Raw genomic sequence first — 98715 nt, 5'->3', positions numbered from 1 at the left:
GGACCCTAAAGGGGCGTATAAACTTCTTAATGGTCCGGTTCTTCCTTTTTCTCGGAGTACGCGATCAGATTGACCTTCTCCCCAAGGGACTGCTCGATCTTCTCCTCCAGCCTACGGATCTCCTGAACCAATGGCTCTTTGCCCTGTAAGTCGGTGAATTCATAATCTTGGTGCATGCTGCACACTCCTCCCTATTTTTAAAGTAACTTGCGCGGAAAGGAAGCGTTCTATGCAGCAGGCGGACAATAGGGGTTACTTGACCTCCACGTCGCTATTCTTGAAGATCGGCAGCATCCGCCGCTCCCCGCCACGAAACACCGCCAGCTCCTTGTAACCCAGCTTGATCGCATCGGCCAAAGCCGTATCGAGCAGGGTACCGATATCGTCCGGAAAGTGAGCGTCCGAGGATAACGTCAGCGGAACCCCGTAATCGGCCAATACCGACAAGAACAAGGGACTCGGGCAACTCTCGGCTATGGGATAACGGTACGCGAGACCGGTATTGATCTCGGTAATGACGCCGCTACGCACCATTTCCTTGGCGATACTCCGGTAGTACGGCAGCAGCTTCTTCTCATTGGCCGGCCGGAAGCCAAACACCTTCAGGTTATCCGGATGGGCGATAATCTGGAACAACCCCGAGACGCAGGCTTGACGCAGCAATTCGTAATAATCCGCGTAGGTTTGTACGGGATCCCGGCCGTCGAATCCGGTCTTCGCCTCCGGATTGTCGAACCCCCAGCCATCCAGGAAATGCACCGAGCCGATCACATAATCCCAATCGTAGCCGGCCAGGATATCGCGGAGCTCCGCTTCGCACCCGGGGAAGAAATCCGCTTCGATGCCGAGAGCCAAATCCGGCCGCGTCTTCTTGGCCTCCGTGACGAAGCCGACGAAATCGTCAATCGAAGCTACGCAAACCTGGTCCAGCCAGGTCCGCTGCAGCTTGCCAACCCGGCTGTCGTCCAGCAGCATGTGCTTCTCGTAGTACGGACGGCACTCCCGGAACCGATACAAATGATCGACGACACCAAACTTCTGGATGCCCCGTTCACGTCCCCGGGTCAGGTAACGGTCCAACCATTCCTCGCTATATGCTCCCTGCTCCATACGCCGGGACAACAGCTTTTTCATTTCTTCGGCATACTCGATCGTATGATGCCCGAGCGCCGGATCCGGTCCCGGCTCGGTCGCAGCCAATCCTTGCAAAGTACGCGATAGCCAGCGCAAAGAATACGGGCCTTCTTCCAGATGAAAATGCATGTCAACCTTCACCCGCAAACTCCCTCCTTGTCTATTCCCATTTCACCATGGCCTCGGATGGCCCGATCCCTAGATAATGGCACATCAGCGGAGCCAGATAGAGCTGGGACAAGCCCTGATTCCCTTGGAGCTTTGGCGACGGAATCGGTAACTCGCCAAATACATACAGCGGAACGTTCCGCTCCTCCGGCTCGGTGCCTCCGTGCTGGCCCATCGCATTCATGCCGTGATCGGACGTGACGATGACTTCGTACCCTTGCGATCTCCAAAGCGGGACCAGCGTAGCCAGCATCCCATCCACCGCGCGAACAGCGCCTTCGTACTGCTTGCTTTCCCCGCCGTGCTTATGCCCCATATCGTCGATATTCATCGAGTGGATATAGAGGAAGTTCGGGTCATAAGTCGTACGCAAATGCTCCGCATCGAGGAACAGATGGCTATCTGGATAGTGGTCTTCGAAATAAAAAATTCCGTGCTGAATTGCCTGGTTCTCGTCATGCTGATGCCGGTCGGTCACCGGGTTAAACGGCGCCCGGTTGTACAGTTCGCCGACCCAATGGTACGCGGCGGCGGCCGTTCTTAATCCAGCGGCTACGGCAAGATGGAACACGCTTTGCTCCCGGCTCAGCCGCGCGATGTGATTGGCCGTAATACCGTTTCTGGCAACCGGCGTACCGGTCAGCAACACTTCATAGAGCGGGCGAGACAGGCTCGGAAGCTGCGACTGTACTTGATAACAGGCCATCTCTCCCTGCTCCACGAGATGCTCCATATACCCGAGATACTTGCGGGCGGCATCATATCTTAACCCGTCAAGTACAACGACGACGAGCTTCTTGGCTTCTGCTTCTGCTGATGACATTCGTTTCTCCCCCTTTAATTGGTGGCTTCAATCCATTGGATGCGATGGCTGCGAAGCGCCTGCAGCCATTCCTTCGGCGCGGCGGCGTCGCTGACGATCGCGTGAACCTTGCCGAGCGGCGCGATCTCCACGAACGCTTCCTTGCCCAGCTTGGAGGCGTCGGCCAGCACGATCGTGCGGGAGGCCGCCTCGATCATCCGGCGCGACATGCCCGTTTCGTCGACGTCATAGTCGCTGATTCCCCGTTCCAAGGACATCCCTCCGATGGAGATAAACGCCTTGTCGACCCGGAATTGCGACAGGATGCTTTCGCCGATCGTCCCCGACATGGACTGCTGCTCCGGATTCAATTCCCCGCCCACCACGAAAATCTTCCCGGAAAACCTTCCTCCGTTTAGCGACTCCATTAAGTGATAGGCCACGGCCAGCGAGTTCGTCAGGATCGTGAGCCGCTCCCGGCCCGCAATCGCCTTGGCCATCTCCAGCGTCGTCGTGCCGATATCGATGGCGATCGTATCGCCGGATTCGATCAGTTCGGCGGCAGCGCGTCCGATCCGCTCCTTTTCCTCGGCTTTGACCTTCTGGCGTTGCAAATACGGCGGTTCGTAGCTGGTCAGCTTGGTCAGGACCGCGCCGCCGTACACTCTTTTGGCCAAGCCTTCTTTCTCCAGCAGGATCAGGTCGCGGCGGACGGTCTCCTCCGATACGGTAAACCGATGCGATAGATCGGGAACCTTCACCTGTCCTTCCTGCTTCAACTGCTCCATGATGACCCGTTTGCGTTCCTCGGATGAAATCGACAACTTGCTTTATGCCCCTTCCTTCTCCAGTTGCAGCAACTGCGCAAGATCGAAAGCCAGAGCGACCTTGCGGTTCTCCTCCAATCGCCGGGAACGCCCGTCGTTCAGCGCATCCACCGTCAGGCGGATCCCGGCAGCATCGATGGCGTAACGGATGACGTTGCCAAGGATTGATGCCGAATGAACGGTCCCCTCTACGATGGGTTTGCCCGCATGGCCCAGGTCAGTCTCTTGATCCTGGCCGACAAGCGTGAGCGCCTCCGGCCGGATGGCATAACTCTCCCCATCGCCGGGGACCGCACCGAACAGCCGCAGCGCCTCGGCCCGCGTCAACACGTTGTAGCTGCCCATGAACCGGGCGACGAACTCCGTGGATGGCTTGGCATACAACTCCTCCGGCGTCCCTTGCTGTACGATATTCCCCTGATTCATCAAACAGACCCGATCGGATAAGGTTAACGCTTCTTCCTGATCATGCGTAACGAAGATCGTGGTCATGTTGAATTGCTTCTGGATTTCACGGATTTCCATGCGCAGATTTTTGCGGATCTTTGCATCCAGCGCGCTCAGCGGCTCATCCAGCAGCAGTACCTTCGGGCGGACGGCGAGAGAACGGGCGAGCGCCACCCGCTGCTGCTGTCCCCCCGACAGCTGTGCGGGATAAGCGTCCCGTTTGTCGGCCAAATCGATGAGCTCCAGCAGTTCGTCGGATCTCTGACGGCGGGCTTCCTTGGCCGCCCCGCGCATGCGCATGCCGTATTCGATATTTTCGCGGACCGTCAAATTTGGGAACAAGGCGTACGATTGGAACACCATGCCGATCTCCCGGCTGCGGGGAGGCAGATTGACGATATCCTTATCGTCGAGCCAGATCTGCCCCTCGTCGATCTCCGTCAGGCCGGCGATGCAGCGCAGCAGCGTGCTTTTTCCGCAACCCGAAGGCCCTAACAGCGTGACAAGCTCCCCCTCGCGAATGTCCAAATTCACCTGATTCAGCACCGTCGTCGTTCCGAATTGCTTGCGGATCCCTTCCAGCTTCAGATATGGCTTCATTCTGAAATCCCCCTGTTTACTTTTTTGCCGAGTTTCATCAAGATCATGGACAACGCCAGGATAAACAAGAAATAGGAAATCGCGATCGCGCTGGCCAAATGCCCGCTTTCGTTCATCCGCCGGGACAGATACACCTGGATAGTCTGAATGTGTCCCCCCACCAGCATGTTCGTCATGACGAATTCGCCAAAGAGGACGGAAAAAGACAGCAGCGTCGACGTCACCACTCCCGGCCAAATGTTCGGCAAAATCACGGTCACGAACGCCCGCATGCGGCCGGCGCCGAGCATCTCCGCGGCATTCAGCAGCTCCGGCGCCGATACGGTCAACAGGCTGTTGCGGATGCCCTGATACATGTAAGGCAGGACGATGATGAAATACGCACCGATCAAAATGTAGGCGGTCCCCGAAATGTTCATTGGGCCGGAGGAATACGCGCGGATCAGCCCGACCGCGGCAACGACGCCCGGCACGGCATAAGGGAGAACGACGATCCCTTTCATGAAGCTCTCCAGCCGGGGCAAATAGACCGTAATGATGAACACGGCCGGCAGCATGACGGCCAGGCTAAGCACGATGCTGATCGCGCAAAGGTACAGCGATTTCCACAACGCGTCCAGAAAACGCGCATCCTGAAACATCCCGCCGAACCATTCCAGCGTCCAGCTCTCCGGCAAAATCGTGGCTTGCCACTCCTTCGCGAACGCGTAAATCATCGTCGCCAGCAGAGGAAGCAGCAAGTAGACCATCATCAGCAGCATCAGGGAACGCGGGGCCCAGCCCGCCTTCTTGCTTGGCGTCTGCATCACAATTCCTCCTTCAGCGCAGGCGATTTCAGCCTCGACCATTTCCGCCGGCTGCGAACCTTCCGCTCCGCCGAGCCGGGTTGGAACCGGTGCAAACGCTGGGTCATCTTATGGTTCAGGTACACCGCCAGCAGCGTCGACAGGCCTAGAATGACCGCCAGCGCATTCCCCAGCTGCGGCTCGGTCACGACGTCGCCCGAGACCAAGTTCCCGATCCGCACGGCAAGCAAGTTGAAATTGCTGCCGACGAGGGCGTAAGCCGTCGCGTAAGCGCCCATCGAATTGGCGAATAAAATGCCCAGCGTGCCGAACACGGCCGGCATCAGCACCGGGATCCCGATCGTTCTCCAAAACTGCCAATGGCTCGCGCCCAGCAGGGACGCCGCCTCCTTCCACTGCTCCCGAATCCCGTAAAACGAAGGGTACAGCAGCAATAAAGCCAGGGGAACCTGAAAATACACATACACCAGGACCAGCCCCGACCAGCTATATAAGTTGAAACCGGCGAACACGTCCCAACCCCACTGCTTAAAGAGCAAGGTAAAAACCCCGTTGCTGCCCAGCAGGATAATGTACGCGAAGGCGAGCGGCACGCCGGCGAAATTCGAGGTCATATTGGACACCATGATCAGACGGTCTCTCATCCTCGGCGCGAACCGCGTTACGGAATAGGCGCACGCCAATCCGACGACGATCCCGATCACGCTCGAGAAGACCGATATCAACAAACTGTTCTGAATGGCTTTAAGATAATAATCGCTTTGAAAAATTCGGGCGTAATACCCGAACGTCATACCGGCGCCGTCCTCCGGGCGAACGCTTCCCGTTAACATCGACACGATCGGCACCAGCTGGAACAGGGCAACCATGACGACGAAAGGAAGCAGCCCAAGCAAATACCAGCGATTTTTCCGCTTCACGCCACATCCTCCTTATTTAAAAAAGGGGCGCCCTCCGTCCAAGACGTCTGACGCACCGCTTCAAATGGTTGAACTCGGACTCGTGATTCGACCGATTAGTTCATATGAACAAGCACGCGCTCCTGCCACAGCTGCGGCAGCTTCTTCGTCGTTTCTTCCCAAGCCTTGTAGTCGCCGACCGGCTTCACGTTGGCATACGCTTCGGCGGGCAGCAGCTTGGAGGCAACCTCCTCGGGAAGCTGTACGCTTTCGCGGATCGGACGGGCATAACCCTTCGCCAGGTTGATTTGGCCGGCATCGCTCAAGATGTACTCGCGCGCCAGCTTGGCTGCATGCGGATGCGGCGCGTATTTGTTGATGATCGTGGCGTAACCGCTGACCACGCTGCCTTCCTTCGGAATCGCCACGTTAAACTTCTCCGCGCCGCCCAATTGATCGCGGTAGTTCAGGGCATTGAAGTCCCAGAACAGGGTCACTTGCACTTCGCCTTTCTCGATGTTCGCCAGAGAAGCTTCCGCACTGGACAAGCGGCCTTTTTTCGCCAAATCCTCAAAGTATGCGATCCCCGGCTCGATGTTCGTTTCGTCCCCGCCGTAAGCGATGGCGGCGGCCAAGACGGCCATTTGCGCTTGCGCGGCTTTGGTCACGTCGCCGACGATGATTTTATAGTCGCCGTTCTTCAGATCTTCCCAGCTTTGCGGCGGCTGTTTGACCAGGTCCGTGTTCGTGAAGAACGCGATGGAACCTTGGTAGCCTACGATCCAGTGGCCGTCCTTGTCCTTGGCCCAATCCGGAATTTCGTCCCAGTACGAGGTTTTGAACGGTTGGGCTACGCCCTTATCCACCGCGACCGGGCCAAACGCGATGCCCACGTCGCCGATGTCCGCGGTCGGCTTGTCCTTCTCCGCCTCGAATTTGGCGATTTCATCGGCGCTCGACATATCCGTATCCGTGTGATCCAGCGAATACTTCGTTTTCAGATCCGCCCATGTATCTTTCCAGTTCGCCCACGTATCCGGCATGCCGACGCTTACGACGGAACCTTCCTCTTTCGCCTTCGCTTCCAGATCGGCCAGCGAGAGCTCCTCGGCCTGCGCCGCCTGGCTCGTGTCCGTTGCGGCCGCGTTGCCGCCGTTGCCTCCCGCACCACAAGCCGCAAGCATCAATACAAACAAGGATAAAACCAGACCCAGCGTGAACTGCTTCTTTAACCCGAATTTCATGGTTTTCATGCACTCCCTGTGGATTATTGTGGGTTCGCCATGTATTTCTGTTGATTTCGACCCAACTAGAGTATAGGTTTTGACTGTTTGCGCTGGATTAATGGAAATGGTGAAGTTTATTAAAACTGGGATGGCGGAAGTATGGAAGGGTTGGGAGCGCGAAGAGGTCGGATCGGCGCACAGCAGGGGCAGTTGGCGGAATAAGGGACATTTATGGTCTTATTTGGACGTTTGAACCCGTTATGCGTTAAATAGGGGAATTTTGTGGCGTTATTTTGCCGGATCTACGCCCAAACTCTCCTTTTCCAGCCCACTGTTCTGAAATAAGGGTAAAAATGACCGCTATTTCACGTCAAACTCTATCCTTGGAGGAAATAAGGCCCTTTTTTACCCTTATCACATCTGTCCTCACCAAGCGCATCATGCTTAGCGCTTACATTTTTGTTCGATAATTCGCCCTTGTAAAGTGCGCTCCGGAAGGGATAAGATTACTTTGACATTTTTCGGCAGCAAGGAGGCGCAATGAAGGGATCCCTCTTCATCAACTATGAAAGTCATCAAGTTCTTCTTACAGATTGCCCTGCTCACGGGGTTTTATGGTGCGGGGTTGTTGCTTCAGACGGTAAGCAAGGCACCGATTCCCGGGAGCATCTTCGGCCTTGTGCTATTGTTCCTGGCTCTTAAACTGAGGATTGTTCCTGCGAAGTGGATGGAACAAGGGGCCGGGTTTATGCAGAAGTTCATCCCTTTATTCCTGGTACCGGCCACGGTTGGCGTCATGGACTATTTCCAGGTGTTCACTGCGGGCGGACAATGGCTGATTCTGATCGTTGTGCTCAGCACGCTTTTAACCATGATATTGGCAGGGTTGACTACGCAATGGGTAGCCCAACGGACCCCGAAACCGAAAGAGGAGGCGGCCCCATGCGTGAAATCTTTCACGAAGCAGGCATAGTGCTGGGCGTTGTCCTTTTGTACCTCCTGATGAGCGGGCTGTACCGCAAGTTGAAGTGGGCCGTTCTCGTTCCGGTCCTGACCTGTTCCACGCTCGTGATCGGCTTGTTGCTAACGACGGGGAACTCCTACGGAGATTTCATGAGAGGCGGACGTTGGCTGCAGTATGGTCTGGGCCCCGCCGTCGTAGCGCTCGCCTACCCGATGTACAAAGAACTCAACGCATTGCTAAAAGAATGGAGAGCGGTCCTCGCGGGCACGATCGTCGGCATTGCGGCCGGGATGATCAGCGGCATCGGGTTTGCCCTATGGGCAGGGTACCCACGTGAGCTCATCCTGTCGATCTTGCCCAAATCGATTACCACGCCGGTGGCGATGGAAATCTCCAGCAGCTTGGGCGGCAACGCCTCCATTACCTCTGCGCTGGTGATGATCGCGGGGCTTACGGGAGTGATCCTAGGTCCTATCGTCTTCAAATGCTTTGGCATCACCAATGACAACGGACGGGGCATTGGCTTTGGGGCCGCCTCCCACGCCCTCGGAACGGGCAAAGCCGCGGAGTTTGGACCTACCGTCGTTTCGACCAGCACGGTAGCCCTGACCTTTAGCGCCGTGTTCGGCTCCGTGTTGGCGCCGTTGGTCGCCTGGCTTCTGTTGTGAGAGGGGAATAAGGGGACGCGCCTTGTGACTTGTAATCTGCTCCTTCTGCGGTTTCTGCGCATGCAAAATAAGGCCCTTTTGGGGCCTTATTTGCGTTGATTGGGTCCATGTCCCGAAAATAAGGGACTTTTATGCCCTTATCAATCCGGGCGACCTGCCAAAACCGCCCCTTCCGGCCCATTTAGCCAAAATAAGGCCAAAAAAGTCCGCTATTTCAAGCCAAACTCCGAGTTTGCAGCGAATAAGGCCCTTTTTTACCCTTATTTCCGCGCGCGCCCACAATCCATGATGTACTCCCGCACGCCTTATTCAACCACGCTAACCAGCACCGCTTCGGCCACTTGCCGATCATCGCTGGAGAACCAGACTTTAACCGGGGGAGCCATATCCCTCGTTTTCAACAAAGAAACGACTTCGGAATTTGTTGCCTCCTGATAGTCGCTGATCACGGTATGTTTATGGGAACGGATATGGCTGATGAAGAATTTCGTAGCATCCGTGATCGGGATTCGGACCTCCTGCCCCTCCGCTTCTGTTGGCTCCGACGTTTGTCTATGCATCGGATTCACATGCACCGTCAATTCTTGTGCCCCTACGGCAATCAAATTCCCAAACACGTCGGCCTGGACTTCGTCCCATCCCGCCATCACCACTTTGTTCTCGTCGACAAAACCAACCCTTGTATTGGAGAATGGCAAAAGGCTGTCATACCCTAGCATCTTGGCGGAAGCGCCTCCGGCCAAGCCAACCAGCAGGAAGAGGGCGATCAAAGCCGTCAGAAGGCGATTGGTTGTGGCCGTTTTTTTGCGGAACCAACGATAGATCCCGATACCGATAACCCCACCGAAAGTATTCAATAGAACATCATCGATATCGCTGCTGCCCAAGGCCAGGACATATTGGATGATTTCAAGCAGGAGCGAAGCGATCAGCAACCAAAGCGATTGCATGCGAAAAGACTTTCCGTTCCCGATCTGGGCCGCCAAGATCCCCAAGGGCACAAAAATTGCGATATTCCCCCCTACATTAATGAACGCCCTCCCTATCCCAATGTCCCGGCTTGTAAAAAACTCCGCGATCGTATAGAAAGGAATCCAATTGATGCTTCTTATCGACCGCACTCCGGCGTGGTAGAAGATCGCCGAAAACGGAACAGTCTTAAACAAAATCACCTGAAGCGTAAATAAACCAGATGCGAAATATAGCAAGTAAAAAAGAGTCAGCAGCCATCGGCTGGTCCTGGCTTGGCTGGATATGACGCTCCTTCTGCGATCGAACGGGGAATCCATACTGTAGACACACCTTCCTTGGTTCCTTGATTGGGTCACCTCCCACAAGGAGGTTCCGATATATCGGAATTACGTTTGGAGGGATCCATTAGTTAGCGTCTCTACGGCTTCTTAGGCAAAAGAAAACAGCCGCCGGCACTTCAAGCCGACAGCTGCTCTTGCGTTCTAGCTTATTTCACTTCGTTCAAGCGCTCTTCCAGGCGATCCCACGTTTCGGTAATACCTTGCAGCATGCCCATATCCATAACGGTTTTGAGGGAATCCGAGGAGACGTATTCCCCGCGGCTGACCAGCTTCGTTTGTCCGCCGCCCAAATCAATGAACTCCATCTTAACTACGGTGGCTGGCAACGAATCGTTTACGTTCCCCTCGGCATCCGAGAAGTAATCGGTATAAACGAAACCGTCCGGTTCGTCAATTTCTTTGTATACGGCTTTGCCCCAGGATTCCGTTCCGTAAAAATCCCCCATCTGCGGGTCCATGCATTTCATGCAGTAATGCCAAACGCCGCCAGGCCGGAAATCGACGGTGCACACCGTAACCTCAAATCCCCTTGGCCCCCACCATTGTTTCAAATGCTCCGCCTCCTTAAACATGGAGAACACCAGCTCTTTCGGCGCGTTGAACACCCGTTCCAGTACCAGTATCGTTTCATTTTCCACGCGGTGAACCATCGTTTGATTCGACATCGACAAATCCTCCTCATTGGGATTAGAGATTTAGGTTTTATGAGAACAATATACACCATTCTGAATATTCCTGTAAAGGAATATTTGAAATCTATGTACAAAAAAAGAAAGCAGTGAGACAATGATTAACGGCTCGCATACAGAGCTCAGAAAGATAGAGAGCGTTTGGGGGAAGAGAAGAAACCGATGGAATTTGACATCTTGGCGGCATCGCTGATTTTTGTGATTACTTTAACTTTTGTTATATGGCAGCCGAAGGGGCTGAATATCGGGTGGTCCGCCTGCGGCGGCGCAGTGCTGGCCCTGCTGGCCGGCGTTGTCGGGTTCGGCGACGTGGGGGAAGTCGTGCAGATCACGTGGAACGCCACCTTAACGTTTATCGCGATCATTATCATTTCGCTGATCTTGGACGAGATTGGCTTGTTCGAATGGGCGGCGCTGCATATGGCCCGGGCCGCACGGAGCAGCGGCATTCGCATGTTCGTTTACGTCAGCTTGCTGGGGGCGGTCGTTTCGGCGTTTTTTGCCAATGATGGGGCGGCCTTGATCCTCACGCCGATCGTGCTGGCGATGGTCCGGCATTTGAATTTTGAGGAGAAAATGATCTTTCCGTTCATCATGGCGAGCGGATTTATCGCGGACACCACCTCGCTGCCGCTCGTCGTCAGCAACCTGGTGAACATCGTATCGGCGGATTATTTCGGGATTGGCTTCGCGCAATACGCCGCCCGGATGATTATACCAAATTTGTTCTCGCTCGCGGCGACGATTGCCGTGCTGCTGCTTTATTTTCGCAAAAGCATCCCTCGCGCCTATGACCCATCCAAGCTTAAGGCACCGGCCGAGGCCATTAAAGACCAGCGTTTGTTCCGCCTGTCCTGGGTAGTGATGGGGATCCTGCTGATCGGATACCTGGTCAGCGAGTTTCTCCACCTCCCGGTGTCCTTGCTCGCCGACGCAGTGGCCCTGATCTTCTGGGCCATCGCCCGCCGAAGTCAAGCAGTCGACACGAAGGCCGTCATGAAAGGCGCGCCGTGGAACATCGTCGTTTTCTCGATCGGGATGTACGTCGTCGTATACGGCCTCGGCAATGCCGGGCTGACCGATGTTTTGGCCGACCTCATCCAAGCGGCCGCAGATCAAGGCCTATTCGTGTCCACGATGGCTATGGGCTATATCTCGGCGTTCCTGTCGTCGATCATGAACAACCTGCCGGCCGTCATGACCGGCGTGCTCGGCATCGCCGAAACCGCCACCTCCGGCACGATCCGCGAATCGTTGATCTACGCCAACGTCATCGGCGCCGACCTTGGCCCGAAGATTACGCCGATCGGCTCGCTCGCTACCCTCGTCTGGCTCCACGTCCTCGCCAAGAAGGGCGTCCGCATCTCCTGGGGCACGTACTTCAAAGTCGGCATCGTGCTGACGATCCCGATTTTGTTTGCGACGTTGGTGGGGTTGTGGGTGGTATTGGTGGTGTTTTAGGGAGGGGCTGTGGTAAGAAAGTGAAGTAGCGGAGCTACTATGGTAGCTTATGGGGTTGCGCTGGGGAAATGCTTGGGCTTTTCCCGAAGTTAGGTACGGGCATTGAGGTTTCCTATTGCGATGCCTTGCTATACTCGGCCGGTCGTTGCCTTGGGTTCATGCCCCCCTCCGGCCCGCTCCCAATGAGAACTTCGATCATGAGTCCCGCCCCCAGCTTAAACCCATTCGTAAACGCCTCGGTCATTTCCATTCCTTGAATCTTCTGTTGTAAATCGATTAGAGTCTCCAAATCGTTGAAATCCTCGCCGGATAGCTTCTCCCTCCAAGCCAGCATTGCTTCGGATAGTTCTCTGCTTAATTGGCGGTATTGCGGGTCTTTGGGGACAACCTGCTCCTCGGGGAGAAGGTGGCCGTAATAGAGGGATTCGAGAAGGGATGGCATGGGATTCCTCCTTTTTACCACAAGCATAGCAGAATCAGAGGCAGTATGTGGTACGTATTTACGTAATCACTTCTCCAATTTTTCGGCAGCCACACCCATTTCAATCTCATCGAACCTTTTTCAATCCCTCCCCTTCAAACCTCCATCTAATAACCTCCTGATTTCTTGTAAATGCCAGAAACATACGATCTTCCGGTAGATAAATAACAATTTATATAGATACAATGATCTGCTTAATCTGGAAATCAAATACGAGATTTGGCCGCCATGTTTCCTAATCTGGCCAAACCTATCTGAGTGTAACCGCGAATGGCCCCTTTTAACAGCATCAGCTCGATTTCAATCCACGCACTCACAAGGAGTGCGACTTGTCTTGGCCATTGCTTCACCACCTAAAAACAATTTCAATCCACGCACTCACAAGGAGTGCGACAGCGGGCCTTGTGAAGCCTTGAGCCGCAAGGCCTCACGTACCAAGAAGTGCGAACCTATTGTGTAAGTGCGAAATTTTACCGTTTATTTCAACCAGAATCTCAATAAACCTTATAATGGCGTGGGGTGCGAACCTCCCAGGGATTTCATGTGAACTTGGGGTTCGCACCATTAGCCATTAAAAGATTAAGGGGTCTTCTAAATCCAATGACGGTTTGGCACCCATATGCTCTACTTTGATCTTGTAGTTATTGCCCAGCCGATAAAACCGCAAGTTGTCTTTTTCTTGATCAATGAGTTGGGATAGTTCCAGTTTCAGAGCAGTGAACTGTGCTGTATCGATGATACATTCAAACACGGAGTTTTACACCCGCTGCCCGTAGTTCTGACATGCTTTTGCCACTTTCCGAAGCCGCGCGGCACCTCCCACAACTGATGTTTGAACATCATAAGTAATGAGTACAGGCATCCCGACTCACCTACTTCCATAAAAAATGGCGATTATTCATCTAAATCACCGCACAAAAATCGGGCCAAAAATAAGGCTTGAAAGTAAGGGACCCGCCCCCAAGGGATTTTTTCACCCAGATAGGGGTATGTAATATTCTCTTACTTCTTGGTTTGCCATGCTTTCAGAAACATTTTGCGGGCCTCGTCCGTCATCAGCATAGCCCTTTGGATCACTTTGCTTTGTGTCAAGAAGGTAATGAAAAATATTACGACTAGCATAGAACCCAGTCCTATTCTACCGCAAAATTTGTCATTATTCACCAATACACGAGTGAAAAGCCTCAATAAGAAACTCAATAAGAAACTCAATAAGAAACAATCCCAACAAGCAAGATGCCTGCCGAGATTGCTGGTGGTTACGTTTATCTTCGGTGTACACTTCTCCGGTTATAATAGTATAATTTAACCATACTTGGAACCGTCATGAATGGAGGGATTTATTTGACGCCAGTACTGAAAAAGAAATGGTTCCTTCAAGGATTGGCCCTCCTTCTGCTTTTCTCACTTTTGGCCCTGATTCACTTCTCTCAAAGGGATTCTTACAGCAAAATTTCCGATCTTCATATTCAACAGCTAAGTGAAAAGGAACACATTGAAATCCTCGATGTCGCAATGAAAAACGACCTAGATAAGCCCTTTGCCTATGTATTTTACAAGCGGGGCGTGAAAGTAGGGGCATACTATCTAAGCGTCATTAATGATAAGTTGGTTTACGGCATGGATTTCATGCTTAACGAGGATGAGGACAAACCTGTCCAAGTTTTTGGAATTCGAACGGGATATCCTTATCTTATGATTCAAATCAATGATGATCACCTTCTCAAAGAGGGCGACCAGATTTATGCCACTTTCAATCAAAATAAATGGCATCGTTTAGACATAGATAGCTCTAAAAGGAACTATATCGTTTCCGGTGACTACGACGAGGCATCGGACGGAAGATCATCTGTTCAAATCTACAATGCTAAAAAAGAAATGATATTTGAGTGAGCTCCCCTCCGGGATTGTTGCCGTTATTCTGTCAAAAGTTTATCGCAAATCGGACGACGTTTTTAATACTACCAGATCGAGAAGGTTAGAACGCCCGCCGAGTTCGATTCCTATGTTCAGAACATCAAGAATCTCGCTCTTTACGACACGGGAGTAACAGCACGGTATGGCGACAAACTTGTTGTCTAAAGAGTAATGAATTGACCGTTGAGTAAGTTCCCCTCGATCCAACACCCCCTCACTTCGAAATATCCAAAAACCCCTCCCCAAACACATCCCGCACATCGTGGATCGTAAGGAACGCCGCTTGGTCGATGGAACGGACGATTTTCTTCAGGGTGGACACCTCTTGCTTGCTGATGACGATATAGAGAACCTCCTTCGGGTTCTTCGTATAGTAGCCATGGCCCGACAGGACGGTTACGCCGCGGTCCATTTGGGTGATGACCCTCTCGGCGATGTCGTTTTGCTTCTCGGAGATGATCGTGACGGCTTTCTTGGGATTCAGCCCTTCGATCATGAAGTCCATCACTTTCGTGCCTACGTATAAGATGACGATCGTCAGCATCAGCTTCTCCGCGCCAATGATGAAATAGGAGGAGAACGCCACGATTAGGTCGAAAAACAGCAGCGCATAACTGATATTCCAATCGAGATATTTATTGGCGATCCGGGCCAGGATGACGGTTCCCGCCGTCGTTCCGCCGACCCGCACGATCAGGCCGATGCCAACCCCCACGATCACGCCGGCAAACACCGCATTGATGGTCGGCTCGTGCGAATCGATTCTCCAGTTCTCGGTCAAATGCAGGAACAACGAGTTAAAGGCCACCGCAATCACCGTATAAATCGTCGTCCGACGATCCAGAAATTTGTACCCGACGATGAGCAGCACGCCATTAATCACGATATTGACCACCGATGGCGACCACTGATATAGGTAGTACAAAATAATCGTGACCCCCGTAACGCCCCCTTCGCCGAAGTCGTTCGGAATAATAAACAAATTGACGGCCAGCGCAAATAAAAAGGCCCCCACAATAATAATAGCGATATCCGCGATTCTTTTTTTCATCCCAACTCTAATCCTCTCTCTGCCACATTTCTATCCTAACAACCAGAACATCGTAGCGATTCGGATTTGGAAAGTCAAGATGACTTTAACACTTTATTTCTCTAGTCCGATAGAACATTTCCCCTCCCCGCCTCCCGGCAAAATGCACAGGTTTGTTCCATATTCTCTGGTATTTTGTTACTTATGACGGTTTACCCGGTTTGTTATGCTGAGGATGCAAAGACAATAATGAGTTTGCTTAGGGAGGGTGTCAATTGTGAATAAGAAAAAACGTTGGATCGCCGGGGCTGCGGCGCTTGTACTGTTGACAGGCCTCTTGGCGGGCTGCGGGGGGAACGGCAATGGCAACGGCTCTTCCGCCGCCAAGAATGAAAGCGCTAGCAACGGAGGCGCGGAGACGGCCAAAAGCCCGGTCAAGTTAACCATGTGGGGCGGCGTTCCGCCGGAGTCGGGGCCGCAGGAAGTGATCGACAACTGGAACAAAGAGCATCCCGACGTTCAAATCGAATATGTCCGCTTCGTGAATGACGATGACGGCAATTTGAAGCTGGATACGGCGATGATCACCGGTCAAGACGTCGATTTGTTCGTCAACTACACGATTTCGCAAGCCTCCAAGCGCAAGGATTCGGGATTGGCCCTGGATCTGAGTCAATTCACGGATTACAACATCGACGAGAAAATGGGCGGGGACGCAGCCAGCTGGAAAATCGACGGCAAATACTACGGCGTGCCGACCACGAAAAGCCCTTTCTTCATCGCGATGAACAAGGAAGCCTTGGATGCGGCGGGTTTGCCGGTCCCCAAGGACTGGACCTGGGATGAATTGCGCGAATACGCCAAGAAGTTGAAGGGCAGCAACCAATACGGGTTCATTCAAAATATGGAGCCTTTCGTAGACCCGATCGACTCCGTGTTATCCCAAGAGGGTTACACCAAGGCGGACGGCACATCCAACCTGGACCATCCGCTCGTGACCAAATGGCTGGAAACGCTAAACACGATGATGAAGGAAGACAAAACGACGCCACCGCTCGGCGAGCAGCTCACGTCCAAAATGCCGGTCGAACAGGTATTCCTGAGCGGCGAAGTGCCGATGCTCAATATCGGCGCCTGGCTGCTGCGCAGCTCGAACAACTTCACGGATTTCCCGCGCGATTTCACCATCGCTTTCGCACCGGTACCAAGGCTGGTGGACAGCGCCGATCAATACGTGACCCGCGGCGGGCTGGGCGACTATATTTCCATTAACGCCAAATCCAAACATCAGGCGGAAGCCTGGGAATTCCTGAAATGGTATTCGGACGGCGGCATGGCCCCGATGGCCGCAGGCGGAAGATTGCCCGCCTCCAAGGACGCCAACCAAGACGACGCGTTAAACAGCTTGCTGGGCGACAAACGCGATACGTACGATCTCGACTCGTTGATGTACGTCATGTTCGACAACACGACGCCGACTTACGTGCGCAGCCTCCCGCAGGAAGTCATGGACCTGCGTGCCCAGGAATACGAGAAGTATTTCCTCGGTGCCCAAACGCTTGACCAGACGATCGAAGCTATGGTCGCCCGGCATAACACCTTTTTGAAACAAAACCAATAAACGCGCCAGTTTCAAAATAAAGAGGAGGAACGTTGCCGCATCCTAAGGCGGCCTTCTCCTCTTTTGGCATTTTTCATAAGGACTAAGGAGGCAGGCAACATGTTGTACGGCAATGCCGAATTCCATAACGTCGCGGAACTCGTCCCCGTGGAGGGCCGTCCCGGGCTGCTGCTGCAGCGGGTACCCGAATCGGTACGGACCGGGCTGTTGGAGAAGGGGCAAGAGCAAATCCGCCGGGCATCCGCCATCGAAATCCGGTTTGGCGCAGAGGAGGGCATGGCAGTGCCCGTGACGCTCGCCAGCTATGGCGGCATCAGCCTAGCCCAGGTATATTACGGCGATTACTGGGTGGAGGACGTACGCCTCGGCGAGGCGCCAACGACGATCCACCTTCAAGAACGGGAGCCGATGTTCCAGTTCGCGGCGCCTTGGCGCGGGGAAGTCCCCCGCTCCGCGTATGGCCCGATCTGGCGGATCGTGCTGCAGGGATTCGAGGTTCACTTGATCGACCTTCCGAGCGGCAGGGTCCGCCCACCGCAACCGCATGAGAAGCCCGCCCTCAAATACTTGGCCTACGGCACGTCGATTACGTTCGGCATCTCGGCTTCGACGCCGGACCTTTCCTACGTCAGCCAAACGGCCTGGCGGTTAGGGCTGGATCCGATCAACCTGGGCATGCCGGGGGCCGCGTTCTGCGAACCAGAGATGGCCGACCATATCGCCGCAAGGAACGATTGGGCCATCGCTTCGTTATGCCTTTCGATCAACATGCTGAATCAAGGCATATCTGCCGAGGAGTTCAAAGCAAAGGCCGCCTATATGGTGCAGACCATCGCCAAGGCCCACCCGGACAAACCGCTCGTTTGCATCGGCTTGTTCCCGAGCTTCGCCGATTTGGGCTGGGCCTGGCCGGAGAGAGAGGTCAACGCCGCCAGCCGGGAGTATCGGGACGCGCTGCGCGACATCGTGCGATGCTCCGGGCAACCCCAGGTCCATTACGTTGACGGGCAGGAGCTTCTCGATGACTGGCGGGGCTTGTCCCACGACCTGCTGCATCCCGGCAATTTCGGCATGGTCCGCATCGGCGAGCGGCTGGCGGCTTTCATGGGGCCGTTGCTTCAAAGCCGGCGCTTATGACATCGGAATAGAACAAATCTTTGCATGATTGATACAAAACTATGCAATTTTCGAGAAGGCGTTTGCGGGATTAGGCGTGTGATATAATGGACACAAACACCGGTTACACCATATTGGGGGCGTTCCGCATGTCCAAACTGCTGCGATACCTGATCCCGCAGAAGCTGAAATATCGTCTGTTCATGGCGTTCGTCTGTCTGATCATTCTCCCCTTCAGCGCCCTGAATTTGTACAATTACCAACGCATCGAAACCTTGGTCCAGCAAAAAATCAGCCAACAAAGCCACTCCCAACTGGAGCAAATGTACCGGACGCTGGAGGACCAGATCGGCATCGCCTTCAAAACGTTGATCTTCCTGAAGCAGGAAGACACGGTCAAATCCGTCCTTCGCTATCCCGAACAGCACGATGAGCTGGAGAACAAACGGCAGATGGAGAGTATTTTCAACAATCTCAACAATAGCTTCTTCCTGTATAATCCTTCGGTGTATTTCTTGATCCTGGACCTAAATGAAAACGCATACACCTCGTATCTGCCCAAGGAACCGTTGGCCTACGACAAGCTGCGAAGCCTGCCGGGCTTCAGCAAGGAGCTCATGAACGCAAGTTCCTACCATTGGGTGCCCAATGATCCGAACTACGTCCTGCGGGACGTCTCGACTAGTACGTATTTGCTGTCCCTCTACGCGTATTTGGAAGACAGCCGGAATACTCCCTATGGATTAGCCCGCATCAGCATCGATTACTCGTCTTGGCTGCGAACCATTCACAAGCAATCGGATTTGCAGCAGCAGTATTTTATCATGACGAGCGCGGGAGAGGACATCTCCCAGTCGGTTCCGGATACGGCGCTGCCGAAAAAGGTGAAAGCGGAGATCGCCAACCAACCGGGGAAGCAGTATTTTATCGACAAGGATTCCAACTCCTTCATTAATTACATTTACGTCGAGTCGTTGGACTGGTATATCGTCAACCGCATCCCGCTGTCCGTGTTGTTCGTGGAGATCGAAGGGCTGAAGCGTCAATATTTCGTGACCTTCTTCGCGCTGATGGGCGTCTTCCTGATCATGACCTTCGTCATTTCGACGACGATTACCCGTCCTTTATCCCATCTGCAGGCCAAGATGAAAGCCGCCGTTCAGAAGAACCTGAAAATCCGCCTGCCGGAGCACAAATTCCATGGCGAAGTCCTGGACCTGACGCGCACCTTCAATACGATGCTGGACGACACCAATCTCCTGATCCAGAAGCTGAACGCCGAAGAACGCCAGAAGGAAGCGGTCCATTTCCAGATGCTGTTGGCCCAGACGAACCCCCACTTCCTGTTGAACACGCTGAACACGATCAAATGGATCGCGATCCGTCAGCATAACGACGAGATTACGAACATGACCTTGTCCCTCGGTAAACTGCTGGAAGCCAGTTTGAATACCGAGAAGGACCTTATTTATCTGAAGGACGAGATCGAGCTGGTGCAGGCTTATGTGCACATCCAGCAGGTCCGCTATTCCCATAAATTCGACGTCACGTATCAATACGAAGACCATATTCTATTCGCGCTGGTACCGAAACTCAGCCTACAGCCGCTGGTGGAGAACGCCATCATCCATGGCATCGCCCCTTTGCGCGGTCAAGGGTTCATCCATCTCCGCGTGTACCTGGAGGACTCGGACCGACTGATCGTCGAGGTTAAGGATAACGGGGTGGGGATGGACCCCTCGCGAAAAAACCAGGCCGAGCGCAAACGTCCAGGCATCGGGCTAAGCAACGTCAAGGAAAGACTCCGGCTCCTGTTCCGCGATCAAGGCACCATGGAAGTGCTGTCGTCCGAGCAGGGCGTCACCGTGCGGTTCGCGATCCCGTTCCTGCTGTCCACGCCTTACGGGTCCGAGCATCCGGCTTAATCATCTTTGCAACGGGAGGTTGTTGATCATGTGGAAAGTGTTGCTGGTAGAAGACGAAGTCTTCGTACGGGAATCCGTGCGGGAGATCATCGCCTGGGAAGAGCTTGGGTTTACCGTCTGCGGAGAGGCCGGAACCGGCACGGAAGCGCTCGAATTCATCCGGCGGGAAGAACCCGATCTCGTGATTACCGACATCATCATGCCGGACATGGACGGCGTTGAACTGTTGAAGCAGACCCGGGCCGAGGGACACGACTCCCGGTTCGTCATGCTGACGTGCATGAGCGATTTCGAATACGTGCGGCAGGCGATGGAATACGGGGCTTCAAACTATATCCTGAAGTTGTCCATGAGCGTGAACTCGCTGCGGGATACGCTGCGGAAGATCCGCGGCGAGTTGCTTAGCCGGGAACCGCAAGCCTCCGGAACCCTGCCTGCCGAGGCGGCGGCGGATCGCCCTCCGGGAGCGCCGCCCCTTCTCCATGAGGAGGTCACCTCCCATCCGGAAATCCAGAAGATTCTGCAATACATTCATGCCCATTACGCGGAGGACATTACCGTCAAATCGATGTCTCAGCTCGTGATGATGGGCGAGAACTACGTCAGCACCTTGTTCAAGAAGAAAACCGGACACACGTTGATCCATTATCTGCATCAGGTGCGGGTCAACCATGCGATCCATTATCTCCGCCATTCGGATTTGCCCGTGTACGAGGTAGGCCATCGCGTTGGCTTCCTGAACGACAACTACTTCATCAAAATCTTCAAACGGCTGACGGGCCAAACGCCCAGTCAATACCGGCAAACAGCCAAAACGGGAAGACCTTCCGAAACGGCCGTATCCTCATAAACTTTCCCTTTCGCGGTTAGCGGTGCTCCAGTGGAGTGCCGCTGTTTTTTTCACGTAAGCATGCACTTGCAATAGAACAAAACTATGATCCGGTCCGCTCGCCCCAGCCCTGAAATTGCGTATTTCTGTAGCATCAAGTCGGGGGTTTTGTTCCTTAACCGCCTAAGCCCCGATTGATATGCTGGAGTTGCAAGCAAACGACGTTAAGGAGTGAGACCCGCGTGAGAAGTTCCTGGATGAAACGGCAGCAGTATCTCGGCTATCTGTTTATCGGGCCGAACATGATCGGCGTGATCCTGTTTTTTATCCTGCCTGCCCTCTATTCGTTTTACCTCATGTTTACGGATTACAAATTCATGAGCCCGGACACGAAATTTGTCGGACTCGCTAATATTCAACGGATGCTCGGGGATGAGGTTTTTTATATCGCAATCAAAAACACGTTGCTGTTCCTGGTGTCCGTCCCTGTCTCGATCGCGCTGGCCTTCGTGGTGGCCGTCATCTTGAACCGTTCCGTCTATTTGAAGAACCTGCTTCGCGCGCTGTACTTCATGCCCTACATTACCAGCGGCGTCGCCGTGGCGTTCGTGTGGATGCTGCTGTTCAGCCCGAACAACGGGCCGATTAACGGAATCCTGCGGTCGATCGGCATCGCCCATCCCCCCGGCTGGTTGTCGACGACGGAATCCTCGATGTACGCGATCGACATCATCTGGATCTGGTTTATGCTCGGCTACAACATGATCATCTATTTGGCCGCGCTGCAAGAAGTGTCCGGCGAACTGCTGGAAGCCGCCAAGATCGACGGTGCACGGACCTGGCAGATGATCCGCAGCATTTTGTGGCCTCTCGTTAGCCCCACCACGTTCCTGCTGCTGATTACCGGCCTCATTATGTCGATCAAGCATTTCGGGATCATTCAGGCGATTACCCAAGGCGGCCCGGGCAACAGCACCACCGTTTTGTCGCTGTTCATTTACCAGAACGCCTTCCGCTATTACGAAATGGGCTACGCCTCCACGATTTCCTGGGCGTTGTTCGCTATTATCCTGATCTTCACCATCGTCCAGTGGCTGGGTCAAAAACGCTGGGTCCACTACTAAAAGGAGGAGGAAAACCGACATGTCTAAAGCCATGATCCGCAAAACGATCCTAACCGTTGTCATGTTGTTCTTCAGCATCGTGATGATCGTTCCTTTCCTCTGGATGATCAGCACTTCGTTTAAGACGCCCGCAGAGGTGTTCGAATATCCGATCCGGTGGATTCCGGCCCATTTCAATTGGAGCCATCACGTCAAAATCTGGTCCGGCGACAACAGCTTCGTGCAGTATTACGCCAACTCGCTGAAGGTCGCCGTCATCAGCACGGCGGGGGCCGTCCTGCTCTCGTCCCTCGCCGCTTACGGGTTCTCCCGCATCGAGTTCAAGGGACGGAACGCGATGTTCCTCATTTACCTCTCGATGATGATGGTCCCGCCGCAAGTACTGTTCGTGCCGAAATTCATCATGTTCGACTGGGTCGGGATATTCAACACGCATTGGGCGCTGATTTTGCCCGGCATGTTCACGATCTTCGGCGTATTTATGATGCGGCAGTTCTTCCTCTCCGTGCCGGCGGAAATTTCCGAAGCGGCGTTTATCGACGGGGCGGGCCATTTCCGCATCTTCTCCCGCATCGTTCTGCCGATGGCCAAGCCGTCGCTTGCGACCTTGGCGATCATCGACTTCTCCTGGCATTGGAACGATTACGAGAACGCGCTGGTCTTCCTGATCGACCATAAACTGTTTACCGTTCCGCTTGGCCTGCAAAACTTCATCCTGGAAAACACCGTGGATTACAACGGCATGATGGCCGCTGCCGCCGCCGGCATTATCCCGATGATCGTCGTTTTCCTGATCGGCCAGCGGTACATTATCGAAGGCGTAGCCAGCTCGGCGGTGAAGGGGTGAGGCGAGGTGCCCCCTTTGCTCGCTGGATGGGCGGCGGTGTGGGGAGTCGTTAGTTTACGGAAATGTTGTAGATTCTACAACATTACTGCGCTTATTACGGCAGGTTTGGCCGGAATGTTGCATTTAGTACAACATTTGGGCTCGATATGAGCCGTTGAGCTGAGAAATGTTGCAGTTTTTACAACATACTGCGATAGCTCCAACCTTTTCACGGGGAAAATGCTGCACAAAGTACAACTTTTCGAGTGTCACCCTAAACACCAAAAGCATTCTAAACCCTTCATTAGCGAAAGGAGCATGAAGAAGCATGAGAAACGAAACCATACGCAGCGATATTACGGTCGTCGGCGGAGGATTGGCCGGCGTTTGCGCCGCCGTGGCGGCGGCCAGGCTCGGGCGCAAGGTGGCGCTCGTACAGAACCGCCCGGTGCTCGGCGGCAATTCCAGTAGCGAGGTGCGCGTCTGGGTCTGCGGAGCGACCGCTCACGGCACGAACCGGTACGCTCGCGAGACCGGGATCATGGGCGAAATGTTCGTGGAGAACCAGTACCGCAATCCCGACGGCAATCCCTATCTCTGGGATATGGTCGTGCTGGAAACGGTGCTGACCGAGCCGAACCTCTCGTTATACCTGAACACCGACGTGCACGAGGTCGAGGCGGACGGCGAAGAGGAGGCGCGGCAGATCCGGTCCGTCACCGGCTGGATGATGGGCTCGGAGCGGCGTATCCGCTTCGAGAGCCCGATCTTCCTCGACTGCACCGGGGACGGGCTGGTCGGGTTCCTGGCCGGCGCCAAATACCGGCTCGGCCGGGAGGCCCGGCACGAATTCGGCGAAGCCTGGGCGCCCGAGGTCGCCGACGACATCACGCTCGGCAGCACGCTGCTGTTCTACACGAAGGACGCCGGGCACCCGGTGAAATTCGTCCCGCCGTCCTTCGCCAAAGATATTACGCAGACCCCGATCCCGCTCAAGCGCGTGATCCGCAGCGGCGACTCGGGCTGCCACTACTGGTGGATTGAATGGGGCGGCGAGCTGGACACCGTGCATGACAACGAACGCATCCGCGACGAGTTGTCGGCCGTCATCTACGGAATTTGGGATTACATCAAAAATTCCGGACAGTTCGATGCCGACCACATGACCCTGGAATGGGTCGGCTCGATCCCCGGCAAGCGGGAATATCGCCGCTTTCTCGGCGACTACACGCTGACCCAGAACGACATTCTCGCGCAGGAGCCGTTCGAGGACCGGGTCGCGTTCGGCGGCTGGTCGATCGACCTGCATCCGCCGCAAGGGATGTACGCCACGGAGAGCGGCTCGAAACATCTGCACGCGGACGGGAACTACCATATCCCGTTCCGCTCGCTCTACTCCGCGAACGTGTCCAACCTGCTGTTCGCGGGCCGCAACATCAGCGCGACGCACGTCGCGTTCGGCACGACGCGGGTCATGGCGACCTGCGCCACGATCGGCGAGGCCGCCGGGACCGCCGCGGCGCTGTGCGCGGAGCTGGGCATCGCGCCGCGGGAGCTGTCGCGCCTGCACACCCCGCTGCTGCGGCAAACGTTGCTGCGGCAGGACGCCTCCGTGCTGGGCGTCGCGAATGAAGACGCCGCGGACTTGGCCCGGAGCGCGAAGCTGAGCGCCTCCTCCTTCCTGTCCCGGCTGGCGGCGGAATCGGCCGATGAGGCGTATCCGCTGGAGCGCGACGTCGCCCTGCTGCTTCCGGCCGATCCCGGCCTCGCCGGAACGATCGAATGGCGGCTGGACGCGGCGCAAGATACGGAGCTTACCGTCGAGGTGTGGAGTACCGGCCGGCCGGAAAACTACGTGCCCGCCGCTCTCGAATCCCAAACGACCGTCGCCGTAACCAAGGGAGACGATCAATGGGTTCCCGTCCGGCTCGTCTGGACGCCGGAGGAAGCGCAGAACGCTTTTGTCATCATACGAAGTAATCCGTTGGTCCAATTGTACTTGTCGCATACGCCGCTGACGGGACTGCTTGCCTTCGAACGGGGCACGGCGGCCGGCGTCTCGAAGGATCTGGAGGATCATGACGACAGCCAGCCCGTTGTGGAATGGAGCATGAAGCGTCTGGTGCGCAAAACGTTTTGCTTCCGCGCGGATTTCGCCACGGACGCCTACCGTCCCGAGCATATCCTGGACGGCTACAAGCGCCCGTATGGCGGGCCGCATCTCTGGCTGTCGGAGCCGATGGCCCGGGATGCCCAACCTTGGGTCGAGCTAGAATGGGAAAACGAGCAAGTCGTCCGCGAAATTCAGTTGATTTTTAACGATGATGTCAATGAGGACCTGATCAATCTGCACCATCACCGTACGCCGTTCGAGATCATCCCTGAGTTGGTCAAGAACTACCGGCTCGAGACCCAGGATCCCGCCGGGAACTGGATTACGCTGATCACGGAAACCGGCAATCGTTGGCGCAAACGAGTACATCGCCTGGAAACCGCCATTCCGGTCAAAGCCATCCGGCTTGTCGTTGAAGAGACAAGTGGGTCGCGGCAGGCAGAGGTGATCGAGATTCGGGTGTATGAGTAAGCGCACCTAATTCACAACCAGGTCCAAGCGCTGCAAGAGGCAAACGAATTTACGTTTTGCCGGCTTGCGGCGTTTTTTCCATTTCTTCTAAAAAAACCACGATATTCCCTTTAATTTAGAGAAAGCCGCGCTTCTCAGCGGAGTGATATCATTTGAGGCAGGAAAGGAGGAACCTTCAAGCAAAATGAAAGCGCTTAACTGCCATATTCAAAATCAAAGGGGAGTGTTTGAATGAATCAAACGATGAAACGTGTCCTCATGCTGCTGATCGCCGCGGTCTTGCTGCTGCCTGCAGGATGGCCGGCCTCGGTAACCAAGGCTGACACCTCAGCTCCGAACGGCACGGTCACGGTGTATCATGAGGACTTCGCGAACGGAATCGGCAAAGCGGGCCAATCGGGAGGTGCGACCCTGACGTCGGTCACCGGCAAGACGTTTACCGGTAACGAGGACGGAGGCACATTATACGTCAGTAACCGGGTAAACAACTGGGATGCAGCCGACTTCCGGTTTAGCGACATCGGCCTGGTGAACGGCAAAACCTATACGGCCCAAGTTACCGTATACGTGGACGCCGCCGTTAGCGTGCCTGCTGACGCCAAAGCCGCCCTTCAAACCGTTGACAGCTATGGCAATTATGCCGAGGCGAATTATGTCGCTGGCCAAGCCGTGACTCTCACGAAGGAGTTTACTGTAGATACAAGCGCGGACAAGGCGCTGCGCATCAACTCTAATGCTGCAGGTGCTGCGGTTCCTTTCTACATCGGAGACATTCGCATCACGGAGCAAGCCAGCTCCGGCGGTGGTGAACAGCCGCCTAGAGACCCGGCATTGCCTTTCTCTATGATCACCTTTGAAGATCAAAAATCCGGCGGCTTCGCGGGCCGAGCAGGTACCGAAACGCTGACCGTGACGAACGAGGCGAACCATACGCCGGGCGGTTCCTATGCGCTCAAGGTTGAAGGCCGTACCGACACCTGGCACGGGCCAACGCTGCGCGTAGAGAAATACGTGGACCAAGGTGCCGAATACAAGATTTCGGCCTGGGTCAAGCTGATCGATCCCGCCAGCTCGCAAATCCAGCTGTCTACTCAAATCGGCGAAGGCAGCAGCGCGAATTACGTCGCCCTTTCCCCCAAGACTCTCAGCACCGGAGACAATTGGGTTCAGTTTGAAGGAACCTACCGTTATAACAGCGTAGGCGGCGAATTTTTGACGATTTACGTGGAAAGTTCGAATAACGCGACCGCTTCTTTTTACATTGATGACGTGAGTTTTGAAAGCACCGGATCCGGTCCGATCGCCATCCAAAAAGACCTGGTCCCGCTCAAAACCGCTTACCAAAACGATTTCCTGATCGGTAACGCTATCTCGGCCGAGGATTTGGAAGGCGTACGCTTGGAGCTGCTCGGCATGCACCATAACGTCGCCACGGCCGGCAACGCCATGAAACCCGACGGCCTGCAGCCGACGAAAGGCAACTTTACGTTTACCGCGGCGGATGCCATGGTCGATAAAGTCCGGGCGGAAGGCATGCAAATGCATGGCCACGTATTGGTATGGCATCAGCAATCGCCGGCTTGGATGAATACGACCACCGATGCGCAGGGGAACTCGGCCCCATTGAGCCGGGAAGAGGCCTTGGTAAATCTGCGAACCCACATCCAAACCGTGATGGAGCATTTCGGCAACAAGGTGATTTCTTGGGACGTTGTCAACGAAGCGATGAATGATAACCCCGGGAATCCGGCGGATTGGCAAGGGTCCTTGCGGCAAGCTCCATGGAAGACCGCGATCGGAGCCGACTACGTCGAGCAAGCGTTCCTGGCAGCCAGAGAAGTACTCGACCGGCATCCAGAGTGGGATATCAAGCTGTATTACAACGATTACAACGAAGATAACCAGAACAAAGCCCAAGCGATCTACAATATGGTCAAAGCTTTGAATGACAAATATGCGCTGACCCATCCGGGCAAAAAGCTGATTGATGGCGTCGGCATGCAGGCGCACTATAACGTCAACACGAACCCGGAGAACGTTCGACTGTCCCTGGAGAAATTCATCTCCTTGGGCGTGGAAGTCAGCATCACGGAGCTGGACATTCAGGCCGGCAGCAACTACCAGCTGTCTGAGAAGCTGGCGAATGCGCAAGGTTATTTGTACGCGCAATTGATGCAGATCTTCAAGGACCACGCGGATCACATTGCCCGCGTCACCTTCTGGGGATTGGATGACGGCACTAGCTGGCGCTCTTCTTCCAACCCGTTGCTCTTTGATAAGAATCTTCAGGCCAAATCGGCTTATTACGGCGTGATTAACCCCGCCAAGTTCATTGAAGAACACCAACCGGATGTGTCGGAAGCGAGCCAGTCTACCGCTTTCTATGGTACGCCTACCGTAGATGGGGCGGCGGATGCCGTTTGGAGCAAAGCCCCGGCGATGCCAATCCAGCGTTACCAATCGGCTTGGCAAGGGGCAACCGGCACAGCCAAAGCGCTCTGGGACGATCACAACCTGTACGTCCTGATCCAAGTCAACGACGCGCAGCTGGATAAGAACAATCCCAACGCATGGGAGCAGGATTCGGTCGAGGTATTCCTGGACGAGAATAATGCCAAGACCACGTTCTATCAAGACGACGATAGTCAATTCCGCGTGAACTATGCGAATGAGGCCAGCTTTAATCCAGAGAAGCTCGCCACAGGCTTCGTATCGGCTACCAAGGTCGACGGTACGAACTATACGGTCGAAATGAAGATTCCGCTTAAAACGGTCAGCCCGGCGAACAACGTAAAAGTGGGCTTCGATGTGCAGATCAACGATGCCAAAGACGGCGCTCGTCAAAGCGTGGCTGCCTGGAACGATACGACCGGCAACGGGTATCAAGACACCTCTGTCTATGGCATCTTGACCTTGACGGGAAAAGGAAACGTCGATACGACGCCGCCCGTTTTGAAGATTACCGCTAGCCCCGCTGTTCTCTCGACGCCGAACCACAAGATGGTTCCGATCAAGGTCACTTGGAAAGCGACCGACAAGGACTCCGGTATCGCTTCGATCAAGCTGGTCTCCATCACCAGCAACGAAAGCGACAATGGGCTGGGCGACGGTGATACAGCGAATGACATCCAAGGCGCGGATTACGGAAAGGCTGATAAAGAGTTCCTGCTTCGTGCGGAGCGATCGGGAAAAGGAAACGGAAGAATTTACACGATCACCTACGAAGCTACCGACAAAGCTGGCAACAAGACGACCGCTCAAACTACGGTTCAAGTCCCAAAAGGGAAGAAGAAATAGACGCACAAAAACGGCGGTGCCAGGGATTCCCCCTGCACCGCCGTCTTCTATTCCGGCGTTATCGCTTACTCGAAGCACGCCAATCATCCAACTGCTTCTGCACCTCGGCCCGAACCTCGTCCAAGCCGGCCTGCTTCAGCTCCTCATTGAACTTCGGAAGCTCCGTGTCTACGTCGACGCTGCCGGTCATGAGGCTCGGGTAATATTTTTGCCAAACCATCTTGATGTTCTGTATCTGAATCGGCATCATCGATAAATCCGGCGTAAACCCAAATGTGCTTGATTTGACGGCTCTAGCGTTGGATGCGCGAAATTCCTCCCATTTATTTAACGGTTCCGGATTCTCGCCGCCCATCGTCTTTAAGATGAACCAATTGCCTTGGGTAAACGTAACTCCAATGTAGTTGGACGAAACGTCGGATACGGGGTGACCGTCCGCGTCCTTTGGCGGGATCAGCACGACTTGATCATTTTTGTCCAAGGTATAATGCACGCCTTCGATCCCATAGTTAAACAGGTTGCGCACCTCAGGGTCGGTATTGAGCAGATTCAAGAACTTAATACATTCAACCGGATACTTCGTATCCGAACTGACCGCCATGACGCCTCCCCGCACGTCTTCGGTTGTGACCACCTCTGTCGTGACGGGATTCGCTACAATCTTGTAGCCGCGATCCTTACTCCAGCTATTCTCGGAGAGGGGGCCGCCGCTCGAAGCCTTCCAGAACACTTTCTTCCCTCTTTCCAGCTCCTGACTCTCCCGCAAAGCCGCATCTTCGTTGATGTAGCCTGCCTGATAATATCGCCGAAGCGTATCCAGCACCCGCCGGGCTTCCTCGGTTTCGAAGATACTCACGACCTGAGATCTGGAATCTAAAGACCGCAGCATTAACGGGAGCTCTTTATCGATCACGTACTCGTACCCATATAAAGCGAAGAAATTATGGGAATCCTTGTCCAGCTCCATCGGCAAATAATCGAATTCCTTCTGCTTAATCATCCGCATCAAGGGTTCAAGCGATTCCAGGGTATTGTACTTGTTAATATCGATGTTATACTTCTTCACCAGCTCTTCCGGATACATCCACTGTTGGCGGACTGCCAATTCCTTATTGGTGGGTACGCCATAAATTCCTCCATCGTCCATCCTTACGCCCTGCCAAAATATAGGGTCAATCACATCGTACATATCCTTGCCCGTACTGGACAGATAGTCATCCAGCCGCAGCCAAGCTCCACGCTTCACGTAAGTGGTGAACTCCGGGGCATAAGCGATATCGAAGGGCGTTCCCGCCGATAACATCGTGTTGAGGCGATTATCGTATTCCTGCCATCCGACCTTGATATAAGTAATGGTGATTCCGATCTTCTTAGCCAATACTTCATTGATCTTGTCATTCACCTTCTTCAGGTCCGGATCCGGCTCCCCGATCGTATAGTAGACCAAATTGACCATGTCCTTGCGCGGTATCGCTTCCCCTTTGTCAGAGGAAGGCGAACAGCCCGCAGCAAGCAGAGATAACATGCCGGTCAACATCACGTATAGGACCAAACGATTAAACACCAAGCGTCGCTGCATCCCATCCTCCTTTCCGCCCTGTGGAGCACTAGCTTTATTTCCGAAGATCCGAAGGGGACATGCCATAATATCCTTGAAAATGCGTGTAAAAATAATTCAAATTGGGGTATCCCACGGACTGGGCGATGCTGGAGATCTTCTCATTCGTGGCGAGAATACGCTCCTTGGCTTGAAGCATACGGTAAGCCATCAAATATTCCGAGAATTTCATGTGGGTTTCCTTCAAAAACAACTGCCCAAGGTACGTACTATTCATGCGAAAACGCTCCGCCACCGATTTCAACGTGATGTTCTGGGCATATTCCGCCTTCACCATAAGCAGGATTCGGTTGGTCAGTTTGGATAACTCCTCATAGGGAATTCCCAGGATCGGATCCGTAGTGTTATCTTTCCTGCTGATTCCATTTAAGTTCCCCTGCAAATCCTCCACAATAATCTTCTCAATCACCTTCTGCAGCTTGGAACGCTCAACGGGCTTCAGCAGATAGTCCTTCACGCCGCAGCGAATCGCCGCTTGGGCATATTCGAATTCACTGTAACCGCTCATAATAATATATTGGGTAGGGAGTCGCAGCTCATTGAGCTGATGGATGATCTCATACCCAAGATCAGGGCCGATACATACATCGAAGATGGCGATGTCCGGCAATAATTCCACGGATTTAGCGATCGCGTCTTCTTTCGTTTCGCTCGTTTCGATTTGGTGAAAGCCGTATTCCCCCCAATCCAAGGTTCGCTTCATGCCCTCCAGAATCTGCGGTTCGTCATCAACGATCAGAAGCTTATACATGCTGAAGTCACCCCTTTGTGATCCTCACGGTAATCTTGACTCCGGCTTCCTCATTATTCTCAATATCCATTGTTAAGGCCTCACCATAGAAAAAATGCAGCCGGGTATGCACATTCCGCAGACCAATACTACGTACAGGCGTATCATCACGACAGCTCAACTGTTGCCTCACTTCTTCCAATCGCGCTTCAGGTATACATTTCCCGTTATCCATAAATTCCAGGATGAACCGTCCTTCCTCTTCCCAACCGTTCACGACGAGTAAATTGAACTCACTGCTTGAATTGAATCCATGAACGAAGAAGTTCTCGGCCAGAGGTTGCATCCAGAATTTAACCGTCTGGAGCTGCATTAGCGCCTCCTCCACATTGATCTGATAATAGAACCGTCCCGGATACTTCAGCTCCATGATGCTCAGAAACTTCTGCAAGAGCTCCAGCTCTTCCCCGATCGAAATAATATTATCTTTGTGAACGATATCGCGATAGAGCGAACCTAAGGTCGCAATGGCATCCGCCGTGTCAACGTCACGGTGAAGCAAAGCGGTGGAGCGAATCGACTCCAAGGTATTGTATAGAAAATGCGGATTGATCTGATGCTGAAGCGCTTTCATTTCAGTTTCTTGCTGCTTCAATTTCAACAAGTATTCGGTGCGAATATGTTTATCCAGCTCATGCACCATATCATCCAATTCGCGGGCAATCATGCCGTATTCGTTACGCCGGTAAGGAGCAGGGAAACTCGATGTAAAATCCGCCGTCTTCACACGTTTGATGGAATGGATGATGTGTCGCAGGAATCTCGCATCGTCGCGCATATTGTAGGCGATGAGCAGCAATACGCTGATCATGGCCAACAGAACAATACCTACGACGGTAACCAGGATGCCCGCCTTTTGGCGCATCAGGTGAGACAAGTCTACGAAAAATACAAATCGGTAATCAAACTTGGTGGAGGTAAAGGTCATGAAGAACACGTTCTTCATCCCCCCCAAGGAGGAATATCCGCTGCTTCGCTTCTCCTCCGTGGCTTTGAGCGCCATCTCCTTGGTTCCATGGTCCATACCGGAGATCATATACACTTCACCCGAATCGCTGACGGCCGCGGCGATGTCTAGCTTATAGCCTTGCAATTTCTTGAACAACGGATCACTGCCGATCAAGAAGCGGAACTCCCCAATTTGGCGAGAGATCTGGTTGGGATCGGACAATTTCTTACGATACACAAACCCCTTCTCCATCGCCTCGCGAAAGATCTCATCCGTGTTCGGAACGCGAAACAGGAAGCTGGGATTGCCGTTGTCATCAAACCGTACCACGTTGCTGTCGGACTCGGTATGCAGACTGACTTGGGTCAGATCCCCCTTCATGGAGCTGTGTAAGAAAGCCCTCATATCTTCCGGAAAGGAGACCAGCGGTTCATTGTATTGGCTATTCTGCAGCCTGCTCGTCTGGTAACCTTCCGCGGTGTTGCCTAGAAAGAAGCGAACATCCGTCATCAGGCGATCATTCGAGTAAATTCGCTGCATATAAGCTTCAATTCGATCGGTATCATACTGCAGCTCGTTCTCGATTCGGGCAAACGTGCTGATCGCCTCAGCTCGAGCACTTTCGATCCACTGATACATGAGAACTGCACAGGTCATGATGCCCAGCGCCAAACCGATGGTCACTACAGACAACGTATAGGCAATGAATTTACTTCGGTATATTTTTATCTGCCAAAAGGACCCCATTCGGCGCCTCCTTTGCCTTGTGTTCTACGGCGCTGATTCAATGCCATCCTCTGTCCTCATTATACCATCATATTGAAAAGCCCGAACGGTAGATCTCCCTTCCGTCCGGGCCAATCGAGTGCAGCCTTAACTCTTATTTAAAGAAGGCATCGATCTGCTCTTGTGCAGCTTGCATGATCGTATCCATTCCCGCCTTCTTCAGTTCTCCGATAATCTGCGGTACCATCTTCTCCGGATCGGATGCGCCTGTGAGCAATTCATAACGGTATTTATCCCACGTCGCTTTCACGTTCGCAACTTCAGTAGTCAGATTCGTCGTGTCGAGCGAGAACCCGAGCAAGGACGAAGCGGTCGCTTGTTCATTCAGCTTCTGAACTTGTAACCATTGATCTTCCGGAGCACCCTTGGTTGTCGCCATATTGAAGAAGGTCCCTTGCGTATATCCAGCCAGCGGCCAAGTATCGGAAATACGTTCAATGACTTTCTCACCGTCCACTTTCACGTAGTCGACGCCCTCTTCACCAAAGGCCAACATGTTGCGAAGCTTCGGATCGGTATTCACCAGTTCCAGGTACTTCAAAGCTTCCTTCTTATACTTGGAATTGGCCGAAATTCCGTTGAGGGAACCTTGAATCGTTGCCGTTGTGTAGAGCGGTCCGTAAACCTGCGTCATGTCGTACTTCTCGACGCCCTCGTTGATTTGCCAAGTAATATCCGCCCCTGGGAAGCCTTGAGCACTGAAGAACGCGCGGCCTTTGTCCGCTTCCGGCTTGGTTGGAGCATCTGGATTGATAATGCCATCCTTATACCATTGGTGCAAAATCTTCAGTTCGTCCATGACATCCTGTTGTTCCAGAACGGATACCACCTTGCGGGAGGCGTCATCCACCGACACGCCAATCGGAGGGAATCCCAACGCAAGATCGTCATACCGGTTAAAGAATCCGTTAAATCCGTCGCCTTGCGTCATCGGCAATGGATAGAAGCTCTTGCCCTCTCCGGCTTTCATGTCGTGGAACGGTTTATCCAGATCCTTCAGGGTTTTGATGTTGTTCAAATCAATGCCGTATTTCTCTACATACTTATGGTCGAATACCCAATATTGGGTCAGCGAGGAGTCCTTATAGGTTGGCACAGAATAAAGTTTACCGCCGATTCTCGTTCCATCCCATACTTTCTCCGGAATGAACTTGTACAGTTCCGGCGTCTCGCTTTGCACCAAATCGGTGATGTCCGCGAGCGCCCCGATAGTCACTTGCTGATTGTATTTGGAGACATTGGTGAAGAGAATATCGAAAGGTTCACCCGTGTTTACGATTGTGTTAATTTTCGTATCCCAATCGCCCCAGCTTGCCACCTTGATGTCGATCTTCACGCCGATTTTCTCGGCTGTGTATTCGTTCATGGCTTCGATGGCCTTCTCGAAGTTATCCGGAACCTGGCCGCCGATCGTCCACCATACCAATGTCGGGATCTCCCCCGAAGTTGTCGGCGTGTCTGTAGAAGTGTTCGTCGAAGCGTCTGGCGAGTTGTTCGCCGACGGAGTGTTCGACTTCGAACCGCATGCGGCAAGAACGGACATGAGAAGCATCATAATACAGAGGGTAGAGATGAGCTTCAAAGACCTTTTCATAGATATTTCCTCCCTTTTGTGTTCTTAATATACATAAACTGAGACAAGCCCAGTTTATTTCGGATTATCCTTTGACTGCGCCTACAGTCAAGCCGGAGATGAAGTATCGCTGGAAGAAGGGATACGCAAAAGCGACCGGGAGCACAATCACGATGGCCACCGCCATACGAGCGGATTCTTTAGGCATCGTAGCAACCAGCTCGGCATAACTAATCCCCAAACTTGAAGCGTTTCTTGCCAGCGCGTCCACATTGCTCATCAAGTTATTCAACAGTGCCTGCAACGAATACAGGTCCTGATTGTTGATGTACAACATTGATTGGAACCAGTCATTCCAGTAACCAAAACATAGGAACAAACCTATCGTTGCGATGACCGGTAAGGAGATCGGTAAAATGATGGAGAAGAAAATGCGTAACTGGCCTGCTCCATCGATTTCCGCGGATTCGATTAATCCGTCCGGAATCGTGCTTTTAAAGAAGGTCTTACAAATAATGACGTTAAAGGAGGAGACCGCCAGCGGCAGAATCAGCGACCAAACGGTATCTTTCAACCCGAGCAAATTCGCATTGATGTAGTAGCTCGAGACCAACCCGCCGTTGAACACCATTGGAATAAATACGACCCACGTCAGGAACCCCTTCAACTTATAGTTCGGCCGAGAGAGAACGTACCCCATCGAGGTAGTGAGCAGAATCCCCAACACGGTTCCAACGATCGTGACAAAGACGGAGATCCCCAATGCCTGCAAGATCATCGTTCCCTGCTTCGCGATATACCCGTAGGCATCCCCTGAGAAGGCCGTTGGGATCAAGTGATAACCGTTCTCCCGAATCGAGTCTTCACTGGACAGCGAGACGGACAAGACCACGAGCATGGGCAGGACACAAATCACCGCAAGGAAGAAGAAGAGGAGATGGAGGAGTATATTCACCCCTTTACTTGGACGATTAAAGCGATCCAGGCCGCTCTCGTAAACTGTTCTTGTTGCCATAAACGCACCTCCTTAGATCATCGCGCTATCCGGATCGATTTTGCGAACCGTCCAGTTCGCCGCTAGAATCATCAGACAGCCGAGAACCGATTGCACGAAGGCAGCTGCCGAAGCCATGCCCACCGTCGCCGTTTTCAACTGCTTGTAAACCAATACGTCAATCGTCGTGGCCACATTAAACAGGGAATTGGAGTCCCTCGGCACCTGGAAGAATAACCCGAAGTCCGTGTAGAATATTCGTCCCACCGCCAAGATAAACATCATCACGATAACCAGTTTCATCAGCGGCAACGTGATAAACCGGGTTTGCTGCCAGAGCGTAGCGCCATCGATCACGGCCGCTTCATAGTAGGTCTTATCGATCCCGGCGATCGTCGCCAGATAGACGACCATTCCATAACCTAGCCCCTTCCAGATATTCATGAAGATCAAGAAGTAAGGCCAATATTTCGGTTCCATGTACCAGTTGACCGGCTCATTTCCCCAATTCACCAACATTTGATTGAGAATCCCCTTATCGAAGCTTAAGAACGCCCAACCCACTGCGGAGACTACAACCCAGGAGAGGAAATAGGGCAGGAACATCATCGTTTGATAGGCTTTCCCGGCCCGGCGGTTGTGGAGCATCCCGATCATCAAGGCTAAAGCCACGGGGATCACAATCCCAAGGACGATAAAGATCAGGTTGTACCCGATGGTGTTCCGAATAATGATCCAGGCATCGTTCGACTTGAAGAGGAACTCAAAGTTCTTAAGGCCTGCCCAGGGACTGTTGAATACATTACTCAGAAACCCACCGGTTATTTTGAAGTTCTTAAAGGCGATAATGATGCCGAACATCGGCAGGAAACTGAACAGAATGTACCAAAGGGTTGTTGGCAAAGCCAATAACGTCAGCTCCGTGTCTTGTTTGCGCCAACGTGTGTGTAAGCGCTTTCTGTTTTCCTTCGACTTCATGTTCCGTCACCTCTTTCCCTCAGCGTGTACTGCTCTGTATAATCTCATTTTATCGGGAATACAGCGCTTACATCCAGACTATAAACTTGATACTATAGTCAACAAACTTTAGATTTATACACAAAAATAGCCCGCTCAATGAGCGGGCTTGATATCATACCTAGTAGATTATTGATTGCGGATCATGTAATCGAAGGCGCCCAAGGCCGCTGTCGCGCCTGAACCCATCGAAATAATGATTTGCTTGTAAGCCGAGTTCGTGCAATCGCCGGCCGCAAATACGCCTGGAAGGGTTGTTGCCCCACGGTTGTCGACGATAATCTCGCCCACCCGGGTACGTTCCAGCGTGCCTTCCAGCCATTCCGTATTCGGCACAAGTCCGATTTGAACGAATACGCCTTCCAGCTCGAGATGCTTCTCTTCGCCGCTTTCCCGCTCGATGTAGGTCACTCCGTTCACCTTGCTGTCCCCCGTAACTTCCTTCACTTGCGCGTTCTTGATTACGGTGGTGTTCGGCAAGCTGTTCAGACGATCCTGCAAGACGGAGTCGGCTTTCAGTTCAGGCATGAATTCAAGTACGGTCACATGCGATGCCACGCCCGCCAGGTCGATGGCTGCCTCAACGCCGGAGTTGCCTCCGCCGACGACAGCGACACGTTTCCCTGCGAACAACGGACCATCACAGTGCGGGCAATACGCCACGCCCTTATTCTTAAATTCCGCTTCGCCCGGTACATTCATGTTGCGCCAGCGTGCCCCGGTGGACAGGATAACCGTTTTGCTCTTCAGCACCGCACCGTTCTCCAGCTCCACTTCGATCAGGTCCTTCTTCTGAAGGCCCTTCGCCCGCTGCGACATCATGATGTCGATATTGTATTCCTTCGCGTGTTCTTCCAGATTGGCCGCAAGCTTAGGCCCTTCCGTATACTTCACGCCGATTAAGTTCTCAATGCCAAGGGTGTCGTTCACTTGTCCGCCGAAGCGTTCAGCAACGATCCCGGTACGGATGCCTTTGCGTGCTGCATAAATCGCCGCACTGGCGCCGGCAGGTCCGCCCCCTACAACGAGAACGTCGTAAGGCTCTTTGCCTTCAAATGCCGTCGTGTCCGACGAGCCCAGTTTCCCCAGAATATCCTCGACAGACATCCGGCCGTTACCGAACAGCTCCCCGTTCAGAAATACGGTCGGCACCGCCATGATCTCTTTGCTATCAACTTCATCCTTGAAAGCCGCGCCGTCGATCATCGTGTGGGAAATGCCTGGATTCAGTACGCTCATCAGGTTCAACGCCTGAACGACGTCCGGGCAGTTATGACAAGTCAAGCTGACATAGGTTTCGAAGCGGTATTCGCCTCGAACCCCCTTAATTTGATCTATGATGTGCTGTTCAACCTTCGGAGGTCTTCCGCTGACTTGCAACAAAGCCAGTACCAGGGAAGTAAACTCATGGCCCAGTGGAACACCGGCAAAGGTGATGCCGGTCTCTTCCCCAACGCGATTCACGCTAAAGCTTGGGGTTCTGGGTAAAGTCGTTTGCTTGACGGTAATTTTATTCGACATGCTGGACAACTCGTTCACGAGGTCCAGCATATCGTTCGAAACCGAGTCGGTTCCGGCACTGACTTTCAGCAGAACATCCCCTTCCAGAAGTTGAAGGTATTGCTCTAATTGTTGTTTAATGTCTGCATCCAGTTTCATATTTCTCTCTCCTTAGATCTTGCCAACCAAATCAAGGCTTGGTTTCAAGGTAGCGGCTCCTTCTTTCCATTTCGCCGGGCAAACTTCGCCTGGATGGTTATGAACGTATTGAGCTGCTTTGATTTTGTCGATCAATGTGCTTGCATCGCGTCCAATTCCGCCAGCGGTGATTTCGATGGCCTGGATCACGCCGTTCGGGTCGATGATGAAGGTACCACGGTCAGCTACACCTTCTTCTTCGATCAGAACATCGAAGTTACGGGAGATCGTGTGGGATGGGTCGCCGATCATAATGTAAGTAACCTTGCCGATCGCTTCAGAGCTGTCGTGCCAAGCTTTGTGCACGAAGTGGGAGTCGGTCGATACGGAATAGACCTCAACGCCAAGCTCTTTCAAAGTAGCATATTGATCCTGCAAGTCTTCCAGCTCCGTAGGGCATACGAATGTGAAGTCAGCTGGATAGAAGCATACAACGCTCCATTTTCCTTTGAAGTCGGCGTCGGAGACGTCGATAAATTTCCCGTTGTGATAAGCTTGAGCTTTAAAAGGCAATACTTCTTTTCCAATCAATGACATGATTTGAACTCTCCTTTGTTTTGGTTTCAGCAGTTATTTATATTAATTATTATATGCGAACCATTCTCAACGTCAATCTACTTCACCAAGTCTTCATAATTAATATACCCGGGATGCTGGAATATAACCGTTAGGGCAGGAGTTTCACAAATTAGACATTCGGCTTGCAAAGAAGGAAATTTATCGATTTTTGTCGAATATGATTAAATGCATCTTGGTTGCACAGCTTACTAGAGAGGATTGATAGGGTCTAATGATTACTTCGAGTGATTTTAAGCAATTCCTGCAAAGAAAAAATATCTCTATGGAAGAAATCCACGAAGAGGATGGATTTGTCTTCTTTCGGAGACGGGAAGCGATCGAGAATGGCGGGAGTGTGTTATTGATTGTCGCTTTTAACGAATCCAGCATCGACTTCCGGATTTATGATATCGCCAACATTCAGAATCCGTTGAAGAAAGAAGCGGCCCTCCAGCTCATTAACGAATTGAACATGACGTATCGCTACTCGAAATTCACCTTAAGCGAGGGACGTGTTGATCTATCCTACTCGTTAAGCAAACACTTCCCAACTGATGCGCAGGACCTGTTTGATATTCTGGTCATGTTATTGGATTGCGCGACGGATACGTATCCGAAGTTCATGAAATTGCAGTGGTCATAAACCTAAAAGGCTTCGGACCGGGAAGGCGGTCTGAAGCCTTTTTCCTTACGTTTCAAGCCTTCGTTTCCGTTTGAACGGAAGGAACAGACCCATCGTCGCTCTAATGATGCGGTATCGGAGTTTAAATGGATGGGGAACCGCCTGCTTATTTTCCTTCAGATAACTAAACGCCGAACGGTTTCCACGTCTTGAGTTACATTCGCTGCACGAGGCAATTAGGTTATGGGGTAAATCCGAGCCGCCTTTGCTTGAGGGAATGAGATGATCTACCGTCGTTGCGGGGGCACCGCACCATAAGCAGGTGTAATCATCTCGTCTCAAGGCAATCTTCCGATACTCCCGAAACAAGAACGGGTTGTAGAGCAATTGGATGGTCTGCTCGTCCAGCCAGACAGCCCGTTCCCGGTTCACCTCCCGCCAGGCGCGATCCAGCGTGCACGGGGTTAACTGCCGGCCATCCAGATTCAGTACGGTGATCACGTGATCCCTCCCAGGCTCCAATCAGGAGGTTACTCCTTGTTTAATTTTCACATAAGGACGCATCAAATAACTGGCTACTTTCAAGGGATTGATTCGTTTGGCAAAATACAGCTTGTTCCCCAGAGGTCCATCCAGCACCCGGACAATCCGATCCAAATCGGCATTGTCGAGCTGCTCCATCGCCCGGCGCAGGACCAGCGAATGCTCGTAACTTTGGCGAAAAGGCGCCGTCAGTTCCTCGTAATTGCCGAGTCCGCATAGATCATATGCCGCGAACACTCCGGTCAGCAGCGCCACATATTGTCCAAATCCCAGAAATGGCATCAAGCTGCCAAAGCAATTTCCTACATAGAAGGTGTTGCCGATCCGAGCCCTGTTGCACATCCCCATCGGGTAATGCGTGATTTGAAATTCGTCGGTCACTGGAAGCTCCTGGCCCAGCTCGGTTCGAACCTTTTGGTAGTAAGGCTCCCAGAGCTTCTCAAGCTCCACTCCCCGGTTTTCAGGGATATCAGGGATGCCGATCACCACATTCGCTTCAGTCTCGGAAAAGGGAAGGAGATAACCATACCCTTTTGGCGCTAGGTCGTAATCCATCCAAACCTTCACCGCATAGCGGTCGAAGCGTCCCTCAACGGTTGCCCCTTTCAACGATACGGTGAGATCTTCTCGGAAGTTGTGGGTTTTCTTCGCATAGTCTCCATCCCCCGTTGCCATGACCACATGGGTATAGTCTGCCAGCAGCTGTTCATAGGTTTCTTCCGAATGAAAACGGATGGGCGATTTCACTTGCCGGCTGAGCTGGGCTTCGAACGAATCTTCTTCTCTCCCGCGGATATTGAGGAAACCTAACGGCCCCTTCAGAACGGCCTTCTCCCGCTGGGAGTGGATCGTCATCTGCTCAATGCTCGCAGTCGGGTGAAGATAAAGTCCATATTCCTCGGAAAACTTAGCGATCACATCCTGACCCGGCCGCGAAAAAATAGAAAGAAGCGCCTCCGCATTCACAAACCGGTCGCCGACTCGGCTCCGTTTCTCAAAGATGACCGGCTCGATGCCGTTTCGTTCCAGTGTAATCGCGCAGGCCAAGCCGGATAATCCCGCTCCCATAATCGCTACTTTCATCATCAATTTCACCCAACTTGTCATGTAGTAACTTTAGGGTTTCTCAATCGGATTCAGGCATACATGAGGGGGCATGGGACTTAATCCCACACGATCAAAAAAGCACCCTTGCGGGTGCTTAACTCATGTGATTCATTTGAAGCGGCGCCTGCGCGGGATTCTCCGTCTCATTCCCCTGCGCTTGGATTTGATCCTCGCCTTCAAAATCCTCGTCCGGCTGGTAATACTCCCGGAGTTCATCCTCAACCGTTCCCTCCGCCAATGGGACACAATGACGATAAGCGGCCCGGCAAATCACGTGAGCCGCCACCGGCGCGGTGAGGAACACGAAGAAGATACCCAGGATCAGACGGATGCTGAAATACCCCTCGGAAATTAGAAAATACAATAAGGTTCCGACCAACGCGCACAACACGCCCAAGGTCGAGCTCTTGGAGGCAGCGTGTGATCGGGTGTATACATCGGGTAACCGAATAATGCCGATCGCACTGATCAAGCTGAAGACGGCTCCCAGGAGAATCAGGATGGCTCCAACCACTTCACCGCTTGCGCTCAATGACAGCCCCCCTTTCCATAAACCGGGCGAAGGCGACCGTCCCGATAAACGATAATATCCCGATCAGCAGGATCAAATCGAAGAAGGCATGGGTATGCAGCAGCACGGAATAAACCGCAATACTCGCGATCAAATTAATGCCCACAGAGTCCAGCGCCTGAACCCGATCCGCACTGGACGGCCCCTTGACGACACGGTACAAGTTGAACAAGATCGCCGCCAGCAGCAGAACTAAGGCGAGGATTAGGATCGTATTGAAGATCATTTTCGGGTCACATCCTTTATCGCTTTTTCGAACACGGATTTCGATTTGATGACAGATTCCTTGGATTCCGGCATATTCAGCCCGTGAATGTACAACGTCTTCGCATCAGGGGTGATATCCATCACGACCGAGCCCGGCGTCAGGCAGATCAGGAGCGAGAGGAGTGTGATCTCCAGATCCCCCTCCAAATCCGTCTCCACCTTGAAGATCCCCGGCTTCACGTCCACCTTCGGCCGGAGCACATGCTTCATGACCATCATCGATGAAGTAATGAGTTCATGAATGAAGATGATAAACAACTTACCGACCGCAGCCAACGTAAAGACATAGAATGGCTTCTTAAAGAACCGGCGTATGCAGAGTAAAATAAACAACCCCACGATATACCCGCTGATAAAGTTTAAGACGCTCATGTCATCCTTCAGGAACATCCACAGGTAAGCGATAACGATATTGAGCAGCACTTGGACGGGCATGGCGGACTCCCCCCTTTTCTATTTCATTACGGCTTGGATGTACCGATTTGGATCGAGCAATTCTTCTGCCGCTTGGGCAACATACGGGGCAATTCCTTCCGCCCCAATCCCCAAGGCAAGGCTGGCGAAGGTGAGTAGCGCGATCGGAAGCAAGAGCCCCTTCATCGATCCCTTCTCCTCGTCCTCACACAGGACCGTCTCTCCCCAGAATACGTTCATAAACAATTTGATCATGGAAAATAGGATAAACAAGCTGGCCGCAAGCCCTATGGCCCCAAACCCGTAATACCCGGCCTCGAAGGTCCCTTGAATCGTAAACACTTTACCGAGAAAACCGCTCAGCGGAGGAATGCCAACCATCGAAAGTGCTGCGATCAAGAACATCCAGCCCAATGCGGGGTGAAGCCGGATCAAGCCGCTGATGTCTTTCAATTGGCTGGTTCCCGTTAAGTGGATGACCGTACCGCCAATGAGGAAGATCAGGGCTTTAATGAGAATATCGTGAAGCAGATAGTAGATCGAGCCTGCCATCCCTTCCGGTGTGGAAGAGACGAGCCCCAGCATGATAAAACCGACGCTGATTACCACGTTGTAGGTTAATATTTTTCGGATATCCCCAAACCCGACAGCGCCCAGTCCCCCTAAAATCATTGTTGCCGCTGCCATCAGCCCGATCAACAGATGCGTGATTTGCGGTTCATGATAGAAGATCAGCGTGAACATCCGAAAGATGGCGTAGATCCCCACCTTCGTGAGCAGCGCCGCAAAGATGGCCGCAATCGCTGTGGGCGGTACGCTGTAAGACCCCGGCAGCCAGAAGAAGAGCAACAACCCGGCTTTGAGGGCGAACACAATCAGAAACAACAAGGCTACCGTCGTGATCAACCCATCCTGGCCTGCCTCCGCAACCCGGAGCGATAAGTCTGCGAGATTCAGCGTGCCCGTGATCGAATACAAATAGGCTACTCCCATCAAGAAGAATGCCGATGCGATCACATTCGTGAAGATATATTTCAGCGACTCCCGCAGTTGCCGCTTCGTTCCGCCCAAGGTGATCATCACATAAGAAGCAACCAGGAACACCTCGAAGAAGACATATAAATTGAACAAGTCCCCGGTTAAGAACGAACCGTTCACTCCGGTAATCAAAAACAGATATAAAGGATAGAAATAGAGCTTCTCCGGTTTCCGGCCGATCGTAGGAAAGGCATAGATGAGACAGCAGACCGAGACGATCGAGGTCGCGAGCAGCAGCAAGGCGCTGAACATATCGCCGACGAAGCTGATCCCATACGGCGCTTCCCAACCGCCCAATTGCAGCGTCTGAATGCCGCCCTCCTTGATCTGAACCATCAGCAACACGGAAATCACACCTACAGCCAATAAAGCAAGCAAGCTTAGCGTCCGTTGCAGTTTGATGTTTTTTTGAAAAATGATCAAAAGCATCCCCGTTAATAGAGGAATAACCACCGGAGCAATCAACCCATTATTCATTCTCATGTCCCCTTAACTGCTCCATGTCATCCGTCCGGAAGTGCTGATAGGCCCGGTAACATAAAACCAAGACTAGTGCCGTTACGGCGAAATTGATTACGATGGCCGTTAGGATCAAAGCCTGGGGCAGCGCGTCCGCAAAGCCAACCTCTCTCTCTCCCAGAAGAGGGGCACTCCCTTTCTTCAAGCCGCCGGAGGTGATGATCAATAGATTCACGGCATGACTGACGATGGAGGCTCCCAGCACGATCCGCAGCAATTGTTTCGATAGGATCAAATAGGTTCCGATCGATACTAAGATCCCGACGAGTATGACGATGAGCGTCTCCATATTATCGATCCTCACTTATGCTTAGAATGATGTTGACCGCTGTCCCGATGACCGCCAGAGCCACCCCCGTGTCAAAAATGAGGGCGGAAGCCAGTTCGGTATCCCCGAAGATCGGCAGGTCGACATGGCCAAAGGTCTGGGTTAAGAATGGCTGGCCGAAGACCACTCCCGCCATTCCGGTTCCCACCGCAATCAACACGCCGATGGCGGCTAGCTTCTTGAAGTCCAGCCGGATGTTCTCTCTGACCTTCTCGATGCCAAAAGAAAGGTAAAGCAGCACGATGGCGGAGGCCGTGCTCAACCCGCCGATAAACCCGCCTCCCGGATGGTGGTGGCCGTTCATGAACAGATAAATGGAGAAGGTCAAGATGATCACGGCGGCGACGCGGGTTACGCTTCTTAAGATCACATCATTCGGTTTCATTGGACTCCCTCCTTTTGACACGCTGATGAACCAAGAGATAGACCCCTAGCCCGGCGATCGTCAGCACGGAGATCTCCAGCAAGGTATCAAAGCCGCGGAAATCTACCAGGATGGCGTTCACAATATTTTTAGCGCCGGCCAGCTCATACGCATTTTCAAAAAACGCAGTGATCGGCTCAAACAGCTTATGTCCGTTTGCGGATAAGGCCAACAGGCTGACCGTCAGTCCCATCGCCAACGAGATGATGACATTCGTCAACTTAAAGGATATGCGTTCGATGTTCTTCTTCAGCTTCGGCAAATGATAGAAGCACAACAAGAACAGGACTGTCGTCACCGTCTCCACCACCATTTGAGTCAGAGCCAGATCCGGAGCTCTGAAGATGACGAAAAACATCGAAATCATATAACCCATCGCCCCTAATGCTACAATCGCGATAATGCGATTGCCGGCCATCAGGACCGTGATAGCTGCGATGATCATGGCGATCACGAGCCCCGCTTCGAAGAACCCAATGGGCGCATCCTGCGAGAAATCAAAGTGCAAGCCATAGAGCCCGAGCAGCGAACTAAGCAGCAGAAGCACAAAAAACGAGAAGATATAAATCAGATAATGTCTCAGCGAACCGGTCATATACCGATTCGTCAGCGAGCCAGAGAGCTTCTCCGTCCCCTCAATGCCTCGGTTAAACCAATGGGATAACATCAACCCCTGCGGGAAACCTCGTAGGGCCACGATCCATCGCTTCGCGGTCTTAAAGAGCAGCAACCCGAAAATAATCACGCTAAACGTCATCAACAGTTCCAGATTCAGCCCATGCCACGCGCTGATTTTGAGGTCGTACGGCGTCACGTCCATCATCGGTAACACCGCGGTTAAAGCCGGGGTGAGAATCAATTTCCCGAGTACATTAGGGAAGAAGAAGATGAGGATGACGAGGGCGCCCAATACGAGGGGCGATATCAGCATCCCCAAAGGTGCCTCATGCACTTCTCGCGTCAATTTTTCGGGGCGGAATCTTCCTCCAAAGGTTTTGAAGATAAAGATCATACAATATACAAACGTAAAGATGCTGGCCACCCAAGCGATGATCGGGAACCCCACACCGATGCTGCCAAGTCCGAAGATCCCGGCTTGGGATACCTCATTCACCGCCCCAAAAAACATTTCTTTGCTCAAGAAACCGTTGAATGGCGGCAACCCCGCCATCGACAAACCGCTGATCAACGCGATCGTGAACGTGATGGGCATCACCTGCATTAACCCACCCAGGAAGCGGATATCTCGCCGGCCCGTTTCATGGTCAATAATGCCGACGACCATAAACAAGCTTCCTTTAAAGGTGGAGTGATTAAATAGATGAAAGAGCGCCGCGAAGGTCGCTACCGTAAAGACCGTACCGCTCTCCCCCGGACCAAAGTAGACCGCAAGCGACCCCACTCCAAGCAGGCACATGATCAACCCCAGCTGGCTAATCGTCGAATAAGCTAATAATGCCTTAAGGTCCGTTTGTCTTATCGCCGTCAATGAACCGTACAGCAATGTAATCAGACCCACGCCGGCAACCAGCCAGAACCATACGGAGCTGCCGCCGAAGATTGGCGTCATGCGTGCGACCAAATAAATGCCCGCCTTGACCATCGTTGCGGAGTGCAGGTAGCTGCTCACCGGAGTTGGGGCTTCCATCGCATCCGGCAACCAAATGCTGAACGGGAACTGCGCGGATTTCGTAAAGGCCCCCACCAAGACACACAGCATGGCCGGAAGGAACAATTCATGATTTTGGATGACGTCCAGATTGGCAATCAACTCCCGGATGCTGTAGGTGTCGGCCATCAGGATCAGCATAATGAACCCGGCCAACATCCCGAACCCGCCAAAGACGGTAATCAACATGGCCTTCAAAGCACCTTGACGCGAGCTTCTTCGTTCATACCAATAAGAGATCAGCAGGAAGGAAGAGACGCTTGTTAACTCCCAGAATCCATAGAAGACCAACAGATGGTCCGAGAACACAACGCCAAGCATGGCTCCCATAAACATAAGCAGGTAAACATAGAAGTTATGAAGAGCCTCCCGCTCCTTGGACATATAGAAGATGGAGTAGAGAATCACCAATGCTCCAACGCCAGAGATGAGCAAGCCGAACAAGAGACTCAGCCCATCCAGATAGGAGGTCAGGTTAATCTCCAAAGTCGGAATCCACGGCAAGGTATACCTATAAGTTTCCCCGGCTGCCACGGAGGGTATATATAGCAGTAAATAGATAAAGATCGACAGAGGTACTAGCAGGACAAACCATCCGGTATGTATTTGACGATTCAAATACTTGTATAGAAACGGGACGATGATGGCAAAGATGAACGGCAGGAAAATGAAAGCATAAAATGGTACCAAGCGCACTCCTCCTTACTAGAAAATGATTCCTGGTAATTAAGGTTTGACTCCGAATGGAACATCAATTATAGTCTTACGTAGTTTACATGAAGCTCTACTATAAGCCTTGAGGTGAAAAGTTCGAAATGGATACTCCGTGTAATGAGAGCATTTTAGTTTGCGTTTATTATGGTCCCAACGGGGAACGACTAATCAAACGCGGCTGCAAGATCGCTAACCTGATGCAGGCTCCACTCTATATTTTGACCATTGATCCTAAGCCCTTCGATGAACTGGATGCGGAGAAGGTCTTCTATATCGAGCAGTGGAAAGAGTATGCGAATACTCATGCCACGGCCCAATTTATGATGAAGGACAATGAGAGCCGCCCTGTCTCCAAGGTCATTGCCGAAGTTGCCAGGGAGAACAACATTACGCAGATCATACTAGGGCAAACCGCCCATAGCCGTTGGGAACAAATCACGAAGGGATCCATCATTAATGCTTTGGTCCGGGAGATCCCTTTCGTCGACCTGCATATCATTTCGGTCGCCCGTTATATCCGGGATGAAGAGGGAATTTATGAAAAGGGAATTCGCGCTTATTTGATCAAAGATGGGGATCGTTATAACCTAAGCTTCAACCACCATAAAGATACCTTGTATGAAGGTATATTCTTTAAAGAAGCCGATACCGACTTCAATCATGGGATTTTTCGCTTTATGAAGGACGACGAGACGCTTCAGGTGCAGGTGACAGAAGGCATCGTCACAGAACTGAAGAACGTGGACCTTCAAACCGCGATGATTCGGGATAACGCGGATGAATCGTAAATCGAGGGAATTCTGAACGGAACGCCATTTTGTATAGAGGAACTCTCCGCCTTTGGTGCGGAGGGTTCTTTTTTTCATATTCACATCGAACGTTTATAAATTGACATCCACCTTGATTGGCAGCCGCTCATTCTTATCGATCCCTAAATATTTCAGAGTCTCGGCGGTCGAATGATGATGCAGAATCGATTTGATGATGGAGATGGCCACCCCTTTATAGTAAGCGTGGTAACCAAAAGTCTTCCTTAAGGTATGTGTGCCGATCTTCTCCGAAATGCCAACCTCTCTGGCCGAATGGTTGATAATGCGATAGGCCTGCTGGCGGGTAATCGGACGGCAATCCTTCTTGGATTTAAACAAATAATCGCCTGGGTTCCAATCCATCATCGGAAGATATTCCTTCAGGATCTCTCGAATATTGCTGTTTAGATAATGGGCTCGCTCTTCCCCCGTTCGTTCATCCTTAATATAGAGAAACTGTTTCGGGTTCTGCCCGTCACACACATCCTCCACCGTAAGATGAAGCAAGTCAATGAGACTAATCCCCGTATTGATCCCCAGTACGAATAGCAGCAAATCCCTGACCGAGTGTTTCCGCAGCTCCTCCTTCATCGCCCGAATGGTTTCTAGATCTCGAATCGGATTAACGTACTCCACAGAAAACCCCTCCGAATAATGTTACTTAATTTAATACTAGCATATATTATGTAACATCACAAATGATGTTCCGAGTTCTATGGAACAAAAAAACAGGGGCTTCTCAAGGGTTGGATCAACCTGCCCTTTCGATAGTCCCTGTTGTGATTCAAAGATTGGCTGTAACATTAGCATTAGGTTCCGGTCAATTCGATCAACTCACTAACGGTTACAAACCGATATCCGTCAGCAGCCAGCTCGCTGACCAGAACCCGGACCGCCTCGATTGTCTGTGCCCGATCGCCATAGCCGTCATGGAACAGGAAGATACTTCCGTTCTCGACCGTTGCTCTCGTTTGCTCCAGAATATGATCGACGCCAGGTTGCGGCTGCTCCCAGTCCTTCGCCTCGCCGTTCACGCACCCGATTGAATGATAACCGAACTCCTCGGCAAGCGACAAGATGACCTCATTTACAGCAAAATACGGCGGTCGAAAGCTTAATGTCGGCTTCCCCGTCACCCGGCGGATTCGCTCGTCTCCCAGCAGAATTTCGGCTCGTGCCTCCTCCAGCGTCAACCGGGTCAAATCCGGGTGCGAATACGTGTGATTGGCAATCTCATGCCCGGCGGCGTGAACCTTAGCTGCGATCTCACCAAATTGATCGATCTCTTGTCCAATCATGCAAAAGGTCGCCTTCCCGTTCACCTTCTGGAAAATCTCCAGCACTTGTTCCGTATAAACGGGATGTGGCCCGTCGTCAAACGTAAAGGCCACTGCCTTCTCCCCGGTTGGCACCCGATGTACTAACGAAGCCTTAGTCATCCTCTTAACCTCCCTCCGAACCAATCAAGATACCAGCTCACTTAGCTTAGGCCAACGTCAGCACAACGACCGACATCGGCGGCAGCTTTGCAGACAAACCGTTCTCACTAAATTCCGTTACCCCGTCAAAAACTTGCGATTTCACCTTCTCCGGCTGCTCAAAGGTATTATGCGCGTTCATATCGGCATGCGTCAACACTCGCCCGGTGACCTTCTTGCCCTCAGCCCATCCGCGCAACTGATTGGTCGGCGTTAACCGTGATCGTTGCTTTCATCTTCCCTTCTCCCTTCACGTCTTTATCCTTTGACTGCGCCTGCAATCATACTTTGTTGGACTTGTTTGTTCAGCAGCAAATAAATGACTACGGTAGGAACGGTCGTAATCATCAGCCCCGCCCCGATAATTCCCCACTGTGTAATGTACGTGCCGACCATCGACATCATCCCGACCGTCAACGTCTGATAATGCGCGTCATTGATGAAGGTCACCGCAAACATCAGCTCGTTCCAGCAGGAGAGGAAGGTGAAGATCGCCACAGTAGCGATTGCGGGACGAATCAACGGCAGAATGATGTGGAAGAAGGTTCTGTAGATACCGCATCCGTCTATCACTGCGGATTCCTCCATCTCGCGGGGAACCCCCTTAAAGAAGCTGCCCAAGATGAACACGGCCATCGGAATTCCGAAAGCGACATAGGGAATAATCAACGCCCAGTAGGTATTCAGCAAATGCAGATTTTTGAGAACCATAAACAACGGCAGCAACGCGGCGTGAATCGGAACCATCATTCCGAGAAGGATCAAGGTCATCGTCAAATTGCTTAGCTTCCAGTTCATTCTCGTGATGGCATAAGCCGCCATCGAAGATAAGATCAATACCAGGATAATGGAGGCTGCCGTTACCCATACGCTATTCGCGAAGTAATTCATGACGTTGCCATCCGATAACGCCTTAGCATAGTTGCTCCAGAGAAGTTTCTTCGGAAAACCTGCCACATCGCCGCTGAAGATCTCACTGTTGTCTTTCAAAGAGAAGAACGCCAGCCAAATCAGGGGATAAATTTGAACAATCGCCACGATGACTAGAAAAAGTTGCAACAGGACCTTCCCAAGGAATGACGGCTTCTTAGGCAACCTTGCGTCTGCAGTATTCATCAAACTCACCCCTATTCGGTCTTGAAGAATTTATTGATCAGCACCGTGAAGATCAAGCATTCCAGAATAATAAAGACGGATACCGCACTGCCGTAGCCATACCGGTACGTATTAAAGATCGTCGTGTACATCAAGGTGCTTGGCACCTCGGTAGCGAACAAGGGGCCGCCGCCCGTGAGAACATACACCAGATCAAATACTTTGAAGGCGCCAATGACCGAGAAGACGAGACAAACTTTGAGGATCGGCTTCATCAGCGGGATCGTAATTGAGAAGGCTGTCCGGATGCGGGAAGCCCCATCAATTTTGGCCGCTTCAAGAATATCCTGCGAGATCGACTTCGCCCCCGCGTACATCAACAGCATGTGGTAACCGACATACTGCCATAAGGTCGGAATGAACGATGCTGCGAGAGCGGTTTTTTTCTGTCCAAGCCAGTCCTGAGCCAGCCCCGAAAGGCCGATGTTGTCCAGCAATGTATTTAGAAGGCCATAATCCGCATTGTAGATTTTGGACCATAATTGCGCGATGACCACGGTGGATATCAACACCGGAATAAAATACACCGTCCGATAAAAGCCTTCGCCTCTCACCGAAGAAGCCAGGATCAAGGCAAGCAGCAGAGAAATCGGCAATTGAATGAAGATAGAAGCTGCCGCGAATAGGAAAGAGTTCCGGATGGAATGCAGCGCTCTGGCATCCGTGAACATTTCTACATAGTTATCTAGTCCAATAAAGGCACCTTTACCGACGCCATCCCAATCTAACACGCTATAGTAACTTGAGACAAAGATCGGAACTAATACAATCCCGCAAAAGATGAGAAGGGTAGGAAGTACAAATATCGCAATCGCGGTCTTATTCGAAAACACTGAATTCATCGTGAGTTCTCCTCTCAAAAATGGTGGTCAGGGTTTCCCCTGACCACCTCGGGTTTGAGATTATTCAAGGATCAAAGTGTTAGTTCCGTCGGTTTGAGCTGCGCCATCTGTTTGCAGAACTCTTCTGGCGTAATGTCGCCGGCCAGGAGCGAAGCAATCAGGTTCTTATGCGTTTCTGCAGATTCCGCAGGAAGAATGTTATCCCACCAAGTAATAAACGAGGTTGCGGTCTTCATAATGTCGGCGGCCGACTGATCCAGCGTGGACAGGCTCGAAGTATCCAATCCATCAATGTTCCAGCTTGGGAGTCCTGCACCGGCGAGATAACCTTGCGTACCCAGCTGTTCGCTTAGATACATCAGGAAATCAACCGCTTCTTTCGGATGTTTCGTTGTGCTGCTGACATAGAACCCGTCTACGGCCCCGCCGAAGATTTCCGTTGCTTTGCCCTTTCCATCTTCGAACACCGGGAAGGGAATAACCTGAACCTTCCCCTTGGTTGCCGAGGACGGATCTTCAATCCCGGCATTCACCCAGTTCGCTTGGAACATCATCGCGCCGCTACCTGCATTAAAGGCGCCCAGCATCTCATCATAGCTCATGCTCAGCATACTGCTATTAAATGCGCCTACCTTCGCCAGTTCCTGCATCTTGGCTGCAGCGGCCACGAAATCCGGCGAATCCCATTTGGCTGGATCCTTGAAGGCTTCGATCACCGCGTCATGTCCAGCTTGACGCATCGCGATCATGTCGTACCAATACATGCCCGGCCAACGGTCTTTCTCCCCGATAAGCGCCGGTGTAATTCCCGCCGCCTTCAGCTTCTCAACCGCATCGAGCAGTTCTGTATAAGTTGTCGGGATTTTCGCCCCCGCCTTGTCAAACAACTCCGTGTTTACATATAAGTTCGCAATATGGGTATATACGGGTAGAGTATAGATTTTACCATCTGTTTCGATGGCCTCCGCCATCCCGGGTGCCATTTTCGATTTGATTTCATCGGTCAGATAACTGGAGATTTCGAGTACGTTTTCGGATTCGATATAGGGCTGCATGAAGCTGCCGCCGCCCATCCCGTAGAAGAGGTCCGGCGCTTCGTTAGCGGCCAACGATGTTTTGATTTTGGTCTTGTACTGTTCGCCGGTGGTACCCGTCCGTTCGATTTGGACGTCGGGATGCTCTTTATTCCACTTCTCGATGATTTGCGGCAGTAATTTCGCCGACGGGTCCGTGTTGCCTACCGATTGATCCCAGAGTGTCAGCTTGATAGAACCGCTACCACTTCCCTCCGAAGATTTCCCGCCGGAAGAATTGGACGAACATGCCGCTAAACTCCCTGCTAGGCCTAATGCCAGGACGAGACTCATAGATCTTTTTAATAACGCTTTCATCTCTTTGACCTCCCAACTAGTTTCGATGCATCTAAGGCTATTCTAGGGGAGTGACAGCGCTTACTCCATTCAAAATACCTGCATCCCCTTTTAAAATTCAAGCATTCCTAACTCGTCACCTTGCGCTTCGGTACTCGTTCATAGATCGGCCGGTCGCCTTCTTGAAGAGGATACTGAAATAATGCGGATCCGAAATGCCTACCTGTTCACCAATCTCGTATCCTTTGAAATCCGTCGTTTTCAAGAGGCATTCCGCCTTCTTCATCCTCAGATTGGTCAGGTACTCGACAAAGGTCTGTCCCGTTTCCTTCTTCATGAGTCGGCCCAGATGGCCCGGACTAACGAAGAAAGCCGCCGCGGTGCTGGCCAACCCTACCCCGGGATCGCCCAGGTTCTGTTCCAGGTACGCCTGCACCTGATGAATCAGATTCCCTTCTTTGGCTTGTCTTCTTGTTTGGATCGCATTAGAAACAGTAAGGATACAACGTTTCAAGATCTGCACCAGCTCCGGTAAATTATCGGCCGTAATGATCGAAACTAGCATTTCTTTGTCCAGCCCCTGTTCGCTTCCGAGCTGTTGCTCCATCGCTGCGCGTTGGCATTCATGAATGACGTCCATGGCCGCCATACGAAACTGGGACACGCTAGAGAAAGATACGTCAAAGATTTGCTCCAGGATCTCCGAGGCACCTTCAGAGGAACCGACGCTGATGTAAAATTGCAGCTCACGCAGCAGCTCCGGGTTAGCTCGGTACGTTTCCCCTCTGCTACCCACCATATCTTCATAGCAAATCACCTGGTTATTCCCGACAAACGCTTTATAGCGGATCGCCCTGCACGCCTCCTGGTATCCCAAATGTCCCTCCTGCAAGCTATAGCGCGTCCGCCCAAGTCCGATGGTAACTAGACCTTCCGGAGAATCAATCAATCGGTCGATTAACGCTTCGCAAACCCCGGCTAAATCCCCCTCCTGACGAAACGAAATCAGGACAAACTGGTTCCGAGTATCCGACAGCATGGTGACCAAGGGATCCCTCTGAAAGAAAAACTCGATTTTCCGCTTGCAAGCCATCCCAAGCAGAATCAACTGCTCCTCGGTGTGTTTCTCAGAGAACGGAGTAATTTCGATAACGGCGATTTGGTAAGGAGCTTCCTGCCGGAAAGCGGGCAATTGGAAATATTCCGCCTGCTCCCGGATATCCTCCCGTGTCAGCGTCCCCTGTAACCACTGCAGCAAGAATTTCTCCCGGAGATAAGGAAGATTCCGCGTGAGCTCTTCCCTCAGTCTCGCAAGCTCCCCCTCCCGAGATCGATCCTCCTCAATCTTCTGTTTAAGCTTGTTGGTGACAAGCAGTAGATCTGCCGCCCGGATCGGTTTAAGCAGGAAATCAAATACTCCGATTTTGATGCTCTGCTGCGCATATTCAAATTCATCGTGTCCGCTGATGACGACGATTTTGATCTGCGGGTGCTTCTCCATTACGCTTCGGCTAAACTCGATCCCGTCGATGTTCGGCATATAAATGTCGGTGAGGATGACATCCGGTTTCTGTTGCTCCACCAGCTCCATCGCCTCATGGGCATTCGAAGCCTCGCCAACAATCTCGAAGCCTTCCTGTGCCCAGTCAATGCGCATGCGAATCAGATTCCGGATCAAATGTTCATCGTCAACGATCAGAACCTTCAACTTTTCCATGGCGAATCTACTCCATTCGGTAGAATTAGCGTTATCGTGGTCCCTGCCCCCGATTCACTTTCGATGTGGAATACGTCTTTGTCTTCATAGAAAATACGCAGGCGCTCCATCGTCCCCCATAAGCCAAAACTCTTGATTTGACCTTGTCGTTCCGTAAACAAGATTTGTTCGATCTCCTCCTGCGACATACCGATACCGTCATCGGAAATGGAGAGGACCACAGATTCATCCACTTGTTTCGCGGTGATCCGTATAGTCCCTTTCGTCCCTTTAGGCCGAATGCCATGGTAAAGCGAGTTTTCTACCAACGGCTGAAGCACCAGCTTCGGAATCGGGGTCTGGCCGCAATCCTCCTCCACCTCGAACTGGACCTCAAAAACGTCAGGGTAGCGCACGCTTTGGATTTTCAAATAATTCCGGACGATTTCGATTTCTTCGCCGACGGTGATCACGTCCTGGCCTTTGCTAACGCTGAGTCGATAATAGCTTCCCAACGCCTCGATCAACTCACATACCTCTTCGTTATCTCCCGATAGCGCTAGCGATGTGATCGAATCTAGCGTGTTATACAAGAAATGGGGTTTAATTTGGGATTGAAGCACATTGAGCTCCGCTTTGCGTATCGTCTTCTGCTCCTCGATGACTCGCTTCAGCAGTTGATCAATCTGTTCAATCATCCGATTGTATCCGTGATACAACTGCTCCAGCTCGAAGCTGTTCGGCTCCGTAGTGACCTTCATGAAATTGCCGCTGGGCGCTTTATTCATCGCTCGGAGCAATTTCTGAATCGGTTTGATGATACTGCGTGAAATCACGAAAGAGCTGACGAAGAAGATCGTGCCATTAATAATGAGCAGGACCAGCGTCAACACCACCAACGATTGGTTACGTGACTCCATGCTGTTGTGTGGCGAAAGGCTCACAAACTTCCAGTTATAAGCCCCGCCCGACAAATAGGTTACGGTATATTTCCGGGAACCCAAATTCAAGGATAAGGAGCCGGAGTCCGTCTGCCGAAATTGTTCCTCCAACATCGCCTTATTCGTATGGAGCAGTTCATGCAGAACGGCACTGCCTTGTTCATTCGTTGCATCCGCCACAATGGTCTGATTGTTCTCATCCAAGATGGCGATTTGCAAGGAGCTCCCGTTTTGCAGATTAGAATAAGCCTGAACTAATGCGTCGTCCTTAATATCTATAACCAACACCCCGAGAGGGGCCGTATTGTCAATGTCGCGAATCAAGCGAATAAAAGAGACGATATTGCCGTCGGCCGTTTCCGCAAGCGGGCGTCTACGATCCAGCCTCAGAATATATTTCCCTTTGTTGCTCACCACCTGGTCATACCACGGGGCGTCCTTGATATCCACCTCCATGTACGTCGGCAACTCCTGGGTTGCCACGGTGAAACGATGTCCTGCCTGATCATAAATGTGCACCGAGTCAATGATTGGGACCGCTTGCATGAGATTATACAAATAAGAACTAACCTTTGACTGGGTTTGCAGATTCGCGTAAACATCTCCCTGCCGGAGCAAGTTCTGCAAATTGCGATCCGAGAAGATCATTTTCGAATAGTTGTTGACGTTCTCGATCATTAAATCTACGTTTGTCCTTATGGACGTCACCGTTTGCAGTGATGCCTCATTAATTTTCTTCTGGGCCGAATTGGCCGCCATTTGGTTCAGCACGATATAGCTAAAACCGACCGTCAGCAAGATCACCAAGAAATAGGCAAACGGAATCTTAAAAGCTAGCTTCTTGGGCCTGCCGTGACTTAAGGAACGTATGCTCTCGATCAACCGCGTTTTCACCGTCTGTTCCCCCGCTTCTTATGCCGTAAACTCCCACATCCCTCATTATATCGATAGTCTACCGTACCGAACAATTTGAAAACGCAACCGGAAGTAGAGAAAAGGTTAGACGATACGCGTGAAAGGCCTCCTGCCGCGCTAGGACAAGAGGCCTCTCGGCTTATCCATTATGCCTGCGGAATCTATTTGAACAGATCCGGCAGAATATCATAGATGTACTGGTTCACCCAGTTCCAAGCGTGCGTACCTCCATCGCCCACGATGAAGTAGAAATTCCCCTTCGCCGGATCCGACGAATAAATGAAGGTATCGGTGAGCTGCTTCATCGCGTCGATCTGGGGCTTCAAGTTCGGATAGGCGATATCCAAGCTGCCCGTCGCACTGAAAATATAGTAATCCTGTGGTTTATATCCAGCATCTTTGGCGACCTTGGCCAGATATTCTGCCGTTTCCTTCGGCTTGCTGCCTCCGCCCCCTTGACCCAATATCCAGCTGTCCCCGCTTAAGGGCAGGTAATATTTGAAGTAGTCGAGGTTATGGATGAAGGTATACCATGTCGTCACTGAACCCATCGAGAACCCACCGAACGCCCGATGAGCCCGGGAGGCCTTCAAATCGTCCAAGCTGGCGGATTTCGCATAGGTATGATATTTCGTTTCCACCAACGGCACCACGGTTTGGATTAATTCCTCGTGGAAAAGTGCTGTGTCATTCTTGCCGCCGTAGAAGGTAGGGGTTACCACAATCATCGGTTCAATGTCGCCGTTTGCGACCATATGGTCGATGATTTTCTTCAATTCCTTGCTTTGGCCGGGGCCGCCGAAGATCAAATTCTCATTCTCCCCGCCGCCATGCATCAAGTAAAGCACATTATACTTCTTCGTGGAGTCGGACGCGTCGTAACCGTACGGAAGATAAACGTTCAGCTTCTTCTCGTCCATCCCGCCGGTTACATTCGGTGTTTTGTACGTCAAGCTCTCGATGGTCCCCGGCTTGTTGCTTTCGGTTCGGTAGGCGTCGGGAACTTCCTTGAAGTATTTCTCATTCGCGGCTTCCTCTGTCATCTCCAGCTTGCTAACCGCAGTCTGGATCGCCGCGTATTGCTCATCAATTTGGGGTTGAGTGGCCTTTTTGTCGTTCAATACATTGGTGGCCACTACCTTCATCAGAGCATCTGTCACCACGCCAGAGTTTTTATAAAGCGTGAAGTCCAGCATCAACGTGCTTTTGATTAGATTCAAAAGGTCATAGGGATTGACCCCGCTGACATCCCCCTTGGTCTTGCCCGTGAGCACGATTTCACCGAATTTGCTCGTATCATTCCAAGCGCTGCCCGTCGAATCGAATAGATTCAAGGTCCCGATTCGATTTGCATCCTTCCCATCGTTGATCTGCAATTCGAGGCCCAGCACCTTTCCGTTCTCCGGCTTGGAATGGAGGGCCACCCTAGCTTCGATGACATAACCGCCATCCACTCGTTTCGAAGCCGTGTAGAAGCGTTCAACCTTCCCGTTGTCCACGGACTGGGCATTCTCGTAATTGACGCGGAAATGCAAATCGTCTATGCCATATTCCTGGGTCTTATCGTGATTCTCGTCCAGGAAGATCTCCAAGGAATCCTGCATGTAAGGCGTTACCGACTCAGCGGAGAGATGCTTATCCTTGACTTCAGCCAGGATATACAGGGCGCGGTCATCCCATAAAGTCTTCAATGTGGCGGAAGCCTCCACTTGATCCGAAGGGAATTTAGGTGTAACCGTTTGCACTTTACTCCAGGCTTTGTCGATATCGCCGTCAATTACGGGCGAACCGAAGGTGGCTACCATTCTCCCCTGGGCATCCGGTCCACTCTTATCACCCGGTGCAGGCTTGCCTGGATTGGGTGCCGCAGAAGCCTCGGACCACGAACCCGGAGCATTCGCCAACACCAAGGATACGCCGATCAACATCATCATTAAGGATTGCAGGAACCGCTTCGTTTTTCTCTTCAACAAGATCTCCTCCTTCAATCGGTCATAGATTTCGGGTGGTTCCACTGGATTCACACGATTCATTCGCCGTTTCCAACGCCCGCAGGCGGATTTCAGCTCGCATACCCCCTCACCGACGAAATTCAAAGCGCTTTCATAATGAACCTCCTTTAAATGAAAATAAGCTTCACCCCTATTTTAGGGAGAGCTGGGCGAGGACTACATTCACAAAACGCGCATTGGCTTGTAAAATTCGAACATCCCATTCCTTTGTCACAGAATGACTCGGTAACTCGTCTTATGATTAAGGCCTATTCTGCATAGGTTATTAAACGGGGAACCGATAGGAAGTGAACAGATGAAGGAGCTCTACGAGAAATATAAAAGACTGCTCTTTAAGCTCGCCTACCAGCTGACCGGATCCGTTACGGATGCGGAGGATGTGGTCCAAGACGTATTTTTGAAACTTGTGGATGTCCCGCCGGAGAAGCTGACGGAACCGAAAGCTTATCTTTGCAAGATGGTCACGAACCGCTGCCGGGATTTGTATAAATCGGCACGCCGAAAACGGGAGCAATATTATGGGGAGTGGCTTCCAGAGCCGCTGCACAACCTGAATGAGGATGCGATGGAGGGGGTCGTTCGCGACGATCTTCTGTCCTACGCAATGCTTGTTCTGCTTGAGAAGTTATCCCCAACGGAGCGCGTCATATTTGTGCTTCGAGAGGCGCTTGGGTTTGAGTATCGGGAAATCGCCGAGCTGGTGGAGAAGAGCGAAGTGAACTGCCGCAAACTACTCAGTCGGGCCCACGCGAAAATGGGGATGAACCCCGACCAGCTCGTTGCTTCGGAGGGATCCGCGCCCGAACACGTTCATCAATTCTTGAATGCGCTCAAACAAGGCAATCTCCAACAAATCTTATCCATCCTGGATCAAGAAGTTGTCCTTGTCGCCGATGGTGGAGGCAAAGTCTTGGCCGCTGCCGAGCCGATCCCAACCCGAGAACGGGTGGCCCAATTCCTGCTGGGTCCATTCCGGCAAGCCACAACGATCGAGGGTATTCATTTCGAGGTGATTGGGGTGAACGGGCAGCCGGCATTTCGGATTCGATCTGAGGAAGGGATTCATTCCGTCGGAATTTTCCATGTGGAGAACCAGCAAATTCGCAACATCTATCTGGTCAGAAACCCGGATAAACTACAACATTTCGGAGAATGAAAAGAAGCACCAAGCGTCCTCAAGGGATTCTTGGTGCTTCTTTGATTCACATCAGAGGTTTCCTCTTAGCTCAGACCCGCTTTCGTTAATCCGAAGGCGGCGTCGGCCGAGCCCGGTACGGTTTTGAAGGCGACGTTAACCCGGTTCCAGGCATTAATCGCCATGATCGAGAAGGTAAGATCGGAAATCTCTTGTTCGGACAACTGCTCGCGTACGCGGTTATAGACCTCATCCGGCACGCCATGCTCCGGCAACTGGGTCAGGATCTCAGTCCAGGCTAGCGCCGCCCGTTCGCGCGGGCTAAACAGCGTTGATTCCCGCCAAATCGAAATGTGGTACAGGCGCAGCTCGCTTTCGCCGTGGATTTTCGCCTCCTTCACGTGCATATCCAGGCAAAATCCGCATCCATTTAATTGCGAAGCTCGGATGTGAACGAGATGACGAATCTTCTCCTCGATGGAGCTATCCTTCTCGGCCCCGCTGAATTCCAGCAATTTGTTGAAGAATCCCGGGGATTGTTGCATGTAATTAATACGTTGTGACATCACTCATCTACCTCCCTGTTTGATCACGTACGACAATATAACGAGGAGGTGATTCATTCTGTGACATAGCGAAAACCGAAATGATAGTTCTTCACCAAATCCCGCGTAAATTCCAGGCGGAGAGGGACTTCATCGTCACGTTTGGCTCCTGAATGAATAACCGGATCGACTCGCTATCCTCACGAAGAGGGTATACTCGACCCGTCAGGCAAAGCTCGTCATTGACGAACACCTCAACAATGGAGTGGTCGATGAAGAGGTGAACTCGAAGCTGTTCAAGGTGCCGCATTTCGTAAGGGGCAACGAGTTCCCAAGTATGAGCGCCCGCCGCTTGACTGGATCGGGAGCGGTCCAGTACAATCTGCCCTCGCGCTACATCGAACTTCAGCGTGGTTTGTTCTTCCCCGTCCGGCGAACGGAATACCTCGAAGCCAAACGATGTCTCCGAACCGGTCAGCTCAAACTCCGCTTTGATTTCGACAGCTTTGCCTTGGATCCCCAGCTCATGTTCTCCTTGAGGCAGGACGGTCTTTGGAAGCTCAAACGGGTTCTCTCTCAACACCTGAAGCTCCGCAACCGGTTTGATGATCAGCGTGTACTTGGCTGGATGAAGCTCCACGGTTCTCGGGATCGATTGCACCCCCGACCATCCCTGGATCTCCGTCATCTCGCCACGCGCGTTGTCGGGGAGCCAGCCCCACAAGATGCGGCGGCCGTCCGGAGCCAACATGGATTGCGGTGCATAATACCCTTCCCAACCGCCATGATCCACAACCCCCTCCTGCTCCTTCACAAATCGCAGATCCTCTCCCATGGAACCTACAAGATACTTGACCTTGTCGCTTGGCGAGTAGATCAGAACCATTTTGTCTTGCAGGCGGAAGGCGTTCGGGCATTCCCACAGGGTTTCCTCCCCTGTATGTAGGACATGCAGGAACGTCCACTCCCGCAGGTTCGCCGACTCGTACAATAACGCGTTGCCTTTACCTTGGACGCTTCCTCCCAGCACCATCAGCCAACGGTCTTCTTCTTTCCAGACATAAGGGTCGCGCCAATCCCGAACGATCAAATCCTTGCCGTGAATAACCGAGGTTAACACTGGGTTTGCTTCAGGCTTCACCCAGGTCCGCAGCCCATCGGGGCTGGTGGCCATCCAATGCTCCGCGCCGGTCTCGGCATTCCGCTCGCCCTCACCAATGCTGGTGTACAACAGGGTCGGCACGCCCTGATCATCGATCACGGCACAGCCGGAGTAGCAATGCACCTCGCCAAGCTCGGTGGACGGTGCCAGCGCGATCGGCAGATGCTGCCAATGCACCAGATCCGTGCTCACCGCGTGCCCCCAGTGGATCGTTCCCCACTGATCCCCATGCGGATTGTATTGATAGAACAAATGATATTGACCCTCGTGATAAACAAGTCCGTTCGGATCGTTCATCCAATTCGCAGGCGGGGTAAAATGATAAATGGGCTTGCCTAAGGTCATGTCACCTTTCTCCTTTTCACCGAAATCCTAATGTGAAGTCATCGAAGGCGGGGCATCCTCCGGGGAGCTTCCCCATGCCTTGTTCGGTCTCGGCCCCATCTCCAGCACAAGCTGTCCTCCGCTCATCAGTTCCTGATGGGTCAGCCAAGGCCGTGAATGCGGCTGCCCGTTCAAGACGGCGGATTGGATGTACTTGTTCGCCTTGGTGACATGACGCGCTTCAATAACAAAGGTTTGGCCCTTCCCGACACGTAACGTCGTCTTCTCGAAGATCGGGCTGCCGATGTCATAGACGGGCCGGCCCGGGCACACCGGATAGAAGCCCATAGCGCTAAATACATACCAGGACGACAGCGAACCGATGTCATCGTCTCCGCACAGACCCGCCGGTCCGGCGTTATACATCAGGTGCTGGATATCGCGTACACGCCGCTGTGTTTTCCAAGGGGCCCCGGCATAATTGTATAAATACGGGATATGAAAGCTAGGTTCGTTGCCATGCGCATACATCCCGATCAGTCCCGACATGTCGGGGAACTGACCGAGAAACCACGGCTTCTCCATCGTGTATTGCTCCGTAAACAATGCATCGAGCTTTTGAACAAAAGCCTCTCTCCCGCCCATCAGCCGGATTAATCCCTCCACATCGTGCTGCACATGGAAGGTGTAAATCCAGCTATTTACTTCAGCAAAATACCCCTCCCCGGCAAATCCGCCGGACAATTTCGGATCAAACGGTTCGACCCACTCCCCTTCCGCCGTCTTGGGCGCCATCAGCCCGAGGTCCGGGCGGAACAGATGGCGATAGTTGCCTGCCCGTTGAAGAAATAGCTCGGCTTCCTCTTCCCGCCCCAGCTTACGGGCCACTTGGGCGACGCACCAATCGTCATACGCTCGCTCCAGCGTCACGGACACGGATTGCCGACGGTGCCAAGGATCGACCTCGGGCACCCATTCGTCGACGCCAACATCGGGGACCCAGGTGATCTGATTCGGCATCTTCTCCATGACGAGGTCCCAGAGCTTTTTTCTCCACTCGTCCGGATCCGCTACCTTCGCGTCCTCCCTAACGGGGAGTGCCGGAAACCAGCCTTGTTCATGGTACACCCGGTCCAATTCCGTAGCCGGCACCGTCCGCCAGGGAATCAGGGACATTTCCGTCGAATCCTTAAGCATTCCTTCATAGGCCTTCTCAACATGGATATTATCCAGCCCCTTCGCGCAGGCATCGGCAATAAGCGAAGCGGCATGATGGCCGATCATCACCGCATGATCTCCGCCCGGATGAGGGAATTTCGGCAGCAACCCGCCTTGTTCGTACATGCGGACCAACGAGTACACCATATCTTCGAATACGCGAGGTTCGATAAGGCTCTGCAACGGGCGGGCACAGCGGTACGTATCCCAAAGCTGGTCGTGCGTGTAGAAATCCCGCCCCTCCGTCTTGTGGACATTTCCGTCGAAGCCACTGTAATATTGGCCATCTTCCGTAATATTCCGCATCCGTTGCAGCGTACGGTACATCGCCGTATAGAAAATCGTCCGTTCTTCCTCCGTCCCGCCTTCCACCTCGATCGCGGAAAGTGCGTGGTTCCAAGCGTCGCGGGCCCGGGTAACGGCGGCTTCGAAGTCCCAGTCCGGCAGCTCCTGCTGTTGATTCTTCCGGGCTTGCTCCAAGCTGATGTAGGAGATCCCTACCTTCAATTCTATCGTTTGTTCCTGTTGCTGCGGCTCATAGGTCAAATCGATGGCGGGGCTGTTTTCGATGGAGCCACATGACGATGCGGCCTCTTTCATTTCCAAGCTAAAATAACAAACATGCCCTTTATTGGCGCGTTCCCCTTCGATCACGCGGCCATCGTGCTTGTGAATTTGCGTCGTCTCGCCGCCGTTGAGGATAACATGGACCGGCCCGACGGAGTGAAAGCGGAAGTAAGCGCTGCGCTGAGCCACGGTCATCTCGGCATCAATGTCATGATCCTCCAGGAAGACGCGATACTTATAGGGCCGGGTCTCCTCCCAATCATGGTCGAAGGCAGAAGCAAGCGCTTCCAGCCGATCGGACAAAGGGCTGCCGGCAACCGTCACGGTTGCGGGCCCAAAGGAAAATCCGAAGATCTTATCCGCCAAATACTTGTCTCCGATGCCCGGTGTGGTGACCGGATCGATCTCCATCATCCCATGAGGAAGCTGTACGGTTGGAGACGTCGACCACGTTTTGTAGGACAACGTTCCGATATTCGTATTGACGTACGATGCCCAATCCCGATCCGCATGAACGATTTTGTTCTTCAAGCTTATCCCTCCCAAAATCATAATACTATTTCAATTATATATAATATATTCATCATGTCATATAGTACACAAATTTTAGCGTAGATTACGATTTCTCTTAGGGGCTTCCCCCTCTAAAAACAAAAAAGCGACCTTTGCAGGTCGCTCACTTTTGAAATTGCATATGAAGGCTGGGAATTCGAAGGAGAATCGACAAGTGTGGGTTATCCTTCTATCGTTTTCATCATTCTACCAATGACCATCACAGCCTCCGCCCGAGTCGCTTGGGCTTGAGGGCGTATGGTGCGATCCGGATATCCGGAGATGATCCCCTGCTCCGTCACCGCTCCAAGGGCTTCCTTCGCCCAACTCGAGATCCGTTCCCCGTCCGCGAAGGACATAATGCTCTTCGGCTTCTCCAGATGCAAGGCGTTCGCCGCCATCACCGCCATTTGCTCTCTCGTAATCGGTTGGTCCGGCGCGAAGCGATGGTCGTCTACCCCTTGAATGATTCCGTTGGTGTAGGCTGTGGAGATCTCCAAACGGGCCCAATGCTTCTCCGTGTCGGCGAATGTCTTATCCGCCGCTGCTTGCCATGGCATGACCGAGCCCAGGATCGACACGAACTCCGCCCGCGTAATCGGACGATTGGGCCGGAAGGTGCCGCCAGGGTACCCGCTGACGATCCCGCTCTCTGTAAGTTGCCGGATCGTTTGCTCGGCGTAGTGGCCTTGGATATCCGTTAGTACGACCGCTGGCTCTTGGATCTCAACCGTTCGGGAGAGGGCCGCAAATTTCGTAAAATGATCGGTTGTGCCGCTGACGGTGCCGTTTTCGTAGTCAACGAATGGATCGTTCAACGCAACCCATTGCCCCGTCTCCTCGTTCAGCCAAACTAGCAGGATCTGATTGCCATCCTCCCGCGTAACGTCAGCGTTCAGATCCAGTTGGACGGTCACAGGCAGAAGAAATTTCCCCGGCACGTTCTTCTTGAACTCAAATACCCGGCTGACCAGACGTTCCTTCTCGGACAGCGGCAGGGTACTCGTATCCTTGATTTCATCAATCGTCACCTGAAACGGACGATCCATCGCACCTTCGGGAAACCGGATTTCCCCTCCACTGAACTTCGCTGTGCCGCCGGCAGGTCCAAACGAATAGACGTTGTTCGGTAAAGACGGAGCCCCGCTGTTGGAAGACGTATTGCCCGGCGATGGCGCCGGCGCCGGGTTGCTGCTTCTCTGGACCAGTCGGAACCGCAGGGACGTTGCAGTCATCCCGTTCCCCGTCTGATCTGCCGCTCTCACATGCAGGTACCAATCGCCGTCCGCTCCGCTCTTCGTCAAATGGGCGCCACTAACGAACGGTACCCAGCCATCCGTTGGCAAAGCGGGATCCGTTGTCCATACATATTGAAGCGTTGAGGCATCAACCCCGCTTCCGGCATCCCCTACCGTCGTCCGAGAGGAAGCTGATCCATCCGCGACTTCCCGCCCGTTCGGGGAGAAATCGACAGTTGGAGGCGTTTGATCGATCCTCACCTTTAGCTCTTCGGACAGACGATGGCCAGCCTCATCCTCCGCTTGGAAAACGACTCGATGTTCCCCATCCCCGGTGATTTCGATCGGCGTCCCGTTCGTATAAGCTTGCGGCGATCCGCCATCCACTGTATAGGTCAAGGAAACGATCTCGCCGAATCCCGCAACGGCGTATACACTGACGATAACGCTCTGGTTCGTCCAGTCCCCATCCCCGTAAGGGCTGCCATCCGCTCGAACCATCTCCGGGGTTAAGGTCAGCCCGCTGGCGCTGATTTTCACCGTACGCCGTATCGTCGTTTCCATCCCCGCCGAATTAGCCGCCTTGAAATCGAGGACATGTACGCCGTCATCCCGAAGCTCAAGGCTCGACAAGTACGCCGTCCAGGTATCCCCGCCATCCAATGAATAAACGAACTCGGTGACGTCCGTAGAATCTCCATAAACCGAAGCGCTGACCGTCACTGGCTCGTTCGTCCACGTGCCGTCTAGATATTCATCCCCATGTAACGTAGCCATCGTAATCGTGAGTTCCGGCGGCCAAGGTTGGTCTGCCACACTGAGCAGCGGATGACCCGCCAGATCGGAGACATTTCCCACATTCGCATCATAGGACAGCTGGATGTCCTGTCCGCTATGCAGTTCCTCGCCGACTGTCAACGCTAAGGTTTTCGCTCCGGTTTTTACGGTATCAAGAACCCCAATTCCAACACCGTCTGCGGATACGAAAAACCCTCCCATTGCAAGCAGGTTTACCTCTTCATCCAATGTCATCACGAGGTGATTTGGAGCTTCGACTCGTAGGTTCACGATCGCCGGGGGAGCGGTGTCGATGCCGAGATTTGCGGCAATGCCTTGCAAGGCCGGATACGATTTTCCTTCCTCTATCGACCAGGTTCCGGTAAAATCCCATGTCTCGAACGTGGACTTGTGCTTCATCGCCGCAGTCGACTTTCCGCCTCCATGACCCGTTGTTGCAGCATCATAATATCCCGCGGTGACGCTGGAAGTCGGGCTGAAATCCCGGCCTACCAACCCTCCGATTTCGGAACCGGAGCCTGGGACATTCCCTGCGGCATAAGCCCGGTTGACCGTTCCGACATGCCGTCCGATCAGACCGCCTGTTTCAGAGCTCCCCGCAACGGAACCGGTGGCATAAGCATCTTCAATTAAACTCCCCAGATCGGCACGGCCCACCAGGCCGCCAACCGCCAGCCAGCCGGAGACATCACCTCCCGCGAACGATTTCCTGATGACGCCGGGATACATATTACCCACCAGGCCCCCGACTTTCTCAATGCCGCTTACGCTGGCTGTCGAATAGGACAACTCGACGGTCCCCCCGCTCATATCCCCGATTAAGCCGCCGCTGGAGTATCCTCCGTTGATGTGGCCGCCCTCTACCCCAATGCCGTGCACGTGGCCTCCATCGCCGAGATTCCCAATCAACCCGACCTGGACGGTTCCCGGGCGGTTGATGAATAAGCCGCGAACCGCATGTCCTTGGCCATCGATCTGCCCGGTGAAGGGGCCGAGCGTCGCATCGCCAATCGGCGCGAAGCCCGCCCCATCCTCGTTGCTCGTGGCCCACATATCGGCCCGACTATCGTCCGTGAACACCGTGCCGAAATCCATATCACCCGCCAGCGTATAGCCCGCCGTCAGATCCATCGCCATCAGTTGCAGTTGATGGGCGTTGCCGATGACCTGCGACCATTCCGCACGAAGGAAAGGCCGCGTTGAACCTTCGAGCATGAACCAGTCTGCCGCGAAGTCCAGCCCCGCGTAGCTCGCCTGGCTCAGCGCCTCTGCGGATGTAAGGCTTACCACGACACACGGAACTCCGTAATCACCGTTATTGAAGCCGCATGCATCCGCCAGTCCTGAAGTCTCAGCATCCCAGTAGTTGCTTTCCATAATGGTGCCGTTATTGGCACCAAGCACGCCGCCGATATCCCCTGTGGCAGCCGTAACCTCCCCGGAGGAATGAGACTTGCCGATATAACCATCTACCGACATACCGACCAGCCCGCCAACGATTTTGTATCCGCTGGCAGACCCGATGTTATAGGATGTGCTTACGATTCCACCGAACAGGTACCCCGTCAAACCGCCTATGTAACTCCCACTCCCATGAACTGTACCGGCAAAGTAGGATCGATTTAGCAGCCCCCCTTCCTTTATTCCGATAAGTCCGCCAACCGAGTCGTTACCTTCTATATGACCGGTTGCATACGATTCCGTTACCGTTCCATCGCTGCGTCCTACCAATCCTCCGACATTATTCGTTCCGCTGACATTCCCCGTGGCGTACGAGGCGAGAATTTGGCCGTACTCGTAACCAACCAACCCCCCAACCACTCCAGATCCCCGTACATCGACCCCGGCATGGGACTGTTCGATCGTCCCGTTACTGTTCCCTGCAATAGCGCCGGTAAAACCGTCGCCCGTGATGGAACCGCCCTCCATGCTCAGATGGCGAACCACCCCTCCCGAACCGATCATGCCGAACAGCCCAATGCCGCCATCCTGAGTCGGCCGGTTAATCGTCAGATTACGGATGACATGCCCCGCTCCATCGAACACCCCCGTGAACGGCATGGAGCTGTCGCCGCCGCTGCCTTTTTCCCCGATCGGCATCCAGCCCGCTCCCCCGTCCCAGCCTGCCGTCCCCGACGCGTCGATATCCGCACCCAGCCGATAGTGGGCCGTCAAGTTGTCCCGTACGGCATCTAGCTGATCTAGAGTTGTGACGATGAAGGGATCCCCCGCCGTCCCGCTCCCCTCCATCGCTGCTCCCTCCGCATAGGCAGTAACGGTCACCGGCACGCCCCCCAACGCCAGCGACAGAACTATAAACCATGCGAACAAACACTTCATTCCTATCAACCCTTCCTTCTCGCCTTTACCGAATGATAATGATTCTAAAATTATAAAAGATCTCATCGGTCATCGAATCTAACCACGGTTATAGACCCGGTTATAGAAGGTAGGAATGATCATTTCCGCCTAGCAAAAAGAGCCCTGCATTCAATCACGAATGCCAGGACCCTCTATATACTCAATTATTCACGGTCACCCGCTGCGCGCGGCAAGAACCGTCAAATCCAGCCCCGCTCCTTCGCCCGCTCGGTGGCCTGCTGCCGCGTCTCCACTTCGAGCTTCTGAATCGCCAGGGACAAATAGTTACGGACCGTTCCTTCCGTCAGGTACAACGTTTCGGCGATCTCCCGGGTTGTCCGTCCGGCATGCGATAACCGCAGCACCTCGGTCTCCCGTTCGGTCAGCGGATTGTCCTCGTTCAGAAACAGCACCTCCGCCAGGTCCTTGCTGATCACACGGTCCCCGCCCATCACTCTGCGAATCGCGTCGATCAGAAACTCGATTGGCTCGTCTTTTAATAGATACCCCTCTAACTTGAGGTCCATCGCTTTCTGCAAATACCCCGGACGGGCAAAGGTCGTCACGATCATGACTTTCGCCGGGTTTTCGGACCGTTTGAGCCGTTCAGCCATCTCCAACCCCGTCAGCCCCGGAATCTCTATATCCAACAGACACACATCAGGCTTCAGGCGCATAATCGCTTCCCATGCAGCTTCCCCATCCTCCGCTTCGGCGACAACCTCCATGTCCTCTTCAAAAGACAATAGCGACTTAAATGCCCCGCGCAGCATCTGCTGATCCTCGGCAATCACAATTCGGATCATCCGGCTTCACCCCCTGTTTCCCGTAAGCGGTACGATGAACGTAATCGATGTCCCTCGCTCCGAGTGCGGTTTCATCTCGACTTCCCCTTGCAGCATCGCCACCCGCTCCTGGAATGACTGCACGCCGTTGCCTTTTCCCGGCTCCAGTTGGCCATTCCCGTTATCCTTCACTTCAAGATAAAGACGCTGATCCCGCTCGTATCGGGTGATCGTGCATTCGCTCGCCCCGCTGTGCTTGAGGATATTCGTCACCGCCTCTCGGACGGATAACGCCAGCATCGTTTCGGCCACCGGGGATAGCGGAGTTAACGGCGTCTGATTGGAGACGAGCAGCTGAATCCCTACTTTTTGCAAAAGATCCCCCGCCAGCTCGATCTCCTTCTCCAGCGGAACAAACTTCATTCCGGTCACCAGCTCCCGCACCTGCTTTAAAGCGTGCCTGGAGGTGTTCACGATATCTCGCAACTCCTCCTTGGCTTGGTCCGGACGTTGATCGACTAGGCGGATGGTTAGCTCGCTTTTCATCTTAATCATCGTCAAGGTTTGTCCTAACGTATCATGCAGATCCCGGGCGATCCGGTTCCGCTCCTCCTCTTGGATATACCGTTCCAGCTGGGCATTGGCGAGGTTGAGCTTCTCTTTCAGGACCTTATTGCTCTCCCGAGCTTGAAGAACGAGGGGTACCGCCAGTTGAATGATCATCACCGGAAAATAAACCGTCCGAAAGATCCCCGCCGACTCCCCCTCATGGATCCATCCGGCCACAATAAACATCGCGGCGATGCCGACCATGCCGATGCCGATCACCCGCTTGCGATCCGCCCTGCCCATTAGATCCGCAAACACAAACCCATACAGCAAAACCCCGATCCCTTCATAGACGCTCAGCGCGAGAATTAGCAGGAAGCCGGCATAACTGCCCAGGAGCAGCAGCCACCGACGTTGCCACAAGCAGATGTAATAGGCGGCTAAGAACAGGAGAAGGAACCCTATTTTTAGGAGGAGAGAATAAGGAACGTCCAGCACCAGCACACGGTAAATTAGAAATACGATAATCATGACGTCCAGCAGCAAAAATTTCTCGATCTGGTCCGCAGGATACAGCTTCCGTAACAATGGGCATTCCCACCTTATGCTTGATCCTCAGCCGACCAGCTTGCCCGCGAGGTTCGTCATCCACCTTCTCGCCGCTTCCATCGGACCGAATCGGAACCGCTTGGACCACAGCGAGGCGAAGACAATTTGGAAACTGGAGATGGCCATCCAGAGGAGAACCGTGTTAAATGAGTCCACCTTGCCTCCCAGGCCAAGACCCCATCCATAAAAAATAAGGGAAGCGGTGATATTTTGCAAGACATAACAGCTCAGCGACATCTTACCCACCTGCTCCAGCCGGTTCCACAGCCACAGGCCCTCGTATCGTTCAACCAGCCTCGCGATAAGCGCGAGATATCCCAGCGAGAGGATCGGTGCAAATAAGTACCGCACAGGGAAATCCAGATATCCGCCCGGGATAAAAATCAGCAAATTCAGCGGAAGTCCGATCGCCAAGCCCAGCTTCAACAGCTTGCTTCGGTGCTGCCGTCCCTGCTCATCCGGGGCAAACACCCCGGACCGCATCATCCGAATGCCCAGCAGGAACAGAAACAGATTCATCGGAATCACGAACACGGCTTCCAAACGAAGCGACACGAAATTCACCAGCCGATCCTGTACCTGCTGTATCCAGCTGCCGCCGCCATATAAGGCCGTCGTTTCACTCATGTCCCCCATGGAGATATGCGCCCCGGAGAGCCCGAGGTAGATCCCGAAACCCAGAATCAGCAGCATGATCCCTCCATGCACCCCGCCGAAGATCCACATCGCTCGCCGGATCGCCCGATCCCCGCCTTTGACGATAAATGCGGCGAAAACCGCCGTGATCCCGTAGCTCATCAAAATGTCATACTCCATCACCAGCATAAAATGCAGCAAGCCTTCCGCCATTAGGATGAAGGACGTCCACAGGTACATTCCCGGCCAGGCGTTCCCCCGCTTCAGGGCTTGGCGATACTTCATCTCCAACCCAACGCCAAACATCATCGTCAACAAGCCCAGCAGCTTGCCGTTGACCAGGAACAACACGAAAACTCGCACGAAGTCTTGGAACGACGACCACCACGCCGCATGATCAAACGTAAAGACATAATTCACATCCCCCAGATGCGCAAAAATCCAGATATTCGTCCCCAACGTCCCCAACACCGCGAACCCTCTCAAAATATCCAGCAAGCGAATTCTCCCGCCGCGATTCTCCATCCTCTTCCCGTCCCTTCGACTTCGTTCTCTTGGTAGCTTCATTCTACCTTCGATCGCCGGAGCGGCGGAATTCACAGCTGTCAGGAGGTGGAGATGACAGTGTCATAGGAGAGGATGAGGTTATAGAGAAAAAAACAAGCCCTAGCAATAGCTAGGACTTGCTTCGGACTTCTATTTCTATAGCGCTCTTCTCTTTTAAGCGAGCCACAACTTCTCTTGCCCATGTTGCTCGTCCATGAACTCCTCATATTGCGGTTGAACAGGCGCATGGAATTGTGCGGGAGCCGGTTCTGACGTCGGTTGCAGATACGCCTCGTCCACATACATGATTCTGCGCTGAACCTGCATCAGTCCATTAACCACGCGAAGCGCGACCCAGAACAATACCAGGCCAATGCCTTCGGAGAGCAGATACTGCTGATTATAGGTCCAATCGATATGAAAGTACGTGAACAGGGTATTTTCCAAGATATCCAGCTTCATTTCATTCATCAGAACGATATGCACGACGGGAAGGGCAATAAAGCCAATCCCCAGGGCAAGAGCCGTAACCATCACCGCAAAGAAGACGATACCGGTGATGAAACGAAGGATCACGAGCATCAGATTTCGGAAGAACAACTCCCCGTCAAACCCCTTCACCATACGCATAAACCAATTCTGTCCAGCCTCTGCTTGTACGTGGTTCGGAACCGCGGCGGGCGGAACCGGCAACCTTAAAATATGCCGAATCAGACTTTGCTCAAAGCTCACAATCCCATTCAACAGCTTGGCCATTCCAAAAAACATCGGGATCCCGATAAATACCGGAGTCAACGCAATGGAAAGGGCCAGCCCCGTAATCGCTAACGTCAAATAGATGATCCCTAACGGGAGAGATAACAGCAAATAGAGCATCGTTGCATAGGTTTTGGGATTAAACAGCGCCCAATTCACCTTCCCTACTTTCGCCACATTCGTCGCTTCAACTGCCTTCACTTCAAACACTCCTTTACCTTCATCAGTCACGCGCTAAGTTTATAAACCCATTATAACTACCGTATTGGCGCGATATAACCGTCTTAGGGGGTGTTTGGAAGCTAGACTTTAGGCTAGGGCGGGGGCCGACTTGGGTTCCGTATAGGCTGCTGCCGTTCCGCGTTTCCATAACCCGACCGTGAAGACCAACAAAATCAAGACCTGGGCCGAAACCACGATCAACGCCGTTTGGTCGAAGACCACCTCCGTACTGAAGGAGAGGAAATTATGGACCGCATGCCACACGATACCGATCCAAAGGCTTCGAGTGATACTGACGATGAGTGCCAGCACGATTCCGACGAGAAAAGCAAAGACAATCTGCAGGAGCACCTCGGCAGGATTGGTTCCGCTTAGGGCGTTAGCGGCATGAAGCACGCCAAAGACGACGGACGAGCCAATCACGGCCTGTTTACGGCTTCTTCGCGACAGGAAGGAGAAGGCCAATCCCCGAAAATAAAGCTCTTCGTTAAAGCCAACCACAATGGTGAACAGAGCCAGTACCGCGTATTCCGCGCCCGGACGGGTAAATGCGTCGGGACCATAGGCTACAAACGGAATGACTTCCACCAGCAGCAGCGGCACGCATAGCCAAATGGAGCGTATGCTGCCGGAGACAGGGCGGCGAAAGCCGACCTCTTCGGCCGAAATCCGGGAACGGCGCAGCAACCACAGGCCCGCCAAAATGGATAAAATCACGGACGCCGTCATGACGAGATAAGCCGGGACTTCCGCCAATTCGGCGACTTGGGCCGCCGCGGAGCCGACAGCGGTCAGAAAGGTGCAAATCAGTGCCGCGATGACGGCGGCGACATAAGGATGTTTGGTGATATATTTCTCGGACATGGTTAAAGCTCCTCGCCTTCTTTTTTGAGTACAACCAGCAAGCCTTTAAATACGTTGCCTAATGCGTCTCGCGCCTCCGCGTCGTCCATCGTGCTGCTATTCGTTGCGATCAAAGAGGCAATGCCATGCGTCGTATACCAAATCCCGGCATAAAGCTTGCGCGCTAAATCGGGGGAAAGTCCGGTCATGCTTCCGATCATCGCAATCACCTGGTCGTCGCCTTCGGTGGAGCCGGCAATCTCGGCCACCTTCTCCTGCTGCAGCCGGTTTGACATAAATAGAAGCTGGAATAGCTTCTTTTCCGTCCGGGCAAACCGGATATAAGCGAGACCCATCTCCAGGAAGCCGTTCCCGCCGCCCTGCATCGCCGTCAGCATCACCGTGTTGTATAGATGCTCGGCATAAGCGTAGAGCGCTTCCCTCAATTCCTCCATCGAAGCAAAGTGGCTAAAGATCGGCTGCGTGGAGGTGCCCAATTTCTTCGCGACGTTTCGCGCATTGACGGCATCCATTCCCTCATCACGGAGCAGCTCCAGCGCCGCATTCAATACGATCTCCCGCGTGACCTTCGGTTTCGGGGGCATGAGATTTCCTCCTTGTTTTTGTTATGTAACAGTCGTTATATTACGTATGTTATTTTATATTCATTACGAAGTCAACACTTATTTTGGCCGTAACAAAAGCCCAGGCGTTGAATACGCCTGAGCTTTTGGGGACGAGCAAATGGGGGGTTCTAATTAGCTATTCCGCCACCTGGCGGATCAAGCCTCGCGCCTTCGAATCAGCTCCTTCTCCAGACTCTCTCTTCCTCGGCTCATCGCCCAGAAATGGTTCGAAGTGAAGAGCGGTTTCAGGATCGGCGAGAACAGTTTGAGCAAGGGCTTCTCGGCATTCACATACCAATCGAATTGTACGTTCACGTATTCTCCGTCCTGCTCGAACCGCCATGTTCCGTGACCGACCAAGTCGCCCGAAGACTTCAAGGCGATGGAATGCGGCGCTTGTTCGGCCGTCTTGCATGACTTCCAGCGAAGCTTGTATGGCAGCTTGCCTCTGGAGAGAATATCATAGACCTCGTTGCCTGTCTCCTCGTCCGTGCCTCCCGTTTGAATCTTCAAGTACACTTCAGGCCACCAGCGTGGATAGTCCAAGAAGTCGGAGCATATCTCATAGATCTCCCAGATGTTCCCCTTCACCCGCCAATGGGTCGGCATGTAATATTCGTTCGCAGCCATGGATTAGTTCATCCCCTCCAACAGTTGTTCGATTTCAGGACTTATCGAGATCGCTCGCAAGAGGACGGTCAACACTTCGGCTCGGGTAGCGCTCATATTCGGGCCAAATCCATTCTCGCCCCGGCCATTGATAATGCCGGCATTCGCGGCTAGCCGAATCTGATCCTTGGCCCACGTATGTTCGATGTCCTGCAGATTCACCGTCTTCCCTGGCTTCACCTCCGCCATATTAACAATCCTTGCGAGGATCGCAATCATCTCGGCACGCGTGATATTTCGATCGGCATGGAACATGCCGTCCTCATAGCCATTGATGATTCCGTTACTGGCCAGCGTAAGGACCGCCTCCCTCGCCCAACTGTCCCCAAGATCGGTAAAGCCGGGCGTCGCTGCGGTGCCTTGGGTAAACGGGAACAGCCTCACGAGCATCGAAGCGAATTCTCCTCGCGTGACGTTCGCGTCCGGCTTGAAAGTCCCGTCGCCGTATCCTTGAACAATCCCGAGTCTTGCGAACAAGCGGATGTTATCCGCTGCCCAGTGGTCTACCGTATCCGGAAAGACGGGAACGTTCGCATGGCGAGGATCGTTGATTTTGGCGGTCAGCGCCTCCAGCATCATCTGGATCGCTCCCGTATCATTTACGTCAATCGGAGGTCGGCCGGGAACGACGTTGAGTACCTTAGGCTTCTCTGGCTGCTGCGTTGTCGGGTCCGTCGGCTTCGTTGGGTCCATTGGCTTTGCCGGACCTGTCGGTGTTGTCGGGTTCGTTGGCGTTGTCGGGCCTGTCGGCGTTGTCGGGTTCGTTGGCGTTGTCGGGGTATCCCCGCCGCCCGGTCGACGCCCGTAGATCGTGATCTCTTGGCTTCCGACGACCCCGGAACCATCCTGAGCCGCCGCCTGAACCGTCACGATGCCGGCCTGTTTTGCCTTCAACAATCCATTCTCATCAATGACCGCCTTACCTGTACCGCTTTGTATCGACCACGACACCTGCTTGTTGGTGGCATCGTCCGGATTCACGCGGACGGTCATTTGCAGCGTGTCTCCTTCATAAACGGAGTAGGTGACGCTTGTCACCGTAATGCTGGCAACCGGGATCGGGACGACCGGGGCCGAAGCCCTCGTGATCGTAACACGATAAGCTTTGGGCGTTCCATCTTCCGCTATGACGAATAACGTTACGGGGTTGGGACCCACATTCAGATCAACCAGTACGGGATGCCCAGACTCCACGACCTCCCCCTTGACGGTGATGATCGCCGCCAGATCAGATACCTCAGGCACGATCGTGACGCTGCTCGTCGCATGTCCGACGTCGGCAGTATAGCCGGTAACTCCGGGTTGGAAGCCCGGCGTCAAATCTCCGACGCTCAGCGTCAAGCCGGCTAAGTCGGCATTCGAACTTGGAGTTGTTCCAGGCAGCGGCTTCACCCGAATCGATACCGTTGCCGGCTCCGCACTCGATCCGTCGAGGCTTGCCGATAGCTCGACCATGGCTGTCTGAGATACATGAGGGGCCTTCCAAATGATTTCGAAAGCGCCGTTCTCATCAGTCTTCACCGTTGCCGTGTCGGTCTCCGTCAGGATCCACTTACCTCCGTTCGGGCTGCTCAAGTGAACGGAGAGGTTCGCTTGAGGCGTATCGTCTTCATCCACAACCGTACCGGAAACCCGAATTTCCTCGCCGCTGGACACCACATTGCTGAACGTGAACAGACGGATCGCGAGCTGCTTGCTCTCCCACTTGGCGTATAAGGTCATGTCCCCGGCAACCGTATCCTGTTCGAAGTTCCATGGTGTCGCGTAGCTCGGGTCCTTGTACCACCCGGCAAACCGGTAACCGTCCTTGTCTGGCGTCGGCGGCTCGGCAAGATAAGCCCCCTCGCTGGCGGTCGTCGCAGGAATGGCCGTTCCCCCGTTCGTCTCATACGAAACGGAATATTGCGCGGGAGCAGGTTCCCATACGGCATAGAGCTTCACAGTTCCGCGTATGAGCTTGAATTTATAGCTTTTACCCGTCTCATAGAAATCTCCGCTTCCATCCTTCGCCGAATTCCATCCTTGTAAAGTAAATCCCGTTCTCTTCAAGCTCCCGCCCGGCTGAATGACCATCGATGAATAATAACTGTAATGCGTATTGTCGACCGGCGCTTCCCCTTCGGTTTGCCCGTTGCCGTCATATTCGACGAGGACATCGCTCGATTCATAAGGGAACCCGTTCGAAGTCGCATAATTGACCATGTCTCGGTCGCCAACGGCCGGGAAGATGAGCTTGACTCCATTCTGCGTCCCTCCGAACACTTCGTCCCCCAGCCTCAAGGTCGCAGGCAGGATCACTTGAGTGAGCCTGTTGTTTTTAAAAGCATTCGTATCCAAGTAAGTTGTCGTCCCCGGTAGAATGATGGAAGACAACTGATTATCGGAGAACGCGCCGAACCCGATCTCTTGCAGCCCGTCATCGGCGAACATTACATTCTCGAGAAGATTGTTATAGAATGCATAATCACCTACCTGAGTGACGCCGCTTGGGATCGTCATCGAGGTTAACCGATTATTCTCGAAAGCACGGCTGTTCACGGAAGTTAAGCCATTCGGCAGCGTTACCGCCGTCAGCTCCTCGTTCGCAAAAGCACCCTCTCCGATCTCCATCACGACATAGCCGTCGATCGTCTCGGGAATGACCACATTCGAATCCGTTCCTTTGTACCTCGTAATCACAATCCCGCTGCCGTCGTCTTTCAGACGGTACGCATAATCTCCGCTGGTCATCGTATCGGCTCTGCGGACATGCAGCGTATACGTCTGCGTGTGGAGTCCGTCCCCCGCGGTTACGACGATCGGGATCAAGTTCAACCCGGCTTGCAACGGTACCCGGACGGCTGAACCGCTGGCGGCAGGCATATGGTTAATGCTCAGCGTGGACAGATCGCTGGCTGTGCTTGCCGTCACGCCGATACTCGTGACGACATGGCTGACGTCCGCAACGGTGTAATTGTACGTGTCGCCCGAGAATTCCGGACTGAGCGTCATGGAATCTAGCGACAAGCCGCTTAACCGGGCATTGGATTTCTCCGACGGGACGACCTGAAGCGTCCGGCTGTCCATCACGTCGATTGTACCGTCTACGCTCCCCGTAAGGGTCACGGATTCAGGATCCGTGACCCAAGGAGCCGTCCATTCCGCGGTAAACCTGCCGCTCACATCCGTTGTCGCGGACGCGTCGCTGCCATCCGTAAGTTTCCATTTGCCCATCGTACTATTCAAATTCACGACGGCGTTCGCAACAGGCGAGTCGTTCTCGTCTTTCACCACGCCGATTACCGTAAGGGTATCGCCGCCCGTCACATCCTCGTTATCTGTCGTCAGCTCCAGTGAAGTGATCGCTGCCGATCCGTTCCATTTCCATTTCGCATATAGCGTCATATCTCCGAAGACGGTGCCCTGGGCGAAATCCCATGGCTGCGAGTAACCGATGTCCTGATACCATCCGTCAAAGGCATATTCCGCCCTCGTCGGCACCGGAGGCTCGGTTGCTTGTTCTCCGTAGGCAACCGTTTGGGACGCGATGGGCGTTCCCCCTCTCGTATCGAACGTTACTTGATATGAACTCGCCTCCCAGTTGGCATACAAGGTCAAGTTCCCGTACGGAATGCCATAAATAATCGGATAGTTGCCGCCGAAGTAATTCGTCCCGCTTCCATCCGGCATCGTATTCCATCCTTTGAAGGTATAACCGTCCTTCGTTAAGGAGCCTTGATCCGGAACCGCAAACTGTCGATAACACACATAAGGCGTCGACGAGGGAGGCGTGCCCCCTGTGCTGCCGTTCCCGTCATAAGTAATCCCATATTTGCAAGGGACGATCTGGAGACCGTATTTGCTGGCATGGTTTTGAACCGATACGTCGCCGGCGAGCGGAACATAGATCGCAACATTCGGATTCAGACCGAATACGGGATACATATCCCCGCTGCCCAAATCGACATTCGGTGGGATCGCAACATTGCCCAATTGATTGCTCTCGAAGGCTTTGACGTGGATGGCGGTTACCGATTTGGGGAATTGAAGCGTCGTTAATTGATTGTTAGCGAAGGCATAATCCTCAATTCGAGTTAGTCCTTCCGGAAGGGCAACGCTGGCCAGACGATTATGCTGGAAAGCGCCCATTCCGATGACAGCCAGACTGCCGGGAAGCGTTAGGCTTTCCAACTGATTGTTCTCGAAGGCATACGCACCCAGGAAGGTTAAGTTTCCGAACGTAACGCTTTGCAGAAGGTTTTTTTGAAAAGCCCCTTTACCGAGGTACGTTACGCCGGGAAGCTCGATCGCGCCCAATCGATTGTCGGCGAAGGCATAATCGTAAATCTCCGCAACGCTCGGCGGGATCGCGGCGTGGGATAATTGGTTGGACCCGAAGGCATTGTCGCCAATGTACGTCACGCCATCCGGAATCGTGATATCGGTTAGCTGATTACGGTAAAAGGCGAAGCTCTCGATTTTTGTAATGCCTACCGGGATCGTAACGCTGGCAAGTCCAGCGTTGGACAATGCGCTACTTCCGATGACGGTGACCGGCTTGCCTTCGATCTCGCCCGGAATGACGACCTCCGTGCTTATTCCCGTGTAACCCGTAATCGTGACCGTGTCGTCCGATTGCACCACATAAGTAAAATCGTTGTCCTGATTTTCCTCCGCGTGAGCCGTCGGCAGGGACAAGTTGCCCCCAAGCATCACGCACAACATGAACAAGGTAAAGATTCGGCGCATAATTCTCCTCCAATTTGATTGATCCATTGTCTATTAATGTAGAATAATCAATCCTATTAAAAAATCCCCCGAATGGGGGGGATTGGAAGGAGCGCCTGCCGGCTATGAAATAATCTTCAATTCCTTGGCGCGCTGCAGCGCCTTTACGCGGTTATTGACGTCCAGCTTCCGAAAGACGTTCTTCAAGTGATACTTCACCGTTTCCGAAGTGATGTGCAGGGACTCCGCGATTTGCCTGTTGGATAACCCCTCCGCCATATATTGGACGATTCGCGTCTCCTGTCCGGTCAGCAAGCCGGTTGCGGCCGGCAACTCCTCCTCGGAAGCATCCTCTCGATACTTCTCCTTGATCTTCTCCCACGTTCGAGCAAACCGTTGTTCCATCACCGGCTTCATTAAGTAGTCTAATGCGTTCACTTCGAACGCTTGTACCGCATAATCGTCAAAGCCCGTGACGAAGATGACGGAGATGGAAGGATCCTGCTCCAGCAATAATCGGGACATCGACATCCCATCCACTTCCGGCATGGAGATATCGAGGAAAGCCACTTGAATGGGGTTGGCCCGCACATACTCATACGCTTCGCGCGGAGTCAGAAACGCGCCGCATACTTCGAGGTCCTCATATTCGGCAAGCAGATGCTGTAGCCCTCGCACCGACAAGGGTTCATCGTCCACGATCATCGCTCTAATCATCCAACTTCCTCCTGTCTGACGGATAAGGGAGCTCGAAGAACACCTTCGTTCCGACTCCGACCGCACTTTTGACTTGCAAGCTTGCATCGTACAGCAGCTTGATTCGTCGTGCTATGTTTCTCAGCCCGATTCCTCTGCGCCCCGAATCCGAGCCAAGCACTTCTTGCCGCTTTGCCTCGCTCATTCCGCATCCATTATCCTCGACGCTGAACCGAAGATTTCCGTCCGCTTCCCGAACCGAGATTTTGACGATGCCGCCTCTTACGCTGGACATCAGACCATGCTTGATCGCATTCTCGACCAAGGGCTGCAAGATGAGCGGAGGAATGAGGCGATTCGGATCGGCCTCGATTTCGTACTCGATGGCCAACCGTTCGCCGAATCGTGCCTTTTCGATGTTGACGTAAGCCTGGGTCAATTCCAACTCGTTCTCCAATGTCGTGAACGTGTCCATTTGCTTGAAGTTAAGCCCGGATCTGAGATATTGAGAGAGGTCCAGCGTAAGCTGTTTCGCCTGTGGGGGGTCTTCTACGCAGAGAACGGCTATCGAATTGAGGGCATTGTTTAGAAAATGCGGCTGAATCTGCGAACGTAAAAATGCGATCTCCGCATCTTTGGCTTCCGCCAGCCGCTGTTGATTTTTCACGATCGTCTCCTTCACCGTCTCATTCAACGCAACAAAGACCAGCACGACGGCCACCATAACCAGGGTGTACAGAAGCATAGAGCTCAAGAACGTATCGAATAAGCCAATAAAGAGGGCCATTGAAAGAAAACTGCAAATGCAATAGCTAACCGTTAGAGCTGTCGCGATCAACAGCCTTTGGTTCTTATTCGCTTGCATGAATCGGGACTGAAAAAATAGGAAGATCGGGATGCACATAAATACGGCCAACGTCGTCGCATAAAATCCGCCATCCATCCCAAGATAGGAGCGGTAGAGCAGAATAAGCAAGGATAGAAACAGCGTCGTCTCGACCCCGCCGTAGAACGCCCCCAGAAGCAACGGAACGATACGGATGTCGATGGATAATTGATCGGTAACGTGGACGGGAAAGGTCATGCATAACACAAGTGCGACTCCGAATAGGAGCGCCTGCGTCAGCCTGAAATACTTAAATCTTCCGAAGCCGATCGAATAAAATAATTGGAAAGCGAAAATCAACGTAACGACGAACGCCACCTGCAGCAATAAGTCTTCGAGGATATTCATCACAACCGCCCTGTATCCTCCCCACCCATTCTATTATGCCTATTGTAAATAATCTCTGGCTGTTTTGTCTAACAGGGATGCTGCTCTTCTATTATCCGGTGACGGGGGCTAAACCTGCGGCAACGACCACCAGAACGTCTTTCACCGTGTCTTCCGCCGAACTCTGCTGGGGTTGCCTGCTCCACTCCATGGCCGCTCCAAAGATGCCCCAGCTTGCGATCCGGGCGGTCGTCTCCACTGTCTTGCGCGAAAGGGAGGGTTCCGCTTGTTCGCTTAACCAGGCAAATAAGAGATCATAGAGTTCCTTTTGCATCACGAGCTCAAACAGGGTCTCATACTGGCGATCCGCCAAAGACATGTAAGGACGCGTACAGAAAAGAAAATCGAAAACGATCAAAATCAGCGTCCGCAGGCTCCCGATATCGGATAACGAAGCATTCGGCAGCTCATCCTTCAGCTTCTCCAGGAATTTCTCTCGCATCCAGCTCTCCAGAAACGTGAATTTGTCTTCAAAATGTGCATAAAACGTCGAGCGATTTACGGTCGCGTAGGCCGTGATATCTTGTATGGTAATTGAAGAGACATTCTTCTTCTGCTCCAGCAATTCCATGAAAGCTTGCATCAGGAGCTGACGCGTTCTTTTCACACGGGGATCGTTGGGGTTCGTGAGCATGCTAAGCCTCTCCTCTCTATCAAGATATAAAAAAACAACAAATCCGAGCATGTGTTGGATAAGCCACGAATGCGCCGGTTTATTGGTTGTATGAGCCAAATCGCTTAGATAAGATTAGCATAGACAGTGTAGTCTGTGAAAGCTATAAAGTAGGTAGGATTACCAAGGAAGGACGAAAGCCTATGACAACATCCTGGACAGAAGACCACATGCCGGATCAAACGGGACGTGTGGCTATCGTAACCGGAGCCAACAGCGGGATTGGCTGGGAAGCGGCGCGGGCGCTAGCCAGCAAAGGGGCGACGGTCATTATGGCCTGCCGCAGTATCGCCAATGCCCACCTTGCCGCTGATCGGATTCAAGCACTCAAGCCGTCGGGCAAAGTCGTAGTTATGGCGCTCGATCTAGGTGATCTGGCCTCCGTTCGCGCTTTTGCGACGGCCTTTCGCCAGAACTACCCCCGGCTGGATCTCCTGATCAACAACGCCGGCGTGGCGCATCCCCCTTACGGGAAGACCGTGCAGGGCTTCGAACAGCAATTCGGGACCAACCACCTGGGGCATTTTGCGCTGACTGGTCTGCTGCTGGATCTGCTTGGCGCGACGCCAGGCGCACGCATTGTGACCGTAAGCAGCATTTCACATCGGTCGGGAGTCATTCACTTTGATGACCTGAACCTGGAACGGAATTACAAGCCATCGCTCGGCTATGCTCAGAGCAAGCTGGCGAATCTCCTGTTCACCTACGAGCTTCAGCGTCGTCTTGTGGCCGCAGGCCAATCCACGCTGGCCGTAGCGGCACATCCGGGCTGGTCCGCGACCAATGCGCTGCGGCATTCCAACTTCATGCGACACCTGAACCCGATGTTCGCGCAACCCCCGAAAATGGGCGTCTTGCCGACCCTTTATGCGGCCACCGCGCCAGACGTCCGAGGCAGCGATTACTTTGGGCCAAGCCTTCTCGAATTGCGCGGCTTCCCCAAGAAGGTCGAATCGAGTCCGCGCTCGCATGACGAAGCCGCCGCGCGGCGGTTGTGGACGGTTTCGGAGGAGCTGACGCAGGTGAGGTTTGAGTTTGAGGACTCTTTTTGACCATTCCGGCTATCATTTGTACAATATTTATAGCCGTTAGAACCGGCGACATCCGATAGGCAGGAAGAAGGAGATTCTTATGGAATACCATGTATCCATGCATGGGAAGGATCAGGCAAGTGGAACAATCGATCAACCCTTTCGTACGATATCACGCGCTGCGGCTCTTGCCATGGCCGGGGATACGGTTATCGTTCATGCCGGAGTATACCGAGAATGGGTGAACCCGGCCAATGGAGGAACAGCGGAACATCGAATCCTTTATCGATCCGCAGGCGACGGGGAAGTCGTCATAACAGGCGCTGAACGGATTATGGACTGGAAGTCGGAGGGAGGCCCTGTTTGGAGTACAGAAGTACCCAACTCCCTATTTTCCGTTCGTAATCCCTTTGAAGTGGAGCTCCGTGGAGACTGGGTGTTTGACGGGCCCTTCCCGGTCCATCTCGGGGATGTTTATTTGGATGGCAAATCTCTGTATGAATGCGATCGTGTCGAGAAGGTTCACCAGCCCGAAGTTTGGCCCGAAGCCAGATATCCCAAAGACTCCCTGTTAACGTGGTATGCCGAAGTTGGATCTGCAACAACCAAGATCTGGGCCAATTTTGGCGGAAAAGATCCTCGTAAGGAAAATGTAGAAATCAATGTCCGTCCTTACTGCTTCTGGCCTGAGAAACCCGGACTTAACTACATAACTGTAAGCGGATTCACGCTTCGCCAAGCCTCTCCACAATGGGCGCCGCCTACGGACTATCAGGAGGGTTTGATCGGGCCTCACTGGAGCAAGGGTTGGATTATTGAAAACAATATCATCAGTGAATCCAAATGCGTGGGGATCAGCCTGGGTACCGCAATCGGTACAGGTCACGCTAAGTCTTCCGGGAAGCATATTAAAGGCGGTACGCAACGCGAGCAGGAGGTTATTTTACGGGCATTACGCTCCGGTTGGCATAAGGATCGCATCGGCAGCCACATCGTTCGAGGCAATGTGATTCATGATTGCGAACAGGCAGGGATCGTGGGCCATATGGGGGCAGCCTTCAGCCGCATTTATCAGAACCGCATTTACAATATTCACCACAAACGACTCAGACGCGGTGCCGAAGTCGCAGGAATCAAACTGCATGCTTCCCTGGATACTCAAATTAGCGAAAATATCATCTATAGCTGTTACCGAGCACTTTGGCTTGACTGGCAAGCACAGGGCACCCGCATCAGCCGCAATGTCTTTTTTGACAACCTATCTGAAGACTTGTTCGTTGAGGTCTGCCATGGTCCGTATATGGCGGATCACAATCTGTTCCTCTCTCCTATGAACTTCCGAAATATGGCGCAGGGCGGAGCCTTTGTCCATAATTTGTTTGCAGGCCGGTTTGTCGTTCGTTCCGAGATTACCCGTACGACGCCGTATCACTTCCCTCACGAGACGGCAATGGCAGGGTACTCCAATATCACCGGGGGCGATGACAGGTACTATAACAATATCTTCTTGGGGGATGAGGGTGCGAATCAGGAGCCTGTTCCCATTACCTTTTTTGAGCATCTTCCGCTTAAACCAAGGGATGAAGTGGGAGAGAACGGGAAGACGGTCATGGATGGGGTTCCGGACGATTCCATCTGCTATCTGCATGCCGTGGGACTGAGGGGCTACGACAACCATCCCGATGCCAAAGATAAGAAATGGTGGGAATACACCAAAGAGGAGCTTGCTGCGCTTGGCGACGCCGCCAAGGATTATTTTATCGGAAATGCCGTTCTTCCGGTGGCGATGGGTGGAAATGTATATCTTAACCATGCGGTTCCAGGCAGCCATGAGCCCCATGCGAAAATCTATCCGCAGAAGGGCATCACCGTTCAGGTTCATCCTGCGCAAGGCCGCGTGCAAATTCAGGTCCATGCGCCCGAATGGCTTCGAGGGGCCTCTGCGATGTTGGTGACCACCGATCTGCTGGGCAAGACTTATCACGCCGAGATGAAGTATGAGGAGCCGGACGGCACTCCTTATCGTTTTGACTCCGACTTTTTCGGAAACAGGAGACCTGATGCAGATGTCACACCCGGTCCGTTTGAATTGAGCGAAGAGGGTAGCTTTGAGTTTGAATTATAGATAGAAGAAGGGCCCCGACCATTCGGTCAGGGCCTTTATTATACATATGGAGGCAAGGGGTGCAGTGACATTATTGAAGTCAAATATCACCTTGAAAATAAAACAAGACCAGCACGAGGCAGCTCCTGGACAGAACCACAACACCAGTCTCACTACATATATAACCCACTTGGAATGAAATTATTCTATCCTCTTGTCAATAAGCGTAATGGAATTTTGTAAATCCCATGCAGTTGTTGATCGCCATGAGGAGAGGGAACTAAACAAGTTCGTGATTGAATTTTAGAATATAATTCATTAACCCAAGTTGAGAAAGGGGCCATTGTAGTTGCCCCGACACAAAGTTCATGGTATTTTCTGATGACACCTGCGCATATCAGCAAGTTGTATACCTTCTTCTACCTTTGAACTTACAAAGAATGCCGATTCCACAATTGAAGTGCAGTTATTTCCTTCCCCAGAGCGGAATAAATAGTTTTTCATTTTGTGAGAGATTAACATGTCGTTCCCCTCATCCTGAGAATCGAAAGAGACTATACACTTCTTCCCCCGCATATAGGAATACCCATTAATACGTTGAAGCAAGAACCTGTAGTGATTAGGGAATGTACCTCCCTCCACTTGAAGCGGTTCTTCAGGTTTTTCCATCACTATTCCAAAAACTTTCAAGTTCATAATATTACATAGAATCTCGTTTACAACTCGATCTGCAAATACTTTATTGTTGATATTTTTAGTAATTGACTTTGGCTTAAGGACATTCACTGCTTTAAGTTCCACATCATGACGCCCGTACAAATCCATTTTGATATTGTACATTCGCTGCATGATATTCCTTACTTCATCCTTAGGGATGCATACTGCTGCAAGTACGGGGTTTTGGGTTTCATCATTCGGATGAGGAAAGCCACTCTCGTCAATATATGCTAACATACAACCCCTCCACTAAACTGATATCAATAGAGTACTATATATACCAAAAATATCAAAGAATAAAGACACCTGACCCGGTGTCTCTTCTAATAAGCGGTATAGAGGCGAAGGGCGTCGAAACCCTGTCCGAAGGCAACACCACATAGGTTTCTACGGGTGTAGTGACAGTTATGACGTCAACCGATTCTAAGCCACACGGGAGTCGCCCCTCTGTTGTGATCATAGCATTATAGAGGATTTACCCGAATCCCCACCACTTTCTCCGCCAAATCCACATCCGTATGATCCAGTTGCACTTTCACCTTGCCCAATCTGCGAGCTTCGCGCCATTCCCGTAAATCCTCTTCATTCTCCAGCTTCAATTCCGCAATTTCACTGGCCCGATCAAACATGTACTTGCTCGTGTAGAGACAGGTGTAAATCCCCTGCCCTCCTAGAGCAATCGGCCGGCCCCGCCGCTCCCAACGTTCGATCGTAAACTTCACATAGAGCTCCTCTTCCGTCCCGGGTCGAGCCGGCCGTTCCGTGATTTCCCGTCTCCGGACCACTTTCCAATCCAGGATGCGGCCGAACCAGTGAATGCCTGTGTTGCCGGGGCCATGAAACTTCTTGCGGGACTGGCACATCGCGATGTATTCGATTTGAGTCAGCAGCTTGTGGTCAGCGATATTTTTCAGCGGCATATGGTAAAACTGATGCTTCAAAGCCATCTCCAGTTGGGAAGGCTCCCTGAGCGAACCTACCAGGACATTCTTGCCCGCAAACTTGTTGTAGTAATATTCCTTCGTCCCGCGAGGGCGAGTGGAACGTTCGTAGGCTTTCTCCGGGCTGTCTTGGATGATCTCCTCCAGCAGCTGGTCCATCAAATTCGTCGTGTTCGGCAGAAACGGGATCGCCCCGATGTTGACGAGCTGAATGCTTTTGTAAAAAGGGTGCTCCCTAAACTTCGCCTCATCCGGATACGGAAAAAGCACATACGCCCCAAACATACTCCGCTCATACTCGCCGTTCCGTTGATCCTGGTACACAATCGCATCCCGGTACCGGTGCATTGTGTTGATGTCGTCCTCCTCAGGCCCCGGCTGCTTATATTTCTTCCAGTAAGGTGTCCCCTCATAGGCCGGATTCAAGCGGTATTTCGCATCAAAAATATACTTATACTCAATCGCCGCGTCATTCTTTTTCAAAGTCAGCACATTATCCGGTCTCTGCGCCAACGTAGAGTGGCTGTCTCCCTGAGGCAAGGAATTGTAGTAGAGGGTAAACACCTCTCCATTTCGCGGATTTCGATAGACCATCTTCGCCTTCCGCCCGCGATCCAGCGTCACAAATAGCCCCGTCCGATTCACCTTAATCAAATCCTGGCTCACCAGCTCATATTTCCGCCGCATCAAATCGTGGATTTTCAGGAAACACCAGTACTCATACAACTGCGCCAGATCCTTCATCGATAACCGGAACAGATCCCCTTGAATCGAGAGCCCCTTCATCAGCAAGAGATAAATCCCATAGACCTCCCGATACCCCGGAGCCATCTGCAGGACCAGCGTGATCGAAACCTGCTTCATATCCCCGACTTGTAAAAAATCCTGCTGCAACAGCCGCTGCAACTGCGAACGCATCACGTCAATTTTCTTCAGTAAGACGGGATCCGCGGTTCCTTTTTTCGCAACGTAGGACCGTAGCTCCTTCAGCTTCGAGGTAATGCGCAGCAACACCCAGCGGATGAACCGATTCTCCGCCGTATCGAAGTCCATATACCGCCGGGTTTCAAGCACATGCGTAGGCAGCTCCTGCCCCGGAACAAACAGCTCCGGCCTTTTGCGCAAAAAGGCGATATTCTCCTTCCCCACCCGCTTCGCCCTCGACGCCTCCACCAGATGAGATTCACGGCGCATTTTATAGTGGGGGGTATTTTTGATCCGATCGATCCCTTGGGTCAGTTGCCCAAAAACCTGCTGTAATATCGTAAAAAACTCCGTCACACTCTGATGCCGGGTCTCCCTTAACCCGGTCAGATGAAACGTCTTGCGCAAGAAGTCAAAAGACAGATTATAGATCTGCTCATTCACCTCTCGCAGAATCACTTCGTAATCGCGCTTGTAATCCATTTTGAATGGGAAGACTTCGAGTTGCAGCTTAAAGATGACCTCACCATGCAGGCGGAGCTCCAGTTCCGAGAGGTATATAGGACGTTTTAACAAAAAATCACCCTTTCAGGTGATTTTTTGTGTCTATGAGTTCAATACACGATAGTGCCTCATCATCACATGTTAATTCATTTAGCATCTTCTCGTACTTATGAAGGTTTCTTTGTGCTTCGTGCCTACTGTATTGTAGAACTTCTCAGAGTGGGTCTTCTTAAAATTATGAGGGCGTGAATGCAGCTTTCTTTGTAAAGGATATAACTATGGAGGCGCGAAGGAAGTCATTGAGCTGATAAAGTAACCCACGTACTTGTCTTGTCCTAATCCTGACTTGCTACCTTAATGATTTTATTACCCTTAAAAAACTCCGCGATTGTGTAGTACCGTGGGCCGGCATTATTGACCTCCGGTTTAGGAAGATGCTTGAGATGAATGACCTCGTGCTTGTCCAGGTTGTAAAAACGATACTCCTCATCCTTATGTTCAAAGCCAAATTTGCTTGCTGATCGATCTACAATGTACCTTTTTATTCGCTCAGCAAATTCTGCTTCGATACCGTCCAGAACCACATCAAGATTCGGTGAAAGCGGGTCTAATACCACAATTTCTTTAATCTTATATAAAAACTCCATCTCACCGCCACCGGCTGATCGAAATGTAATATAGATCGGGGTTTTATAGGTAAATCCTCTGCGATGATGAGGGCAAGCATGAATAAAGTGTTTCATCGTTAATGGAAGGGTTTCACCAGCCGCTACAGATAAAACCTCTACCTCATAGAAGTTCATCCCGTTTTTCACTCCCGTCAGAAAATCTGCATACTCACGAGCAATGTCCAGATCAATGTTTTGATTTTTCCTTGACCGCATAAAATCATTCAGTAATTTAATAATCTCATTCCATGAGATACTGATGAATCCAGTCTCAATTGGGTGTATAACCCGGTACTTGGTAATTGTAATACCTATGATGGGGATTCCTTGTTCGCCAGGAAAGTATTCTGGATTAAGATACGAGGATAGCTGCAGCGTGAGATCATTGTCCTTTACAAGACCCTTCTTCGAACTCTTAGCTTCCATGATAATGACAAAACACTTCACATTCCCCCGGTAGAAGGAGAGGGTGATGTCCCTACGGATAATTATATGGCCCTCCGAAAGCATTTCGGCATCAACCTGCACATAATCGACCTCATTTAAGGGAAGTCCACTCAGTGCTGCAGGGGAGAGGACGGACTTAATAAACATAAAAACTAGATTCGGATACTTAGAAAAGGTATATGCCAATCCCTTGGTTTGTTTGGTCTCATTGTCACCATCAATAAGATCAAAAAATGAGGAATATTTCTTCGAGGAGTGGCCTTTATATATGCGAAAAGTTGTCTTCACTACTTACATCACCTCTTACTAATAAGTAAATTTCAGTGGCATCGCCAATAATCGGAAACTCAAGTGATATGAAATGTTTGGGATCTTTTCTTTGTATTGTTGTTTGAAACAACGCGGCATTGAAAACAGTAGTCTTTAGATTCTACTAGCAATCTATGTAAAATGTTTCAATCAAGTCAGTTCTCCCAAATCAAACCAGAGAAACATTTGCTCATACATAAAATCTATGTTGTGAAAATATCAGAATGCACCGATTTTGAAGCGGATGATATCATTTTTATTTTTGTTTGCAGAATAATTTTTCAGTAATTCCCAAAATAATTTATTACAGCATATATGTCTTGTTCGCACCAGGTACTGTCTATGGAAGGCAACTGCATTCCCGTAAGATATCTCTAATCGAAAGCAACATAAAATCAATTCTCTTGCAGTTAGCTATCATATCCTATATTAGGTAACCAACAGGACTGCTCTTAATAAAACTATGTTTCTTATATTTCTATATATCATAACGATTTTATTTTTTTCATATCTAGTTTCGGAATTACTGGGTAATCATAGTTTTTCATGAGCCTAATACTGGCCCCTAAAGAAAGCGAAATCTCTTACTTTGACGTATGAAGTGGCTTTTGGGCTGTTCCTGCCCACCACTGCTTAATCTTCTCTCTTAATTCGTAACGATACAGTTAACATTGACTCAACCTATGTACTAAACCAAACTAATTTGTGCCCCCCTTTCCTAACGAACACTTGTTTGGTAGACTTGAAGCAGGAAGTAGTGGGTATCAGTTTTTTTGAGATCTTTAAGTCTAGGAAAATTGATTTGACCCCAAAATCAATGCAAATCCAAGGCGGTTTACCCAGGCTAATCAATTTAGGATGAAATGCCTCATCTGCGGTTTTCTGGGGACATGATTATTTATATGACATAACTACTTTGGAACACTGCTTATATAAATTCTTATTAGTTCATACCAAATTCGTCTAAAATCCACTTTTTTAAGTTAAAACTAAATATCCCGTACTATATCATGTATAATAGATCGAGACCCGATACTTTGTCGGAAGGAGTAATAGTATGGAAATTAAAAACGAAAGATGGTCCAGTCTCGAAGAAGTGGCAGAGTATCTTGGAGTCAATAAGGATACTGTTCGTAACTGGATAAAGAAGCAGGACATTCCCGCTTGTAAAATCGGCAAACTGTGGAAGTTCAAACTATCTGAGATAGACGAATGGGTAAAGAGCGGCAAGAGCGCTAAAAATTAATAGTCCAAATATTGCTTGCTACTAATGATAAATAATTTTTGCTTAGAGGTGCAGGTATGCAAACATTACAAGTGTTACTTAAAAATGCGATTTTGAACCCTTTTGGTACAAATGACTATAGAGATTATAAGACAGAGTTATTCACCGCATCCGAAGATGCACTATTTACGTTTGAGCCTATGAGTATTGGAGAGTCATCTACCAACCCTATTCAAGTACTTGACTTTTTTAGTGGTGCAGGAGGAACCTCTCTCGGCTTTGCCGCAATAAACCGCATCTTCCCAGTTTTTCGCTTCCTTGGAGGATGTGATATTAATACTATATCTGCGACTACATATAGTAAAAACTATGGGACTCCATTGTTGAATAAAGATATTCTAAAAATATCCCAAAGTAGCGAGAGCATTAAGAGTTTTCTGGAGAGCATCAATTTTGACCCAAAACTTCCAACAATACTGATTGGCTGTGCTCCTTGTCAAGGATTTTCCTCTCATAGGAAAACACGGTGGGATGAAGAAGACGATGAGAGAAACAACCTAGTGATAGCATTTTCTCGTATTGTTGCAGAAGTTAATCCCGCAGTCTTCATAATGGAGAATGTCCCTGAATTCTTATCTAATAAGTACTGGAAATATTTTAGTAAAGCTAGAACAGCCTTTTTTGACGCAGGCTATACAGTAAAGCAACACATTTACAATGCCGCCGAATTCGGTGTGCCACAGGAACGCTTTCGCTCGATTATTATTGGTATGAAAAAGGAATTCCTGTTACCCGAGGGTGTCTACTCTCCCGAATCATATAGAACCGTACGCGATGCTATTGGTTCCTTAAGTCCAGTTGCCGCAGGCGAGGCTTCACCTGATGATTGGATGCATAAAGCGGTGGCTCACAAGGCAAGTACTCTCGAAGTAATTAGGCAAGTCCCTCATGACGGTGGTAAATTACCTGAAGGAATTGGCCCCGAGTGTTTAACAAAGGTGAAAGGATTTTCAGATGTTTACGGAAGACTTAGTTGGGACAAACCTTCTATTACAATAACTCATTACGCCCGAAATCCTGCGAGTGGACGTTTCACGCATCCTGTACAAGATAGAGGACTTACTGCAAGAGAAGCGGCCCGATTACAGAGTTTCCCAGATGGATTTGTGTTTGAAGGAAAATTTGATGACATTTACCGTCAAATTGGAGAAGCCGTACCACCCCTGTTGTCATGTGGTATTGCGTCAAGCGTATTAATTGAACTTCTTTCCTGTGAACCAACAGAAGCTCAATTAAGTGCGAGTATCCAAACTGTAGATTTGCCCGTGAGTAATTCATACTCGAGTGTTATCGCAGGAATTAAAAGTACAAGGAGGCTTAAAAATGCGGTTAACTTGCGTTGATAGTTTTTCAGGCGCGGGAGGCTTATCGTTAGGTCTTCAGGAGGCTGGATTTGAAGTTTTGCTTAGTTTTGACATTGAGCCAAAATGTATTGAGACGATCAACAACAATAAAAAATACTTTTCGCACCCCGCTTTGTGTGAAGACATAAGAAATATGCTTGGTGGACGATTACTAAATGAAATTGGTTTAAAACAAGGGGAGCTATTCCTACTTGCTGGAGGGCCGCCATGTCAAGGGTTTTCAGTACAACGTATCGGTGAAGATGTTGATAGCAGAAATGACCTTGTTCTTCAATACGGAAGCCTCATCGACGAGGTTCGACCGATGTTCTTTGTAATGGAGAATGTATCAGGCATACAAGGCAAACGAGGTAAAACGATCCTTTCCGAATTGATAAGTAATATGGAGGCTATTGGTTATGTTGTACACAAGCAACTTGTAAATGCAGAAGACTACGGTGTTCCGCAGCGCAGGAAGCGCATTATTTTGGTCGGAGAAAGAAGAGATATAGGCTCGGAATACACTTTCCCAGAACTTACAGGCGAACGCCGTACAGTACGGGAAACAATAGGTTTCCTACCAGAGCCTCCGGAGGATGGAACCTCGCATCCAGAGTATCCTCTTCATAGGAGAGATCGACTCTCTGACAAAAATATTAAGCGCCTTATGGCGCTTCAGCAAGGCCAGGGACGCGACCACCTTCCCTCTGAGTTACTAGCAGATTGTCATCGGATTGATAGTGCAATCATTGGCCATCGGAATGTATATGGTAGAATGTCGTGGGATGACGTGGCTCCTACTATTACAGCACGTTTTGATAGTTTCACGCGCGGAATGTTTGGCCACCCTGAACAATTGAGGAGCATATCGCTTTGCGAAGGAGCGTTGTTACAAACTTTCCCAATTGACTTTATGTTTTCTGGTTCAAAAGTTGAAATTGCTCGGCAGATAGGAAACGCTGTCCCTCCGAAACTAGCAAAAATTATTGGTGAGAGCATAATCGAATATTACCTGAGGAAAGAAGTGAGAGACTTTGTCCTATCAGGCAATCATTAGAAAATATCTGACAAGCCTTCATCAGGATTACCGAGACGCTCAGGCAGGTAATCAACACACTGCAGAACTTTCTTTCAGACCACCCTTGGATACTATGTTTAGAGAGCTGGCCACCGAGCTAAATGGAAATCCTAATATCGTGGTCGTACTCGAACCAAGGAACCAGGCTCGTATGGGTAGACCCGATTGGCGTATGCATGACAGGAATACTTTGGGCGTATACGGTTATATTGAAGCCAAAGGCTTGAGCCAGAATGCTTTTGATATTACTCCGTATGAAGAGCAATTCAATCGTTATCTTTCCTTGGGACACAAGCTTATTATAACTGATGGCATTGACTTTGTTTACTTATTTACTGACGGTATGAGACCACAAGTCGTTTCATTGATTGATAAGACACTAATGAATCGTTCCGATTGGTCTCGGCTTACTCCAAATCCGCATTTTGAGCACATGATGCGTAGGTTCTTTTCCGAACCGTCACCTCAATATTACGACGAAGGGACATTGGTAGAGCAAGTTGCGCTCAGAACGCGTAATTTGTCTGATGAAATACTTCGCTTTTCTGCTATCCCGTTAGACGAAGCAATGGACGAAGATGAGAGAAGTGCAATCATTTTATTGGATGGATTGAAACAATTGGTATATAACCATAACGATCGGAATATGCGTGAAGACAGTGTGTTCGCAGATTTTGCAGCGCAAGTTATTATGTTTACGATTTTATTTGCACATCGAGTTGAATGTACTGATGCTGATTCAGCGGTTGAAAAAGAAAGAAAAATTAGGGAGTATCTGTCGCGAGAAATTGTTAAAGGACAAGCCCTTCGTCCGTTTCTTACTATTATTCAATATATAAATAGTCCTGGTAACGAAAGTAGTTTTATCCTTACATGGACTGACGAGTGCATAAGTTTTTTATCGTTCGTTCACATGACCGAGCAACAGCGCCGGCGTCCCGATTATCATAAACTGTTTGAACTCTTTTTATCTAAATTTGATGCTCGTTCTCGTTTCGATTATGGCGCTTTTTATACTCCCATCGAATTAGCTGACTTTATAGTTAGGTTAACTGAAGTTATCGCAAGACGCACATTTGATGGAAACAGTATTTTTTCAGACGGGAACACAATTATTGATCCATGTTGCGGAACGGGATCATTTCTCGAAAGTATAAGAAGAAACGATGTGCAAAGCGGGGCGTACTTGTTATGTGGCATAGAAATATTACCCGCTCCATATATGCTTGCGAATTATCGAATGGCGATGCTTAATAATGAGTTTAATGAAGCCCGTTCCCAAAATGAATTATTATTAGCAAACACCTTAAGCAACTCTCTTTTTGGCATTCCTGCAAATGCCCAAACGGTTGAGGGCTATGAATTAACTAGGGCTTATGAAATTGCTTCAAGACCTATAACTCTTGTTATTGGGAATCCTCCATCCTCAGATTCATCGAAGATCAACGCAGGTGATGATTTTTCGGTAATCCTAGATCTCATGGATGATTTTAGACCACCTGCTCAAAACCGTCGTAGTCGCCAGAATACTCAAAAACAAATTAACAATCCTTACTTGCAATTCTTGCGTTGGGCTTGCAAAAAACTAGAAGCGTCTCAGAATCATTCCGTGTTGGCGATGATCGTGCCATCCAGTTTTCTCGAAGCCGATTCATACAAGTTTGCAAGAAAGTACATTGTAGAACACTTTTCAAATGTGTGGGTCGTATCGGTAGATGCCGATGCAAGAGCCGGTATTCGATCCGACAGCTTGTTTAATACCCAACAAGGACGAGCTATAATTTTTGCAACACGCCGTTATGGAGAAACCGTTGGAATAAGTCAATATATGTACTTCGATCTCTCCCGTAGTGCAAAAGCAGAAAAAACAGAACTACTTGATCAGCGTGCTGAAAATATAATCGAGATGTTTACGGAACATGACATGGACGAGTCTAACTACGGTCTATGTCCATCGATGCCTTTCAACCAAGAGCTTTATTCATCATATTGGCCTGTAAGTAGCGAGGCAGATGAGATCGCGATTTTTCAGCAATACTGTTCTGGTATTAAATTGGCTCCAACGAGTATCTTCACTCACATGAAAGCGCCTATGCTTAAGCGGCGCAGCAAGGAAATAATGCAATTGAGGGAATCCGCTGCGGATGAATGGCTGGCAAAACAAGACAAACCACCAAAAGCTGTCGAGACAAATTTCTTTGCCGAACAATTAGCTTCTTACGGAAACGTGCGAGCCGTTGACACTCTACTTGATACAAACATTGTCGATTATGCATTCAGGCCATTTTTGCCCATGAAAGCATTTCTCTGGCAGGACCTATTACACCGATTTAGTCGAGTTGGAGGCGGTGGAACACGAAGACGCCCCGAAATCAGCGCGGCATACAATGCTAAGGGAACTATCGGATTTGCGCTTTCACATTCCCCTAAAGATCAAAAAGATATGCTTAAGCAGTTTGCTTCTTTTTGTTGGTATTATCCTGATAATGATTTATGCCGGAGAGGCAACTCTTACATTTACCTTAATCAGTATCCTGTGAAAGGCACTCAGAATAAAGTTATCGGCAACAATATTCATGCTGATCTAAGCGCAACCTTATCTCAATTATTAGAAGTCCCAACTGATGTTGTCGCAACAGAAGTGGTGTTCTATACGTTTGCTGTTCTTTGTTCACAGGTATATCTAGACGAATTCGAAGGCGCCTTGTTTACCGTAAATCGTGCTGATATGCGGCCGCGCATACCGATTGTAAATGATGCGGATATATTCCGTCGCTTAAGTTTGCTTGGACGAAGGGTGGCCGAGCTTGAAAAGCGTGACTACATCCCCGCAAACCGTATGGGCTTTGATGTTGCAGCTATCCAAGCGATGATTCCAGAAGGTTTCAAGTTAAAGCTTATCGATCAGCCTTTTGACGAAGAGCACGAGACTCTCTTTCTTTCTGATGGAACAATTAAATTAGAGATTCCATGTCCTCTTGATGTGCAACGCATCAATATCGCAGGTTATGATATCATTAAAAATGTCTGGATGAAGTTCAACTCATACGACTTCACTCATTCTGTCTTTTCACGCGACGATGTTATTGATTTGCTTAACTTAATTAATAAGTTGTTAGAATATGTTTCTTTGGTTGGGGAAATAGACGTTGTCATGCATGATGTCATTGAAGGTCAATTTCCACTTATAGTACCTTCTGCAGGTGGAGCTCAAGAGGAGTGATCAACTATGGCTGATGTGTATGACAAGGAGACGCGCTCTTCATTGATGCAAAAGGTGAAGTCGAAAGGCAACAAATCAACAGAGTTACTTTTGATTAGCCTATTTAATGAATATAACATTACAGGATGGCGGCGAAACTATTCTGTGAAAGGACATCCTGATTTTGTATTCTTTGAAAAACGGATGGCTCTATTTGTGGACGGCTGCTTTTGGCACGGTCACAATTGTCGAAATATACGTCCAAAAGAAAATGCTGATTATTGGGATAAGAAGCGTGAACGTAACATTTTGCATGATAAAAAAATCACAGAAAGATTTGAGTCACGCGGCTGGACTGTCATGCGGATATGGGAATGTGAACTAAAAAGGAAAAACCAGCTTGAAACAATAGTTCGCCTTCAGGATATGCTTAATCAGTAAAACAGCGTAATCTACACATATTATTTTCAAAAAAATAATATATACGCATATGTCTTTTGGAACACAATAATAAAAGAGACACCTTCAAATGTTGTCTGGTATATAATAATTTATATGAATCCAAATGCTCGGCTTTTTCAAGCGGGTCTCCTTTCTCCACTTGTAGTACTAACCAGCAAAAAGCGACCAATTAAGGTCGCTTTTGCGCTCTTCTATAGAGACGAAGTGCGGCTTGGTAAATCCACAATTCGCCGCTGCGTGATAATTAGGTTGTTTGGAAGCAACACATCATAAAACCTATTACAAACCAACTACCAGATAACTTTAGTGTTTAGTTGTAATCAGTTGATGATGATTTAGCCTTTTCTGCAATCGAGTTTAAAATATCAAGATTTTCTAAGGATGAGAGTATTAAGCGTATAGACTTTTCTTTGCTACCTGATTTCAATTGCGACATTGATATTCCAAATCTTTCGTGCCCTATTCGGTCAAGCGTCGCTTTGCTAACTTCTGCATAGTTTTCACACAGAGCACGAATATCATTAGGAGATAGTTTCTGAATTTCTTCAAGAGTTAAATCATTTACAGTTGAGGTCTCCCGGGTTTCCTTAATTGAAGGCAACTGCTCTAGCTTGTAAATAAAATCATTTAATGATAAATTCTTCTGCTTCAATAAAGCATTTTTCACTTTTTCTAAGTATAGGGTTTTGTCGGTTTTCCCACCAAAAAGCGGGTTACTTACAATATCAATACAATCTTGCAAAAGGAGAATTAGGTCCTTAACCTTAGGTCCTTGTGATCTTCTTGACTTAGTTTCCGAAGAGTTCTTTCGACTTTTACCCGCCTTCCCCTCTGACAACAAATCATGGTCACTAAAAGAGGGATCGTCTATCATAAATTAAATTAACCTCCCTAATGTATTTTCTACCAATCGTCTGAAATCCCCTATATAACCTTTATTTTGAACATTTTTATTATCAGGTAAACTATATACAGGAAACCCCAAAGACATAGCCTCTGTCACCCCTGCTCCTTCGTCAATGTATGGCTTAATAATATGATCGTTCCAATCATTCATTATTTGTTTCAAATGTCGTGTGTGATCATTTTGATATCCACTGTACGAATTGCCTGCAGTCTTAATCTTTGAAATTATTATCCCACCGAATTTTGTCTCTGGAACATAACTTTTGGGTATCTCCATCTTCTTAGTTGCTAAAAAAGCTGCCAAACTTGAAATCTCTTTATCAACTTTATTATGTAGTAAGTTAACAAGGTGTGGGAGCCCCCGGCTTGAAACAGCATCAGGAATAACTGGTACAATGTAATAATTTGAGGCAGCAATTGCATTTTGAGTAACAAGTTTTGTTGCTGGTGGACAATCAAAAATAATGTAGTCGTAGACCTCATCTAGGTCGTTTTCATCAATCCAAGAACATATCAATGTCCGTTTTAAAAACTGAGATGACACTGGGTCACCACTTGTTGTAAACGCTAAATCAAGTTCTATATCATCAAGTTCCAAGCTAGCGGAAACAATATCTAAATTAGGATACCCATACAATGGTCCCTCACAAATAATTTCTCTTCCAGGGATTGGATAATTAGGCTTTGTAAAATGCTCAAAAATTTTATTCACTACCTTACCATTATCAACAATTTTTGCCCATTCAGTTTTCAAACACACAACTGAAAAACTACTTTGGTGGTCAACATCAACAACAAGAACCTTTTTCTTGTGATAATGGGATATTCCTGCTGCTAAATGTAAAGCAACAGTTGTTTTTCCAACCCCACCTTTGAAATTTATAATACTAACTTTAATAGCCATTTAGTTTATCCCTCTATTCTAAGCATGGGACATATGGGTTTATTTTACCCCATATCCCTTTACGCCAATTTGTATAGCTAGAACTATGGACGACAAGAAAAATACTAATGACACAATCCATGTTAGAAAAAACGCAGTTCTTACTGTATCGAAGTGGAGTAGATTTATATCCGACTGCTTGATGATCTCTATTGCAACTGGTGACATTGAATAAGCAGGTATGAAAGAT

At 51.3% G+C, this 98715-nt stretch carries 80 protein-coding genes and 2 pseudogenes; 23 read left to right on the top strand and 59 right to left on the bottom strand.

The window, feature by feature from the left end; genetic code table 11:
• Positions 1 to 26 precede the first annotated feature (26 nt).
• The 8 genes from M0651_RS14380 to M0651_RS14345 form a co-directional block, all read right to left on the bottom strand.
• The gene (locus M0651_RS14380; RefSeq protein WP_248552435.1) at positions 27 to 176 is read right to left on the bottom strand and encodes a hypothetical protein; all 150 of its coding nucleotides are present in this window, start codon (positions 174 to 176) and stop codon (positions 27 to 29) included.
• A 76-nt stretch (positions 177 to 252) separates the two neighbouring features.
• Entirely contained in the window at positions 253 to 1275 is a 1023-nt protein-coding gene (locus M0651_RS14375) for a PHP domain-containing protein (RefSeq protein WP_248552434.1), read from the bottom strand.
• Positions 1276 to 1294: 19 nt separating this feature from the next.
• Positions 1295 to 2125: an alkaline phosphatase family protein gene (locus M0651_RS14370; RefSeq protein WP_248552433.1), complete on the bottom strand. Its 831-nt coding sequence runs from the start codon at positions 2123 to 2125 to the stop codon at positions 1295 to 1297.
• A gap of 14 nt (positions 2126 to 2139) precedes the next feature.
• On the bottom strand, positions 2140 to 2928 hold the full coding sequence (locus M0651_RS14365; protein WP_240267795.1) for a DeoR/GlpR family DNA-binding transcription regulator: 789 nt from the start codon (positions 2926 to 2928) through the stop codon (positions 2140 to 2142).
• A 6-nt stretch (positions 2929 to 2934) separates the two neighbouring features.
• Positions 2935 to 3978, bottom strand: a complete 1044-nt coding sequence (locus M0651_RS14360; protein WP_248552432.1) for an ABC transporter ATP-binding protein — start codon at positions 3976 to 3978, stop codon at positions 2935 to 2937.
• Entirely contained in the window at positions 3975 to 4784 is an 810-nt protein-coding gene (locus M0651_RS14355) for an ABC transporter permease (RefSeq protein WP_248552431.1), read from the bottom strand. The genes M0651_RS14360 and M0651_RS14355 overlap by 4 nt, the downstream gene beginning before the upstream one ends.
• Positions 4784 to 5704, bottom strand: a complete 921-nt coding sequence (locus M0651_RS14350) for an ABC transporter permease (protein ID WP_248552430.1) — start codon at positions 5702 to 5704, stop codon at positions 4784 to 4786. The genes M0651_RS14355 and M0651_RS14350 overlap by 1 nt, the downstream gene beginning before the upstream one ends.
• A gap of 95 nt (positions 5705 to 5799) precedes the next feature.
• The gene (locus tag M0651_RS14345) at positions 5800 to 6927 is read right to left on the bottom strand and encodes an ABC transporter substrate-binding protein (RefSeq protein WP_248552429.1); all 1128 of its coding nucleotides are present in this window, start codon (positions 6925 to 6927) and stop codon (positions 5800 to 5802) included.
• A 547-nt stretch (positions 6928 to 7474) separates the two neighbouring features.
• Between M0651_RS14345 and M0651_RS14340 the strand changes: the two genes are divergently transcribed.
• Together M0651_RS14340 and M0651_RS14335 are read left to right on the top strand one after the other, a co-directional pair.
• Complete coding sequence (locus tag M0651_RS14340) at positions 7475 to 7882, top strand: CidA/LrgA family protein (RefSeq protein ID WP_240267782.1); 408 nt, start codon at positions 7475 to 7477, stop codon at positions 7880 to 7882.
• A complete protein-coding gene (locus tag M0651_RS14335) occupies positions 7852 to 8541 on the top strand; it encodes an LrgB family protein (RefSeq protein WP_240267781.1) in 690 nt (229 codons plus the stop codon). The genes M0651_RS14340 and M0651_RS14335 overlap by 31 nt, the downstream gene beginning before the upstream one ends.
• A 305-nt stretch (positions 8542 to 8846) precedes the next feature.
• Here M0651_RS14335 and M0651_RS14330 read toward each other — a convergent pair whose 3' ends face one another.
• Both M0651_RS14330 and M0651_RS14325 read right to left on the bottom strand, forming a co-directional pair.
• Complete coding sequence (locus tag M0651_RS14330) at positions 8847 to 9830, bottom strand: VanZ family protein (RefSeq protein WP_248552428.1); 984 nt, start codon at positions 9828 to 9830, stop codon at positions 8847 to 8849.
• 170 nt (positions 9831 to 10000) lie between these two features.
• Complete coding sequence (locus tag M0651_RS14325; RefSeq protein WP_248552427.1) at positions 10001 to 10519, bottom strand: SRPBCC family protein; 519 nt, start codon at positions 10517 to 10519, stop codon at positions 10001 to 10003.
• A gap of 186 nt (positions 10520 to 10705) precedes the next feature.
• Here M0651_RS14325 and M0651_RS14320 point away from each other — a divergent pair, with 186 nt between their 5' ends.
• The gene (locus tag M0651_RS14320) at positions 10706 to 12004 is read left to right on the top strand and encodes an arsenic transporter (RefSeq protein WP_282577913.1); all 1299 of its coding nucleotides are present in this window, start codon (positions 10706 to 10708) and stop codon (positions 12002 to 12004) included.
• A gap of 112 nt (positions 12005 to 12116) precedes the next feature.
• On the opposite strand, the gene M0651_RS14315 is transcribed toward M0651_RS14320, so the two are convergent.
• Together M0651_RS14315 and cas2 are read right to left on the bottom strand one after the other, a co-directional pair.
• Positions 12117 to 12446: a DUF6809 family protein gene (locus M0651_RS14315; protein WP_248552426.1), complete on the bottom strand. Its 330-nt coding sequence runs from the start codon at positions 12444 to 12446 to the stop codon at positions 12117 to 12119.
• Positions 12447 to 13056: 610 nt separating this feature from the next.
• Positions 13057 to 13347: pseudogene (cas2, locus tag M0651_RS14310) on the bottom strand (CRISPR-associated endonuclease Cas2).
• Positions 13348 to 13829: 482 nt separating this feature from the next.
• Here cas2 and M0651_RS14300 point away from each other — a divergent pair.
• Positions 13830 to 14378 carry a hypothetical protein gene (locus M0651_RS14300; protein ID WP_248552425.1) on the top strand — a complete coding sequence of 183 codons (549 nt, stop codon included), beginning with the start codon at positions 13830 to 13832 and terminating at the stop codon, positions 14376 to 14378.
• Between the two features lie 13 nt (positions 14379 to 14391).
• Positions 14392 to 14567, top strand: a pseudogene (locus M0651_RS14295) (class B sortase); the annotation flags it as partial.
• Between the two features lie 49 nt (positions 14568 to 14616).
• Here the strand turns inward: M0651_RS14295 and M0651_RS14290 are convergent.
• A complete protein-coding gene (locus tag M0651_RS14290; protein WP_248552424.1) occupies positions 14617 to 15453 on the bottom strand; it encodes a YitT family protein in 837 nt (278 codons plus the stop codon).
• Between the two features lie 256 nt (positions 15454 to 15709).
• Between M0651_RS14290 and M0651_RS14285 the strand changes: the two genes are divergently transcribed.
• From M0651_RS14285 to M0651_RS14250, 8 genes are all read left to right on the top strand, one after another.
• Positions 15710 to 17053 carry an ABC transporter substrate-binding protein gene (locus tag M0651_RS14285; protein WP_248552423.1) on the top strand — a complete coding sequence of 448 codons (1344 nt, stop codon included), beginning with the start codon at positions 15710 to 15712 and terminating at the stop codon, positions 17051 to 17053.
• Between the two features lie 99 nt (positions 17054 to 17152).
• Complete coding sequence (locus tag M0651_RS14280) at positions 17153 to 18190, top strand: SGNH/GDSL hydrolase family protein (protein WP_248552422.1); 1038 nt, start codon at positions 17153 to 17155, stop codon at positions 18188 to 18190.
• Positions 18191 to 18318: 128 nt separating this feature from the next.
• Positions 18319 to 20094 carry a sensor histidine kinase gene (locus tag M0651_RS14275; protein ID WP_248552421.1) on the top strand — a complete coding sequence of 592 codons (1776 nt, stop codon included), beginning with the start codon at positions 18319 to 18321 and terminating at the stop codon, positions 20092 to 20094.
• 28 nt (positions 20095 to 20122) lie between these two features.
• Positions 20123 to 20944: a response regulator gene (locus tag M0651_RS14270; RefSeq protein WP_248552420.1), complete on the top strand. Its 822-nt coding sequence runs from the start codon at positions 20123 to 20125 to the stop codon at positions 20942 to 20944.
• Positions 20945 to 21165: 221 nt separating this feature from the next.
• On the top strand, positions 21166 to 22047 hold the full coding sequence (locus M0651_RS14265; RefSeq protein WP_248552419.1) for a carbohydrate ABC transporter permease: 882 nt from the start codon (positions 21166 to 21168) through the stop codon (positions 22045 to 22047).
• Between the two features lie 19 nt (positions 22048 to 22066).
• On the top strand, positions 22067 to 22894 hold the full coding sequence (locus M0651_RS14260; protein ID WP_248552418.1) for a carbohydrate ABC transporter permease: 828 nt from the start codon (positions 22067 to 22069) through the stop codon (positions 22892 to 22894).
• A 307-nt stretch (positions 22895 to 23201) separates the two neighbouring features.
• Positions 23202 to 25457: an FAD-dependent oxidoreductase gene (locus tag M0651_RS14255; RefSeq protein WP_248552417.1), complete on the top strand. Its 2256-nt coding sequence runs from the start codon at positions 23202 to 23204 to the stop codon at positions 25455 to 25457.
• A 231-nt stretch (positions 25458 to 25688) separates the two neighbouring features.
• Positions 25689 to 28754: an endo-1,4-beta-xylanase gene (locus M0651_RS14250; protein WP_248552416.1), complete on the top strand. Its 3066-nt coding sequence runs from the start codon at positions 25689 to 25691 to the stop codon at positions 28752 to 28754.
• A 58-nt stretch (positions 28755 to 28812) separates the two neighbouring features.
• Here M0651_RS14250 and M0651_RS14245 read toward each other — a convergent pair whose 3' ends face one another.
• From M0651_RS14245 to ahpC, 8 genes are all read right to left on the bottom strand, one after another.
• Positions 28813 to 30333 carry an ABC transporter substrate-binding protein gene (locus tag M0651_RS14245; protein ID WP_248552415.1) on the bottom strand — a complete coding sequence of 507 codons (1521 nt, stop codon included), beginning with the start codon at positions 30331 to 30333 and terminating at the stop codon, positions 28813 to 28815.
• A 34-nt stretch (positions 30334 to 30367) separates the two neighbouring features.
• Positions 30368 to 31123: a response regulator transcription factor gene (locus tag M0651_RS14240; protein WP_248552414.1), complete on the bottom strand. Its 756-nt coding sequence runs from the start codon at positions 31121 to 31123 to the stop codon at positions 30368 to 30370.
• A 7-nt stretch (positions 31124 to 31130) separates the two neighbouring features.
• Complete coding sequence (locus M0651_RS14235; RefSeq protein ID WP_248552413.1) at positions 31131 to 32858, bottom strand: sensor histidine kinase; 1728 nt, start codon at positions 32856 to 32858, stop codon at positions 31131 to 31133.
• Between the two features lie 133 nt (positions 32859 to 32991).
• On the bottom strand, positions 32992 to 34491 hold the full coding sequence (locus M0651_RS14230) for an ABC transporter substrate-binding protein (protein WP_248552412.1): 1500 nt from the start codon (positions 34489 to 34491) through the stop codon (positions 32992 to 32994).
• A 64-nt stretch (positions 34492 to 34555) separates the two neighbouring features.
• Complete coding sequence (locus M0651_RS14225; protein WP_248552411.1) at positions 34556 to 35485, bottom strand: carbohydrate ABC transporter permease; 930 nt, start codon at positions 35483 to 35485, stop codon at positions 34556 to 34558.
• 12 nt (positions 35486 to 35497) lie between these two features.
• A complete protein-coding gene (locus M0651_RS14220; protein ID WP_248552410.1) occupies positions 35498 to 36442 on the bottom strand; it encodes an ABC transporter permease in 945 nt (314 codons plus the stop codon).
• 168 nt (positions 36443 to 36610) lie between these two features.
• The gene (gene ahpF, locus M0651_RS14215) at positions 36611 to 38140 is read right to left on the bottom strand and encodes an alkyl hydroperoxide reductase subunit F (protein ID WP_248552409.1); all 1530 of its coding nucleotides are present in this window, start codon (positions 38138 to 38140) and stop codon (positions 36611 to 36613) included.
• Positions 38141 to 38152: 12 nt separating this feature from the next.
• Entirely contained in the window at positions 38153 to 38716 is a 564-nt protein-coding gene (gene ahpC, locus M0651_RS14210) for an alkyl hydroperoxide reductase subunit C (protein ID WP_248552408.1), read from the bottom strand.
• A 253-nt stretch (positions 38717 to 38969) separates the two neighbouring features.
• On the opposite strand from ahpC, the gene M0651_RS14205 reads away from it, so the two are divergent.
• Positions 38970 to 39380 (top strand): type III secretion system chaperone family protein, encoded by a 411-nt coding sequence (locus tag M0651_RS14205; RefSeq protein ID WP_248552407.1) that lies wholly within the window; start codon positions 38970 to 38972, stop codon positions 39378 to 39380.
• Between the two features lie 45 nt (positions 39381 to 39425).
• Here M0651_RS14205 and M0651_RS14200 read toward each other — a convergent pair whose 3' ends face one another.
• The 9 genes from M0651_RS14200 to M0651_RS14160 form a co-directional block, all read right to left on the bottom strand.
• A complete protein-coding gene (locus tag M0651_RS14200) occupies positions 39426 to 39860 on the bottom strand; it encodes an HNH endonuclease (protein WP_248552406.1) in 435 nt (144 codons plus the stop codon).
• Positions 39861 to 39881: 21 nt separating this feature from the next.
• On the bottom strand, positions 39882 to 40985 hold the full coding sequence (locus M0651_RS14195) for an NAD(P)/FAD-dependent oxidoreductase (RefSeq protein WP_248552405.1): 1104 nt from the start codon (positions 40983 to 40985) through the stop codon (positions 39882 to 39884).
• A 118-nt stretch (positions 40986 to 41103) separates the two neighbouring features.
• Positions 41104 to 41541 (bottom strand): Na+/H+ antiporter subunit G, encoded by a 438-nt coding sequence (locus M0651_RS14190; protein WP_248552404.1) that lies wholly within the window; start codon positions 41539 to 41541, stop codon positions 41104 to 41106.
• Positions 41525 to 41806 carry a Na(+)/H(+) antiporter subunit F1 gene (locus tag M0651_RS14185; RefSeq protein ID WP_248552403.1) on the bottom strand — a complete coding sequence of 94 codons (282 nt, stop codon included), beginning with the start codon at positions 41804 to 41806 and terminating at the stop codon, positions 41525 to 41527. The genes M0651_RS14190 and M0651_RS14185 overlap by 17 nt, the downstream gene beginning before the upstream one ends.
• On the bottom strand, positions 41803 to 42282 hold the full coding sequence (locus M0651_RS14180; protein WP_248552402.1) for a Na+/H+ antiporter subunit E: 480 nt from the start codon (positions 42280 to 42282) through the stop codon (positions 41803 to 41805). Before M0651_RS14180 ends, M0651_RS14185 begins: the two co-directional genes overlap by 4 nt.
• Before the next feature lie 18 nt (positions 42283 to 42300).
• Positions 42301 to 43776: a Na+/H+ antiporter subunit D gene (locus M0651_RS14175; RefSeq protein WP_248552401.1), complete on the bottom strand. Its 1476-nt coding sequence runs from the start codon at positions 43774 to 43776 to the stop codon at positions 42301 to 42303.
• Positions 43769 to 44107 (bottom strand): Na(+)/H(+) antiporter subunit C, encoded by a 339-nt coding sequence (locus M0651_RS14170; protein WP_248552400.1) that lies wholly within the window; start codon positions 44105 to 44107, stop codon positions 43769 to 43771. The genes M0651_RS14175 and M0651_RS14170 overlap by 8 nt, the downstream gene beginning before the upstream one ends.
• A 1-nt stretch (position 44108) precedes the next feature.
• Positions 44109 to 44531 (bottom strand): Na(+)/H(+) antiporter subunit B, encoded by a 423-nt coding sequence (locus tag M0651_RS14165; RefSeq protein WP_248552399.1) that lies wholly within the window; start codon positions 44529 to 44531, stop codon positions 44109 to 44111.
• On the bottom strand, positions 44518 to 46929 hold the full coding sequence (locus tag M0651_RS14160) for a Na+/H+ antiporter subunit A (RefSeq protein ID WP_248552398.1): 2412 nt from the start codon (positions 46927 to 46929) through the stop codon (positions 44518 to 44520). Before M0651_RS14160 ends, M0651_RS14165 begins: the two co-directional genes overlap by 14 nt.
• 125 nt (positions 46930 to 47054) lie before the next feature.
• Between M0651_RS14160 and M0651_RS14155 the strand changes: the two genes are divergently transcribed.
• A complete protein-coding gene (locus tag M0651_RS14155; protein WP_248552397.1) occupies positions 47055 to 47741 on the top strand; it encodes a universal stress protein in 687 nt (228 codons plus the stop codon).
• Between the two features lie 93 nt (positions 47742 to 47834).
• On the opposite strand, the gene M0651_RS14150 is transcribed toward M0651_RS14155, so the two are convergent.
• From M0651_RS14150 to M0651_RS14110, 9 genes are all read right to left on the bottom strand, one after another.
• Complete coding sequence (locus tag M0651_RS14150; protein ID WP_248552396.1) at positions 47835 to 48398, bottom strand: tyrosine-type recombinase/integrase; 564 nt, start codon at positions 48396 to 48398, stop codon at positions 47835 to 47837.
• Positions 48399 to 48571: 173 nt separating this feature from the next.
• Positions 48572 to 49201: a polysaccharide deacetylase family protein gene (locus M0651_RS14145; RefSeq protein WP_248552395.1), complete on the bottom strand. Its 630-nt coding sequence runs from the start codon at positions 49199 to 49201 to the stop codon at positions 48572 to 48574.
• A 46-nt stretch (positions 49202 to 49247) separates the two neighbouring features.
• Complete coding sequence (locus M0651_RS14140; RefSeq protein WP_282577912.1) at positions 49248 to 49439, bottom strand: alpha-L-arabinofuranosidase C-terminal domain-containing protein; 192 nt, start codon at positions 49437 to 49439, stop codon at positions 49248 to 49250.
• Between the two features lie 59 nt (positions 49440 to 49498).
• Positions 49499 to 50356, bottom strand: coding sequence for a carbohydrate ABC transporter permease (locus tag M0651_RS14135; protein ID WP_248552393.1), 858 nt, complete (start codon positions 50354 to 50356; stop codon positions 49499 to 49501).
• A gap of 11 nt (positions 50357 to 50367) precedes the next feature.
• Positions 50368 to 51237 carry a carbohydrate ABC transporter permease gene (locus tag M0651_RS14130; protein ID WP_248552392.1) on the bottom strand — a complete coding sequence of 290 codons (870 nt, stop codon included), beginning with the start codon at positions 51235 to 51237 and terminating at the stop codon, positions 50368 to 50370.
• A gap of 71 nt (positions 51238 to 51308) precedes the next feature.
• A complete protein-coding gene (locus M0651_RS14125) occupies positions 51309 to 52628 on the bottom strand; it encodes an extracellular solute-binding protein (protein ID WP_248552391.1) in 1320 nt (439 codons plus the stop codon).
• A gap of 115 nt (positions 52629 to 52743) precedes the next feature.
• Positions 52744 to 54324 carry a response regulator gene (locus M0651_RS14120; protein WP_248552390.1) on the bottom strand — a complete coding sequence of 527 codons (1581 nt, stop codon included), beginning with the start codon at positions 54322 to 54324 and terminating at the stop codon, positions 52744 to 52746.
• The gene (locus M0651_RS14115) at positions 54312 to 56138 is read right to left on the bottom strand and encodes a sensor histidine kinase (protein ID WP_248552389.1); all 1827 of its coding nucleotides are present in this window, start codon (positions 56136 to 56138) and stop codon (positions 54312 to 54314) included. Before M0651_RS14115 ends, M0651_RS14120 begins: the two co-directional genes overlap by 13 nt.
• A 182-nt stretch (positions 56139 to 56320) precedes the next feature.
• A complete protein-coding gene (locus tag M0651_RS14110) occupies positions 56321 to 58129 on the bottom strand; it encodes a sugar-binding protein (RefSeq protein ID WP_248552388.1) in 1809 nt (602 codons plus the stop codon).
• Between the two features lie 337 nt (positions 58130 to 58466).
• On the opposite strand from M0651_RS14110, the gene M0651_RS14105 reads away from it, so the two are divergent.
• Positions 58467 to 59327 (top strand): RNA polymerase sigma-70 factor, encoded by an 861-nt coding sequence (locus M0651_RS14105; protein WP_248552387.1) that lies wholly within the window; start codon positions 58467 to 58469, stop codon positions 59325 to 59327.
• 65 nt (positions 59328 to 59392) lie between these two features.
• On the opposite strand, the gene M0651_RS14100 is transcribed toward M0651_RS14105, so the two are convergent.
• The 15 genes from M0651_RS14100 to M0651_RS14030 all read right to left on the bottom strand — a co-directional run bounded on the left by M0651_RS14100 (position 59393) and on the right by M0651_RS14030 (position 81622).
• A complete protein-coding gene (locus M0651_RS14100; protein WP_248552386.1) occupies positions 59393 to 59872 on the bottom strand; it encodes a carboxymuconolactone decarboxylase family protein in 480 nt (159 codons plus the stop codon).
• Positions 59873 to 59963: 91 nt separating this feature from the next.
• A complete protein-coding gene (locus M0651_RS14095; protein WP_248552385.1) occupies positions 59964 to 61358 on the bottom strand; it encodes a glycoside hydrolase family 32 protein in 1395 nt (464 codons plus the stop codon).
• A gap of 27 nt (positions 61359 to 61385) precedes the next feature.
• The gene (locus M0651_RS14090; RefSeq protein WP_248552384.1) at positions 61386 to 63653 is read right to left on the bottom strand and encodes a GH92 family glycosyl hydrolase; all 2268 of its coding nucleotides are present in this window, start codon (positions 63651 to 63653) and stop codon (positions 61386 to 61388) included.
• Positions 63654 to 63856: 203 nt separating this feature from the next.
• Positions 63857 to 68050 (bottom strand): S-layer homology domain-containing protein, encoded by a 4194-nt coding sequence (locus M0651_RS14085; protein ID WP_248552383.1) that lies wholly within the window; start codon positions 68048 to 68050, stop codon positions 63857 to 63859.
• A gap of 221 nt (positions 68051 to 68271) precedes the next feature.
• Entirely contained in the window at positions 68272 to 68877 is a 606-nt protein-coding gene (locus M0651_RS14080; protein ID WP_248552382.1) for a response regulator transcription factor, read from the bottom strand.
• 6 nt (positions 68878 to 68883) lie between these two features.
• Positions 68884 to 69993, bottom strand: a complete 1110-nt coding sequence (locus M0651_RS14075) for a sensor histidine kinase (protein WP_248552381.1) — start codon at positions 69991 to 69993, stop codon at positions 68884 to 68886.
• Between the two features lie 27 nt (positions 69994 to 70020).
• Complete coding sequence (locus M0651_RS14070) at positions 70021 to 71175, bottom strand: DUF418 domain-containing protein (protein WP_248552380.1); 1155 nt, start codon at positions 71173 to 71175, stop codon at positions 70021 to 70023.
• Positions 71176 to 71370: 195 nt separating this feature from the next.
• Positions 71371 to 72153: a sensor domain-containing protein gene (locus M0651_RS14065; RefSeq protein WP_248552379.1), complete on the bottom strand. Its 783-nt coding sequence runs from the start codon at positions 72151 to 72153 to the stop codon at positions 71371 to 71373.
• Between the two features lie 108 nt (positions 72154 to 72261).
• Positions 72262 to 73038 carry a CPBP family intramembrane glutamic endopeptidase gene (locus M0651_RS14060; RefSeq protein WP_248552378.1) on the bottom strand — a complete coding sequence of 259 codons (777 nt, stop codon included), beginning with the start codon at positions 73036 to 73038 and terminating at the stop codon, positions 72262 to 72264.
• Positions 73039 to 73040: 2 nt separating this feature from the next.
• Positions 73041 to 73622, bottom strand: a complete 582-nt coding sequence (locus M0651_RS14055; RefSeq protein ID WP_248552377.1) for a TetR/AcrR family transcriptional regulator — start codon at positions 73620 to 73622, stop codon at positions 73041 to 73043.
• A 177-nt stretch (positions 73623 to 73799) separates the two neighbouring features.
• Entirely contained in the window at positions 73800 to 74273 is a 474-nt protein-coding gene (locus tag M0651_RS14050) for an SRPBCC family protein (RefSeq protein WP_248552376.1), read from the bottom strand.
• Positions 74274 to 74276: 3 nt separating this feature from the next.
• Positions 74277 to 79040 (bottom strand): leucine-rich repeat protein, encoded by a 4764-nt coding sequence (locus M0651_RS14045; protein ID WP_248552375.1) that lies wholly within the window; start codon positions 79038 to 79040, stop codon positions 74277 to 74279.
• Between the two features lie 102 nt (positions 79041 to 79142).
• Entirely contained in the window at positions 79143 to 79736 is a 594-nt protein-coding gene (locus M0651_RS14040) for a response regulator transcription factor (RefSeq protein ID WP_248552374.1), read from the bottom strand.
• Positions 79729 to 80949 carry a sensor histidine kinase gene (locus M0651_RS14035; RefSeq protein ID WP_248552373.1) on the bottom strand — a complete coding sequence of 407 codons (1221 nt, stop codon included), beginning with the start codon at positions 80947 to 80949 and terminating at the stop codon, positions 79729 to 79731. Before M0651_RS14035 ends, M0651_RS14040 begins: the two co-directional genes overlap by 8 nt.
• Positions 80950 to 81040: 91 nt before the next feature.
• Positions 81041 to 81622, bottom strand: a complete 582-nt coding sequence (locus tag M0651_RS14030; RefSeq protein WP_248552372.1) for a TetR/AcrR family transcriptional regulator — start codon at positions 81620 to 81622, stop codon at positions 81041 to 81043.
• A gap of 182 nt (positions 81623 to 81804) precedes the next feature.
• Here M0651_RS14030 and M0651_RS14025 point away from each other — a divergent pair, with 182 nt between their 5' ends.
• Positions 81805 to 82713 (top strand): oxidoreductase, encoded by a 909-nt coding sequence (locus M0651_RS14025; protein WP_248552371.1) that lies wholly within the window; start codon positions 81805 to 81807, stop codon positions 82711 to 82713.
• Between the two features lie 79 nt (positions 82714 to 82792).
• Positions 82793 to 84817, top strand: a complete 2025-nt coding sequence (locus tag M0651_RS14020; protein WP_248552370.1) for a DUF1565 domain-containing protein — start codon at positions 82793 to 82795, stop codon at positions 84815 to 84817.
• A 345-nt stretch (positions 84818 to 85162) separates the two neighbouring features.
• Here the strand turns inward: M0651_RS14020 and M0651_RS14015 are convergent, their stop codons facing one another.
• The 3 genes from M0651_RS14015 to M0651_RS14005 all read right to left on the bottom strand — a co-directional run bounded on the left by M0651_RS14015 (position 85163) and on the right by M0651_RS14005 (position 89285).
• Entirely contained in the window at positions 85163 to 85750 is a 588-nt protein-coding gene (locus tag M0651_RS14015; RefSeq protein WP_248552369.1) for a DUF3800 domain-containing protein, read from the bottom strand.
• Positions 85751 to 85977: 227 nt separating this feature from the next.
• Positions 85978 to 87954: a DUF2357 domain-containing protein gene (locus M0651_RS14010; protein ID WP_248552368.1), complete on the bottom strand. Its 1977-nt coding sequence runs from the start codon at positions 87952 to 87954 to the stop codon at positions 85978 to 85980.
• 263 nt (positions 87955 to 88217) lie between these two features.
• The gene (locus tag M0651_RS14005) at positions 88218 to 89285 is read right to left on the bottom strand and encodes a hypothetical protein (protein ID WP_248552367.1); all 1068 of its coding nucleotides are present in this window, start codon (positions 89283 to 89285) and stop codon (positions 88218 to 88220) included.
• 1078 nt (positions 89286 to 90363) lie between these two features.
• Between M0651_RS14005 and M0651_RS14000 the strand changes: the two genes are divergently transcribed.
• Genes M0651_RS14000 through M0651_RS13980 form a run of 5 tightly spaced genes read left to right on the top strand, consistent with a single transcriptional unit; the run spans position 90364 to position 96655 of the window.
• A complete protein-coding gene (locus M0651_RS14000; protein ID WP_248552366.1) occupies positions 90364 to 90552 on the top strand; it encodes a helix-turn-helix domain-containing protein in 189 nt (62 codons plus the stop codon).
• Between the two features lie 56 nt (positions 90553 to 90608).
• Entirely contained in the window at positions 90609 to 91934 is a 1326-nt protein-coding gene (locus M0651_RS13995) for a DNA cytosine methyltransferase (RefSeq protein ID WP_248552365.1), read from the top strand.
• Positions 91915 to 92991, top strand: coding sequence for a DNA cytosine methyltransferase (locus tag M0651_RS13990; RefSeq protein WP_248552364.1), 1077 nt, complete (start codon positions 91915 to 91917; stop codon positions 92989 to 92991). The genes M0651_RS13995 and M0651_RS13990 overlap by 20 nt, the downstream gene beginning before the upstream one ends.
• Positions 92969 to 96235, top strand: a complete 3267-nt coding sequence (locus M0651_RS13985) for a type ISP restriction/modification enzyme (protein ID WP_248552363.1) — start codon at positions 92969 to 92971, stop codon at positions 96233 to 96235. Before M0651_RS13990 ends, M0651_RS13985 begins: the two co-directional genes overlap by 23 nt.
• Before the next feature lie 6 nt (positions 96236 to 96241).
• Positions 96242 to 96655 (top strand): very short patch repair endonuclease, encoded by a 414-nt coding sequence (locus tag M0651_RS13980; protein WP_248552362.1) that lies wholly within the window; start codon positions 96242 to 96244, stop codon positions 96653 to 96655.
• 331 nt (positions 96656 to 96986) lie between these two features.
• Here the strand turns inward: M0651_RS13980 and M0651_RS13975 are convergent, their stop codons facing one another.
• Positions 96987 to 97550 carry a hypothetical protein gene (locus M0651_RS13975; RefSeq protein WP_248552361.1) on the bottom strand — a complete coding sequence of 188 codons (564 nt, stop codon included), beginning with the start codon at positions 97548 to 97550 and terminating at the stop codon, positions 96987 to 96989.
• Positions 97551 to 97553: 3 nt separating this feature from the next.
• On the bottom strand, positions 97554 to 98486 hold the full coding sequence (locus M0651_RS13970; protein ID WP_248552360.1) for a ParA family protein: 933 nt from the start codon (positions 98484 to 98486) through the stop codon (positions 97554 to 97556).
• Positions 98487 to 98715 lie beyond the last annotated feature (229 nt).

The sequence above is a fragment of the Paenibacillus mellifer genome (genome assembly GCF_023195895.1).
Classification (GTDB): Bacteria; Bacillota; Bacilli; order Paenibacillales; family Paenibacillaceae; genus Fontibacillus; species Fontibacillus mellifer.
Note: the sequence above shows the minus strand (reverse complement) of the source record. Positions and strands in the feature narration are given on the sequence as shown.

Coding starts and splice junctions, on each gene's coding strand:
- M0651_RS14070 (WP_248552380.1), bottom strand. CDS start 71,175: ATGGAGAATCGCGGCGGGAGAATTCGCTTGCTGGATATTTTGAGAGGG.
- M0651_RS14230 (WP_248552412.1), bottom strand. CDS start 34,491: ATGAAAAGGTCTTTGAAGCTCATCTCTACCCTCTGTATTATGATGCTT.
- M0651_RS14370 (WP_248552433.1), bottom strand. CDS start 2,125: ATGTCATCAGCAGAAGCAGAAGCCAAGAAGCTCGTCGTCGTTGTACTT.
- M0651_RS14325 (WP_248552427.1), bottom strand. CDS start 10,519: ATGTCGAATCAAACGATGGTTCACCGCGTGGAAAATGAAACGATACTG.
- M0651_RS14205 (WP_248552407.1), top strand. CDS start 38,970: ATGATTACTTCGAGTGATTTTAAGCAATTCCTGCAAAGAAAAAATATC.
- M0651_RS14095 (WP_248552385.1), bottom strand. CDS start 61,358: ATGACCTTAGGCAAGCCCATTTATCATTTTACCCCGCCTGCGAATTGG.
- M0651_RS14380 (WP_248552435.1), bottom strand. CDS start 176: ATGCACCAAGATTATGAATTCACCGACTTACAGGGCAAAGAGCCATTG.
- M0651_RS14045 (WP_248552375.1), bottom strand. CDS start 79,040: ATGCGCCGAATCTTTACCTTGTTCATGTTGTGCGTGATGCTTGGGGGC.
- M0651_RS14080 (WP_248552382.1), bottom strand. CDS start 68,877: ATGATCCGAATTGTGATTGCCGAGGATCAGCAGATGCTGCGCGGGGCA.
- M0651_RS14145 (WP_248552395.1), bottom strand. CDS start 49,201: ATGACTAAGGCTTCGTTAGTACATCGGGTGCCAACCGGGGAGAAGGCA.
- M0651_RS14290 (WP_248552424.1), bottom strand. CDS start 15,453: ATGAAAAAAAGAATCGCGGATATCGCTATTATTATTGTGGGGGCCTTT.
- M0651_RS14240 (WP_248552414.1), bottom strand. CDS start 31,123: ATGTATAAGCTTCTGATCGTTGATGACGAACCGCAGATTCTGGAGGGC.
- M0651_RS14250 (WP_248552416.1), top strand. CDS start 25,689: ATGAATCAAACGATGAAACGTGTCCTCATGCTGCTGATCGCCGCGGTC.
- M0651_RS14170 (WP_248552400.1), bottom strand. CDS start 44,107: ATGGAGACGCTCATCGTCATACTCGTCGGGATCTTAGTATCGATCGGA.
- M0651_RS14260 (WP_248552418.1), top strand. CDS start 22,067: ATGTCTAAAGCCATGATCCGCAAAACGATCCTAACCGTTGTCATGTTG.
- ahpC (WP_248552408.1), bottom strand. CDS start 38,716: ATGTCATTGATTGGAAAAGAAGTATTGCCTTTTAAAGCTCAAGCTTAT.
- M0651_RS14225 (WP_248552411.1), bottom strand. CDS start 35,485: ATGGCAACAAGAACAGTTTACGAGAGCGGCCTGGATCGCTTTAATCGT.
- M0651_RS14165 (WP_248552399.1), bottom strand. CDS start 44,531: ATGAAACCGAATGATGTGATCTTAAGAAGCGTAACCCGCGTCGCCGCC.
- M0651_RS14175 (WP_248552401.1), bottom strand. CDS start 43,776: ATGAATAATGGGTTGATTGCTCCGGTGGTTATTCCTCTATTAACGGGG.
- M0651_RS13970 (WP_248552360.1), bottom strand. CDS start 98,486: ATGGCTATTAAAGTTAGTATTATAAATTTCAAAGGTGGGGTTGGAAAA.
- M0651_RS14270 (WP_248552420.1), top strand. CDS start 20,123: ATGTGGAAAGTGTTGCTGGTAGAAGACGAAGTCTTCGTACGGGAATCC.
- M0651_RS14185 (WP_248552403.1), bottom strand. CDS start 41,806: ATGATCTTCAATACGATCCTAATCCTCGCCTTAGTTCTGCTGCTGGCG.
- M0651_RS14275 (WP_248552421.1), top strand. CDS start 18,319: ATGTCCAAACTGCTGCGATACCTGATCCCGCAGAAGCTGAAATATCGT.
- M0651_RS14000 (WP_248552366.1), top strand. CDS start 90,364: ATGGAAATTAAAAACGAAAGATGGTCCAGTCTCGAAGAAGTGGCAGAG.
- M0651_RS14055 (WP_248552377.1), bottom strand. CDS start 73,622: ATGCCCCCGAAACCGAAGGTCACGCGGGAGATCGTATTGAATGCGGCG.
- M0651_RS13980 (WP_248552362.1), top strand. CDS start 96,242: ATGGCTGATGTGTATGACAAGGAGACGCGCTCTTCATTGATGCAAAAG.
- M0651_RS14235 (WP_248552413.1), bottom strand. CDS start 32,858: ATGGGGTCCTTTTGGCAGATAAAAATATACCGAAGTAAATTCATTGCC.
- M0651_RS14060 (WP_248552378.1), bottom strand. CDS start 73,038: ATGTCCGAGAAATATATCACCAAACATCCTTATGTCGCCGCCGTCATC.
- M0651_RS14345 (WP_248552429.1), bottom strand. CDS start 6,927: ATGAAATTCGGGTTAAAGAAGCAGTTCACGCTGGGTCTGGTTTTATCC.
- M0651_RS14195 (WP_248552405.1), bottom strand. CDS start 40,985: ATGAAAGTAGCGATTATGGGAGCGGGATTATCCGGCTTGGCCTGCGCG.
- M0651_RS14125 (WP_248552391.1), bottom strand. CDS start 52,628: ATGAAAGCGTTATTAAAAAGATCTATGAGTCTCGTCCTGGCATTAGGC.
- M0651_RS14135 (WP_248552393.1), bottom strand. CDS start 50,356: ATGAATACTGCAGACGCAAGGTTGCCTAAGAAGCCGTCATTCCTTGGG.
- M0651_RS14220 (WP_248552410.1), bottom strand. CDS start 36,442: ATGAAGTCGAAGGAAAACAGAAAGCGCTTACACACACGTTGGCGCAAA.
- M0651_RS14020 (WP_248552370.1), top strand. CDS start 82,793: ATGGAATACCATGTATCCATGCATGGGAAGGATCAGGCAAGTGGAACA.
- M0651_RS14030 (WP_248552372.1), bottom strand. CDS start 81,622: ATGCTCACGAACCCCAACGATCCCCGTGTGAAAAGAACGCGTCAGCTC.
- ahpF (WP_248552409.1), bottom strand. CDS start 38,140: ATGAAACTGGATGCAGACATTAAACAACAATTAGAGCAATACCTTCAA.
- M0651_RS14130 (WP_248552392.1), bottom strand. CDS start 51,237: ATGAATTCAGTGTTTTCGAATAAGACCGCGATTGCGATATTTGTACTT.
- M0651_RS14155 (WP_248552397.1), top strand. CDS start 47,055: ATGGATACTCCGTGTAATGAGAGCATTTTAGTTTGCGTTTATTATGGT.
- M0651_RS14085 (WP_248552383.1), bottom strand. CDS start 68,050: ATGAAGTGTTTGTTCGCATGGTTTATAGTTCTGTCGCTGGCGTTGGGG.
- M0651_RS14330 (WP_248552428.1), bottom strand. CDS start 9,830: ATGGATTCCCCGTTCGATCGCAGAAGGAGCGTCATATCCAGCCAAGCC.
- M0651_RS14315 (WP_248552426.1), bottom strand. CDS start 12,446: ATGCCATCCCTTCTCGAATCCCTCTATTACGGCCACCTTCTCCCCGAG.
- M0651_RS14105 (WP_248552387.1), top strand. CDS start 58,467: ATGAAGGAGCTCTACGAGAAATATAAAAGACTGCTCTTTAAGCTCGCC.
- M0651_RS14320 (WP_282577913.1), top strand. CDS start 10,706: ATGGAATTTGACATCTTGGCGGCATCGCTGATTTTTGTGATTACTTTA.
- M0651_RS14100 (WP_248552386.1), bottom strand. CDS start 59,872: ATGTCACAACGTATTAATTACATGCAACAATCCCCGGGATTCTTCAAC.
- M0651_RS13975 (WP_248552361.1), bottom strand. CDS start 97,550: ATGATAGACGATCCCTCTTTTAGTGACCATGATTTGTTGTCAGAGGGG.
- M0651_RS14355 (WP_248552431.1), bottom strand. CDS start 4,784: ATGCAGACGCCAAGCAAGAAGGCGGGCTGGGCCCCGCGTTCCCTGATG.
- M0651_RS14360 (WP_248552432.1), bottom strand. CDS start 3,978: ATGAAGCCATATCTGAAGCTGGAAGGGATCCGCAAGCAATTCGGAACG.
- M0651_RS14050 (WP_248552376.1), bottom strand. CDS start 74,273: ATGGCTGCGAACGAATATTACATGCCGACCCATTGGCGGGTGAAGGGG.
- M0651_RS14255 (WP_248552417.1), top strand. CDS start 23,202: ATGAGAAACGAAACCATACGCAGCGATATTACGGTCGTCGGCGGAGGA.
- M0651_RS14035 (WP_248552373.1), bottom strand. CDS start 80,949: ATGAATATCCTCGAAGACTTATTGCTGCAGGTGGCGTTCGTCGTTACG.
- M0651_RS14040 (WP_248552374.1), bottom strand. CDS start 79,736: ATGATTAGAGCGATGATCGTGGACGATGAACCCTTGTCGGTGCGAGGG.
- M0651_RS14120 (WP_248552390.1), bottom strand. CDS start 54,324: ATGGAAAAGTTGAAGGTTCTGATCGTTGACGATGAACATTTGATCCGG.
- M0651_RS14340 (WP_240267782.1), top strand. CDS start 7,475: ATGAAAGTCATCAAGTTCTTCTTACAGATTGCCCTGCTCACGGGGTTT.
- M0651_RS14280 (WP_248552422.1), top strand. CDS start 17,153: ATGTTGTACGGCAATGCCGAATTCCATAACGTCGCGGAACTCGTCCCC.
- M0651_RS14180 (WP_248552402.1), bottom strand. CDS start 42,282: ATGCCCGTCCAAGTGCTGCTCAATATCGTTATCGCTTACCTGTGGATG.
- M0651_RS14015 (WP_248552369.1), bottom strand. CDS start 85,750: ATGTTAGCATATATTGACGAGAGTGGCTTTCCTCATCCGAATGATGAA.
- M0651_RS13990 (WP_248552364.1), top strand. CDS start 91,915: ATGCGGTTAACTTGCGTTGATAGTTTTTCAGGCGCGGGAGGCTTATCG.
- M0651_RS14335 (WP_240267781.1), top strand. CDS start 7,852: ATGCGTGAAATCTTTCACGAAGCAGGCATAGTGCTGGGCGTTGTCCTT.
- M0651_RS13995 (WP_248552365.1), top strand. CDS start 90,609: ATGCAAACATTACAAGTGTTACTTAAAAATGCGATTTTGAACCCTTTT.
- M0651_RS14025 (WP_248552371.1), top strand. CDS start 81,805: ATGACAACATCCTGGACAGAAGACCACATGCCGGATCAAACGGGACGT.
- M0651_RS14245 (WP_248552415.1), bottom strand. CDS start 30,333: ATGCAGCGACGCTTGGTGTTTAATCGTTTGGTCCTATACGTGATGTTG.